Source organism: Paraburkholderia sp. BR13439 (assembly GCF_040948805.1).
In the GTDB taxonomy this organism is placed as follows: domain Bacteria; phylum Pseudomonadota; class Gammaproteobacteria; order Burkholderiales; family Burkholderiaceae; genus Paraburkholderia; species Paraburkholderia youngii.
On sequence record NZ_JBFPKN010000021.1, the window covers coordinates 1 to 115,343 of the forward strand.

At 63.1% G+C, this 115,343-nt stretch carries 102 protein-coding genes and 1 pseudogene (1 of these 103 running past the window's edge); 56 read left to right on the forward strand and 47 right to left on the reverse strand.

Going from position 1 to position 115,343, the window contains the following annotated elements:
- The 4 genes from AB3X96_RS32005 to AB3X96_RS32020 all read left to right on the forward strand — a co-directional run.
- The coding region (locus AB3X96_RS32005) for a CpsD/CapB family tyrosine-protein kinase (protein ID WP_368592796.1) at positions 1-722 on the forward strand (722 nt) is incomplete at its 5' end.
- A 67-nt stretch (positions 723-789) separates the two neighbouring features.
- A complete protein-coding gene (locus AB3X96_RS32010; protein WP_368592797.1) occupies positions 790-2,028 on the forward strand; it encodes a lipopolysaccharide biosynthesis protein in 1,239 nt (412 codons plus the stop codon).
- 33 nt (positions 2,029-2,061) lie between these two features.
- Positions 2,062-3,210, forward strand: a complete 1,149-nt coding sequence (locus AB3X96_RS32015; protein WP_368592798.1) for a hypothetical protein — start codon at positions 2,062-2,064, stop codon at positions 3,208-3,210.
- Between the two features lie 433 nt (positions 3,211-3,643).
- Positions 3,644-5,800: a TonB-dependent siderophore receptor gene (locus tag AB3X96_RS32020; protein WP_368592799.1), complete on the forward strand. Its 2,157-nt coding sequence runs from the start codon at positions 3,644-3,646 to the stop codon at positions 5,798-5,800.
- A 15-nt stretch (positions 5,801-5,815) separates the two neighbouring features.
- On the opposite strand, the gene AB3X96_RS32025 is transcribed toward AB3X96_RS32020, so the two are convergent.
- From AB3X96_RS32025 to AB3X96_RS32045, 5 genes are all read right to left on the reverse strand, one after another.
- On the reverse strand, positions 5,816-6,646 hold the full coding sequence (locus tag AB3X96_RS32025) for an ATP-binding cassette domain-containing protein (protein WP_368592800.1): 831 nt from the start codon (positions 6,644-6,646) through the stop codon (positions 5,816-5,818).
- Entirely contained in the window at positions 6,646-7,656 is a 1,011-nt protein-coding gene (locus AB3X96_RS32030) for an ABC transporter permease (RefSeq protein ID WP_176111800.1), read from the reverse strand. Before AB3X96_RS32030 ends, AB3X96_RS32025 begins: the two co-directional genes overlap by 1 nt.
- Positions 7,656-8,765 carry a sugar ABC transporter substrate-binding protein gene (locus AB3X96_RS32035; protein WP_176111801.1) on the reverse strand — a complete coding sequence of 370 codons (1,110 nt, stop codon included), beginning with the start codon at positions 8,763-8,765 and terminating at the stop codon, positions 7,656-7,658. Before AB3X96_RS32035 ends, AB3X96_RS32030 begins: the two co-directional genes overlap by 1 nt.
- Before the next feature lie 387 nt (positions 8,766-9,152).
- Entirely contained in the window at positions 9,153-9,779 is a 627-nt protein-coding gene (locus tag AB3X96_RS32040; RefSeq protein WP_368592801.1) for a uracil-DNA glycosylase family protein, read from the reverse strand.
- A gap of 45 nt (positions 9,780-9,824) precedes the next feature.
- On the reverse strand, positions 9,825-10,373 hold the full coding sequence (locus AB3X96_RS32045) for a DUF488 family protein (RefSeq protein WP_368592802.1): 549 nt from the start codon (positions 10,371-10,373) through the stop codon (positions 9,825-9,827).
- A gap of 241 nt (positions 10,374-10,614) precedes the next feature.
- Between AB3X96_RS32045 and AB3X96_RS32050 the strand changes: the two genes are divergently transcribed.
- Complete coding sequence (locus tag AB3X96_RS32050; protein WP_368592803.1) at positions 10,615-12,015, forward strand: MFS transporter; 1,401 nt, start codon at positions 10,615-10,617, stop codon at positions 12,013-12,015.
- A 32-nt stretch (positions 12,016-12,047) separates the two neighbouring features.
- Here AB3X96_RS32050 and AB3X96_RS32055 read toward each other — a convergent pair whose 3' ends face one another.
- On the reverse strand, positions 12,048-13,013 hold the full coding sequence (locus tag AB3X96_RS32055; RefSeq protein WP_368592804.1) for a sulfonate ABC transporter substrate-binding protein: 966 nt from the start codon (positions 13,011-13,013) through the stop codon (positions 12,048-12,050).
- A gap of 104 nt (positions 13,014-13,117) precedes the next feature.
- Entirely contained in the window at positions 13,118-13,945 is an 828-nt protein-coding gene (locus tag AB3X96_RS32060) for a MetQ/NlpA family ABC transporter substrate-binding protein (protein WP_368592805.1), read from the reverse strand.
- A 232-nt stretch (positions 13,946-14,177) separates the two neighbouring features.
- On the opposite strand from AB3X96_RS32060, the gene AB3X96_RS32065 reads away from it, so the two are divergent.
- The 3 genes from AB3X96_RS32065 (at position 14,178) to AB3X96_RS32075 (ending at position 16,424) form a co-directional block, all read left to right on the forward strand.
- Positions 14,178-14,378 carry a hypothetical protein gene (locus AB3X96_RS32065; RefSeq protein ID WP_176111807.1) on the forward strand — a complete coding sequence of 67 codons (201 nt, stop codon included), beginning with the start codon at positions 14,178-14,180 and terminating at the stop codon, positions 14,376-14,378.
- Between the two features lie 140 nt (positions 14,379-14,518).
- Complete coding sequence (soxC, locus tag AB3X96_RS32070; RefSeq protein ID WP_368592806.1) at positions 14,519-15,808, forward strand: sulfite dehydrogenase; 1,290 nt, start codon at positions 14,519-14,521, stop codon at positions 15,806-15,808.
- Entirely contained in the window at positions 15,801-16,424 is a 624-nt protein-coding gene (locus AB3X96_RS32075; protein ID WP_368592807.1) for a c-type cytochrome, read from the forward strand. Before soxC ends, AB3X96_RS32075 begins: the two co-directional genes overlap by 8 nt.
- A 40-nt stretch (positions 16,425-16,464) precedes the next feature.
- Here the strand turns inward: AB3X96_RS32075 and AB3X96_RS32080 are convergent, their stop codons facing one another.
- The 5 genes from AB3X96_RS32080 to AB3X96_RS32100 all read right to left on the reverse strand — a co-directional run bounded on the left by AB3X96_RS32080 (position 16,465) and on the right by AB3X96_RS32100 (position 21,278).
- Positions 16,465-16,905, reverse strand: a complete 441-nt coding sequence (locus AB3X96_RS32080) for a MarR family winged helix-turn-helix transcriptional regulator (RefSeq protein ID WP_013094239.1) — start codon at positions 16,903-16,905, stop codon at positions 16,465-16,467.
- Between the two features lie 27 nt (positions 16,906-16,932).
- Entirely contained in the window at positions 16,933-18,828 is a 1,896-nt protein-coding gene (locus tag AB3X96_RS32085) for an FAD-binding monooxygenase (RefSeq protein WP_368592808.1), read from the reverse strand.
- Positions 18,829-18,956: 128 nt separating this feature from the next.
- Positions 18,957-19,166: a hypothetical protein gene (locus tag AB3X96_RS32090; protein ID WP_176111811.1), complete on the reverse strand. Its 210-nt coding sequence runs from the start codon at positions 19,164-19,166 to the stop codon at positions 18,957-18,959.
- A 16-nt stretch (positions 19,167-19,182) separates the two neighbouring features.
- Positions 19,183-21,060, reverse strand: coding sequence for an extracellular solute-binding protein (locus tag AB3X96_RS32095; RefSeq protein ID WP_368592809.1), 1,878 nt, complete (start codon positions 21,058-21,060; stop codon positions 19,183-19,185).
- An 8-nt stretch (positions 21,061-21,068) separates the two neighbouring features.
- Positions 21,069-21,278: a hypothetical protein gene (locus AB3X96_RS32100; protein WP_368592907.1), complete on the reverse strand. Its 210-nt coding sequence runs from the start codon at positions 21,276-21,278 to the stop codon at positions 21,069-21,071.
- 361 nt (positions 21,279-21,639) lie between these two features.
- Here AB3X96_RS32100 and AB3X96_RS32105 point away from each other — a divergent pair, with 361 nt between their 5' ends.
- The 6 genes from AB3X96_RS32105 to AB3X96_RS32130 all read left to right on the forward strand — a co-directional run bounded on the left by AB3X96_RS32105 (position 21,640) and on the right by AB3X96_RS32130 (position 29,984).
- Complete coding sequence (locus AB3X96_RS32105) at positions 21,640-22,980, forward strand: TolC family outer membrane protein (protein WP_368592810.1); 1,341 nt, start codon at positions 21,640-21,642, stop codon at positions 22,978-22,980.
- A 2-nt stretch (positions 22,981-22,982) separates the two neighbouring features.
- A complete protein-coding gene (locus tag AB3X96_RS32110; protein ID WP_368592811.1) occupies positions 22,983-24,749 on the forward strand; it encodes a type I secretion system permease/ATPase in 1,767 nt (588 codons plus the stop codon).
- Positions 24,746-26,125, forward strand: coding sequence for an HlyD family type I secretion periplasmic adaptor subunit (locus AB3X96_RS32115; protein ID WP_368592812.1), 1,380 nt, complete (start codon positions 24,746-24,748; stop codon positions 26,123-26,125). Before AB3X96_RS32110 ends, AB3X96_RS32115 begins: the two co-directional genes overlap by 4 nt.
- 13 nt (positions 26,126-26,138) lie before the next feature.
- On the forward strand, positions 26,139-26,882 hold the full coding sequence (locus AB3X96_RS32120) for a hypothetical protein (RefSeq protein ID WP_368592813.1): 744 nt from the start codon (positions 26,139-26,141) through the stop codon (positions 26,880-26,882).
- 18 nt (positions 26,883-26,900) lie between these two features.
- Positions 26,901-29,672, forward strand: a complete 2,772-nt coding sequence (locus AB3X96_RS32125; RefSeq protein ID WP_368592814.1) for a hypothetical protein — start codon at positions 26,901-26,903, stop codon at positions 29,670-29,672.
- Between the two features lie 168 nt (positions 29,673-29,840).
- The gene (locus tag AB3X96_RS32130; RefSeq protein ID WP_368592815.1) at positions 29,841-29,984 is read left to right on the forward strand and encodes a hypothetical protein; all 144 of its coding nucleotides are present in this window, start codon (positions 29,841-29,843) and stop codon (positions 29,982-29,984) included.
- A 97-nt stretch (positions 29,985-30,081) separates the two neighbouring features.
- Here the strand turns inward: AB3X96_RS32130 and AB3X96_RS32135 are convergent, their stop codons facing one another.
- Positions 30,082-31,407, reverse strand: coding sequence for an MFS transporter (locus AB3X96_RS32135; protein WP_368592816.1), 1,326 nt, complete (start codon positions 31,405-31,407; stop codon positions 30,082-30,084).
- A gap of 125 nt (positions 31,408-31,532) precedes the next feature.
- Complete coding sequence (locus AB3X96_RS32140) at positions 31,533-32,492, reverse strand: MBL fold metallo-hydrolase (protein WP_368592817.1); 960 nt, start codon at positions 32,490-32,492, stop codon at positions 31,533-31,535.
- 205 nt (positions 32,493-32,697) lie between these two features.
- Between AB3X96_RS32140 and AB3X96_RS32145 the strand changes: the two genes are divergently transcribed.
- Both AB3X96_RS32145 and AB3X96_RS32150 read left to right on the forward strand, forming a co-directional pair.
- Positions 32,698-33,501 carry an IclR family transcriptional regulator gene (locus AB3X96_RS32145; RefSeq protein WP_368592818.1) on the forward strand — a complete coding sequence of 268 codons (804 nt, stop codon included), beginning with the start codon at positions 32,698-32,700 and terminating at the stop codon, positions 33,499-33,501.
- A gap of 5 nt (positions 33,502-33,506) precedes the next feature.
- Complete coding sequence (locus AB3X96_RS32150) at positions 33,507-34,361, forward strand: IclR family transcriptional regulator (RefSeq protein WP_368592819.1); 855 nt, start codon at positions 33,507-33,509, stop codon at positions 34,359-34,361.
- A 7-nt stretch (positions 34,362-34,368) separates the two neighbouring features.
- Here the strand turns inward: AB3X96_RS32150 and AB3X96_RS32155 are convergent, their stop codons facing one another.
- The 3 genes from AB3X96_RS32155 to AB3X96_RS32165 all read right to left on the reverse strand — a co-directional run bounded on the left by AB3X96_RS32155 (position 34,369) and on the right by AB3X96_RS32165 (position 37,192).
- On the reverse strand, positions 34,369-34,560 hold the full coding sequence (locus tag AB3X96_RS32155) for a DUF2783 domain-containing protein (protein WP_013094246.1): 192 nt from the start codon (positions 34,558-34,560) through the stop codon (positions 34,369-34,371).
- A 5-nt stretch (positions 34,561-34,565) separates the two neighbouring features.
- Entirely contained in the window at positions 34,566-36,251 is a 1,686-nt protein-coding gene (locus AB3X96_RS32160) for an FAD-dependent oxidoreductase (protein ID WP_368592820.1), read from the reverse strand.
- 581 nt (positions 36,252-36,832) lie between these two features.
- A complete protein-coding gene (locus AB3X96_RS32165; protein WP_176111823.1) occupies positions 36,833-37,192 on the reverse strand; it encodes a hypothetical protein in 360 nt (119 codons plus the stop codon).
- Positions 37,193-37,562: 370 nt separating this feature from the next.
- On the opposite strand from AB3X96_RS32165, the gene AB3X96_RS32170 reads away from it, so the two are divergent.
- Together AB3X96_RS32170 and AB3X96_RS32175 are read left to right on the forward strand one after the other, a co-directional pair.
- Entirely contained in the window at positions 37,563-38,291 is a 729-nt protein-coding gene (locus AB3X96_RS32170; protein ID WP_368592821.1) for a zinc-binding dehydrogenase, read from the forward strand.
- A 155-nt stretch (positions 38,292-38,446) separates the two neighbouring features.
- Positions 38,447-39,409, forward strand: coding sequence for a lyase (locus AB3X96_RS32175; RefSeq protein ID WP_368592902.1), 963 nt, complete (start codon positions 38,447-38,449; stop codon positions 39,407-39,409).
- Between the two features lie 72 nt (positions 39,410-39,481).
- On the opposite strand, the gene AB3X96_RS32180 is transcribed toward AB3X96_RS32175, so the two are convergent.
- From AB3X96_RS32180 to AB3X96_RS32190, 3 genes and pseudogenes are all read right to left on the reverse strand, one after another.
- Entirely contained in the window at positions 39,482-39,901 is a 420-nt protein-coding gene (locus AB3X96_RS32180) for a DUF1810 domain-containing protein (RefSeq protein WP_176111825.1), read from the reverse strand.
- A 700-nt stretch (positions 39,902-40,601) separates the two neighbouring features.
- Positions 40,602-41,345, reverse strand: coding sequence for an acetoacetyl-CoA reductase (phbB, locus tag AB3X96_RS32185; RefSeq protein WP_368592822.1), 744 nt, complete (start codon positions 41,343-41,345; stop codon positions 40,602-40,604).
- A 785-nt stretch (positions 41,346-42,130) separates the two neighbouring features.
- Positions 42,131-42,837 (reverse strand): annotated as a pseudogene (locus tag AB3X96_RS32190) (NnrS family protein).
- A 281-nt stretch (positions 42,838-43,118) separates the two neighbouring features.
- On the opposite strand from AB3X96_RS32190, the gene AB3X96_RS32195 reads away from it, so the two are divergent.
- The 4 genes from AB3X96_RS32195 (at position 43,119) to AB3X96_RS32210 (ending at position 46,957) form a co-directional block, all read left to right on the forward strand.
- Positions 43,119-43,589 carry a ribonuclease gene (locus AB3X96_RS32195; RefSeq protein ID WP_368592823.1) on the forward strand — a complete coding sequence of 157 codons (471 nt, stop codon included), beginning with the start codon at positions 43,119-43,121 and terminating at the stop codon, positions 43,587-43,589.
- Positions 43,590-43,968: 379 nt separating this feature from the next.
- Positions 43,969-45,318: an NAD(P)/FAD-dependent oxidoreductase gene (locus AB3X96_RS32200; RefSeq protein WP_368592824.1), complete on the forward strand. Its 1,350-nt coding sequence runs from the start codon at positions 43,969-43,971 to the stop codon at positions 45,316-45,318.
- Between the two features lie 86 nt (positions 45,319-45,404).
- Complete coding sequence (locus AB3X96_RS32205) at positions 45,405-45,602, forward strand: hypothetical protein (protein WP_176111829.1); 198 nt, start codon at positions 45,405-45,407, stop codon at positions 45,600-45,602.
- A gap of 254 nt (positions 45,603-45,856) precedes the next feature.
- The gene (locus AB3X96_RS32210) at positions 45,857-46,957 is read left to right on the forward strand and encodes an NADH:flavin oxidoreductase/NADH oxidase (protein ID WP_368592825.1); all 1,101 of its coding nucleotides are present in this window, start codon (positions 45,857-45,859) and stop codon (positions 46,955-46,957) included.
- A 77-nt stretch (positions 46,958-47,034) separates the two neighbouring features.
- Here the strand turns inward: AB3X96_RS32210 and AB3X96_RS32215 are convergent, their stop codons facing one another.
- A complete protein-coding gene (locus AB3X96_RS32215; protein WP_176111831.1) occupies positions 47,035-47,625 on the reverse strand; it encodes a LysE family translocator in 591 nt (196 codons plus the stop codon).
- 101 nt (positions 47,626-47,726) lie between these two features.
- Between AB3X96_RS32215 and AB3X96_RS32220 the strand changes: the two genes are divergently transcribed.
- A complete protein-coding gene (locus AB3X96_RS32220) occupies positions 47,727-48,617 on the forward strand; it encodes a LysR substrate-binding domain-containing protein (protein ID WP_368592826.1) in 891 nt (296 codons plus the stop codon).
- Positions 48,618-48,650: 33 nt separating this feature from the next.
- Here AB3X96_RS32220 and AB3X96_RS32225 read toward each other — a convergent pair whose 3' ends face one another.
- A complete protein-coding gene (locus AB3X96_RS32225; RefSeq protein ID WP_176123553.1) occupies positions 48,651-49,541 on the reverse strand; it encodes a LysR family transcriptional regulator in 891 nt (296 codons plus the stop codon).
- A gap of 121 nt (positions 49,542-49,662) precedes the next feature.
- Between AB3X96_RS32225 and AB3X96_RS32230 the strand changes: the two genes are divergently transcribed.
- A complete protein-coding gene (locus AB3X96_RS32230; protein WP_368592827.1) occupies positions 49,663-50,403 on the forward strand; it encodes an SDR family NAD(P)-dependent oxidoreductase in 741 nt (246 codons plus the stop codon).
- A 38-nt stretch (positions 50,404-50,441) separates the two neighbouring features.
- Here AB3X96_RS32230 and AB3X96_RS32235 read toward each other — a convergent pair whose 3' ends face one another.
- Positions 50,442-51,191 carry an SDR family oxidoreductase gene (locus AB3X96_RS32235; protein ID WP_368592828.1) on the reverse strand — a complete coding sequence of 250 codons (750 nt, stop codon included), beginning with the start codon at positions 51,189-51,191 and terminating at the stop codon, positions 50,442-50,444.
- Positions 51,192-51,290: 99 nt separating this feature from the next.
- Between AB3X96_RS32235 and AB3X96_RS32240 the strand changes: the two genes are divergently transcribed.
- A complete protein-coding gene (locus tag AB3X96_RS32240; RefSeq protein ID WP_368592829.1) occupies positions 51,291-52,208 on the forward strand; it encodes an AraC family transcriptional regulator in 918 nt (305 codons plus the stop codon).
- 30 nt (positions 52,209-52,238) lie between these two features.
- Here the strand turns inward: AB3X96_RS32240 and AB3X96_RS32245 are convergent, their stop codons facing one another.
- The 11 genes from AB3X96_RS32245 to AB3X96_RS32295 form a co-directional block, all read right to left on the reverse strand.
- The gene (locus tag AB3X96_RS32245) at positions 52,239-53,882 is read right to left on the reverse strand and encodes a Na/Pi cotransporter family protein (RefSeq protein ID WP_368592830.1); all 1,644 of its coding nucleotides are present in this window, start codon (positions 53,880-53,882) and stop codon (positions 52,239-52,241) included.
- A gap of 158 nt (positions 53,883-54,040) precedes the next feature.
- The gene (locus AB3X96_RS32250) at positions 54,041-54,841 is read right to left on the reverse strand and encodes an ABC transporter permease subunit (RefSeq protein WP_368592831.1); all 801 of its coding nucleotides are present in this window, start codon (positions 54,839-54,841) and stop codon (positions 54,041-54,043) included.
- The gene (locus tag AB3X96_RS32255; RefSeq protein ID WP_176111837.1) at positions 54,825-55,709 is read right to left on the reverse strand and encodes a 2-aminoethylphosphonate ABC transporter permease subunit; all 885 of its coding nucleotides are present in this window, start codon (positions 55,707-55,709) and stop codon (positions 54,825-54,827) included. Before AB3X96_RS32255 ends, AB3X96_RS32250 begins: the two co-directional genes overlap by 17 nt.
- The gene (locus tag AB3X96_RS32260; RefSeq protein ID WP_368592832.1) at positions 55,702-56,877 is read right to left on the reverse strand and encodes an ABC transporter ATP-binding protein; all 1,176 of its coding nucleotides are present in this window, start codon (positions 56,875-56,877) and stop codon (positions 55,702-55,704) included. The genes AB3X96_RS32255 and AB3X96_RS32260 overlap by 8 nt, the downstream gene beginning before the upstream one ends.
- A 22-nt stretch (positions 56,878-56,899) precedes the next feature.
- Positions 56,900-57,931: a 2-aminoethylphosphonate ABC transporter substrate-binding protein gene (locus tag AB3X96_RS32265; RefSeq protein WP_368592833.1), complete on the reverse strand. Its 1,032-nt coding sequence runs from the start codon at positions 57,929-57,931 to the stop codon at positions 56,900-56,902.
- Positions 57,932-57,992: 61 nt separating this feature from the next.
- On the reverse strand, positions 57,993-59,441 hold the full coding sequence (phnY, locus tag AB3X96_RS32270; protein WP_368592834.1) for a phosphonoacetaldehyde dehydrogenase: 1,449 nt from the start codon (positions 59,439-59,441) through the stop codon (positions 57,993-57,995).
- Positions 59,442-59,521: 80 nt separating this feature from the next.
- Positions 59,522-60,793 carry a phosphonoacetate hydrolase gene (phnA, locus tag AB3X96_RS32275; RefSeq protein ID WP_368592835.1) on the reverse strand — a complete coding sequence of 424 codons (1,272 nt, stop codon included), beginning with the start codon at positions 60,791-60,793 and terminating at the stop codon, positions 59,522-59,524.
- Positions 60,794-60,804: 11 nt separating this feature from the next.
- On the reverse strand, positions 60,805-61,962 hold the full coding sequence (locus AB3X96_RS32280) for a 2-aminoethylphosphonate--pyruvate transaminase (protein WP_184227735.1): 1,158 nt from the start codon (positions 61,960-61,962) through the stop codon (positions 60,805-60,807).
- 299 nt (positions 61,963-62,261) lie between these two features.
- Positions 62,262-63,113, reverse strand: coding sequence for an EamA family transporter (locus AB3X96_RS32285; RefSeq protein WP_368592836.1), 852 nt, complete (start codon positions 63,111-63,113; stop codon positions 62,262-62,264).
- Position 63,114: 1 nt separating this feature from the next.
- Positions 63,115-63,936, reverse strand: coding sequence for a DeoR/GlpR family DNA-binding transcription regulator (locus AB3X96_RS32290; RefSeq protein ID WP_368592837.1), 822 nt, complete (start codon positions 63,934-63,936; stop codon positions 63,115-63,117).
- Positions 63,926-65,035 carry a DeoR/GlpR family DNA-binding transcription regulator gene (locus AB3X96_RS32295; RefSeq protein ID WP_368592838.1) on the reverse strand — a complete coding sequence of 370 codons (1,110 nt, stop codon included), beginning with the start codon at positions 65,033-65,035 and terminating at the stop codon, positions 63,926-63,928. The genes AB3X96_RS32290 and AB3X96_RS32295 overlap by 11 nt, the downstream gene beginning before the upstream one ends.
- Positions 65,036-65,200: 165 nt before the next feature.
- Here AB3X96_RS32295 and AB3X96_RS32300 point away from each other — a divergent pair, with 165 nt between their 5' ends.
- Positions 65,201-67,681: an FAD-dependent oxidoreductase gene (locus tag AB3X96_RS32300; protein WP_368592839.1), complete on the forward strand. Its 2,481-nt coding sequence runs from the start codon at positions 65,201-65,203 to the stop codon at positions 67,679-67,681.
- Positions 67,682-67,786: 105 nt separating this feature from the next.
- On the opposite strand, the gene AB3X96_RS32305 is transcribed toward AB3X96_RS32300, so the two are convergent.
- From AB3X96_RS32305 to AB3X96_RS32320, 4 genes are all read right to left on the reverse strand, one after another.
- Complete coding sequence (locus AB3X96_RS32305; protein WP_368592840.1) at positions 67,787-68,197, reverse strand: BON domain-containing protein; 411 nt, start codon at positions 68,195-68,197, stop codon at positions 67,787-67,789.
- Entirely contained in the window at positions 68,190-68,594 is a 405-nt protein-coding gene (locus AB3X96_RS32310; protein ID WP_368592903.1) for a pyridoxal-dependent decarboxylase, read from the reverse strand. Before AB3X96_RS32310 ends, AB3X96_RS32305 begins: the two co-directional genes overlap by 8 nt.
- 151 nt (positions 68,595-68,745) lie before the next feature.
- Positions 68,746-69,693, reverse strand: a complete 948-nt coding sequence (locus AB3X96_RS32315) for a pseudouridine-5'-phosphate glycosidase (protein ID WP_368592841.1) — start codon at positions 69,691-69,693, stop codon at positions 68,746-68,748.
- A gap of 50 nt (positions 69,694-69,743) precedes the next feature.
- Positions 69,744-70,406 carry a dihydrofolate reductase family protein gene (locus AB3X96_RS32320; protein WP_368592842.1) on the reverse strand — a complete coding sequence of 221 codons (663 nt, stop codon included), beginning with the start codon at positions 70,404-70,406 and terminating at the stop codon, positions 69,744-69,746.
- A gap of 236 nt (positions 70,407-70,642) precedes the next feature.
- Here AB3X96_RS32320 and AB3X96_RS32325 point away from each other — a divergent pair, with 236 nt between their 5' ends.
- Positions 70,643-71,152 carry a DUF1269 domain-containing protein gene (locus AB3X96_RS32325; protein ID WP_368592843.1) on the forward strand — a complete coding sequence of 170 codons (510 nt, stop codon included), beginning with the start codon at positions 70,643-70,645 and terminating at the stop codon, positions 71,150-71,152.
- A 130-nt stretch (positions 71,153-71,282) separates the two neighbouring features.
- Positions 71,283-72,410: an aminotransferase class V-fold PLP-dependent enzyme gene (locus AB3X96_RS32330; RefSeq protein ID WP_368592844.1), complete on the forward strand. Its 1,128-nt coding sequence runs from the start codon at positions 71,283-71,285 to the stop codon at positions 72,408-72,410.
- Between the two features lie 79 nt (positions 72,411-72,489).
- On the opposite strand, the gene AB3X96_RS32335 is transcribed toward AB3X96_RS32330, so the two are convergent.
- Positions 72,490-72,888, reverse strand: a complete 399-nt coding sequence (locus AB3X96_RS32335) for a VOC family protein (RefSeq protein WP_368592845.1) — start codon at positions 72,886-72,888, stop codon at positions 72,490-72,492.
- A gap of 443 nt (positions 72,889-73,331) precedes the next feature.
- On the opposite strand from AB3X96_RS32335, the gene AB3X96_RS32340 reads away from it, so the two are divergent.
- Genes AB3X96_RS32340 through AB3X96_RS32350 form a run of 3 tightly spaced genes read left to right on the forward strand, consistent with a single transcriptional unit; the run spans position 73,332 to position 75,620 of the window.
- Positions 73,332-73,670 (forward strand): P-II family nitrogen regulator, encoded by a 339-nt coding sequence (locus AB3X96_RS32340; protein WP_018436703.1) that lies wholly within the window; start codon positions 73,332-73,334, stop codon positions 73,668-73,670.
- Positions 73,671-73,696: 26 nt separating this feature from the next.
- On the forward strand, positions 73,697-75,109 hold the full coding sequence (locus AB3X96_RS32345) for an ammonium transporter (RefSeq protein WP_176111851.1): 1,413 nt from the start codon (positions 73,697-73,699) through the stop codon (positions 75,107-75,109).
- Positions 75,110-75,128: 19 nt separating this feature from the next.
- The gene (locus AB3X96_RS32350; protein ID WP_368592846.1) at positions 75,129-75,620 is read left to right on the forward strand and encodes a hypothetical protein; all 492 of its coding nucleotides are present in this window, start codon (positions 75,129-75,131) and stop codon (positions 75,618-75,620) included.
- A 32-nt stretch (positions 75,621-75,652) separates the two neighbouring features.
- On the opposite strand, the gene AB3X96_RS32355 is transcribed toward AB3X96_RS32350, so the two are convergent.
- Positions 75,653-77,194, reverse strand: coding sequence for a hypothetical protein (locus tag AB3X96_RS32355; RefSeq protein ID WP_368592847.1), 1,542 nt, complete (start codon positions 77,192-77,194; stop codon positions 75,653-75,655).
- Between AB3X96_RS32355 and AB3X96_RS32360 the strand changes: the two genes are divergently transcribed.
- Positions 77,076-77,432, forward strand: a complete 357-nt coding sequence (locus AB3X96_RS32360; protein ID WP_368592848.1) for a hypothetical protein — start codon at positions 77,076-77,078, stop codon at positions 77,430-77,432. The genes AB3X96_RS32355 and AB3X96_RS32360 overlap by 119 nt on opposite strands.
- A 344-nt stretch (positions 77,433-77,776) precedes the next feature.
- Here AB3X96_RS32360 and AB3X96_RS32365 read toward each other — a convergent pair whose 3' ends face one another.
- A complete protein-coding gene (locus AB3X96_RS32365; RefSeq protein ID WP_368592849.1) occupies positions 77,777-79,717 on the reverse strand; it encodes a sigma-54-dependent Fis family transcriptional regulator in 1,941 nt (646 codons plus the stop codon).
- 439 nt (positions 79,718-80,156) lie between these two features.
- On the opposite strand from AB3X96_RS32365, the gene AB3X96_RS32370 reads away from it, so the two are divergent.
- The 6 genes from AB3X96_RS32370 to AB3X96_RS32395 all read left to right on the forward strand — a co-directional run bounded on the left by AB3X96_RS32370 (position 80,157) and on the right by AB3X96_RS32395 (position 86,971).
- Positions 80,157-81,212, forward strand: coding sequence for an ATP-NAD kinase family protein (locus tag AB3X96_RS32370; protein ID WP_368592850.1), 1,056 nt, complete (start codon positions 80,157-80,159; stop codon positions 81,210-81,212).
- An 82-nt stretch (positions 81,213-81,294) separates the two neighbouring features.
- Positions 81,295-82,278: a thiamine pyrophosphate-dependent dehydrogenase E1 component subunit alpha gene (locus AB3X96_RS32375; RefSeq protein ID WP_176111856.1), complete on the forward strand. Its 984-nt coding sequence runs from the start codon at positions 81,295-81,297 to the stop codon at positions 82,276-82,278.
- 33 nt (positions 82,279-82,311) lie between these two features.
- Positions 82,312-83,316 carry an alpha-ketoacid dehydrogenase subunit beta gene (locus AB3X96_RS32380; RefSeq protein ID WP_368592851.1) on the forward strand — a complete coding sequence of 335 codons (1,005 nt, stop codon included), beginning with the start codon at positions 82,312-82,314 and terminating at the stop codon, positions 83,314-83,316.
- Between the two features lie 3 nt (positions 83,317-83,319).
- Positions 83,320-84,429 carry an acetoin dehydrogenase dihydrolipoyllysine-residue acetyltransferase subunit gene (locus AB3X96_RS32385; protein WP_368592852.1) on the forward strand — a complete coding sequence of 370 codons (1,110 nt, stop codon included), beginning with the start codon at positions 83,320-83,322 and terminating at the stop codon, positions 84,427-84,429.
- A 5-nt stretch (positions 84,430-84,434) separates the two neighbouring features.
- A complete protein-coding gene (gene lipA, locus AB3X96_RS32390) occupies positions 84,435-85,415 on the forward strand; it encodes a lipoyl synthase (protein ID WP_368592853.1) in 981 nt (326 codons plus the stop codon).
- 149 nt (positions 85,416-85,564) lie between these two features.
- Entirely contained in the window at positions 85,565-86,971 is a 1,407-nt protein-coding gene (locus tag AB3X96_RS32395) for a DNA-binding protein (RefSeq protein WP_368592854.1), read from the forward strand.
- Between the two features lie 155 nt (positions 86,972-87,126).
- Here the strand turns inward: AB3X96_RS32395 and AB3X96_RS32400 are convergent, their stop codons facing one another.
- The 3 genes from AB3X96_RS32400 to AB3X96_RS32410 all read right to left on the reverse strand — a co-directional run bounded on the left by AB3X96_RS32400 (position 87,127) and on the right by AB3X96_RS32410 (position 90,061).
- A complete protein-coding gene (locus AB3X96_RS32400) occupies positions 87,127-88,596 on the reverse strand; it encodes an aldehyde dehydrogenase (protein WP_368592855.1) in 1,470 nt (489 codons plus the stop codon).
- A 12-nt stretch (positions 88,597-88,608) separates the two neighbouring features.
- The gene (locus AB3X96_RS32405; RefSeq protein WP_368592856.1) at positions 88,609-89,646 is read right to left on the reverse strand and encodes an LLM class flavin-dependent oxidoreductase; all 1,038 of its coding nucleotides are present in this window, start codon (positions 89,644-89,646) and stop codon (positions 88,609-88,611) included.
- 73 nt (positions 89,647-89,719) lie between these two features.
- Positions 89,720-90,061 carry an alpha/beta fold hydrolase gene (locus AB3X96_RS32410; RefSeq protein ID WP_368592904.1) on the reverse strand — a complete coding sequence of 114 codons (342 nt, stop codon included), beginning with the start codon at positions 90,059-90,061 and terminating at the stop codon, positions 89,720-89,722.
- Here AB3X96_RS32410 and AB3X96_RS32415 point away from each other — a divergent pair.
- A complete protein-coding gene (locus AB3X96_RS32415; RefSeq protein WP_368592908.1) occupies positions 89,969-90,160 on the forward strand; it encodes a hypothetical protein in 192 nt (63 codons plus the stop codon). The two genes, AB3X96_RS32410 and AB3X96_RS32415, sit on opposite strands and share 93 nt — an antisense overlap.
- On the opposite strand, the gene AB3X96_RS32420 is transcribed toward AB3X96_RS32415, so the two are convergent.
- On the reverse strand, positions 90,153-90,755 hold the full coding sequence (locus AB3X96_RS32420; RefSeq protein ID WP_176125497.1) for an amino acid synthesis family protein: 603 nt from the start codon (positions 90,753-90,755) through the stop codon (positions 90,153-90,155). The genes AB3X96_RS32415 and AB3X96_RS32420 overlap by 8 nt on opposite strands.
- A gap of 153 nt (positions 90,756-90,908) precedes the next feature.
- On the opposite strand from AB3X96_RS32420, the gene AB3X96_RS32425 reads away from it, so the two are divergent.
- The 15 genes from AB3X96_RS32425 (at position 90,909) to AB3X96_RS32495 (ending at position 107,028) form a co-directional block, all read left to right on the forward strand.
- A complete protein-coding gene (locus AB3X96_RS32425) occupies positions 90,909-91,199 on the forward strand; it encodes a DUF1330 domain-containing protein (RefSeq protein WP_176125498.1) in 291 nt (96 codons plus the stop codon).
- Between the two features lie 102 nt (positions 91,200-91,301).
- Complete coding sequence (locus AB3X96_RS32430) at positions 91,302-91,988, forward strand: GntR family transcriptional regulator (RefSeq protein ID WP_368592857.1); 687 nt, start codon at positions 91,302-91,304, stop codon at positions 91,986-91,988.
- A gap of 230 nt (positions 91,989-92,218) precedes the next feature.
- Positions 92,219-93,142: an alpha/beta fold hydrolase gene (locus tag AB3X96_RS32435; RefSeq protein WP_368592858.1), complete on the forward strand. Its 924-nt coding sequence runs from the start codon at positions 92,219-92,221 to the stop codon at positions 93,140-93,142.
- A complete protein-coding gene (locus tag AB3X96_RS32440) occupies positions 93,135-94,103 on the forward strand; it encodes a flavin reductase (protein ID WP_368592859.1) in 969 nt (322 codons plus the stop codon). Before AB3X96_RS32435 ends, AB3X96_RS32440 begins: the two co-directional genes overlap by 8 nt.
- 124 nt (positions 94,104-94,227) lie before the next feature.
- A complete protein-coding gene (locus AB3X96_RS32445) occupies positions 94,228-95,259 on the forward strand; it encodes an ABC transporter substrate-binding protein (RefSeq protein WP_176111868.1) in 1,032 nt (343 codons plus the stop codon).
- Positions 95,260-95,334: 75 nt separating this feature from the next.
- Complete coding sequence (locus tag AB3X96_RS32450) at positions 95,335-96,219, forward strand: ABC transporter permease (RefSeq protein ID WP_176111869.1); 885 nt, start codon at positions 95,335-95,337, stop codon at positions 96,217-96,219.
- A 1-nt stretch (position 96,220) separates the two neighbouring features.
- Positions 96,221-97,015 carry an ABC transporter permease gene (locus AB3X96_RS32455; RefSeq protein ID WP_176111870.1) on the forward strand — a complete coding sequence of 265 codons (795 nt, stop codon included), beginning with the start codon at positions 96,221-96,223 and terminating at the stop codon, positions 97,013-97,015.
- Positions 97,016-97,043: 28 nt separating this feature from the next.
- Positions 97,044-98,141, forward strand: coding sequence for an ABC transporter ATP-binding protein (locus AB3X96_RS32460; protein WP_368592860.1), 1,098 nt, complete (start codon positions 97,044-97,046; stop codon positions 98,139-98,141).
- A gap of 11 nt (positions 98,142-98,152) precedes the next feature.
- Positions 98,153-98,860 carry a GntR family transcriptional regulator gene (locus AB3X96_RS32465; protein WP_368592861.1) on the forward strand — a complete coding sequence of 236 codons (708 nt, stop codon included), beginning with the start codon at positions 98,153-98,155 and terminating at the stop codon, positions 98,858-98,860.
- Positions 98,861-98,881: 21 nt separating this feature from the next.
- The gene (locus AB3X96_RS32470; protein ID WP_368592862.1) at positions 98,882-100,357 is read left to right on the forward strand and encodes an NAD-dependent succinate-semialdehyde dehydrogenase; all 1,476 of its coding nucleotides are present in this window, start codon (positions 98,882-98,884) and stop codon (positions 100,355-100,357) included.
- A 94-nt stretch (positions 100,358-100,451) separates the two neighbouring features.
- Positions 100,452-101,372, forward strand: coding sequence for a LysR substrate-binding domain-containing protein (locus AB3X96_RS32475; protein WP_368592863.1), 921 nt, complete (start codon positions 100,452-100,454; stop codon positions 101,370-101,372).
- Positions 101,373-101,559: 187 nt separating this feature from the next.
- A complete protein-coding gene (locus AB3X96_RS32480; RefSeq protein WP_368592864.1) occupies positions 101,560-102,855 on the forward strand; it encodes a dicarboxylate/amino acid:cation symporter in 1,296 nt (431 codons plus the stop codon).
- On the forward strand, positions 102,852-104,318 hold the full coding sequence (locus AB3X96_RS32485; RefSeq protein ID WP_368592865.1) for an aspartate/glutamate racemase family protein: 1,467 nt from the start codon (positions 102,852-102,854) through the stop codon (positions 104,316-104,318). The genes AB3X96_RS32480 and AB3X96_RS32485 overlap by 4 nt, the downstream gene beginning before the upstream one ends.
- 95 nt (positions 104,319-104,413) lie before the next feature.
- Positions 104,414-105,832 (forward strand): aspartate ammonia-lyase, encoded by a 1,419-nt coding sequence (gene aspA / locus AB3X96_RS32490; protein WP_368592866.1) that lies wholly within the window; start codon positions 104,414-104,416, stop codon positions 105,830-105,832.
- Positions 105,833-105,906: 74 nt separating this feature from the next.
- Positions 105,907-107,028: an asparaginase gene (locus tag AB3X96_RS32495; protein WP_368592867.1), complete on the forward strand. Its 1,122-nt coding sequence runs from the start codon at positions 105,907-105,909 to the stop codon at positions 107,026-107,028.
- 43 nt (positions 107,029-107,071) lie between these two features.
- Here AB3X96_RS32495 and AB3X96_RS32500 read toward each other — a convergent pair whose 3' ends face one another.
- A complete protein-coding gene (locus AB3X96_RS32500; RefSeq protein ID WP_368592868.1) occupies positions 107,072-109,678 on the reverse strand; it encodes a PAS domain-containing protein in 2,607 nt (868 codons plus the stop codon).
- 290 nt (positions 109,679-109,968) lie between these two features.
- Here AB3X96_RS32500 and AB3X96_RS32505 point away from each other — a divergent pair, with 290 nt between their 5' ends.
- Complete coding sequence (locus AB3X96_RS32505) at positions 109,969-110,145, forward strand: hypothetical protein (RefSeq protein ID WP_368592869.1); 177 nt, start codon at positions 109,969-109,971, stop codon at positions 110,143-110,145.
- Positions 110,146-110,181: 36 nt separating this feature from the next.
- Here the strand turns inward: AB3X96_RS32505 and AB3X96_RS32510 are convergent, their stop codons facing one another.
- A complete protein-coding gene (locus tag AB3X96_RS32510) occupies positions 110,182-112,410 on the reverse strand; it encodes a SulP family inorganic anion transporter (RefSeq protein ID WP_368592870.1) in 2,229 nt (742 codons plus the stop codon).
- A 248-nt stretch (positions 112,411-112,658) separates the two neighbouring features.
- On the opposite strand from AB3X96_RS32510, the gene AB3X96_RS32515 reads away from it, so the two are divergent.
- Positions 112,659-115,343, forward strand: partial view of an adenylate/guanylate cyclase domain-containing protein gene (locus tag AB3X96_RS32515; protein ID WP_368592871.1) — the 5' portion only. 609 nt of this gene lie beyond the right edge of the window; 2,685 of the gene's 3,294 nt are visible here — the first part of the coding sequence; the start codon lies at positions 112,659-112,661; the stop codon falls past the right edge of the window.

Sequence of the window (115,343 nt, forward strand, 5' to 3'; positions counted from 1 at the left end):
AGTTTCTGCTCGCGAGCGAGTTTCCGCGCGACCCGTCGATTGAAAGCCTGCGCCGGCTCAGAACCGCGCTGCATTTTGCAATGCTTGAATCGGAGTCGGGCGACAATCGCGTGCTGCTGACGGGGCCGACCGAACAGGTGGGCAAGTCGTTCCTCTCCGCGAATCTGGCGGCGGTCGTCGCGGCGGCCGGCAAGCGGGTGTTGCTGATCGACGCGGACCTGCGCAAAGGCCATCTGGAGCAGTACTTTGGGCTGGCCTCGACACCGGGGTTGGCGGACTATCTGACGTCGGAGGTGACGTCCGAGGCGGTGATCATGCGTGACGTGCGCCCGGGCCTCGACTTCGTTGCGCGCGGCACGATCCCGGAGAACCCGGCCGAGCTGCTGGTGGGCGAGCGCATGCAGCAGTTCCTCGCGAAGACGAGCGACTACGATATCGTGCTGATCGACACACCGCCCGTGCTGGCCGTATCCGACGCGACCGCGCTCGCGGATAGCTGCGGCACCGTGTTGCTGGTGACGCGCTTCGAGACGACTTCCATCGCGCAGGTGCAGGAGGCGACCAAGCAACTCAAGCAGGCGAATGCCCGGGTGAAGGGTGTGATCTTCAACGGGATCGATACGGACGTCTATCGCTACAGTCTGGGTGCGCGCGCCGGCCTCTATCGCAATGCTTCCTACCTCGACGCATTGCCGGCCAGCGGAAAGACGCAGAAAGGCTAGCTCTCAGACGACCACCATCGCCGTGTAGAGCCAAAAAAATTCACCCGGACTTCGACGTAGATAAATTGTGAATATCAAACATTCGATCGTAAGTGTCGCTGGAGTGGTGCTGAGTCAGGCGCTCAATTTCGTTTCGATTCTATTGATCGGGAAGTTTTGCGGACCGACGGCTCTCGGGTACTTCAGCCAACTCATGGCAGGTGGTCTTTTTATCGGGTCGGTGATCGGCTTGCGTCTGGAGGTCGCATGCATGGCGGCGGACAAGGCGCAAGCCGTGCGCGCAATGACGAGTTCCAGCGCGGTCGCCATCATGATCGGCGTGGCACTCGTGGTGGCCACCGCAGCGGCCGGCCACACGGAATACATACCTGTTATCGGTTTGGCACTGGGCGTGTTCCTGCAACAGGCATTGTGCGGAGCGCTCACCACCGAACGAAAGTACACGCAGATCGCAACGATCCGGTTCTTTCCCAATGCCGCATTCGCCGTCTACTTTGTCTGCATGATGATGTTTTCGAAAGGCGAGGTCAGTGGCACCACCGTATTCAACATCTATAGCTGGATTTTTCTGGTCTCGTCCGTTGTACCGGCCGCGATCTGCCTTTATTCGGCCCGCCAGTTGATCCCGGTGTCCTTCCTTAGGTTCTCCACGCTTCAGATCCAGTATGCAAAATTTGGCATTCCGACCACTACGCTGAATTCATTCGTGATCTATGCGTCCGCGATCCTGATGCCGATGATCTTCGATCATCGTGACGCCGGTATCTTCGCGCTGGCGTATCGCGTGGGTTACTTCCCTGCGTCCCTCTTGTCGCAAAGTTTGGGCGCCGTCTTCCGCCGTGATCTGATCGACTATTTCGACGGCCACAAAAAAGACGGAGTGAATCCATCGAAGCAGTTCTTCACTATGCTGACGTTGATCAGCATTTGTCTGGTAGCAGCGTGCTACGCAGGCCTTAGCCTCATTATCCACGTGAAGATGGGCGACGAATGGGAATCGTCGATGTCGGTGTACCTGATCTTTATTCCCTATTTCATCACGATGGCGATCTATGGCTCGATGGCTCAGGTATTCATTGTTGCGAACCGGCTGAAGATCGACTTGATGTTTCAAATGGTCAACGCCGTATCGATTTTCCTGATCTTTGCGACGGCTCATTTCCTCGGCGTCGGTTTCATCCAATCGCTTGTTCTGCTCAGTGTCTGTGGAACGCTTGTGGCAAGCATGGGTACTTACCGGGCGCTCAAGATCGGCAAGGGGCCGGACGCCTATCCGAATCGACAACCTAGCTTTGAAGCGCCGTGACAGGCGAGTCGCTCAATCGTTCAGGGAAAAAGAATGCGCATTGTAAAACTCCCCGGCATCATCGGCAGGAATGCGAGTCCAGGCGTGTCGGCGGCGGTCTGGTTCATTCTATTCATCGCGCTGTATGCGATCTCCGCGTTTCACGATAGCACGTTGCCGGCGCGGTTTCTGTTTGACGAACTGGTGATCTTCGACCGGATGAAGACCGTCACGGCTTTCAAGGCGTTTGGCGACTCATTCGACAATCTCGCGTGGTTTTTCAACTTTTTCGGTCTCCAGAATTTCTCTATTTCCTTGGTGGGCTTTCTCGCGTCGACTATCGGCATGCTTTTCGCCATCTGGAGGTCTGGTGTCACTTCGCTGAAGCCGATCGAGTTCGTTCTGGTCGCCTTCTGGCTCGTCAATCAGACTGTCTACATCGGCGTTCCGTCAAAAGAAGTGGTTATTTCGATCGTGGTTCTCTTGTTGCTGTTTTACAACTCATCCCGCGCGATATTGGCTTTGTTTGTAGTCCTGGCGACTCTGGTGGCTGTGTACTTCAGATCGTACTGGGCTATTACACTGGCCGCGACGGTGTTTCTTTATTTGGCGCCAAACGGCTTCAGAAAGCCGATTTCATTGATCCTTTTCGCACTGGCCATGTTTGTGATTGTGGCCTTCGTGTTCCAGAAGGCCTATGGCGAATCACTGGATTTTGCGAGGCAGAATGCCAATGAGTGGCGGGACCCCGAGGAAGTGGGGTCGATGATCGTACAGTTCATTCCGGGCAGCAGTATGTTCGTTGGCGTGGCGAACGTGGCCATCACGCTGGCGACTTTCGTGTTGCCGTTGCGGTTGATCACGTCGGGTTCTCCGCTGCAAATGCTGGGCGGCATTGGCGTGTTTTTCACTTTTGCCGCTGTGTTCTTGCGATATCGCGCCGCTGCGACACTATTTCCGGTGGGCCGATTCGAGACGCTGTGTTTCTGTTTTCTGGTCAGTTTCCTGTCAACGCAAGCTATTTTCGAGCCGGACTACGGATCATTCCTGCGACATCTTTCGCCGGTGTCGCCGTTGATCATGCTTCTCGTCCTGCGGCTATCATTGGAAGGACAATTGACTGTGTCGGCTCAGAGTGCCGCGCTAGTGAACGACGACACTCATCACCGGTCCACGTTGTCGAGGAATCGCAGCGCCTCCTGATTCGCTATAACGGGCCGCTGTGTGCCGTTGGTGAAGCGATTGCCGCCAACTGTGCACCGCCGGCTCTTCACGATGTCGAAGAGCTTGGCCACGGAAGGCCAGCGCGCTCGTTTAGTAACCTCAGCGGATTCCTGACAGAACGCTCGCCGGCCTCGTCGACTTCGATAGTTCCCAGACAGAAACCCTCAATTCAGTGGGGCTTCATCCACCCACACCCGCGCATCCCACGCGGGGCGCCACTTCTATGGCGCCGTCACCACCGAAAGCGATTCGAATCCCACCGTAATGCTTTCAAAAGGCAAAAGCCTTTGCTACCATCGCGCCTTATGAATGCGAATCAATCGCATTTACAGCAGACGGAGGCGCTTGCTCGCTGGTAGACATGAAGAATCAAAAAACCACACGTCCAACAAGGCTCACGGTCCATCGTCACATGCAGATTGCGGTTTGGCTGGTCTTTGCCGGCGCCGCGCAATCCGCTTTCGCGCAAAGCGCCTCCGGCGGGGAACAAGCCGCGGCGCCAGCCAGTAGCCCAGCTGCCACGGCGCAGGCCGCTAGCGGCGGCGAGCAGGCGCTCCCGGCCGTCAACGTCAACGCGGCCGCCCAGACGGATTCGCCGATGCACTTGCGCACGCCCGTGTCGGTCGGTGCGCTGGGTACGCGTTCGCAGCTCGACACGCCGTTCTCGACCACCGTCGTGACTGGCGAGGAGCTCGCCGACCGTCAGGCGAACAAGCTCGGCGACGTATTCGCGGTCGATGCATCGGTCACCGACAGCACCAATGCGTACAGCGCGTGGGCCACGTACATCTCGATTCGCGGCCTGCCGATCGATTGGCAGAACGGCTTTCGCATCAACGGCAATCCGTTCATCTCGTACGGCATCACGATGCCTTATGAAAACCTCGAACGCGTCGAACTGCTGAAGGGCCTTGGCGGTTTCATGTACGGCTTCGTGCAACCGGGCGGGGTCGTCAACTATGTGACGAAGACGCCGGCGGATCAGCCGGTGACGAGCGTGTCGGCCGGCTACCGGATGGACAGCGTGTTCAGCCAGCACGTCGATCTGAGCCGGCGCTTTGGTCCGGACGACATGTTCGGCGCGCGCATCAACTACACGCACGAGGCCGGCAAGACCTACAACGCGGGTGACATCAATCGCAATTCGCTGGCGGTGTCGCTCGACGGCCGCCTCACGCGCGATCTCGACGTCTACTTCGACGCGATCTATCAGCAAAGCCGCTCGAGCGGCCAGACGCCCGCGATCTACACGGGCAGATATACGGGCACGAGCCTGCCCGCGCCGATCAGCGGCGGCACCAACCTGCTCGGCGGCACCGATCAGCATCTGAACACGAACCTGCAGTTGTACACGGCTGGCGTCAGGTATCAGATCACGCCGAACTGGTCGTTCAACACGTCGGCCAGCTACAGCAAGTCGTCGCGCGACCGCAACGAAAGCACGCTGACGCTGCTGAACCAGGCGGGCGATTACACCGACAGCCGCTGGAACGGCGACGAAGGCCACCAGGACATCTACTGGCAGGGCGTATTCGAAGGCACGGTGAAGACCGGCATATTCACGCATCAACTGGCGCTCGGCGCGTCGTGGCAGTACCAGACGAACGACTACAGCGCCGTGTCGAATTACTTCACGCTGGGCAACGGCAACCTGTATCAGGCAAACCCGTGGCGCTTTTATTCGGGCGCCGGGCTCGACAAATATCGCGCCAACGAGATCACACAGAAGGCGCTGTTCGCGAGCGACACGCTCCAGCTGACGGATCGCTGGTCACTGCTCGCGGGCCTGCGCTACACGAACTACGATCAGCAGTCGTACAACATCAACGGTTCGCTGTCGTCTTCGTACGGGCAGAACGGCGTGCTGACGCCGACCGTCGCGCTGATGTACAAGCTCGAGCCGCACACCACGCTTTACGCGAGCTACGTGGAGTCGCTCGAGCAAGGCGCGATGGTGGCCGACATCTACGCGAATGCCGGCGCGCTGCTGCGTCCGCTGCGCTCACGTCAGTACGAGGTCGGCTTCAAGAGCGAGCATGAGCGCTGGGCGGCGACGGCCGCGCTGTTCCGCATCGAACGCGGGGCCGCGTACGCGAACAGCCAGAATGTCTACGTGCAGGACGGCAACTCGATATACCAGGGTCTCGAAGCGGGCGGCAGTGTGCGCGTCGGCCGCAACTGGCAGGTGACCGGCAACGTGATGCTGCTCGACACCCGGTACGCGAAGGGGCAGGCCTTTAACGGCAACCGGGTGGCCGGAGCGCCGCTGTTCGTCACCGCCGGCCGCCTGACCTACGACGTGCCCGCCATGCCGGGCCTGCAGGTCGGCGCGGACGCGAAATTCACGAGCAGCACGAAGGTGCGTCCGGCCGGCGACCTGCAGACGGGCGGCTACATGATCGTGAACATCGGAGCAAACTATTTGACGCGCATCGGTGGGCACGACGTGACGCTGCGCGCGGCGATCGACAACATCACGAATCGCCGCTACTGGATGTTCCAATACACGGACTACATCGCGCCGGGCGATCCGCGCATGGTCAGCGTGAACGCGAAGATCGATTTCTGATTCCGAGCAACGGGCTCACTGCGCGCCGCCCGCGCGCATGGCCCGGTATTCCCGCTGCACGATGTCCATCAGTTCCGCCACCGAAGTCAGCGCGCTCTGTTGCTCGTAGGTCACGCGGCCTCGCTGCATCAACATGATGCGATCCGCGATATCGAGCGTCTGCGCATAGTTGTGCATGATCATGATGATCGACAGGCCGCCTTTTTCCTTCAAGCGCATCAGCAGGTCGATGATGAGCCCCGCCTCGCGCGCGCCCATCGCGGCGAGCGGCTCGTCGAGCAACAGGATCTTCGCGTTCGAATGCACGGCGCGCGCCACGGCGATCGCCTGGCGCTGGCCGCCCGACAGACGCTCCACGGGCAAATCCACCGAAGGCACGTGCACGCCGATATCGTCGAGACACTGCGCCGCGCGCTCGCGCATCTGCTTGTGATCGAGCAGCCTGAACGGCCCGCGCCGCACGATTTCGCGATTCAGGAACATGTTGTGGTAGATGCTCAGCGAATTCGCGAGCGCGAGATCCTGATACACGCATTCGATGCCGAGAGAGCGCGCATGATCGACCGAGCGCAACAGCGTCTCCTCGCCGTCGATGTGGAGCGTGCCGCTCGTTTGCTGATGAAAGCCCGTGAGGATCTTCACGAGCGTGGACTTGCCCGCGCCGTTGTCGCCGAGGATGCCGAGGATCTCGCCCTTGCCGAGCGTGAGCGAGACGCCGTCGAGCGCCGTCACCGCGCCGAAGCGTTTGACGAGGTTGTCGCCTTGCAACGCGAGCGGCGCGTTCGCGCCGCCGAGTGCAGCGGAGGTGGCGTTCGCGCCCGCCGAGGAGGTTTGCGATTGGTCCATCAGCGTCCACCCTTGCGGCGAATGCGCCCGACGTGGATGTTGAAGATCATCGCCGCCAGAATCGCCGCGCCAAGAATGATGTTGAACGTAAACGCGTTGATGCCGATCAGCGTAAAGCCGTCGTTGAGAATGCCGAGCACCGCCGCGCCGATGAGACCGCCCACGATGGTGCCCGAGCCGCCCGTCAGCGGGGTGCCGCCGATCACGGCGGCGGCCACCGCAAGGAACATGATCTGGTTGCCGCCCGCCTGCGGGTCGATCGAAGTAATGCGAAAGGCTTCGAGCATGCCGGTGAAGCCCGCCAGCACCGCGGCGAGGACGAAGTTGCCGAGGCGCAGCCGCTTCACATGAATGCCGGCCTCGCTCGCGCCGAGCGGATTCGCACCCGCGGCCTGCGTGTGCAGGCCCCAGCGTGTATGCCGCAACAGCACGTGCATCGCGAACGCGATCACGAGGGTCCAGATGATCTCGCTGTAGCCCCACGCGCCCATGACCGCGGCGAACGCGGGCGAGCCCGGCGTGGGGGCGGGCGTGCCGCGCGAGATCGTGAGCGTGATGCCGTTGATCAAAAAGAGCGTACCGAGCGTCGTGACGAACGAGGGCAGCCGCAGCCACACCGTCACCGCTCCGTTCACGAAGCCGACGGCACCCGCCGCCACGAGCCCCGCGATCACGGCGAGCCACATCGGCGCGCCCGCGTCATTCGCGAACACCATCATGAATGGCGCGAACGCGAACACCATGCCCGCCGACAGATCGATGTCGCCGCCGATCATCAACATGATTTCGCCGAACGCGATGATTGCAACCGGCGCGATGAACTGCGACAAGTTGACGAGGCTCGCGTTGGTGAGCAGGAAATCGTGGTTCGCGAATTCGAAGTAGGCGGCCAGCAGCACGGCCACGAGCAGGATGCGCAGCTCGGCCGCCCATTGAGACGCGAATGAAACGCCCGCGCGCCGGGGCGCGCGGACTGCTTCGGTGTTGCTGGTTTCGTTCACTGTATTCATCAGGACTTGATTGCGCCGGACCGCGGGACGATTTGCTGCTTATCGGTCTTGCCTTCGAAGCGCGTCGAGGTATTGAGGTACGGCTCGACGTTCTCCTTGGTCACGAACTTCAGGCCGGTGTTGATTTCGGCGGGCCCGACGAGGCCGCCCGAGCTGAGGAACACGAACGCCTGCATCACCGTATAGAAACCTTGAACGTACGGCTGCTGGTCGATGGTGAAGTCGAGGTAGCCTTCGTGGATCAGCTGGATCGTGGTCGGCAGCAGGTCGAAGCCGCCGCCGTGCACGCCCTTCGCGGGCAGGTTCGATTCCTTCATCACCTGCGCGACGCCCTGCGTGCTGCCCGCATCCACGGCGAACATGCCCTTCAGGTCCTGGTGTCCCAGATAGAACGCCTTGATCTTCGACAGTTCCTCGTTGACGGTCGCGCCCGTGGCCACGGTCTGGATGTCTATCTTCTTGCCGGACTTCTTGATCGCGTCGCTCGCCCCGTCCATGCGCGGCTGGATGTTGAGCTGCCCCGGCGTCGCAATGAACAGCGCGACCATGCCGCTGTCGATCAGGCTCACGATGCGCTCGCCCATCTGGTAGCCGGACAGATACAAGTCCTGGCCGATATACGCGAGGCGCGGATTCTTCTTGCCGCGCGGCGCGTCGGCGTTATAGGCGAACACCGGAATGCCGGCGTCGAGCGCAGCCTGGATTGGCTTGTCGAAAGCGCTCGGATCGACGATCGGCACCGCGATGGCGTCGGCCTTCGCCGCGATCGCCGAATTCACGGCGCGGACCATTTCGCCGGCGTCGGAGGTGGCCGAGCCGGTCCACTGATAGTCCATGTTGAGCAGCGAGCAGGCATCCTGAATGCCGTATTGCGTCGGCACGAAGAACGGGTTGGTGGTGACGTGATTGACGAACACGATCTTCCACTTCTTGTGCGACGGAAACGCCGACTCCGCTGCTTGCGCGCTGCCGATCAGGCCGCCCGCGCCGCCTAGCGCACCCATCAGCGAAAGCGCCGCGCCGAGTCCGGCGCCCTGCATCAGCCCGCGCCGAGTCGGATTGAAAGAGTTGTTGCCTTGTTGCTGGTTGTCATCCCGTTGCTGTGCCATCTCATCCTCCGATTCTTCTCTTCGTTGGTCGATGCGCTCGACGTTGCGTCGATCGTGTGCAGATGCTGGAAGGCACCGGGAGTGCGCTGGGCAGCGCGAGACTTTGGCGTGGCGACGTGCAACCCCGATTCGAGGCGCTCGATACGCGCCGTGCGGTACCGCAAAAATGTTAGTGCAGTGCGGTTGCACCGCCTAATCCATGTATACCCGCACCATTCCGAAGAGTGGGACGGCGGGGTTACGAACGTGTGGATAGTGGCGCCCGACGGGGTGCAATGGATGGTCTGCGCCGCTGTCGGCGGACTGGCGAAAGCGCGGCGCGGCACCGGGTGGCGCACCGCAGCACACAGGACGCGGACGCGGCCGCCGCTTCGTGATGCGCGGCGCTCAAAGCGTTTCGCCCCCCAACACCGTCGCCACATGCGCACGCAACGTCGGCAACACTTCGCCTTCGAACCACGGATTGCGCTTGAACCACGCGACGTTGCGCGGCGACGGATGCGGCAGCGGCATCACATGGGGTCCAAACTCGGCCCACCTGACCAGCGTGTCGGTCGAGGTCGGGCCAAACGCGTCGCCGAGGCCAAAGCGCTGCGCGTATTGTCCGATCAGCAGCGTCAATTTCACCGAACGCATCCGCGCGAGCAATTGGCCATGCCAGCGGCTCGCGCACTCGGGACGAGGCGGCAGGTCGCCGCTCGCGCCGCGGCCCGGAAAACAGAAGCCCATCGGCACGATGGCGAATCTGGACGCGTCGTAGAAGGTCGTGTCGTCGACGCCGAGCCACGTGCGCAGGCGCGCGCCGCTCGCGTCGCTCCAGGGCACCCCGGACGCATGCACGCGCGCGCCCGGCGCTTGCCCGATGACCAGAATACGCGCGCTCGCGGACGCCGCAAGCACGGGTCGGGGCGCGTGCGGCAGCATGGGTGCGCACAGCGTGCAGGCGCGGATATCGTGAAGCAGCGTGTCGAGCGACGTGTCGTGTTTCGACCTACGTTTGGTGGTAACGGCCATAAAGCGGTGCGGGGTGACTGGCGTGCAGTCGTGTCGTGAGTCGGCTCAGTTTTGCGCCCCAGCCGGATAGATCAGCGTGCCGTCGGCCTGGGGCTCGGCGCCAGGCGTCATCGTGGCGGCGTTCGTGTGATGCGCGTCCATGATGTGCAGCACGGTTTCATCGTGCATCAGCAGATAGTCCGTAATGATACGCCGGTGGCAACGCCACCAGACCGCTTCCGAGCACATCATCGCGCAGCGCTGCCGATGACCGAGCGTCAGCAGTTGCGCCAGTCCCTCGCGGAACGCGTCGCTCATTGCATAGTCGGCATAGTTGCGAAAGGCCGGATGCGTCCAGTACGCATTCGGCGACGGCGCGTCGTCTTTGCGCCTGCTGCGGCGTCCGCCGAGTGCGGCGAGATGCACGTAGTCGATATGCTCCGCTGCGAGCGAGGCGGGCAGCGTGTCCCGATTGAACTGCGGGTTGGTCCGCGAGCGCGGGATGCTGCGCACGTCCACCAGCAAGGCGATCTGCTCGCCTTTCAGCAAGTCGACGAATTCCTGCATCGGACGCGTCGAATGGCCGATCGTGTAAAAAGGGCGTTTCGTTTTCATGCGTGCCTCGCCGACGCCGATCGCGGCGACGATTCCTGCACGGTTACAACCTTTGGCGCAGCAAGGTCAACTGCGTCCCGATTCAGGCGCCGCACGTGCCATGCCTGACGAGCCGGGTGGCCATCATCCCGGTATCCGGTGCAATCTTGCTCCCGCGAGTCAGAGTTGCAACAATGCACCCGCGATGGCCGCCCGCCCGGCACGCCGTCGCCCGCGTCTTTTCTTTCGACCCGCTTGCATCATGACCGACGGCCTGCCCAATCCCCAACGCGCGTTTGCGTACCTCGCGATCGCCATCGCGATGACGATGTCGGTGCTCGACACCTCGATCGTCAACGTCGCGCTGCCCACCATCAGCAACGACCTGGCGGTATCGCCGGCGAATGCGATCTGGGTCGTCAACGCGTATCAGCTGGCGATCACGGTGTCCTTGCTGCCGCTCGCGGTGCTCGGCGACGGCCTCGGCTACAAGCGTGTCTACTGCTACGGACTCGTGCTCTTCACGCTGGCGTCGTTCGCCTGCGCGAATGCGCACACGCTGCTGGTGCTGGCGGTCGCGCGCGTGTTTCAGGGCTTCGGCGCGGGCGGCATCATGAGCGTGAGTATCGCGCTGGTGCGCTTCGTTTTTCCGAAGGCACGGCTTGGCGTCGGCGTCGGTTTATCGTCGCTGGTGGTGGCCGTTTCGTCGGCGGCGGGGCCGAGCATCGCGTCGGCGATTCTGTCGGTCGCGCACTGGCAGTGGCTGTTCCTCGTCAACGTGCCGCTCGGCGTGCTGGCGCTGTCGATCGGCGCGCGCACTTTGCCGGTGACACCGAAATCGGGCGCTCGCCTGAGCGGCCTGAGCGTCCTGCTCAACGCGCTCACCTTCGGCCTGCTGATCTCGGGTCTCGCCGCTTTCAACCAGCCGGGGGCGACGCAGCGCGGCGCCGCGATGGTCGCGCTCGCACTGGTGGCCGGTGTGCTATTCGTGCGGCGCGAAAGCCGGCTCGCGAAGCCGATGCTGCCCATCGACCTGCTGCGCATGCCGGTGTTTTCATTGTCGATGGCGACGTCGATCTGCTCGTTCGCGGCACAGACGATGGCGTACATCGTGCTGCCGTTCTATTTCGAGCAGACGCTGAAGCTGTCGGAAACCCAAACCGGCTTTCTGATGACACCGTGGCCGCTCATGACCGCGTTGATCGCACCGGTTGCGGGCCGGCTGTCCGACCGGTGGGCTCCGGGGCGCATCAGCAGCGTCGGGCTCGTCGTGTTCGGCTGTGGACTCGCGATGCTCTGCCAGCTCGGCGACACGGCGACGCGTTTCGACATCGTGTGGCGGCTCGCGGTCTGCGGCCTCGGCTTCGGCATCTTTCAGTCGCCGAACAATCGCGTGATCATCGGCAGTGCGCCGCGGCATCGCAGCGGCGGCGCGTCCGGCCTGCAAGCGATGGGACGTCTGCTCGGCCAGTCGAGCGGCGCGGTGGTGGTGTCGATCGTGTTCGGGCTCGTGCACGGCCGGCACCTGACGCTGATTGCGGGCATTGGTGCGGCGCTCGCGTTGGTCGCGGCCTGCGTGAGTTCGGCGCGGCGCATGACGGAGTACAGCGACGCCCCGCAGGAACCACAGGCTACGCCAACGCGGCCGGTCTCCGAGCGTTGACGGGGGGCGGCCTCGTTGCGCCGCCGGTGCGTCTACGCGAGATTCGAAGGCGCCGCCTTCAGCACGTCGACGTGCTTCGGAATCAGGCCGAGATCGAGGAACGTATCGGCGATCTGTTGCTGCTCGCCGAGAATCGCGCGGGTAATCGGCTGCGTGCCGAACTGCTGACGCCGCACCGCCGCGTCTACGACCTGCTTCGGCAGACCCCATAGCTGCGCGAGTTCGCTCGCGAGCTGATCCTTGTTCTGCTTGCCCCACTCATCGACCTTGTCGAGCTCTTCGATCACGATGCGGATCACGTCGGGATTGTTCGCCGCATAACTCTGCGACGAGAAGTAGAACGCGCGATTGCCGACTACGCCGCTCGCATCGGCAATCACGCGAGCGCCGAGCGAATGCTCCGCCGCGGCGAAGAACGGATCCCAGATGACCCACGCGTCGATCGACGCGCGCTCGAACGCCGCGCGTGCATCGGCGGGCGCGAGGAACACGAGCTTTACGTCGCCGTATTGCAGGCCATGCTGACTCAGCAGCTTGACGAGAAAGTAGTGGACATTGCTGCCTTTGTTGAGCGCGATCCGCTTGCCCTTCAGGTCCGCGACCGAGCGGATCGTCGATTGCGGCGGTACCAGCACCGCTTCCGACTGCGGCCGCTTGACGGTCGCCGCGACATAGGCCAACGGTGCGCCGGCGGCCTGCGCGAAGATCGGCGGTGCCTCGCCGACGTCGCCGAAATCGATCGAACCGACGTTCAGTGCTTCCAGTTGCACGGGGCCCGCCGCGAACTCGGTCCATGTCACCGATACGTTCAGCGGCGCGAGCCGTTTCTCGAGCGTACCGCGGCCCTTCAGCAGATTCAGATAACCCTTCTGGTTGCCGACGCGCAGCGTACGCGCATTGCCTTGCGCGAACGAAAGCGGCGCTGCCGCGGCCGCCGCGGCGCCGAGCGAAAGTTTCAGGAAGGTGCGGCGGTCGTGAAGCGTTCTGGTAATTGACATGACGGGCAATACGATCGGGAGGGCAATGAAGAAGGCAGGATGCGCGGCGGCCGAAGCGCCGCCGCTCGAGTCGCGAGTGATTCGTGCGTGAGTCGCGTGTCGGATCAGTGCTGGGGCGCGCCATCCCATGCGGGCAGCGTGGCGCCGTGATAGACGGTCAGGATCGCCGAGGCGACGTTGGCCTGCTGGTAGCTGCCGACGATCGTCTTCACCCACGCAGCATTCGCGTCTTTCGCGTTGACCGCGATGAAGTTGCGATACGGATTGCCCGGTACCTTCTCCTGCGCGATGCGTTCCTGCGGAATCTTGATGCCCGCCTTGATCGCCCAGTCGGTATTGACGACGGCGGCGTCGAGGTCGCCGATCGCACGGCCGACGATGCCCGCGTCGAGTTCTTTGATCTGAATGTGCTTCGGATTGTCCGCGATGTCGCGCGCGGTCGGCAGCAGGCCGACGTCGGGGCGCAGCTTGATCAGCCCGTTCGCCTGTAGCAGAAGCAGCGCGCGGCCTTCGTTGCTCGGATCGTTCGGCACGCCGATCGTCGCATTCTGCGGCAGCGCCGCGATCGATTTCACCTTGCGCGAGTAGAGACCGATCGGCTGCACGTAGGTATAGCCGACGGGCACGATCTGATAGTGGCGCGCGGCGATCTGCGCATCGAGATAGGGCTTGTGCTGGAACGAGTTCGCATCGAGGTCGTGTTCGGCGAGCGCTTCGTTCGGCTGCGTATAGTCGGAGAAGGTGGTGATCTTGACGGTGATGCCCTGCCTGGCCGCATTGGCGGCGACCGCACGCCACACGTCTTCGTCCTCGCCGGACATGATGCCGACTCGCACCGTTTGTCCTGCCGCAAGCGCCGGTTGCGCGCTGACGATGCCGCATGTAACGAGAACCGAGAGGAGTGCGGCCCTGAGTGCTTTGGTCGTGGACATGTCTGGAATGCGATCGAAGTGAAGGTCCGGAGATCGTAGAGAGGCGCTCGTTAGCGCACAAATAATATCGAGCGCTATCGTTATCGCGGTTGAGCGTAAGCGGATAACCCGTTTCGTCGGCACCGCCAGACCGACATTGCATCGGCGGCGCAAAGCATTGCACAAATGCTTGTTTGCACAAGCACGCGCTGCTGACTAGATTCGATGCATGCCATCAGCAGGAGGGCGCACGATGTCATTGAATCTCGCATCGTTCTATCGCCGGGCCGTGTCCGCTGCCTTCGAAGCCGTGCGGCAGCGGGTCCATCGCGACCAGCCGCGCGACGATCCCGAGCGACTCGAGCGCATTGCGACTTACGCGCGCGCGGGATACTTCAATATGGGCTATACGCTCGAATCGTTTAGTGTGATCGCGGAAATCGCACCGGATTGACGGTGTCATCGGTGAGTTGTGCGCGCGCGGCATATCGCTGACCGTCATAACCTTAGTCGCAATCGGCTTTGATCGGGACGCGCACACTACCTATACTCGTGCGCTTGTCGATCAACCCAGGCCGCTTCGCCGGCACGAGCATGTCGCGACCTCCACGTATCACTAGCGACGCGCATGATGCGTCGAAACCCGCGTCGCCGCGTCGGCGCCTGTTGGGCGGTCTCGCGCTGTCCGCGTTGGCCGCGCCGAACCTGAAGGCCGCGACGCTGCTGAAGCCGCTGGGCGTCGATCCGTGGACACAAATTCCCGGCGCGCCGATTCTCGAGCATCCGTACGGGCTGCCGTCGCCGCGCGAGTCGAACGTGATTCGTCGTGCCGCGCGGGCGTGGCCGATGCCGGGCGCCGCATCGTCGCTGACGCCGCTCGCGGATCTGCATGGCTCGATCACGCCGAATGGGCTCGTCTATGAGCGGCATCATGCCGGGGTGCCCGACATCGACCCAGACGCGCACCGGCTCGTGATTCATGGTCTCGTGCGCGAGCCGAAGCTCTTCACGATGGACGATCTGCTGCGCCTGCCTTCGGAGTCGCGCATCCATTTTCTCGAGTGTTCGGGCAACACGGCGAGCGAATGGAAAGGACCGAGCGGGCTGCCTGTGCAGATCACGCATGGACTGCTGTCGTGTTGCGAGTGGACCGGCGTCAGGCTGTCGACGCTGCTCGAAGCCGTCGGCGGACGCACGGCGACCAGCGACGGCGCAACGCCGCAATGGCTGCTCGCCGAAGGCGCGGACGCCGCCGCGATGACGCGCAGTTTGCCGCTCGACCGGATTCTCGACCGCGCGCTCGTCGTCTATGCACAAAACGGCGAACGCCTGCGGCCGGAAAACGGCTATCCGCTGCGTCTGTTGGTACCGGGCTTCGAGGGCAATACCAACGTGAAATGGCTGCGGCGGCTGAAAGTCGTCGATGCGCCGTTGCAGACGCGCGAAGAGACGTCCAAATACACGGGCATCCTGCCCGACGGCCGCGCCCGTCAATTCGTGTTCGAGATGGACGCGAAGTCGGTGATCACGCGGCCTTCCGCCGGACAGCGTCTGACCGCGCAGGGCTTCTATCCGATCGTCGGGCTCGCGTGGTCCGGGCGGGGAGCGATTCGCAAGGTCGAGGTATCGACCGACAGTGGAGCGACCTGGCAGGCCGCAGTGCTCGACGAGCCCGCGCGCGATCGCGCGTTGACCCGCTTCCAGGCCGGCTTCGTGTGGAACGGTGCGCCGACCGCCATCCTGTCGCGCGCGACGGATTCTACCGGCTACGTTCAACCGACGCGTGAGGCGCTCGTCGCGGCGCGTGGTCTGAACTCGAACTATCACTACAACGGCATTCAGCAGTGGCGCATCGAAGCCGATGGGAGCGTTAAAAATGCGTGAGCGTGTGCGGTTCGGTGCTTCGAAATCGAAAACGATGCGCGCTCTGCTGGCATGGGTCACGGCTAGCAGTCTGCTCGCTGGCTGTTCGTCTTCATTCGATGCAACGCGCGACGCGCAGTCCGCTGCCGCCGCGCAAGCGCGCTGGCGTTCATCCGTCGACGCGATCGGCAAGCCTGTCAGCGAAGCCGATCTGAGCGCATGGAATATCGATGTCGCACCGAACGGCCACGGCTTGCCCGACGGCAGCGGCGACGTCGCAACGGGTGGCCGCATTTTCGCGGCGAAATGCGCGGCCTGTCATGGCGCGAAAGGCGAGGGGCTGATCGGCGATCAGCTGATCGGTGGGGCGGGCACGCTCACGACCGCGAATCCGAAGCGCACCGTTGGCAGCTACTGGCCGTATGCGACGACACTGTTCGACTATATAAACCGGGCGATGCCGTATAACGCGCCGCAGTCGCTGAGCGCGGATGAGGTGTATGCGCTCAGCGCGTGGATCTTGAACCGCAACGGCATCGTGCCGGACGATGCGCGTCTCGACGCGCATTCGCTCGCCGCTATCCGCATGCCGAACCGGGATGGCTTCGTGCCCGACCCTCGACCTGGCAAGCTTTGACAGGCGTTCGGCCGACGGGCTTATTGGAACAGTAAGAGAATCAAGCCTGCGGCGGCAACAGTGCCGCAAGCAGCCGGCGCAACTGCGCCAATTCGCTTGCCGTCAGCCGTTCAGTGAGAATGCGCTCGACCTGCTCGACGCGCGGACGCAAGGCCGCAAGCTGCTTCTTACCGGCAGCGGTGAGATACAGCACATAACTGCGCTTGTCGACAGGATCGTCGGCACGCTCGATCTGGCCATTGCGCACCATGCGTGCAACGAGATCGGCGATCGTCGAACGATCCACATCGAGCTTGTCTCCGAGTTGCCGCTGACTGACGCCAGGCGTCTCGTGCAAGACCTCGAGCGCCGCGTACTGCACGCTCGTGATCTCCGCGGAAACCTCGCTCAGCCAGACCGCTGCATGGCGCTGTTGGGCACGGCGCACCAGACTGCCAGTAAATTTGGGGAGCGCGCCGGCGTCTTCAGGTTTGATCGGCAATTTCGGAGTGTCGGGTTTAGTTATGGCTTAACGCGCGCGAAAGATGGGCCGGAAGAAGGCGTTCAACTCCGCGTACGCATTCAATGGGAGAACATGGGCCACGTATTGGTCGGGACGTACCACCACGAGTGCACCTTGTTCGCGATCGATGCCGCGCTCGTCGAAGATATCAGTCGTCGCGTCGCACGTAAATGCCTTTTCGTAGTCGATCAGGCCGTGGCGACCCTTGCGCGGCAGCAGCAGAGCGGGCATGTCCTGGAGACGGACTTCGCGATGCGGCTGTTGCAGCACCGCGCGCAAATCGAGAACGCTGTCCACGTCGGCGTCCTGCGGCGTGAAGAGCCGCAAAACGGATTCCGGCGATTTGTCGAGATGCTCGCACAACGCATTCAGCGCACGACCCGACGCGTCCGCAAAAGCGTACAGACGCCAACGGCCGTCGGCTTGCGCCGCATGCCCGAGATGGAACGGTTTTGCATCAGCGAGGCGAACCACAGGCGACGAGTGAAAGCGCGTGCCGATCGCAAAGCCTTTGGCGAGCGCCTGATGCGTCGCTTCGCCGGTCAGGGTGGCCGGCCGGTAACGCGTCGCGACGCCTGCCGTGTAGCGGCCAGCGCGAACGAAGTACGCCTGAAGCTCCGCAGGATCGACACCGCCTGCTTCGGGCCGGTTAGGGTCCTTCGGCGGAGCGGCCATCATTGCCGACCATTCCTTGTCGAAATCGATCAGCTCCTGCGCAATGGGTTGGCGCTCGTCCGAATACGTGCGCAGCAGATCGGCGTCGCTACGGCCTTCCAGCACCGCGCCGAGCTTCCAGCCGAGATTGAAGCCGTCCTGCATCGATACGTTCATGCCTTGGCCCGCTTTGGCGCTATGCGTATGGCAGGCGTCGCCCGCGATGAACACGCGCGGTTCGCGCGAAGTGCCGTCGGCGGCGATCGCATCGTCGAAGCGGTCGGTGAGACGCTGACCAACCTCATAGACCGAGAACCACGCCACTTCTTTGACGTCGAGCGTATAGGGATGGAGGATGCTTTGCGCCGTCTCGATGATGCGATCGACCGTGATCTGCTTGAGGTTGTCGCGATTCTCCGGGGTGACGTCGCCGAGGTCGACATAGAAGCGAACCAGATATCCGCCTTCGCGCGGAATGATCAGCAGGTTGCCCTTGCTCGCGGATTGAATCGCCGCTTTCAGCCGGATGTCCGGGAAGTCGGTAACGGCCAGCGCATCCATCACGCCCCACGCATGGTTGGCCGCGTCACCGCGTAGCGTTTGTCCGATGGCGGTGCGTACCCGGCTACGCGCGCCGTCGCAACCGACGACATAGCGCGCGCGCACGGTCACGGTCTCGTCGAGCCGCGCGGGATCGGTGCGCCGCAGCGTGACCAGCACCGGGTATTCATTCGTATCGTCGCGCTGGACGTCGACCAGTTCGAGGCCGTAGTCCGGTTCGATCCGGCGCGCGGAGCGACGCATCACGTCGAGCAGATACTCCTGAATACGCGCCTGATTGACGATGACGTGCGGAAATTCCGAAAGACCCGTTTCGGTATCCTGAACCCGGCCGGTACGACTGATCGCGCCGCGGTCATTTGCATCGGGTCGCCAGAATACCGTTTCATTGACCCAATAGGCTTCTTGCAGCAGGCGATCCGCGAGGCCGAACGCATTGAACATCTCGACGGTACGGCACGCTACGCCATCGGCCTGTCCCATCTGCAACGGTCCGTCGCGACGCTCGACGATGCGCGTGTTGATCGACGGGAATTGCGACAGCTGCGCCGCCAGCACGACTCCGGCAGGGCCGCTGCCGACGATCAGCACGTCGACCTTCTCCGGCATCTGCGCAGCATGTGCGTTGCCGATGGCTGGCTCGATTGTCGGATCGCCGACCCGGAAACCGTTGAGATGAAATTGCATGACGTCCTCCTCCGTTCAGTAAATATCTGCTGAACGCGAATATACTCCGTACCCCAACCATTTTGAAGTACTTCGTGCGAGGATGGACGTTTACCCTGGTTTAGAAGAGCCCTCCTGGATCGCCTGATTCAATGGCCGTGCCAATGGCCTCCATGGCCACCCCAGTAGCCGCCAATGCCGATGCCGAGGCTCACGGACGGCGGTGCGACGTAGTACCCGGGCGCATAGCCATAAGCGGGCGCTGGCTCGTACCCATAGCCATAGCTGGGCGGCGGCGGGGCGACGACGCAGCCCGCGAGGCCGACCGATACGGTGATTGCAAAGAGTAGTCTGCTCATGATCGTTGTCCTCCAATCATGGAGGTCGTGCAAGATTCGGTCCAGCCGCCTTCTGCCACCACGTCGACAGAACCCATTCGTCGGCGGAGAAGTAAAGCGGCAGCATCGCCGGATAGGCGAGGCTGTTTCGGTACGCGATGCGATGAACCGCGGAATACCAGTGCGGGATCACGTAGTAGCCGTTCATCAACACCCGGTCGAGCGCGTGGGTCGCATCGACGAGCTGCTCATCCGTTTGCGCGCCCAGCACCTTGCGCAGGATCGCGTCGATGGCCGGCGACTTCACGCCGGCGAGATTGTCGGAGCCGGGCTCGTCCGCGTACTGGCTGCCGAAACGCGATAACTGCTCGGTGCCTGGCACCTGCACGTCGGGCAGGCGCACGGTCGTCATGTCGAAGTCGAACGCGTCGATGCGCTTTTGAATCAGTGCGAAATCGGCGGTGCGAAAGTTCATCGTGATGCCGAGCTTGTGCAGATTGCGGCCGAACGCAGCGGCGACCGGTTCCATCGACACGCTGCCGCCCGTGTCGCCGAGCAGCTCGAAGACGAATGGCTGACCGTTCGCGTTGCGCAGCGCGCCGTCGCGATACGTCCAGCCCGCTTGGGCCAGCAGCTCGCGCGCCTTGATCAGGTTGGCGCGCAGCGATCCCGGTGGATCGGTGTTGGGCTGTTGCGGCATATCGCCGAACACGGCGGGATCGAGTTCCTGGCGCAATGGCGCGAGAATCGCGAGTTCGCCTTCGCTGGGTTTGCCCCTGGCCTGCAGGTCCGTGTTGACGAAGAAGCTGTCGGTTCGCTTGTACTGATCGTAGAAAAGCTGCCGGTTGAGCCACTCGAAGTCGAACGCGAGATCGAGCGCCTCGCGCACGCGCACGTCCTGAAAGAGCGGCCGCCGCAGGTTGATAAAAAAGCCCTGCATGCCGACGCCATTGTGATGAGGAAACTCGCGCTTGATCAGCTCGCCGCTGTCGAAGCGCTTGCCGATATCGCGCCGCACCCAGCTTTGCGCGGTGTGTTCGACGAGCACGTCGTACTCGCCCGCCTTGAACGCTTCGAGTTGCGCGACCGCGTCGGCATACAGCTTGTAGTCGATTCGTGCGAAGTTGTGCGTGCCCACGCGGACCGGTAGCGATGCGCCCCAGTAGTTCGGGTTGCGCTCGTAGCTGATGGTTCGGCCGTTGTCGTATCGGTCGATCAGATAATCGCCGCTTGCGATCGGCTTCTCGAACGCGAGCTGGTCGAAAGGAATCCGCGTGCCGTCCGGCCGCATGCCCCACTTGTGCGAAAACACCGGAATTCCGCCGGCGAGCAGCGGCATTTCGCGTGTCGCGACCTTGAAATCGAAGCGAATCGTGAGCCGATCGATCACCACCGCGCGCGCAATCTGCCCGAAGTACACCGCGAACTGCGGCAGCGCCTGCGGACTTTTCAGCGTGTCGAACGAGAACTTGACGTCCGCTGCGGTGACCGGATCGCCGTTCGAGAAGCGCGCCTTCGGATTGATGTGGAAGGTTGTCGACAGGCCGTCCCTGGCGACGTCGATGTCGTCGGCGAGCAGGCAGTACGCGCTCGCCACTTCGTCGGCGCTGCCGGTCGTCAGGCTTTCGAACATCAGTCCCAGTCCCGGTGCGGGATTGCCTCGCAGCGTAAAAGGGTTGAATTTATCGAAGCTCGTCAGCCGGTTCGGATTCGCGAGCACGAGCGTGCCGTCGCGGGGTGCGTCGGGATTGACGTAGTCGAAGTGTTTGAAATCGGCGGGATATTTGGGCTCGCCGTATTGCGCGATCGCGTAGACCGCGCAAGCGGGATCGGCACTCCATAGCGCCGATCCGCTCAGCACGAGCGCGAGCAGCAAGCGCCAGCTGTTGGACGAGCGGTTCGTCGGGATGGTCATGGAATTCCTCACGCCGTGGCGGTATTCGCACCAGTGTATCCACACGGTAGGCGATCGCGCTGCGCGCATCGGCCGCCCGCGCCCGTCACGACGTCTTTTGGCGCGCAGACCGGCTTGCCGTTCTCGAACGTCACGTACGAGACCACGTAACCGCTCAACGGCGAACGGTCCCAACTGCCGTGCTCGCCGATGAACGCGCCGGCGGGATACGTCCGCATTAGCCATGCCTGAACGCTTCACTTGACTGGTGGTCTGCGTGGTCTGCGCGGTTGGGCATGGCCGGAGCTGAGATTGGATACACCCGTTGGCAGCGTCGTCGCGAACGATAGACGCTCACCCGACGGAATAGCGGACGTTAATCACGGATCACCTCGCGCAGCACATGACGCGTGGGCGCGTCATGGACAAAGCACTGACCGGTGAAATCGTCCATCGGACCTATCCGATTTTCGAAATCCGTTGTCATTTCGCATTCAATTGACACTACCTAATAATCTCAAAGGGCTTTCTGGCATATCTTCGACAGCCCGAAAGCTTATTGGTAGAAGAGAGTACGGCCGAATGAGGCGAGTATTAGTTATGGTTCTGGTTTGTGTGTTCAATGCCGGTCGTGCCGCAGACCTCACGTCACTCACCGATTCCGCTTTGGCGAACGACGCAAAGCTCAAAAGTGCGGAAGCTACCTGGCATGCAGAGATCGAAAAGGAACCTCAGGGGCTCGCCGGGCTTCTTCCTCAGGTCACTCTTCAGCAATCAAACTATCGCAATGGCGTGAGAGTGCCCGGGATGAGCTATCCCGGCTATTCAACGAACGGGTTCACGCTTTCCCTGACTCAGCCGGTTTTCAGATGGGATGCATGGGAAACGTATCAACAGGGCAAGCTGTCGGTCATCGAAGCAAATCTGGCATTGGCGCAGGCAAAGCAGGACCTGCTCTTGCGCGTTTCACAAGCCTACTTCGCAGCCCTTGGTGCGCAGGACGATGTCGAGCTGTCCCGCAAACACAGGGAGGCCGTTGCAGAACAGCTGGCGCTTGCAACGCGCCGGTTTTCACTGGGTGACGCTACTGTCGTGGACGTCAATGAGGCACAGGCCGGTTTTGATTCTGCGCAGGCTGACGAGATCGCCACACACAGCCAGCTCGATGAAAAATATGCCGCCCTGCGGAAGATCGTAGGAAGCCCTGTCACGCGGGTTGATGGCATGCGGGACGGTTTTAATATTCCCCCTGTTGATCCGCCCGATGCCGAACCATGGATCGATGCCGCGGCTGACGCTAATTATCATGTCCGCCAGAGGCAGGTTGCACTCGAAATTGCCGAACGTGAGCGCTCGAAGGCACGCGCGGGCGACTACCCGTCCATTTCTCTCGTCGGAAACGTGAATCACGGCAATGCCGCATACGTCAATGGGCAATCGAACTTCAATACGGGCGGCAATCGCGGGACATCGAGTGCACTTGGCATCCAGATGACCATACCGCTCACTGACGGACTGATGACCCGAAGTCGGGTGCGCGAGGCCGCTGCGCTGAGGGAGAAGGCCGAACACGATCTCGACGATGCGCGGCGCAGCGCCGAACTCGAAGCGCATGAGGCCTGGCTAGGAGTGACGCGGGGGCTGGCGAAGATCGATGCACTGAAGACCGCAGTGAAGTCCGCGGCCATTGCTCTCAGATCAAACCAGACCGGTTACCGCGTGGGCGTCCGCGTGAACGCCGACGTGCTATCGGCCCAAGACAAGCTTTACAGCGCGCGGCGCGATCTCGCCAAAGCGCGTCAGCAGACTTTGGTTCAGGGCCTGCGTCTGAAGGCAAGTGCGGCGCGTCTTGAGCGCACCGACATTGAATCCCTGAATGCGCTGCTCGCGAGCAACAGCGATGCAGGACAGCCTGCACAGAACTCAAACGCAGGGGAGTGAGAATGTATCTACTGATCAGGCGCCATCTGGTTCTGGCGAGTGGATTTGGTGTCATCTCGAATCTTCTGGTGCTCACCCCGACGATCTATCTTCTGCAGGTGTATGACCGCGTACTGCCGAGCCGCAGCATTGAGACGCTGTTGATGCTGATGGCCTTTATGGCTATCACGCTAGCGATGATGCTGCTGGTCGACGTGGTGCGCGGCCGCATTCTGGCGGATCTCGGCCTGCAACTCTGCGCCCGGCTGGACCGGCTCGCGCTGCTGGCGCGGCTTGATGCCAGCGCGCGGCAACGTCAGTCGTCCACGGTCGCGACCCAGACGGACATCAACACATTGCGCGGCTTTCTCTCAGGGCCGGGGGTTGTTGCATTTCTTGATGCGCCCTGGCTCGTCATCTACCTGATCATCATCTGCCTGTTTCATTGGGTACTGTGTCTGATCGCCGCGATCAGCGGAATCGTACTGTTCGCACTGGCCCTACTCAACGACCGGGTGATCGCGAAGAACATCGGCACTTACACGGACAAGCAGCGTGAATGCGACCTCGCCTACAGCCAGATTGTCCGGAATGCTGAGGTCGTAACGGTGCTTGGCATGGCGGAAAAAATCGTGTGCGCCTGGGATATCCGCAAGCGCGAATACATCGAGGCACAGCAGCAGGTGGCAGACAGCAGCGCGTTCTACAGGAACGTGACGAAGGTTTCGCGGCAGGCGATTCAGGTCATCATGATGGCTGCCGGCGCATGGCTCGTGATCAACGAACACGCAACGCCCGGTGTCATGCTCGCTACCACTATCCTGCTGGGCAAAGCGCTAGCGCCCATCGAACAGATGATCGGAAGCTGGAAGCAGTTCGGCGAACTCCGTCAGGCGTGGGGGCGACTCAATGAACTTCTCAAACCCTCCTCTGAACACGACACTATCGCGTTGCCAGCCCCGGCTGGGGCTTTGTGTATTGAGCGAGTGACATTCAGTGTTCCGTCCCGGGTGCCAGGGCAGGCCGGTCGGCTTCTATTGCGCGATGTGCAGTTCTCCCTCGGTGCCGGTGAGACGCTGGTGATCGTCGGTCCCAGTGCGTCGGGAAAATCGACCCTCCTGCGGGTAATCGCCGGCCTGTGGCGTCCTCAGGTCGGGGCGGTACGGCTCGATGGCGCGGATGTCTCGCAGTGGCCACGAGACAGACTCGGTCAGTACCTGGGATACGTGCCCCAGGATGTCGAGCTTTTCGCCGGCACGGTCGCGGAGAATATTGGAAGAACTGCACGGCCTTTGCAGCTAGATTCCGATTCGATAGTGCGTGCCGCGAAGCGCGCGGGGGCGCACGAGATGATTCTCGGTCTGCCCAACGGCTACGACACGCAGATCGGGGAGTCAGGCGAAACGCTCTCTGGTGGACAACGGCAGCGCATCTCACTCGCGCGAGCGTTATACGGAGACCCGAAGCTGCTGCTTCTGGATGAGCCAAACGCCAATCTCGACAGCGATGGCGAAGAAACGCTCGATGCAGCCCTGAGGCAGATCAGGGCGGACGGAGTCACGGTCATCGCGGTCACGCATCGACCAGCATTGATGGCGATTGCCGACCGGGTGCTAATGATGAGGTCTGGTCAGGTCGAGCGTTTCGGAACACGCAATGAGTTCGCGACGAAAACCAGCCAGAACACAGCTGACGAAATTGGCGTACCGCCTACACCCGCAATCCGGTCTTCATCCATCGCGCCTGCGATGTCGAAAGCTTTGGACCCCGCAGTGAGAACCCTGTTGTGAAAGCATCAAACCTTGTTGCAAATGCTGTCGAAAAAACAAAGCGATGGTTACAGTCGACTGAAGACAACCAGGCAGACTGCCTGCCATTGCCACGAAAGCTCATCGTGAATGGATGCCTGGGTATCGCACTAGGCATTGCCGCGGTAGGAGGTTGGGCGGCACTTGCACCGCTCTCGGGCGCAGTTATCGCCGAAGGTGTCGTACAGACCGACGGCGAGCGCAAGACCGTCCAGCATCAGGAAGGTGGCATCGTGAAAGAAATCCTGGTCAACGACGGTGATGCAGTCAAAGCTGGACAAACCCTGCTTGTTCTGGACAACGTGCGACCCGGCGCTGCGCTGGCAGCCCTGGAGGTCCAACTCGACGCCGAAGAAGCGAAAATCGCGCGCCTGACCGCCGAGCGGGACCTGAAAAAGGCCCCGGTTTTCCCGGAACGATTGACGGACCAGCGCGACGACGCGCGTGTGGCGGAATTGCTGCGGCATGAAAGGGCGCTGTTCACCGCCCGCAAGCGGGCGTTGTTCGATCAGTTGTCCCTCCTGCAGATGGAACTGGGACAGACCCGACAGGAGATTGCACTCAGTCAGCAGGTGGTGACTACGGCAAGTCGTGGACATGCGCTCTCAGAGCAGCAGTTGAACACCAACGAGCAACTGCTGAAAGAAGGGTTTGTGGCCGAAACGAAGGTGGTGGACTTACGACGTGCCGAGGCGGAGTCGCTCTCCCGCGTCCATTCGGGCTCGGCCGAACTGGTGCGCGCTAATCAGAAGCGGACTGACATCGAACTGAAGATTACCAGCCTGAAAAACGATTATTCGAAAGCTGCCAGCGACGAACTGAAGGAAGCGACCAGCAAGGCATTCCAACTCGCCGACCAGATCCGTCCAGCGAAGGATCTGAGCACGCGTACCCAGATTACGGCGCCGGTTGCGGGCGTCATTGTCGGGCTGAATGTGCATACGGTCGGCGCTGTAATTGGGCCGCGCGAGTCGATCGTCGATATCGTCCCGGAAAATACGCCACTGGTGATCGAAGTGAAAATCAAGCCGGACCACATCCGGGAGATTGCGCTGCAGAGTGCGGCCGACGTGCGGCTCACTGCCTATAACTCACGCATAACGCCGATTCTTGAAGGCAAGGTCATTTATATCGCTGCCGATACGCTCGTGGACAAGGATACCCGCCAGCCTTTCTACACCGCGCGCATTGAGGTATCTCCTGCAGCACTCCGGAAAGCAAACAGCATTGCAAAAAAAGAAGTCGTACTAGGTCCCGGTTTGCACGCGGAGGTATTCATTCAGACGTATGCGCGCTCGGCGCTGGATTACCTGCTTGAGCCGATGAAGGATGGTATCCGGAAATCCATGCGGGATTAATTGAGAAAAAGTTATGAGCAAGACACTGATTACGTTTCTCGTCGCATTCAGCTTGGGCACGGCTGGATGTTCCAGAGTAGAACCGGCAAAGCCACCAATGCCCGGTATGGGCACCATCCATGGCGTGCGAATGGTGATTCCGGCCGAATACAAGTTCTTTGGAGTGGAGTACGAGGGCGACGATATCTGGGCGCGACCGCCGAAGCGCCATGCCCCGGGGCCGGATGTACCGATCCGTTCTTTCTCGATCATGTTGCATCTGCCGGACTTCGCGCCGCTGAATGATTCAAACCGTGACAGTTGGAATGGCCGGAAAGGCCACGATGCCAAGAGGAATGAATGGACTCAGGTGGACATACATCCGATCCAGGGGGTCTGGAAAGATGCCGGAAAGTGGTTTTCGGATTTTTATATTACAGGGCATATGGAGGGCAAGCTTGAGCAGCAATTTGAACGCGACTCTCATTTCAATAAAGAGCCGATGTTGGTTCATGGCCTCGTCAACGAAAGAATTGTCGGTCCTGATTATTCAATAGTCAGCATTCGTCACGTCGAGATTTTTTATGACCCGAACCGATCCACGACGTTCATCGTCTGTGGAACAGGGGCCGGGGGGGCAAATTATTGCCATCAAACTTTCCTGGTTCCGGAGCTTGGGGTTCTCGTTGACGCCGTTTATGCAAAAAGTAATCTTAAATATTGGGGGGATATCCAGAAAAATCTGACCCGGATTGTTATTTCATTCAAACAAAACTAAAAACAGGAAACTTTCTTCATGCCAAACGCAATCTCCCTCGCCACGCTTAGTAGCCTCGACGCCCAGCTCAAATCTGGGGATGTCACGGGCGTCTATAACTACCTTAAATTTCAAGGCTATAGCTACGCAGGTCTTGCTCAGGGTGTGAACCTTGACAATACTGTAAGTGGTTCCACCGCAATAGAATTCCTCGGTCTCTCTGGATCCCAGACGGGCCACCCGGTCAACAGTGCGGAACTAGCATCAATTAAATTTGAGTTGGCCGCTGCATATGTGGATGCTCTGATCAGCCAGGCAAAGGATTCGGGAAATGGATTGGCAACACAGGATGTGAACTCCGATCAGGCTTGGGATATCCACAACCGGGTGTTCGAGAAACACGGCCTTAGCGATGACGTATGGACTCTAAATACACCATTTGCACTATTGAACGACGTCGACCGCGAGGCACTCTGGCAGCAAATCCTGCAATCGGATGGAAGCGTCGTTGGCGACGCCAAGGCGGCCTTCTCGCTTTTCGAGGCGGTGACGAAGGCGAATATCGCGTACGTGCAGGCCGGTAATTTCGATAAGGTAGAAGAGATCGCCAACTGGGCAATGCGAATCGAAGCTCCGGCCACTGTTGGCGCGGCTGTCGGCACGGCGCTCAAGCTACTCCTGGATAGCGTGACCGGCGATCTGGTGCACTATGACATCAATTTCGGCGATATCAGCAATCAGCAGGAGTTCAAAAATGCTACGTCGGAAGCGATTGCAAAGACTGTATTTCCCGATCTTCCGGTGGCGGGCGTTTCGGATGGAACGGCAGAGCAACAGGCGGCAAACCAGTATGCGCTGAAAGTCGCGCTTGAAGTTTTCTTCGGCTCCCAGGTCGATGAGGTCTCGATCGTGTCCAATCATGGTGGTGCCATCATTTCCGGGGACGGAAAGCAGGTCATCGTGACGACTCAGGGTGTACAGGTCACCGTGACGGATCAGTCCGGCAATGTGCAGACATCGGTGTATGACATGCACGGCTCCCTGACCTCGCAGGTGACCGTCACCGGCAGCGGAGTCTCGGAAAGAATCCTCGTCAATGGGCAACTGACGCAGCAGAGCGACTATTCCAACGATCTCACGTCCGTCATCCATACGATCAACGCCGACAAGACACAGAGTGCGATGGTGTATGACGCCACGGGAACAGCGATCTCGAATACATTCTTTGACGTAAGCGGGAACAAGACGACTGCGTACATTTTCCGCTCCGATGGATCGACAAGCCGGCAATATGACTTTGAGCTGGATGGCAGCATCCTTCAGCATGACTTCAATCTCGATGGCTCACAGAGTTTGGCGTTGTTTGGGCCGAATGGGATCATCTCCGAGTATGCCGCGTACGATGCGAGTGGATTCCTGATTCAGGACATCTTCTACACCAACGGCCAAAAGACGCAGCAGTACGACTTCCGCCCTGATCATAGCTACGTCGAGTATGAATTTCATGTGGACGGCACTCGGGTTGCGGGGGTTTTTGATCAAAACGGCCAACTCACCGAATACGCGGTGTTCGCCGCCAACGGCTTCAAGACGCGGGACCTGTTTTTCACGAACGGGACGGAGACCACGCGTTACGACTTCGTGGAGGGTGGCAACACCACCAAGTATGAGTTCCATGTGGACGGCACGCAGAATGTCTCCCTATTCGGCCCGAATGGCCAGCTGACCGAATACGCGACGTTCGCCGCTAACGGCTTCAAGACACAGGACCGGTATTTCACGAACGCGACGGAGACCACGCGTTACGACTTCGTGGAGGGTGGCAACACCACCAAGTATGAGTTCCATGTGGACGGCTCACAGAATGTCTCGCTGTTCGGCCCGAACGGCCAGCTCACCGAATACGCAACGTTCGCGGCCAACGGCTTCAAGACACAGGACCGGTATTTCACGAACGCGATGGAGACCACGCGTTACGACTTCGTGGAGGGTGGCAACACCACCAAGTACGAGTTCCATGTGGACGGCACGCAGAATGTCTCCCTGTTCGGCCCGAACGGCCAGCTCACCGAGTACGCGACGTTCGCCGCCAACGGCTTCAAGACACAGGACCGGTATTTCACGAACGCGACGGAGACCACGCGTTACGACTTCGTCGAGGGTGGCAACACCACCAAGTATGAGTTCCATGTGGACGGCACGCAGAATGTCTCCCTGTTCGGCCCCAATGGCCAGCTCACCGAGTACGCGACGTTCGCCGCCAACGGCTCCAAGACGCAGGACCGGTTTTTCACGAACGGCCATCTGACGCAGGAAAATGACTTCCTGAGCAACGGCAACATCATTGTCCATATGATCAACGGCGACAATTCGGAAACGGCGACGCTATATGGCGCGAACGGAATGCAACAGGAGCTCGCAAAGTACGATTCCAGTGGGAGACTGTACCAGGACTTCCAGTGGGATTCGTCCGGTCACATCACGCAGCAGATCAATTTCAACGCTGACGGAGGCCGCACCGTCTATCAGTTCCACGCCGACAATAGTTACGATGCGTATCTGTTTAACTCGGCCTTGCAGGAAACAGAATTTGACTCGTTCAATGCACTTGGGAATCTGACGGGGTTCTACAAGTACAGCTATAACAATGACGGCAGCTACTGGTCAACTCAGTACGACGCGACCGGCCATGCGATCGGAAAGTCGGAATACTCGTCATCCGGGCAATGGCTTCAGAACGGCGGCATCTACATCCCTGGCAATGGTGGTTCATTTCCGATCGGGAATCTGATGTTCAGCGGCCAGATCTAAAGCGGCAGCAGTAGTCCCGTACCAGCCGTCGATGAAGGCCGAAGTATCATCGCGCAGGAACAAAGCTGGGATGTGAGTCTGAAATCCGTCGTATGACACGATGGGTTTTCTCACTCCCAAGCGCGCGTCGACTGTGATGGTTACCTGGAGAACGGGGCGCAGATTGAGATGCCCCCGCTCGCCACGTACTACTACGATCTGACGGGCAACCTCGTGGGCCTGAAGGATGCGAACGGGCATCTGAGCACGCAGCAGCGGAAATGCGGTCTCGCGCAACCCGCCGTGTCGAAGTCGTTGGTATGCGCTGGGTAATCGCGAGCGCACGTACCAGGACATCGATGGCCGCATCGTCAAGAGGATCAGCGCGGTAGGTCGAACGGTGCAGTATGACTACCGCTGGGCGAGCATTTTAACGCCGCCCCGCCTCGGCTTTAACATCAACCATCAACGCAACCCCGCTAACCACAAGCAGACCCGCAAGCAGATAGATGGCGACATCCATACTCCCCGTCATCGTACGTATCTGCCCGATCACCCACGGGCTGACGATGCCGCTGGTGATGCCAATGCTGCTAATGAACGCAATGCCAGACGCAGCCGCTTTGCCAGATAGATAGCTGGTAGGAACCGCCCAGAAGATCGGCAGCGCCGCGAAAATCAACACGGCAGCCAGCGACAAAATCGCCAGCATCGCAGCAAAGCTGCTCAGGTGCAGCGTAAGCGCCGCAAGCGCGAGCCCCCCGCCCACCGTGCAGAAAGCAAAATGCCTGCGCCGTTCCCCGGTCCGATCCGACCGGCGCGCAATCAGAATCAGACCCACCGCGCCGATCGCATTCGGCACCACCGTATAAAGACTCACCGCGACCACATCCTGGACGCCGAAATCACGAATCATCAACGGCATCCAGAAGTTGAGTGTCAGCGATGCACAGGTCAGCGAAAAATAGATGAACGCGAACAAATAGACGCGCGGATTGAGCAACGCCGCAGCGAAGCTGCGACCGTGATGCCCACTGTCTTTCGCCTGACCTTGCGCGCAAAGCACGACGAGCCGGTCCTTTTCTGCCTGCGTGAGCCAACTCGCGCCGTGAGGCTTGTCGACCAGATAGCGCCACGACAGCAATCCGAGAATCACAGCCGGTGCGCCTTCGATCGCAAACATCCACTGCCATCCGAACAGCTTCAGCACGCCGCCCATGTCGCGCATGATCCAGCCGGAGAAAAGTCCCCCGAGCACGCCCGCGACCGCCACGCCCGCGAAAAACACCGAGATTACGGCGGCGCGCCGGCTGGCCGGAAACCAGTACGTCAGATACAGCACGATGCCCGGGAAAAAGCCCGCCTCGAACACGCCCAGCATGAAGCGCAGAACGTAAAAGTGCGCGGGCTTCGACACGAACATCATGCACATCGACGCGATGCCCCACAGCAGCATGATCCGCATGAAGGTCTTACGCGCACCGTATTTGGCCAACAGGATGTTGCTCGGCACCTCGCACAAAACATAGCCGACATAGAACACGGCTGCGCCGAGTCCATACATCGCGTCGCTGAAGCCGAGATCATGCTTCATCTGCAATTGCGCGAAGCCGATGTTGATCCGGTCCAGAAACGACACGACGTAGCAAAGAAACAGAAACGGCACGATGCGCCACGCGACCTTTCTGAACATCGAATCGTCGCTCGCGACGGACGCGGCGTGGCCAATGGCGTTGCCATCGAGGGAATGCTGCATGTCTCGCTCCAGGTGCGGAGCGCGCCTGTGCGAAGACGAGCGCGCCCGAGGCGTCTAGCGCGCCTTCATGGTTTGAACGGGGAAAAGGAAAGACCGGACGGTCTTTCCCGGAGTGCGTGGGGCGATCAGCTCTGCAGCGCGTCCCACATTTCCTTGTCGCGCTGCGCGGTCCAGATGCGCGGATGGCTGATGCCGCTCGCTTCGTCGTAGGCTCGCGACACGTCGAACGGCAGGCAATGCTCATAGATGAAGACATTGCCGAACTTCGGGTCCATCGCCTTGCGCGTGAGCGCCATCGCACCTTTCAGATCGAGCTTGTCCCTGAATGCGTCACGGCCCGCCTGCAATAGCGTGGTCACGAAGTCTTTCGTGTAGTCGAGGCCCTTGTTCACTTCCGCCGGCGACAGCAGCGCGGGGCCGCGGCCCGGCACCAGCTTCTCCGCATTCAGCGCGCGCAATGCTTCGAGCGTCGCCGGCCATTGTTCGAGTTGCGCGTCGCCGCAGTAACAGGCCGCGTCGTACTCGACCAGGTCGCCGGAGAACAACACCTTCTGCGATGGCAGCCAGACGATCGTGTCGCCCTTCGTGTGGCCCGAGCCGAGATGTGCGATGCGCACTTCGAGCTTGCCGAGAAAGAGCGTCATTTCCTTTTCGAACACCAGCGTCGGCCACGTCAGGCCGGGCACCGTTTCGACGCCTGCAAAAAGGCGCGGGAAGCGTTCGATCTCCGACTTCATATCGGCTTCGCCGCGCTCGACGATCATTTCGTAAGTGCCGCGGCTGGCGATCACCTGCTGCGCGCCTTCCTTGAAGTACGCCGACGCGCCCAGCACGCGCACCGCATGATAGTGCGACAGCACGACGTATTTAATCGGCTTGTCGGTGACGCTGCGGATCTTCGCGATCAGGTCTTGCGCCATGGCCGGCGTGGCGGTGGTGTCGACGATCAGCACGCCGTCGTCGCCGACGATCACGCCCGAGTTAGGGTCGCCCTCGGCCGTGTACGCATACGCGTTTTCCGACAATTGGGTCCACGTGATCTTCTTTTCTTCCAGGTCGGCCTGGGATGCGAAAACCTTCGCCATGTCTGTCTCCGTCTCGCGACTCGTTGGGGGATGACTAATAGTCGTCGTCGCACGGATATTTGTCAATGACAAGATAGCTTGTCATTAACTAAGCTAGGGTAAACTCCGTTGGTTGGTCGGCACGGTCCGATCGGATACCATCTAGGCCTTCCACGGGCGACACCGAACGGGCCGAATCTCCTTCGAGGCAAGGTCGGACAACACGATGGCTGAAACGACAAGCGAAAAGAAACAGCGGGGCATTCAAAGCGTCGAGGTCGGCGGACGGCTGCTGCAGGCGCTGGCGCGACAGCGCGAGCCGCTCGGGCTGACCGAACTGGCCGGCGAGGCGCAGTTGTCGTCGGCGCAGGCGCATACGTATCTGGTGAGCCTGACGCGCCTCGGTCTCGTCAAGCGCGACGCGCTAACCGGAAACTACGAGCCGGGGCCGCTATCGTTGCGGCTTGGCCTCATGCATATCGAACAGCAGCCCGTCTATCGCATCGCGGCGCCCCATGCGGCTGCGCTCGCGGAGCGGATCGGTCTTTGCGTCGCGATCTGCGTGGCGGGCGTGCAGGGACCGACCATCGTTCGGTACGAGCGCAGCGGTGCGCCACTGCATGTCAATCTGCACATCGGCACGGTGATGTCGCTCGAAGCGACATCGACGGGCCGCGTTTTCTGCGCGTTTTGCGCACCCGAGCAGGTCGCGGAAATGGCGCGAAGCCAGGCGCAGTCGGCGGAGCCGACGCCGGCGCGCGGCCGCGCTGCCAAAGGGTCGGCTAGCGCCGAATGGCGCAAGCGCTTCGATGAGATCCGCGCGCGCGGCATCGAGCGCGGTATCGATGCGCCGAGTCCTGGCATCAGCAGTCTGAGCGTGCCGGTGTTCGATGGCGACCAACGGATGCAACTCGCGTTGACGGCGATCGGCTCGTCGGGCTCGATCGACGTCGCGTGGGATGGCGCGGTCGCACGTCAGCTGCTCGACACTTCCCGACGCATCACCGAAGCGCTGGTCACACCCACCTGAGAATCATGCAGATCGAAACCCCGGACGCGTCCGACGCGAACACGCCCCCACTCGGCGATACGAAAGCTCAGCGCGGCATCAGCGCGCTCGACAACACCGGTGATCTCCTGCTGGCACTCGTTGCCGCCGGCCGCCCGCTGTCGCTGCGCGATCTGGCCGCCGCCGCCGATATGGCCGCCGCCAAGGCGTTTCCGCATCTGGTGAGTCTGCTCAAGGTGGGCTTGCTGAGCCGCGACGACGCGGGTCTTTTCAGCGCGGGACCGCTCGGCATGGAGCTCGGCCTGATCGCGTTGCAGCGCATGTCGCCGATTCGCGATGCCGAACCGGAGATCGTCACGCTCGCGGCGGAGTCCGGCATGAGCGTCGCAGTGGCGATTCTTGGACCTTTGGGGCCTACCGTTATCCGCTTCGAGGAATCGGCGCGACCGCAACACGTGAGCCTGCGCGTGGGCACCGTGATGTCGCTCGTCAACACGGCGATAGGGCGCGTGTTCGCCGCGCATCTCGCGGACGACGTATTGGCCGGGCTGTTGTCGCAGGAATCGATCAGACTTGCTGGCGCGCCGGCCGCGGAGGTGTTCGTGTCGTCGAAAAAGGGCGCGCCGTCATTGGTCCCGACCTATCTGGCACGGCGCGCGAAAGTGCGCAACGACGGTATCGATGACGCACTCGATGCGCCGGTGCCGGGCATCGGCGCGTTGGCCGCGCCCGTGTTCGATCACACAGGCAGCGTCAGTCTGGTGGTCGCGGTGATCGGTCCGTCGGGCGGCTCTGACTTCAGCCTGGGCGGCGCGACCGCGCAGAGGCTGCTCGCCACGACACGACGGCTGTCGTGGCGGTTCGGCTGGATTGGGCGCTGAACCTGGTTCAATCCGCGCGCGCCAGCGCGAGCGCTTCGAGCAGCACGTCGGCATCGCCGATGTGGTTGGCGAGCAGCAGCACGAGCTTCGCGTTCATGAAGTGGCTTTGCTCGTCGGTCAGTCCGTTGTGCGCGTCGATGAGTTTTTCATAGAACGCATCGGGATCGGCCATGTTCGTTTCGATGTTCAGCTTGGTCATGATGGTTATCCGTTGCAGGTTGCGCGATCCACGGCCTTGGTGACCGATGCGGTGTCGAGAGCGCGCCAGCGCGCGCAGACGTGCTGGTCCGGACGCAGCAGATAGAATGTGCCGGGCCGCGCATCGAAGCGATGCGTGACGATGCCTTCTACATCTTCGATCACCGTGACGTGAGGCATGTCCGGCAAAGCGGTCACGGGCGCGCCGCGCGGCACGACGATCAACGAGTGGACCGGCACCGCGAGACCTGCGAGCGCGCGAAGCTGTTCGGCGCATTTCGTCAGGTCGTCTCCCTGGCCGCAGAAGTGCACACCCGTGAAGCCGCCATGTCCGGTCTGATTCAGGAACCAGGCGCTTTCGCCAGCCACCTTGACGGGCGCGTCGGTGCTTGCCGCACCGGGCACCATCCCACAGGTGAACACGTCGGCGTCGGGTGTGTTCAGCGGCGAGTCGCGCAGAATCGCCGGCACCGACAGACGGCCGCTGTTGACGATGCACCGCGCGAACGGACACTCTTTCGCGAGCTTGAGCGTCGCATCGCGGAACATACGCGACACCGCGCTTTTCGGCGTGATGAAGTCGGTGGCGCGCGATGAGTTCAGGATGTTTTCGTCCGCCGCGTATTCGCGCTCCGATGCATAAGTATCGAGCAGCGCCGGCGGCGCGTCGCCGTTGACGACGAGCCGCAGCTTCCAGGCGAGATTGTCGGCATCCTGCACGCCGCTATTCGCGCCGCGCGCGCCGAACGGCGAGACACCGTGCGCCGAATCTCCCGCGAACAGCACGCGGCCATGCCGGAAGCTGTCCATCCGCAAACACGAAAACGTGTAGACGCTGACCCATTCGAGCTCGAACTCGGCATCGTCGCCGAGCAGCGCTTTGACGCGCGGAATCACTTTTTCAGGCTGTTTTTCCGCGACCTGATCGGCGTCCCAGCCGAGCTGGAAATCGATGCGCCAGACGTTGTCGGGTTGCCTGTGCAGCAGTACCGATTGATTGCGATGGAAGGGCGGATCGAACCAGAACCAGCGTTCGGTCGGAAATGGCGCCTTCATTTTCACATCCGCGATCAGGAAGCGGTCTTTGAAGGTTCGACCGTGGCTGTCGAGACCGAGTGCCTTGCGCACCGCGCTGCGTGCGCCGTCGGCGGCGACCACGTATTGCGCGCGCATCGGATAAATGCCGTCGGGCGTTTCGACCTGCAACTCGACATGGTCGTCTTGCTGCGTCACTCCGATCACATTGCTCTTCCAGCGCATTTGCAGATTCGCGGTCTGCTTCGCCTGGTCTGCCAGATAGCCTTCGACGTAGTACTGCTGCAGGTTGATGAACGCAGGTCGCGCGTGGCCTGTTTCGGGCAGCAGGTTGAAGGTATAGATCAGCTCGTCCTGCAGGAACACTTTGCCGACGTTCCAGCTCACGCCTTTGTCGACCATCTGCTTGCCGCAGCCGAGACGGTCGAAAATTTCCAGCGTGCGCTTCGCAAAACAGATTGCGCGCGAACCGCTCGACAGCGTGTCGTCGTTGTCGAGCAGCACGGTGTGAACGCCCTGCTGGGCCAGATCGATGGCCGCGGACAACCCGACCGGGCCAGCGCCGATCACGACGACCGGATAGGTGAGCGGGGCGCCGGCATCGTGGTCGGCGGCTCGCTCATAGTCGAAGCGCATCGTTTGGTAGTCGATCTGCATGGCGTCTCCGGTTCTGCGGATATCGTCGATTAATCTATAGCAAGCATTATTGCTCCTTGCTAACGTTGCTCATTTTATAAAGCTTTTCGAGCGATCGAATCTGTATTTACCCTGGTGCGGTTTGCTCCCGCATGTGCTGACCTTGCAACGAAATCGCTGACTCGCAGGTCGTGGAGGCGATTCACCGAGTGAGTGTTCTCGTCGCGGAAATCAGCAACGCTGGTGCGCCGCAGAGCGTCGGCGTCGGGCAAGTCGGTGAAACGGTCAATCAGATGGACGAAACAACGCAGCAAAACGTAGCGCGCGTCGACGAAAGGGCTTCGGCGGCGGAGAGCTCGAGGCAACAGGCTGCAAACCTCGTTGACTGCGTTGCACAGATCAGGTTTTGAGTGAGGTGGCCGGCCGGCTTGCTACGGAGAAGTTGCTAAAAACTGCCATATGAAAAATTGCGGAGCCGCTCGCACATGCGAGGGCTCCGCTGCTAGGAAGGGCCGGGTGCCGACTGATCATCTTCGATTGGATTTTTCTCCGCTGAGGACCGGCCCCCGCTCTTCCTGAACAAACCCCGTAGCGTTTATGACTCATTGGGTGGTATGCGCCGCGCCGGCCTGAGTCGTGCCAGGTTGTGCCGATTCAGCCAAGGCCGCGCGTGCGCGGTCGCGGGACTCGCTCGCCGCCTGGTTGCGTTCTTGGCGGGCATCGCGAGCTTCGGCCCTGAATGCCTTTCTGGCTTCCGCGGTCCGGGCGCGTTGTTCGCGGTTGGCCTCGCGAATCTCGTTTCGCTTCTGAACGATAGGGTCATTGTGGGTAGTCGCCGGTACGGTAGCAACCTCTGCGACCGGGGGCGCCGTCGTGGTTGGCTGCTGCGCGATAGCTGCGCCCGAAGTCATCAGGCCGAGCACGACGAGCGTTGTGGCGATTCGGTTGGTAAGGCGGCTCATGATTTACTCTCCGTTCAATTGAGGTCTACTGAATAATGACGACTGCCTTCTAAGTGAGGTGAGGTTGTCAGCCGACTGCGGTTGCCTCCGGTACAGCGAGGCGCTGATGGACTCTTTCGGATTCGTCTCAGCACAGGACCCATTCTAACGAACGTCACGTTCATTTCAAATAGCTTTCAGTGAGGTTTGCCAGGGTAAACCCTCTATTGGCAGGGCTGAATTTAGTGCCCGACCTTGCGGGGTCGCCGCTGATCGTCCGTCCGGCGGGTCTCCTCGTGTTGATTTACGCAGTTGTGCCGACGAGCATTCGACGGTGTGTGAATCGACAACCGGACCGCCACGACTGAGCGAAACCAGCGGAGACGGGTTTATGCGAGCGATCCAGGTTCATGAATACGGCGGTCCCGAGGTGCTGCGCCGTGTCGAGCTCGACATACCGAAGCCGGGTTCCGGCGAGGTGCTGATATCGTGGGGCGCATACGCCGACTTTGCGATCGTGCCCGCCGCGCGGCTCGCGCGCCTGCCGGACGATATCCGCTACGACATTGCGGCTGCGTCGATCTTTCAGGGTTCGACGGCGCACTATCTGATCGAAGACGTGGCGAAGCTCGAAGCGGGCATGACCTGTCTCGTGCATGCGGCCTCAGCAGGCATCGGACAGTTGCTCGTGCAGCTTGCGAGACGTCGCGGCGCGGAAGCGTTCGCGACGACGAGTACGCCGCAAAAGGCTGCTAGCGCGCGAGCGCGCGGCGCGGATCACGTGATGCTCTATGAAAACTGCGCGTTCGCTGATCGGATTCGCGAGTGGACCCACGGGAGGGGCGTCGATGTGGTGTTCGATGCGGTCGGCAAGACTACCTTGCGCGATAGCTTTCGCGCCGCACGCGTGCGCGGCCCGATCATCAACTATGGTTCGGTCACGGGACCGATGCGCGACCTCGATCCCTACGAACTTGGTGAGGCGGGCTCGCTGTTTCTCACGCGTCCGCGGCTGGCCGATCATCTCGCCGATGCCGCCACGGTGCAGCGGCGAGCGGACGATGTGTTCGCCGCCATCCGGCAAGGCGCGCTCAATGTCGAGAGCGCTGCCGGGCACTGAAGTGTCGGGTTGAGTTCGGCAAGTGGTATTCGTGATACGTTAGCTGACACAGACAGCGACGGAGACCGCAGATGCTGATTCCTCTCACGAACTGTACCCCGCGATCGACCGCCCGGTTTGTGATTGCCTTGACGATCTGCGCCAGCGCTTGCGCGATGAGCACGGGCAACCTTGGCCTCGCGCAGGCGCAAGCACAGCGGCCATCGTCGTTCGAAAGCTTCGTCGTGCCGGCCGGCAGCGCACCGCATGACGTCGCACCGGCGCATGACGGCACCGTGTGGTACACCGCGCAGGCGCGGGGAGCGCTCGGGCGGCTGGACCCGCGCAGCGGCAAAATCGACACGATCGCGCTCGGCACCGGATCGGCGCCACATGGCGTGATCGTCGGTCCCGATGGTGCGGCGTGGGTCACTGACGGCGGCCAGAATGCAATCGTGCGCATCGATCCGAAGACGCTCGCCGTCACGCGTTTTCCGCTGCCCACGGACCGGTCAGACGCCAATCTGAATACCGCCGTGTTCGATAATCAGGGGCATCTGTGGTTTACCGGGCAAAGTGGTGTCTACGGGGAGCTCGATCCGCAAAGCGCACGCATGCGCGTTTTCGATGCTCCACGCGGCGCGGGGCCCTACGGTATCTGCGTGACGCGCACTGGGGATCTGTATTTCGCTTCGCTGGCGGGAAGCTACCTCGGTCGCATCGACCGGACGACGGGCGCGGCACAGATCATCGAGCCGCCAACGGCGAATCAGGGCGCGCGCCGCGTCTGGGCCGATTCCAGCGGGCGCGTCTGGATCAGCGAGTGGAACGCCGGCAAAGTCGGCGTATTCGATCCCGCGACGCATCAATGGCGCGAATGGCGGCTGCCCGGCAACGGTGCGCACGCGTACGCAATATTCGTCGACGACCAGGACATCGTCTGGCTCAGTGAATGGAGCGCTAATGCGCTAGTGCGCTTCGATCCGCGTACTGAGCGGTTCGACGTCTTCCCATTGCCGCGTGACCACGCGAACGTGCGTCAGATGATGGGCCGTCCAGGCGAGGTCTGGCTGTCCGAATCCGCGACCGATCATCTGCTGCTTTACCGGTCCCGTGCAGCCGGTGCGGGCCGGCAGTGACGCCACACTTCCCCGAGAACGGAATTGCGCAGTCCGCCGCGCCCCACGTGCGCAGGCCCGCTACCAAAATGGCTAGAGCAGTTGGAGGGTTCGCGGATCGGCCTCGCCGCCGAAATATTTGCGCAAAGCTTCGACAAATACATCGTTGTCGTTCGTGGCGCGCGCGAACAGGGTCACCGACGAGCGAAACTTGAGGTGATCCGGATAGCCGAAAATTTCTTCGATGGAGCGGTCGCTGACGAGGTTGACCAGTTGCGTGGTTTCGCGCAGCCGTGCGCCAAGTATCGGGTGGCGCAGGTACGCTTGCGCTTCGGCCAGCGACGAAAGCGCGAATCGCTGAGCCATCGCGCTGGTGCCGAGCCCCTCGATTTGAGGAAACACGAACCACATCCAGTGGCTTCGCTTACGTCCATGCTTCAGTTCATCGCATACCTGGGCGTAGACCGGGTCCTGTGCATCGAGGAAGCGTTGAAGGTCGTAGGGATCGTCCATTTCGTACTCCGCTGCAAACGTGGAAACCTATCATTGAATCGCGATTCTCGCGCGCATGATCGTACAGGTCTACGATCGATCTTCGCCCTGTACCGGCAATGGAAGAGACTTGAGTAGTCTCACGAGCCTTGCTCGCTGCAACGGAGTCAGCCCTCGCGTAGCGCTCAGTTGCTGAACCCGCGCGCGCCAGTAGACGCCGGTGAACAGGGATTCCGCGGCACCCGCCGACAGGACCCGTTCGAGATGGGAAATCGCGTCCTCGGCAGTCTGGGGCGAATAGGGGCTCGCTCTGTCTCCAGAAGGTTTTCTGCTTGTAGTTTTCATCCACTTCTCTCAATGTGGTGACCGACTGAATCCGGTCTGTACGTCAGGCGTCAGGTAAGCCTGCTTCTTTCAGGCAATACATATGCGCTGGTGGTATCCATGTACGGCGTGCAATCACTTTCGTGCGCGCGTTTGATGCCACGAGTCGTAACGATTCAGTTCCCGCAGCATTCGTGCCCGCATTCGCTCGCGTCGATAGTGGCTAACGACCATGAACATTGCGATACCAAGGGCCGTGCCTCCGATCACCAGGCCCATCCAGGTTTCACTCATCACGCGTTCCTGTCTGGAAAGCATAGGTGTGTTGCGTAAGCGGTTCGGGCCGGTTCGTGCGGTGTCTCTGCACGAACCGGCTTGCGCGGGCGTCGCGCGACTGTTACTGCATGTGCTGGCCGCCGTTGATCGCAACATTGGCGCCGGTCACGAAGCCGGCGTCGTCCGAGCAGAGGTAAAGCACGAGCGCCGCCACTTCCTCGGGCTTGCCCAGACGCCCCACAGGAACGTGCGGCAGGATCTTCGTATCGAGGATCTCCTGAGGGATCGCCGTGACCATCTTCGTGGCCAGGTATCCCGGCGAAACCGTGTTGACGGTAACGCCCTTACGCGCTACTTCCAGCGCCAGCGATTTCGTGAAGCCGTGCATGCCGGCCTTGGCAGCTGCGTAGTTGGTTTGGCCGATCGAGCCTTTCGAGCCGTTGACGGACGAGATATTGACGATGCGCCCCCAGCCTCGTGCGACCATCTCTTCGCACAGCGGCTTGGTCATGTTGAACACCGAGTCCAGGTTGGTGCGGATGACTGCGTCCCAGTTGACCTTGTTCATCTTCCGGAGCGTCATGTCCTCGGTGATTCCGGCGTTGTTCACCAGAATGTCGACGGGGCCGACTTCAAACTGAATTTTGGCTGCGCAGTGCTGGCATGAATCGTAGTCGGCCACATCAACCGGATACGCGCGAAAGTTCCTGCCTTGAGCTTCCATGTTCGCGAGCCATGCCGCTCCGCCGGTGTTGTTCGGCGAGTACGTGACTACCACCGCATAACCTGCATCGTGCAGTTTCGTACTGATCGCTTCTCCCAGACCGCCCATACCGCCAGTCACTACAGCAATTCGTTTCGTCATTCTTTCCATCCGTGATCGTCATATCTGCGAGGAACGTGAATAACCCAATGGCCGTCTCGCACAACCCGCCATTGCTTTGACACAACGTATTGCCGCGACCTGAATTGCGTCAGGTCGTCCGGCGAAAATGAATCGGTCCTCTGTCTCTGTCGCGGACAAATGGCACGGTCTGCCTCGCGGGTTCCGCACGCATTCGTCTGCTGACCAGGTAGCGCGAGCACTCCGCTTCTGATGACGTCATTGGCAGGACTAATTAATCAGATGAAACCGCGAAGGGGATTCGACAAAGACCTGATTGCACAATAAGACGCGCTTCGCGTACGCTTACCTTGCTCTTTATGGTACCGGTAACAACTGAAGGTGCAGAGAAGCCGTCTGATGTCCTTCGATTGCGATAGGCGCACCGTGTCGGCTAGGTATCGCAACAGCCGTAAGTTCGACCGACGAGGCGATATTAGTAGAAAAACTACATCCTTGCAACGACAGAAATGTAGTTTTTGTACATCTTGCCTGCCGACTATCGCCCACGCATTCTTGAAGTCAGTGCGAACGATCGTTCGCGCGTCCGGTCGTCCGACCACAAAAGCGGATGGGTTATATCGACGGCGCGGGCCCGCACTCAGTCACCGAAGCGTCAGCGCCGATGCTTGCCGGCAGGGAAGGAGACTCTGTTTCGACGGTTCGATGGCAACGCCGCGAGCGAGCGGGCGTCGGGGCGAAGTGAAGGCGTTCGGAGCGGCTACGACGGATCTCGCTTGCTAGCCGCTTCGAGGAGGACGGGTTCTTCAACCCGGCTTGCCATCGACACGGGCGAGGACAAGCCCCGCTGCGTATCGGACGCAATAGAGAACCAGCGCGGCCGCCCAGCATAGACCGGATGCGTATATCCAGGCCATCGTGAACTGCGGCGCGAGCCAGGGGCCCAACAACCGAACCAAGGTCGCCAGAATGAACAGACCGTAGCAGGCGACCTCGACCTTACCGGCCACGAGTTCGCGTCCGGTGTGTCCGCGTGCGGTCCGCGTGATCATCGCGATGATCGCGGTTCCAATGACTCCCACCGTGAAGGTATGAATCGCGAGCGAATGCGGGGCGACGCCGAGGGCGGCGAGTGCCAGCATCACGAAGCCCAATGGAATTCCCGCGTAGGCGATATGAAGGATCAGGAGGATCGGGCGCTAGCCAGTGCCGCGAGGCTGGCGCCAAGCGCGGGATTCGTGCTGGTCCACGCGCGAACCGCTGTCAGCAGAAACCCGGTGACGATTGCCGCGCCAAACCCAAAGATCATTTCGTGAACGTGCCACAGCGTTCCCGGCATGTAGGACGTGGAGTCCAGCAGTGGCCAACCTGCCAGCGCGCCGAGCCAGAGCAGCATCGCAATACAGCCGAACAGAGCGCCGGCCAGGTAGAAAGGCCTGAATCCGAGCGCCCACAGAGCGATGCGGGGTGGTGTGTCGACTTGACCTGATGCGATCCTGACGGTCCGCTTCATGACTGCTCCAACCGGCGACTAGATGGTGATTCATCTTATACACGCAGGACCTTTTCGCCACACGCGACGAATGTTCGCGCCAGCGGAGCCATCTGGCCGCCCGATGACGCTCCTCAGACGAAGCCTCACTAACAGCATCGTCAGGTGCGGTGGAACCGATCGGCCTGGTTGTCATGGAAAAGTGCCAATTTCCGATCGAACGTTGATTCGCCCCGTCATTAGCGATACCTTTACATCTATCCTGGTCGTCGGACGCTGGTCAACGAAGGGAGAACCGTTTCGTGAAGAGAGCGTCAGCTTTCTCCTGCATCGTCGCGTTGAGCGTGATCTTCGGCGGATGCGGCAAGCAGGGACCGCAAAACGCCACTGAGGCATCGGGCGCATCTGCGAGCTCGGCGCCGGTTCAACCTGCACAAAGCGCGAGCGAAGCGGCCGCGGCCTCGGGCGCGCAAGGCACGGTGGCGCTGGTCACTGTCACCAAGGCGCAGTTGCCGGCGGAGGCTGCCGAAACGCTGCGCCTGATCAAAGCAGGCGGCCCCTTCCCGTTTAGCGACGACGGCGTCCTGTTTCGTAACACCGCGGGCTTGCTGCCGAAACATCCGCGCGGCTACTACCACACCTATACGGTTCGCACACCTGGCGCGACGGATCGCGGGCAACGCCGGATAGTCTGTGGCGGGCCGCGCAAGCAGATCGGCGAGTGCTATTACACCGACGATTACTACGCCAGCTTTAAGCGCATTGCAGCATAAAGACGGAATCAACTGCGCGAGCGCTGCACGCCTGCCGACCGTATCAATCCCGCGCTCCTGACCATGCGCTAGCGATCAATGCCGATCGCGCCGGCGATGATGGCGTCCTCGTGTTCGAGCAATGGATAACTCGATGGCCGCCGCGACCGCATCCCATTGGCGCTGACCGAAGTTGTCCCATGGGTCTGCGTTGACAACGATCCTTATCTCCCAGCAGACGATCTCAAGCGGTTTTCAGACGGCGCGATCCGTCAATCAGAAAAGCTGAAGGCAGCCATCAGAACTATGAGATTTTCCTGCCATCGGGCATCTGCGATAGTGGTTCTCAACCGTTGCGTTGGATTACCGTACCGCGCGTCGTCGACCAGGGAGAATCTTCATGCATCGTTTTGTGATCGTGGGAGGAGGGGCGGGCGGCATTGAACTCGCAACGAGGCTAGGCGATCGTTATGGCGGTCGACGAAGAGGCAGGGCGCAACGTGCGTCCATTACGTTGATCGACCGCAACCCGACGCATATCTGGAAGCCCCTATTGCACGAGGTCGCAGCGGGAAGTCTCGATCCATTCGCACAGGAACTGGCGTATGCCGCGCAAGCACAGTGGCACGGCTTCCAGTTCATCCAGGGCGAACTCGTCGGACTGGATCGTGGCTCTAGACAGGTTCTGCTTTCGCCACTGCTCGACGACGACGGAACCGAACTGATTCCGCCGCGCCGAATCGAGTACGACTCGTTGATTCTGGCCATCGGTAGCACAACGCACTACTTCGGCGTGCCGGGCGCGGCCGAGAACTCGCTCGCGCTTGACAACGTCGCTCAAGCGGAACGCTTCAGAAAGCGCCTGATTGCAGCTTGCATTCGCGCCGAACAAACACAAAACGCAGGTGAGCGGGATGTTGGCGGAGTGCCTGGCGAACGCGCGCCTCGTGTTCAGGTCGCGATCGTTGGTGGTGGCGCTACGGGCGTGGAATTGTCCGCGGAATTGCGCAATACCGCGAAGGTACTGTCATCGTACGGCTTGCATCGGCTCGACCCCACACACGACGTCGGGATCGTGCTGATTGAAGCAGGGCCGCGGATTCTGCCAGCGTTGAAAGAACGCGTGTCCACCGCGGCTGCAAGATTGCTGGGCAAACTCAATGTCAAGTTGATGGTCGACGAGCGGGTCGCGGAGGTCACGCCCGGATTTATCCGCACGAAGAACGGCAAGACGATACGTGCGGATCTCACTGTGTGGGCCGCCGGCATCAAGGCGCCCACGGTGCTTTCAACTCTCGATGGTCTGACAGTCAATCATCTGGGGCAACTCAGTGTGCGTCGCACGCTTCAAACCGAGCTGGACGACCATATTTTTGCATTCGGCGATTGCGCGGCGTGTCCATGGTTGGGCTTCGAGCGCAATGTGCCACCGCGCGCCCAGGCGGCTCATCAGCAGGCATCGTTTTTAGTCAAGGCACTCGGGCGACGCATCGAGGGACAAAAGCTTCCGGAGTTTGCCTATCGCGATCTCGGCTCGCTAGTGTCGCTCGGGCATGCAAATGCGGTGGGGAGTCTGATGGGAGGCCTTATCGGCGGCAGCATGCTCGTGGACGGACTGCTTGCCCGCTTCATGTACCTGTCGCTGTATCGGATGCACGTTGCGGCGCTGCATGGCTATGCACGCATGATCGTCAATACCCTCGCGCATCGGCTCCGTCGAAGCACGGCGCCGCACGTCAAACTGCACTGAGCAACAGTTCGTTGTAAATGGCCGAAGGGTCTGGCCGTGACAAATAAATCAACCGATTCCAAACACCAGCAAGACGGAGAGAGACCATGAACAGCTTCGACCAATCGCCTTTCAGCGTCGACTCGAGCAGTGGCGCCACGCGCGCTCGAAACGGCAAGGATGGTTCTGAAAATCGATCGCGCTCCGTGTACCGATCGTTTCTTGCATCGACGGTATCGACGATCGCCTCGAATGTGCCTGAGAGGCCGGACGTGTCGTCTGCCGCTGTTCTTGGCTACAACTGACACGCTTCAGGTCATGAAACGGCCAACTCACCGATTGAGCCGGAGCTCACGGCTATTCTGGTCAGGAATTGGCCTTATGAAGAATCTGCGCATTATCACTCCCCGATCTTGCAACTACGATCTGGCTTTCATCCATCACCAGACAGAAGATCTCCATGCCTCTCTCTCGCAGGCAAAATCGCCGTCAATAGTCGAGGTCATCGAGATTCGCGGAGTCAGCCTGGTTTGCGGTGGCGTTGAGTCAAGGAGTCGATATGAATCAGCCAACGCTATTCACGCCGATACAAGTCGGCAACCTGAAATTGGCCAACCGGATCGTGATCGCCCCGATGGCCCAGTACTCCGCCGAACACGGCCAGATGAACGATTGGCACCTGATTCACCTCGGCCACCTGGCGCTTTCAGGTGCGGCGGCACTCACGATCGAGGGGACGGCGGTCACCCCCGACGGACGCACCAGCTATGGTGACGTCGGGCTCTATTCGGACGAGTGCGAAGCCTCCATGGCACGAGTGCTGGGCGGCATTCGGCGATGGTCTGACACGCCGATTGGAATCCAGCTCAACCATGCTGGCCGCAAGGGGTCTCGACAGAAACTATGGGACGGCGGCGCACAGATTCCCTATGATCACGCGAATGGTTGGCACACCTACGGCCCGTCTCCGGTCGCTTTTGCCGCCGGAGAGACACCACCCACCGCCTTGGACCGCGATGGCCTGGCCGCCATTCGGGACGCGTTCTCGGCCGCAGCGCAGCGCGCCTCCCGGCTCGGGTTGAATTTCATTCAGATTCTTGGTGGGCACGGCTACCTGCTCCATCAATTCCTGTCGCCTCTGTCAAATCACAGGGACGACGAATACGGCGGTTCATTGGAAAACCGGATGCGCTTTCCACTTGAAGTTTTCGAAGCCGTGCGAGAAGCGTTTTCGCATGATCGCCCCGTGACGATGCGAGTATCCGCTACCGACTGGGTGGACGGCGGGTGGTCCGTGCAGGACGCGATCGCTTTTGTCCACGCGCTGGAGGCTAGAGGCTGCGCCGCAATCAATGTCTCAAGTGGCGGTTCGAACCCAGCCGCGCAAATTCCGATCGGGCCTGGCTATCAGGTTCCCTTCGCGCGGGCAGTGAAGCAGGCGACGACGCTCCCTGTCATCGCCGTCGGCATGATCACCGAGTTCGAACAAGCCGAATCCATTCTCAGCACCGGAGACGCCGATCTGATCGCGCTTGCTCGGGCCGTGCTCTTTGACCCTCGCTGGCCTTGGCACGCTGCCGGTCACTTTGGGACTCAAGTCAAGGCGCCGAACCAGTATCTTCGCTCTCAGCCTGGTCGGCTGCGAAAGGTGTTCGTTTGAATCGGCTTCGTCGATAACGGGGCGGCGACCAGGGCGGCGACCAAACTTCCGACACATCGACGAACGCGGCGTCAGGCTTATCGCCAGGTCGGAATGACGGATGCGGCGAGCAGCACGCCCATCGCGAGATTGAGAAGGCGCCAGTGGCGTGGCGTCCGAAAGAGCCGCGCGAGTAGCACGCCGAGCGCGCACCATAGCGCGAGCGACGCGCAGGCAGCCACCCCGAACGCTCCCCCGAGCAGCATCGCGAGGCGGTTCGGGTTGTTTGCGAGCAGCGCGAACGACGCCGCCGCGCCGACTGTCATCGCCCACCCTTTCGGATTGAGCCAGAGCAGCAGGAAACCGTTGACGAGCGTAACCGGACGCGCCGGGCCGTTGCCCGCGTTGGGCGGCCCGCTGCGCGCTATGCGCCAGGCGAGCCATAGCAGATAGGCGGAGCCGAGCGCTTTCACCGCCGTTTGCAGCGACGGCAGCGCCAGAAGCAGACCGCCCAGCCCGAGCGCGGCGAGCGCAGCGAGCAACGCAAGGCCCAGAGCAATGCCGAGCATCAGCGGTATCGAGCGTACGAAACCGAAACGTGCGCCCGAGGCGGTGGCGAGCGTGGTCGCGCCACCGGGCGTCGCGGTCGCGACGGCGACGAAGAGCAGAAGCGGGAGTATCGAGGTCATCGGTGCAGATTCGAAATCAAGGAATTTGCACTGTACGGATCGTCAAAGCATCGTAAAAGCTAATAATATTGATGCGGTACATTACGCGACATAATGCATAGATGAGCCGAAATCTCCACCTCGATCTGATCCGCACCTTCGTTGCCGTCGCCGATAGCGGCAGCATGACGGTCGCTGCGAATTTGCTGCACATGACGCAAGGCGCGGTGAGCCAGCAGATAAAGCGCCTCGAAGATGTGCTGGATTGCCTTCTGTTCGTTCGCAAGACGCGCCGGCTGGAACTGTCGCGCCAGGGCGAGCAGTTTCTCGTGAAGGCGCGCAAGCTGCTTCAGTTGAACGATGAAATCTGGGCCGACATGACCGCGCAGCCGTTGCGCGGCGCCTTGCGTGTGGGCGTGCCTCCCGATCTCGTGACGCGGCTTGCGCCCGCGATGAAGGCATTCGCCGACGCGCATCCGCACGTCGAAATAACCTTGATGTGCGCGGCGTCGCCAGAACTGAGCGAGGCGGTGAATAGCGGTCGCGTGGACGTGTCCTTGGTCGAATATGTCGCGAGCGAAGCCGAAGGTGAAGTGGTCTGCATCGAGCCGTTGGTGTGGGTCAAGGGGCGCGGCAGTGAGGTGTGGCAGAAGCGGCCGTTGCCGCTGTCGATGGTGGACGAGCGTTGTGCTTTCCGTTCGGTGGTGCTCGGTGCGCTCGCGGACGAGGGCATCGCGTGGCGAACGGTGTTCGAGAGCGGAAACATCGAGGCGACCGCCGCAACGGTGCGCGCGGGCCTCGCGGTCACGAGTTGGCTCGCCTCCACGGTGCCGGCCGATCTGGAGACGCTCACGCCTCGCGTAAGCGGCTTGCCTGCACTGCCTCCATTCGCGATATGTCTGCGCTTGCCCGCGACGGTTCAGCCAGCGGCGCAGGAATTCGCGCGCCATGTACGCGAGTCGATGTCGAGCGACGCAAGCACGCGACGCGCGCCGCTAGCGAACATCGCGTGACGTACTGCGTTTGAAGTGCGTTCCGGAGCGTTCCTACAAGCGCTGCGGCAGCGCAGCCGCGAAAAAATCAGTGACCCGGCGCACGCGCGCAGGCACGAAACGCCGCCGCGGCCAGATGATGCTCACATCACGGGCGTCCCGAATGAAATCGTCGAGCACGGTCACGATGTCCGGATGCTTGAGTTCGTCGGCAAGCGAGAGCTTCGCGAAGAGGCCGATTCCCACGCCCCCGAGCACGGCCGATCGGATCGTCTCGACGCTATTCGACGACAGGTTGCCTCGCACCGGCACGCTGAACCGGCCTCGTGGCCCATGAAAAGGCCAGTTCGCCGATTCCAGCAGACCACCGTAGAGCAGGCAATTGTGATTGGCGAGTTCCGCAGGTTCCCTCGGTACTCCGTGTTGCTCGAAATAGCGACGCGATCCGACACAGACCAGCGGCGTGCTGGCAATTCGCTTCACAACCGAATCCGGATCGTTGACGGAGCCCACTCGAATCGCGAGATCGATTCGATCCTCCACCATATCGCGCACGAAATCCGACAACACAAGATCGACCCGAAGACCGGGATGGCGCGACAGCAGCTCGGGAATCAGCGGAAGAACGTGCAGGCGGCCGAACGTAGAAGCGCAGGCGATCCGCACAAGGCCCGAGACATCCAGCGTGCTGCTGGTCAGTTCGCTGTCGGCCACCTCGATCTCGTCGAGCAACGGCTTGGTCCGCTCGTAGTATTTCTGCCCTTGATCGGTCAAGGTCACGCTGCGTGTGCTGCGGTTGAATAGCAGTACCCCGAGGCGCTTTTCCAGCGCGCCGATCGACTTGCTGATAGAGGACTGTGACTCGCCGGTTCTGCGCGCCGCGGCGGAAAAGCCGCCGGCTTCGACAACGGCGAAGAAGGCGTTCAATTCGTGAAACCGATCCATTGCATTCCTCTCGTGGGACCTATTCTTTCGGTGAATGGATCTTATGATAAATCCGCCGATTATCATTCGTGGGGGCCGCAATTACGATGGGACTTCCATTCAACATCGGACGGAAGTTTCAATGAATACTCTCGCAGGCAAGATCGCCGTCATTAGCGGCGGAACGACCGGTATCGGCTTGGCGATCGCCCAGCGGTTCGTCGCCGAAGGCGCTCACGTCTTTATCTTCGGCCGTCGGCAAGGCCAGCTCGACGAGGCCGTCAAACTTATCGGACGCAACGTTACCGCGATTCAGGCCGACGGCGCGAATCTCGATGACCTCGATCGTGTTGCTGCGGTTGTCAGGGAAGAAAAGGGTGTCGTCGATATCATCGTGTCGAACGCGGGTTATACCGAGCAGGCTTCGATCGACACCATCACGCCTGAGCATTTCGACAAGGCATTCAACCTGATGGCGCGCGGCCCGGTCTTTCTGGTGAAAAAGCTGCTGCCCATGATGACGGGTGGTGGGTCGATCATTCTGGTTTCGTCGGCCATGCACGTGATGGGCATCCCAGGGCACACCGCCTACGCGGCGACGAAGGCCGCGTTGCGTTCCTATGCCCGCACGTGGGCTGCCGAATTCAAGGATCGCGGCATTCGCGTCAACATGCTGAGCCCTGGTGTCACCGACACCCCGATACTCGATTCCCAGTCGGCGACACGCGAGGATCTGGTGAGCATGTACAAGAGCATGGTCCCGATCGGCCGACTCGCCCGCGCCGAGGAGATGGCCAGCGCGGCGCTCTTTCTCGCCTCAGAACAGAGTTCCTATATGACGGGTGCCGATTTAATGAATGACGGTGGCATCGGCCAGGTGTGACGGTCGAAAAAGCCGCGGCGATGTTAGTCCGGCGTGTGCTATCTGACGCGCGCGTGGTACCACTCGACAGCGTCCTCGCCGGCGGGGATGTTGAACGGGCTCGATGAATCGGTCGCGGCGAGCCAAACCGCTTCGGCGACATCCGATGCATGCGTGACGGCCGTTTCTTTCTCCCACCTTGCGAAAACCTGCTGAGCGAGCGCGTCGTACGGCTCGGGAAATCCGTCTTTCATGCGTGCCCGTGCGTTGTCGCCGAAGCGGGTGGAAGGCGCGCGTCCCGGCAGCACGACACGCACGCGCACATTGAACTGCTCCAGTTCGAGTGCGAGCGATTCGCTGAACGCGTTGACCGCGGACTTGCTCGCGGTATAGACCGACAGCAGATGCAGCGGTCTGCACGTGACGGTCGACGTCACATTGACGATCACCCCTTCGCGGCGCTCGCGCAACTGCGGCAACACGGCCTGCGCCATCGCGATGGTGCCGAGCGTATTGGTCTCGAAGATATCGCGCACGGTGTCCATCGGCGTTCCTTCGAGCGCATTCAGAAAGCCGATACCCGCATTGTTGACGAGCACGTCGATCCGTCCGGCCGCATCGATGACCGCGCGAATGCTTTGCGGGTCCTTCACATCGAGGGCGAGAATCGAAAGACGATCGGAGCGCGGCAACACGTCTTCACGTGGCGTGCGCATCGTCGCGATCACGCGCCAGTCGCGATCCAGAAAATAACGCGCGATTTCGAGGCCAAAGCCGGACGAGCAACCGGTAATCAAGACGGTCTTCATGTCGAATCCTGTGGTTGGTGACAGTCCCGACACAATAAGTCCTGACAGCGAGGACTCGCTACAATCGAGCGTCCAGGTTTCATTCGAAATCGTCCGATCATGATCGACCCGCTCGCCGAAATCGTCACACTGCTCAAGCCGACACCCACGTTCTCGAAAGTGCTCAGCGGCGCCGGGCGCTGGCGCGCGAGCCGCACGCAAGTCGGCCAGCCGTTCTACTGCGTGGTGCTCGAAGGATCGCTGCGTCTATCCGTCAATGGTTGCGAGCCGCTGATTCTTCAGGCCGATGACTTCGTGCTCGTGCCCGAGGTGTTCAGTTTCACGATGACGAGCAGCGATCCGCCCGACGATGACGGCGTCTCCAATAGCGCGCCCGCGGCGCTGCCCGACGGCAGTTTTCGTTTCGGCGATGCATCGGTCGCGCCAGAAGCCCAATGGCTTGCGGGCCTCTGCGCGTTCGGTTCGCCGGATGCGGCCTTGCTTGTCTCGCTGTTGCCCAAGCTCGTGCACGTGCGCGGTGAACACAGACTCGCGACACTCGTCAAGCTCGTGAGGGAAGAATCGCGCGCGCAGCGGCCCGCGCGCGAGGTCGTGCTGGCGCGACTGCTCGAGGTGCTGTTCATCGAAGCGTTGCGAGCCACGGGAACCGGGGCATCGCCCGGACTCGTCCGCGGCCTCGCCGACCCCCGTCTCGCGCTCGCGATCCGTCATATGCACGAAAGCCCGCACCAGCCCTGGACGATCGCGCAACTCGCAAAAGCCGCCGCGCTTTCACGGTCCGCTTTCTTCGATCGATTCAGCCGCGCGGTCGGCGTCGCACCGATGGAGTATCTGTTGTCGTGGCGCATGGCTATCGCCAAGAATCTGCTGCGCTCGAACGAAGTCAGCATCGCGGCGGTCGCGGAACGTGTCGGCTACAGCTCGGCAAGCGCATTCAGCGTCGCGTTCACGCGTCATGTCGGACTGCCGCCGACGCAGTATGCTCGAGACGCGGCGAATGTCGTCGTCGCTCGATGAAGCTTCGTAGCGCAAGCGCCGTGTCTCGCCTCATGCGACCTGCGCATCGCCATCGTTAGCTGCCTCGCGCTCGAGCAGCGGATAAGCGAGCGCGCAGATGTGCGACTGAATCCGCACGAGATCGCGCAGCACGTCGAGATGCAATGAGCTCGACGCGATGCTGTCGGGCTTGCCCTCGCGCAGGCGGTCGAGATGAGCATCCCGCGCGGCGCGTTCAAGGCGCCGCAGCGCCTGTTTGTCCTCGAGCAGTTGCTCCGCGGTCTGCGTTCTTCCCGACACGAGCAGCGCCTGAGCCCGGTGAAAACTGTCGATCACCAACTGGTGCAGCGCGCGCAAGTCCTCGGCGCCTTCCGCGGAAAAGCTCACCTGTGCCTTGATCTTTTTCTGCGCCAGCTCCATCAGATTCTTGTCCACGATATCGCCGATATGTTCGAGGTTGATCACGGAGGTCATGATCGCCGAGGCCCAGCGCCGGTCTTCGTCGTCGAGCGACTCGCGCGTCACCTCGGTCACGTAGCTTTTGATCGCATCGTGCAGCATATCCACCGCATCGTCGCGGGCCACGATCTCGTGCACCGCGCGCCGGTCGTTTGCGATCAGCACCGGAACGCTCGCGCACAGCATCGCTTCGACGATATCGCCCATCCGGATCAATTCGCGGGTCGCGCATGCGAGCGCCTGCGAGGGCACCCGCAGCGCGGCTTCGTCGAGGTAGCGCGGCGCGTCGCCGTTCTCGGCGGCGCCCGGCGCCGGCAGCAGCCGTTCGAGAAGGCGCGCGACAGGGGCGAGCAGCCCGATGAAGACCACGGCGATCGCCACGTTCACGCCCGTGTGGAAGTCGGCGATCGCACGGGCGGGGCTGCCGTAGACCTGCTGGAGCAACGTTGCGAGTGGCGCGCACGCGGCGAGCATCAGCAGACACACGCCGCCGCGCAGCACGAGGTTGCCGGCCGGCAGGCGCCGGCGGCTGCGGTCGGCGCCTTTCGCTGCCTCGAAGTACGGGTTGAGCGCGCTGCCGATGTTCGCGCCGAGCACCATCGCGATCGCTGTGTCCATCGGCACGGTATGCAGGTTGGCGAGCGACATCACGAACAGTACGACCGGAATGCTCGAATGCGCGGCCCAAGTGAGCACGCACGCGAGCGCCGCATTCAGCACCGGCTCGCCTGTCAGCGCGCCGAGTACCGTGCGCAGGGCGGGGGCAGTCTCGGCGGGCTGCACGGTCGAGACGAGTAGCGTGAGCGCAAGCAACATCAGGCCGAGCCCGATCGACGCGCGGCCGAGATCACGATTGCGCGAGCCTTTGCCCTTCTCGAAGAGCGTCATGCCAACCAGCAGACACACCGGCGAGATCCAGCTCAGATCGAGCGAGAACGCCTGCACGATCAGCGTCGAGCCGACGTTGGCGCCCAGCATGATCGCGAGTCCGGTAACAGGCCGCATCAAACCGCGTGCCGCGAACGACGACGCGATCATGCCGGTCGCCGTGCTGCTCTGCAGCGCGCCGGTGATCGCGAGCCCGGCGCAGAACGCGTTCAGCCGGTTGCCGAGACTCTTCGCCATGAAGCGCTTGAGCGACGCGCCGAACGCGCGCATCAGGCCGGACTCGACCATATGAAGGCCCCACGTCAGCAGCGCGACGCCACCCGCGAGATGAAGCACGATCATTATCATCCGGCACCTCCGTTTATGTTTTTGTCGTGCGCATCTTTCAGGCCCGCTCAGCGCCCGCCGCGATTGCCTCCCCGAGTATGCGAGGCGCCTCCGGCATCTGCGCAGCTGTGAAGGTGAGCGTCAGCTCGCGGCTCTTTCGCTGAGGATGAGGGACACCGTCATCCACGCACCATTGCACGGTTCGAGATGCGCGAGAGCCCCATCAACACCGCGAGCGTGCCGATGCCGAGGATCATCGTGAGCGTCGCGGCGTCGAAGATCGCACCACGGTCCGACAGCGCGAAGATGCCCACCGGCAGCGTGACCCAGCCCGGCGGATAGATCATCAGCGTCGCACCGAGCTCGCCCATCGACAGCGCGAAGCTCAGGCTGAACGATGCGAGCAGGTACGGCGCGACGAGCGGCAGCGTCACGCGCGAGAGCTGGTAGAGCGGCCGGGCGCCGAGACTCTGGGCCACCTCGCCGTATTCGGGCGCGACCCGCGCAAGCCCGGCCGCCACGTTGCCGTAGGTGAACGCCGAGATCAGCAGGAAGTGCGCGATGAAGACGATCGCCGCCGTGCCGTTGAGCAACACCGGCGGCCGGCTGAACGCGACCAGCAACCCGAGCCCGATCGAAACCGACGGCACCGCGCTCGGCACGAAGAAGATCACGTCGAGCACGCGGCGCGGCAGGCCTTTGATGCGGCGCAGCGCGAGCGCGGCCCACGTGCCGCTGACGAGCGCCGTGACGCTCGCAACCACGCCGGTCAGTACGCTCACTCGCAGTTGGCTCGCCGAATCGGTATGCAGCACCCGCGCGTAGTGTTCGAGTGTCAGGTGGCTCGGCAGGATGCCGTTCCACTGTCCGCTGATGCTGGCGAGCGCGATCATCGCGACCGGCAGCCCGTAGACCGCGCAGAACAGCAACGCCGTGCCGCCCCACGTCAGCCATTTACCCCATCTAGCCCAGAGCAGCACGGCGACCTCCGCAAAGTGATACGACGGCCCGATAGCAGGCATAAAGCCCGAGCGATAGCGCGATATTGACGACGGCGATCACACACGCGGTGGTGTAGTCGAATTCCTGGATCGCTTTGTCGTAGATCAGCAGCGGCAACGTGATCACGTCTTTCGCGCCGATGAAAAGCACGATGCCGAACTCGTTGACGGTCAACAGCAGACACAGGCTGCCGCCCGCCAGCAGCGCCGGCAACGCGGCGGGCAGGATGATCTGCCGGATGATGCGCAGCGGCCGCGCGCCGAGGCTGCCCGCCATCTCGATCTGCGCACTGTCGATCTGCGAGAAGCACGCGAGCAGCGGACGCATGATGAACGGCGTATAGACCGTGATCTCCGACAGCACGACACCCCATTGCGTGTACAGGAAGTTGAGCGGCGGCAGCGGCAGATGGAACATCTCCATCAGCGACTGGTTCAGCAGTCCGGCCGAACCGTACACGAAGGTGAACGCGAGCGCGACGAGGAAGGTGGGCAGCGCGATGAACGTATCGATGAGCCGGCCCACGAAACGCGCGCCCGGAAATGGCACGAACGCGATCACGAGCGAGAACACGAAGCCGAGCACGAGGCATCCCGCCGACGCCGATACTGCGATCGCGATCGTGTGATAAAGCCCGCTCAGGAACTGGCGCGAGCGCAGCACGTGCTCGAAGTTCGCGAACGACAGCACATGCTGGTCGCCGCCCAACGCCTGGACGACGATCAACCCGAACGGGTAGAAGAACAGCGCGGCGAGCACCGCGAGCGGCGGCGCGATCCACAGGCCGCCCAGCGCCGCGGCCGGCGCCCGCGCACGGGCCGGCGGCGCGATGACGATATCAGCCATGACGTTCAGCCTCCGGTACGAGCGTGACATCCGCGGGATCGAAACGTACGCTGAGCGCCGCGCCTGGCTCCGGCGGCTCCGCGAGCGGCGCGCAGGTGAGCCGCAGCAGCTCGCCTTCGACGTCGAGCACGATGCTGTGCATTTCGCCGAGCCACTGCACGCTGACGACGGTCCCCGTCATCTGGTTCATGCGTTGCCCATCGGCGCCTGGCGTGCTGCCACCCGCAACGGACTGCAGATGATGCGGCCGCACGCACACGAAGCAGGCGGAGCCGGCCGCGAGCCCGTGATGGTTGCAGCCTTCGAGCAACTGGCCATGAAAGCGCACGCGGGCGCGCCCGTCGGCCATCGGTTCGAGCTGCTGCGTCGGCAGGACGTTCGCGCGGCCGAGGAACTCGGCGGCGAAGCGGTTCGGCGGATGACGATAGAGCCCTTGCGCGTCGCCGTAAGCGACCAGGTGGCCGTCGCGCATGATGCCGATGTGGTTCGCGAGTGTCAGCGCTTCGGTCTGGTCGTGCGTCACATATAGCACCGTGAGCGACGGCAGCGTGCGGTGCAGCTTCGCGAGTTCGTCGAGCATCGAGCGGCGGATCTGCGCGTCGAGCGCCGACAGCGGCTCGTCGAGCAGCAGCACCTTCGGACGGATCGCGAGCGCGCGGGCGATCGCCACGCGCTGCTGCTGGCCGCCCGACAGCTCGCGCGGATAGCGCTTCGCATACTTCGCCATACCGACGAGCCCGAGGCACTCGGGCACCCGTTCGCGAATCACCTCGGCATCCGCGCCACGGGCACGCAGCCCGAAGGCGACGTTGTCCTCGACGCGCATATGCGGAAACAGCGCGTAGTTCTGCACCACCATGCCGATGTTGCGTGCGTACGGCGGCAGCCGGGTCACGTCGCGATCGCCGATGGTGATACGCCCGGCGCTCGGCTGCACGAAGCCGGCGACGGCGCGCAATGCGGTCGTCTTGCCGGAGCCGGACGGGCCGATCAGCGCGACGATCTCGCCGGGCTTCACGGTCAGCGTCAGAGACTCCAGAATGGTCTGGCTGCCGTAAGCCACCGACACGCCTTCGAAACCGATACCGCTCGCTCCGTGCGCGATGACGGTCGGCGCAGCGGAGGCGCGCCGCTGCGGCCCCCGTTCCATGGTCATGGTTTTTGCCATTAGTCGCTCGTCGGTAGCTGGGTTAGTCGATGGAAATCGCCTGGTTGTAGGCGGCCACGTCGGGACGCAGCTCCTGGAGCACCTGGTTCCAATCGGGTTGCCAGATGTCGACGCCCTTCAGCAACGTATTCAACGTCTGGAAGTTGCTGTCCGACGGATGAACATCGGTGCGCACCGGGAAGCCGTACGCGACCTTGCTGACCTCCTGCTGCGCCGGCGCGCTCAACAGGAAATCGATCAGCTTTTTGCCGTTGCCGGCATGCGGCGCGTTCGCCACGAGGCCGACGTAGTAGGGCAACGCAAAGGTCGTGCGGCGGCCGTCGGGACCGGCCGGGAAGAACATCGCGACGTTCGGGTTGTCGTGCATCTGCGCGAGGTTCATCTGCATATCGCCGTTGGCCACGAAGAGCTCGCCTTTGTTGACGAGCGCCGTGAGCTTGCCGGTCGATGCCGAAGGCCCGAGGTTGTTGGTCTGCAGCTTGCGCAAATAGTCGAAGCCGGCCGGCTTGCCACCGAACGCGTGGAAGGTCTGCAGCATCAGCGCGGTGCCGTCGCCAGCCTGGCCCGGCGTCGAGTACTGGATCTTCTGCTTGAACTGCGGCGCGAGCAGGTCTGCGTAGGTCCTGGGCGGGCTCTTCAGCACCGCCGAGTTGTAGATGAAGCTCGGGTAGTTGCCGACCATCGCGTAGTACAGGCCTTTCGGGTCCTTGTCGCGCGTCTCGATCTTGTCGGCGCCCGCCGGCGAATAGGACTGCAACAGGCCGTCAGCCGCGGCTTTCTGCATGAAGGGCGGCAGCGTCACGAGCACGTCCGCCTGGGTGTTCGACTTCTCCTTGCTCAGCCGGTCCACCACGCCGCTCGAGCCGGCCTCGATGTACTGCACCTTGATGCCGGTCGCCTTCGTGAAGGCTTCGAACTGATTGCCGAACCAGCTCGGCGAACCGTCGTGCAAACCATCCGCGGCATAGATGGTCACGACGTCGGACTGTGCGTAAAGGGGGGGCGTTGCCATGGCGAGCGCGCAGGCGGCGAGAGCCATCAGACGAGTTTTCATATCCATCCTTCCTTGCGTTGAGTTCGGATGAGGTCAGCATTTCACTTGGTCGCGCGGCCGGTCACTCCCAGGGCAGCGACCAGGTCCGCACATTCGAATAGCTCTTCATTGCCTCGACCATGCCCTCCTTGTAACCATTGCCTGAATCCTTGATGCCGCCGAACGGCGACATCTCCGTGCGATAGCCGGGCACTTCCCAGACGTTCACGGTGCCGACTTCCAGCTCCCTGACGAAGTGCGTGATGTAGTCGAGCCGGTTCGTGCAGACGCCCGACGAAAGGCCATATGCGGTCGAGTTCGAAACCCGGATCACTTCATCGAGCGCATCGGGCACGCGGATGATCGGAATCACCGGGCCGAAGGTCTCTTCGCGCACGAGTTCGCAGTCGTACGGCACGTGATCGACGACGGTCGGATGGAACAGCGCGCCCTCGCGCGGCGCGCCGTAAAGCACCCGGGCACCGTGGGCCTGCGCATCGGCCACGCGTCGCTCGAACAGTTGCGCGGACGCCTCGTTGATGACGGTGCCCACGTCGACGGACGGGTCCATCGGATCGCCGCACTTGAGCTTTTTCGCATGCACGAGCACGCGCTCGACGAACGCGTCGGCCACGCTTTGCACCACGAGAATCCGCTTGACCGCCGTGCAGCGCTGCCCCGAATTTTTCGTCGCACCGGTTACCGCGAGCTGCGCGGCCTTGTCGAGATCGGCGTCCTCCATCACGATCAGCGGATCGTTGCCGCCGAGTTCCAGCACCGTGCGGCGATAGCCGGCGTGCTGCGCGATATATTTGCCGACCCGCACGGAGCCTGTGAACGTGACGAGATCACAGTGCGGATCGGTGATCATCGCATCGCCCATCGTGCGCGGATTGCCGGTGACGACACTCAGCATCTCGGGCGGCAGGCCCGCTTCATAGAGCACGTCGGCAAGCGCGAGCGCGGTGAGCGGCGTGAGCTCGGTGGGCTTCAGCACCACGCGGTTGTTGGTCGCGATCGCGGGCGCCAGCTTGTGGCTCACCATGTTCAGCGGATGATTGAACGGCGTGATCGCCGAAATCACGCCGAGCAGCGGCAGCCGCGTGGTGAAAATCTTGCGGTTCTTGCCGTTCGGGCTGATATCGCAGGAATAGACCTCGCCGTCGTCCTTGATCGTGAGCTGCGCCGCGAACGACCACACGTCGTAGGCGCGGCTCGCCTCGTAAAGCCCATCCTTCCAGCACAGCCCCGACTCCGCGGTGATCAGGCGCGCGAAGTCTTCCTTGCGTTCGCTCAGGATCTCGGCCGTGCGCTGCAGGATGCGCTGACGCTCGAAGCGCGTGAGCCGCGGCTTGAATGCGTGCGCTTTTGCGAACGCCTGTTGCACGTGTTCGGGACGACCCGCGGGCACGGTACCGACGACCTCGTTCGTGTACGGGTTGAAGACTTCGAGCAGCTCGTCGGTGCTCGTGTGTTGGCCGGCGATGCGCATCGATTCCTGCCTGAAGGCGGGTTTGGTCATGACGTTCATCGAATACCTCGTTCAATGATCCGGTGGAGCCCGCAGGCCGCCGCGAGATGCGGGACGCGCGGGTTGTTGTGATCGACGCGTTATGCCGCGGCGGACTGCGATACGTGGTTCAGCGCGACATCGAAGATGTCGAAGTTGCGCAGCGCGCGGTCCGCCGGCCAGTCGGTCTTGCGGTTGACGATCAGCGGCACGTTCTCTTCCGTTAGCCCGCCATGCGAACGCAACGGCTCGGTCAGTCCCGACAGGTCGTGACGCGCGGCGCTGGTGCCGAATACCTTGGCACGTGTGCCGACCACGACGACGTCGCCGATACGGTCGGGCGGCAGCTCGAAGCGTTCGCAGGCCTCGGCGCTCGTCAGCGCGAGCTGGATGCCTTCGGTCTCGCGCAGCCGTTCGAGCAGCGCCGCTGCTTCAGCCGCTGCGAGCCCCTCGGGCAGATAGATGGTGGCGAAAGAGCCAAGCGCCCCGTGATGCGCGACGTACGGATCGGTGATGGGCAGGATCACGCGCGAGCGGCCTGCGCCGGTCCATTCGTCGAACAGGTCTTGCAGGTACAGCACGTCGGGCGCGCCATCCGCGCGATGCTTGCCGTTCATGCCGTGATCGGCGGTGATTGCCAGCACGCAGCCTGCCGCATCGAGCGCGCCGACGTAGCGGTCGAACATCGCGTAGAACTCGTTGGCCTTGGGCGATCCCGGCGCCGCCTTGTGCTGCACGTAGTCCGTCGTCGACAGGTACATCAGGTCAGGTCGAAACGTGTCGAGCAGTTTGACGCCTGCCGCGAACACGAACTCGGACAGGTCGGCCGAATACACATCCGGCAGCGGCTTGCCGACGTAGGCGAGCACGTCGCCGAGGCCGTTCTGGGCGCGGGTGGCCTCGTTGGCCTTTTCAGCCGAAAAGGCGATTGCGCGGCCGCTCGTGAAGTCGAGCCCTTTGCCGAGCAGCGTGCGCAGCTTGTCCTTCGCGGTGACGACGGCGACCTTCGCGCCGGCGTCGTGGAACGTGGCGAAGATCGTCGGCGCGCGCAGGAAGCGGGCGTCGTTCATCATCACTTCTTCGCCGCTCGCGCGGTCGTAGAAGTAGTTGCCCGCGATGCCGTGCACTTTCGGCGGACGGCCCGTCACGATCGACAGATTGTTCGGATTCGTGAAGCTCGGAATCACGCATTGGGCGATGCGGCTCGTGCCCGTGCGCAGCAGCTTCGCGAGATGCGGCGCGTGCCCGGCCTTCGCTGCTTGCTCGATATAGGCGGGCTCCGAACCGTCGAGGCAGATCACCACGACCGGCTCCGCCGGAAAGCGATAGTCGCGCCCATTGATGCTCAGCACGGTGTCTTGCAGCGTACTCATGATGTCCCCCTTCAGGCCGTTTTTGCGACTGGCGCGTTCATGCCCATTTCATCGAGCACCTCACTGATCGCACCGAGCGCCGCGCGCATCTCGCGCTCGCCGAGCCGGCCGATGCAGCCGATGCGAAACGAGTCCGCGACGGTCAGCTTGCCCGGATAGATCACATAGCCGCGCGCCTTCAGGCTGTCGTAGAAGCGCTGGAATTCGAAGCGCGGGTCCTCGGGCATATGGAAAGTCACGATGATCGGAGCCTGCAGCGCTTCAGCCAGCAGCGGCTTGAAGCCGAGCGCGCGCATGCCTTCGACGAGAATCCGGCAGTTGTTGCGATAACGCGCGCCGCGCCCCGCGACGCCCCCTTCGGCATCGAATTCCTCCAGCGCTTGATGGAACGCGACGATCACGTGCGTGGGCGGCGTGAAGCGGTACTGGCTGGTCTTTTCGAGGTTGGTCCACTGCTCGTGCAGATCGAGCACGAGCGTGGTCGCGTTGCCCTGCGTGCGGGAGAGCGCTTCACGTCGGCAGATCACGAAGCCGAGACCGGGCACGCCCTCGATGCACTTGTTCGACGACGCGGCGACCGCATCGATATGCATCGTCTGCACGTCGAGCGGCAACGCACCGAACGCGCTCATCGAATCGACCAGATAGCCCTTGCCGTAGCGGGCCGCGAGCGCGCCGATCTGCGCGATCGGATTGAGAATGCCCGCGGTGGTCTCGCAGTGGACCGCGAACACATGCGTGATCGACGGCGAGGCGGCCAGCACCTTGTCGATCTCGGCGAGATCGGGCGGCGTGTCCTCGGCCGTTTCGTGCACGACGGCTTTGCGGCCGGCGATTTCGAGGATGCGCTTCGCGCGCTTGCCATACGCGCCGTTGATCAGCACAAGCACCTCGCCGCCGGGCGGCACGAAAGTGGTGAGCATCGCCTCGACGGCGAAGGTGCCCGAGCCCTGCATCGGCACCGTCACCCAATCGCGCGCGCCATTGGCGATCGCGGCAAGGCGCGCGAGCACCGAGCGGTTGATCTCGATGAAGTTGGCGTCGCGCGAGCCCCAGTCGTGAACCATCGCGGCCTTGACGGTGCGTGACGTGGTCAGTGGTCCGGGGGTCAGCAACAGCGGATCGCCGGTTTCGGAACAAGCCGGCGATGCATACGTGGAACCGGTCATCGATGTCTCCTTGTGGGTCGATTTGGGTACTGCGCAGGTGCGTGAGACCCACTCTAGGGGCTGCAACAAAAACAGTCAAGATGCCAAAAAATGCCACATTCGGGTCGACACGCGAAACGCCACCTGGAAGTTGGCGAAGTCCGTGTTGGATATGGGGAAGCGGCCTCCACTCGGGACAAACCCGCATGGGGAGGCCGGAAGGGGGTGACCGGGGTTGGTCGAGTGCATCGCGCGGCCGGTTGCGGCACCGGTCAGAAGGCCAGTGGCCTGCCGTCAGCGCCGAAACCCACGCCCCGGAATCAGAACAGCCGCATCAGCGCAAGGCCGGCCAACGTCAACGTAGCGGCCGCGGTACGCACGCGGCTGAACGGCTCCTTGAGCACATACACGGCGATGATGCCGGCGAACACCACGCTCGTCTCGCGCACTGCCGCCACGAGGGCGATCGGAGCGACGGTCATCGCCCAGATCACGATCCAGTACGCCGCGAGCGACATCGCGCCGCCCGCGAACCCCGGCAGCAGGAAACGCCGCAGAGGCGCCATGCCGGCCGGCCCGTAGCGATACAGGCAAAGCGTCAGCATCGGCAACGCATCGAACACGAACAGCGTCGCCGCATAGGCGTTGGGATTGCCGGCGACGCGTGCGCCCACGCCGTCGACGACCGTGTAGCCCGCGATCGTCACCGCCGTGAGCAGCGCGAAGCCGAGCGCGACACGGTTTTCCGATGCGGAGTGATGGCGGCCGCGCAGCGACAGCAGCAACACGCCGCTGCCGAGCAGCACGACTCCCGCGACGCCGCCCGCGCTCATCGTCTCGTGCAAGACCGTGACGGAGACGAGCGCGGTGATCAGCGGCGCGGAGCCGCGCGCGATCGGATAGATCTGGCTCATGTCGGCACGACGGTATGCCTCGCTCAGACACACGTAGTAGCCGAAATGAAGCGCCACCGATCCCGCCACCCAAGGCCACGCAGCAGGCCGAGCGAATCCGGTGAACGCGAGCGACGGCAGCGCGATCAGGCCGCAGGCGATGCACAGCAGGGTCATCGCCAGAAAAGGATCGAGGCGCACCTTGATCACCGCGTTCCAGCCCGCATGCAAAAGCGCGGCCGACAGCACGGCGAAAAACACGGGAAGCGTCATCGTCATGCTAGCTGTGGCGATTGGCGATGATGACTTCCCAGCGCTGTTCGGCGCAGGCGCGGACGATGCCCGCGGGCGGCTCCGCGTCGACGATCAGTCCGGCGATATGCGGCACAGGCGCGATCAGCACGGGCGTCTGCTGTTCAAACTTGCTGTGGTCCGCGAGCACGTAAACCTTCTTGCCCGACTTCATCATCAGATGACGTTGCTCGGCGGCGAGCCGCGAGTAGTCGGTGAATTCGCCTTCGGGCGAGATGCCGCCCACGCCGACAAACACGAGATCGGCGCGGAAATGGCTGAGCGCGGTCATCGTCTCGACGCCGATAGCGGCTTCGTCGTTCGGGTCGATGTCGCCGCCGAGCACGACGACCTTCACCCCGGGCGCGCGGCACAGCATCAGTGCGATCGGCAGGCTGTTGGTGATCACGGTCAGGTCGCGATGATGCTGCAGCGCCTCGGCGAGGCCCAGCGTAGTCGAGCCCGAGTCGATCAGCACGACCATGCCATCCGCGACGAGTCGTGCGGCCGCGGCACCAATGGCCGCCTTGCCCAGCGCGTTGACCGCCTCGCGGCTTGCCAGCGACGGTTCGGCGACGGGCCGCTTCGCCGCGCCGCCGTGCACGAGATTCGCGCGGCCCTGTTCCGCGAGAGTCTTCAGGTCGCGGCGGATCGTTTCGCGCGACACGCCGAGCGTCGCCGACAGGTTCGCGACGCTGACCGAGCCGCTCGCCTCGAGGCTTTGCACGATGTAGTCGATGCGCTCGATCGCGAGTCGGCGGTTCGGGTTCAATGAAGCGGGCACGGGCCCCGCTGAGCGGTTATCGAGCATGGTGTGGCTCTCCGTGCGTATCGTCGGCGGTGGCGTCGCTGGTTGCCTGGCAAGTTGCGTCGGGCAGACCGCGCAGGGGCGACCGATGCGCTGCCTCGCCCGGTCCTTCCGTCTCTTCTGCAAGGGCAGCGGTCATCGGCGCGGCCGTGCTGCCCGGATAGCGCACCTCTACGCGTGCCGCGGCGAAGATCCGGGCATAGTGCGCGTCGAGCGGCGCATCGGTGACCAGCACGTCGATCTCGTCGGCGTTCATCGCGCGCACCAGCGCACTGTGCTCGAACTTGGCGTGCACGGCGACGACCACTCGCTGCCGTGCTTGCCCGAACGCGGCACGCGTGAACTCGACATCCCACGGCTGTGCGTCCATGAAGCGTCCCGCGCGATCGACGGCCGTCACCGAGACGATTGCGTACTTGACGTGAAACTGCCGGATGTAGGCGAGCACCGGCTCGCCGAGCGCGGCGGCGTCGTCCGCGCAGAGCTCGCCGCCCGCCATGAACACGCGATTGCCGTTGTGCTGCGCGAGCAGGCTGGCGATGGCGGCGGAGTTGGTGATCACCGTGAGCCGGGAGCGCCTGCGCAGCGCCTGGGCGATGTGCGTGCAGGTGGTACCGCTGTCGAGAATCAGCGAGTCGCCGTCTTGCACGAGGTCACAAATCTGCTGCGCGACGATTTCTTTTTCCGCCCGGTGCTCGTGCATACGCCGCCGGAACGGCGACTCTTCCAGATGGCTTGGCAGCATCACACCGCCGTGCACCTTGATGAGCAGACCCTCCTCGATGAGCGGCTTGACGGTGCGGCGGATCGTTTCGTCCGATACGGCGAGCGCCTCGGCGAGCTGGGCGATCGAGGTGGTGCCCTGCGACTGGGCGATCCGCAAAATCTCGGCACGGCGTAGCAACGGATACATAAGCGGCCAGGGTGCAAAAACAGAAAGGGGCGCGATGCGTAACGGCGTGTCGGGTTTCGACCGCCACGATGCCACAAAATAACACATATTCCCTCGCCGATCGGGATTTTGTTGCGGTTGGATTATCCGCGGCCGCGACTCGAAAAAGACAAGGGGGCAGGTGTCTCGCGGATTCCTGGCATAGGTCAAAGACCCATTAGTCATGGCATTGAGGGCGAATCTTCGTCGTGTTCAGCTCTCCGTTGCCTCCCGGCGATTTCCGGTTTTTGTTGTTTTTTGCGTTTTTTTGTTGCAGTCTATGGCCACAGCGTTTTCCACACATTGCCACACACTTCCAAAAGGCGAGGTCGCCCGATGTCCACGGAAATCCCAAGCCATGCTCGTGTCGTCATCATCGGCGGCGGCATCGTCGGTTGCTCGGTTGCGTGGCACCTGACGAAGCTCGGCTGGACCGACGTCTTGCTGCTCGAACAAGGGCAACTATCGTGCGGCACCACCTGGCATGCGGCCGGTCTCGTCGGGCAGTTGCGGGCGCAGGAAAGCATGACGAAGCTGATCCGCTACTCGACGAAGCTTTACGCGGAGCTCGAGGCCGAGACCGGCCTCGCCACGGGCTGGAAGCAGTGCGGTTCGCTGTCGGTCGCGCGCACGGCAGAGCGCATGACCCAGCTGAAACGCACGGCGGCAGTCGCGCGCGCCTATGGCGTGGCCTGCGAAGTCATTGGACCGCGCGAGGCCGGTGAACTGTGGCCGGTGATGCGCACCGACGATCTGCTTGGCGCGGTCTGGCTGCCGGGCGACGGCAAGGCGAATCCCACCGATCTGACGCAGTCGCTCGCGCGCGGCGCACGCATGCGCGGCGCACATATCGTCGAAAACGTTCGCATCACCGCAGTGCGGACTCGCCCGGCGCGCCAGGGCCGCGAGGCCTGCGGCGTCACATGGCGTCGCAAGGGCGGCGCCGAAGGTACGCTGCACGCCGATATCGTGGTCAATTGCGCAGGCCAGTGGGCCAAGGCGGTCGGGCGGATGTGCGGCGTCACGGTGCCGCTGCATTCGGCCGAGCACTACTACATCGTCACCGAGCCGATCCCAGGCGTGCATCGCGATCTGCCCGTGATGCGCGATCCGGACGGCTACATCTACTTCAAGGAGGAAGTGGGCGGCCTCGTGATGGGCGGCTTCGAGCCGAACGCGAAGCCGTGGGGCATGGCGGGCATCCCCGAGAACTTCGAGTTCCAGCTGCTGCCGGATGATTGGGATCAGTTCGAGATCCTGATGCAAAACGCGCTCGTGCGCGTGCCGGCGCTCGAAACCGCGCAAGTCAGGCAGTTCTATAACGGGCCCGAATCGTTCACGCCGGACAACAACTTCATCCTTGGCGAGGCGCCTGAGTTGCGCCGCTTTTTCGTGGCCGCCGGGTTTAACTCGATGGGCATCGCGTCGGCAGGCGGCGCGGGCATGGCGCTCGCCGAGTGGATCGTTGCCGGCGAGCCGACTATGGACTTGTGGCCGGTCGACATCCGCCGCTTTGCGCGCTTCAATGGCAACGACACGTGGCTGCACGACCGTGTAAAGGAAACGCTCGGCCTGCATTACGCGATGCCGTGGCCCAACCGCGAGCTCGATACGGCGCGGCCATTCCGGCGTTCGCCGTTGTATGCGCTGCTGCGCGACGACGGCGCGTGCTTCGGCAGCAAGATGGGCTGGGAGCGCGCCAACTTTTTCGCACCGAGCTCCGGGGAAGCGCGCATCGACTACGCCTTCGGCCAGCAGAACTGGCTGCCGTGGAGCGGCGCCGAGCACCGCGCGTGCCGCGAGCGGGTCGCCCTGTTCGACATGAGCTCGTTCGCGAAACTGCTCGTCAAGGGGCGCGACGCCGAAGCGGTGCTGCAAGGCATCGTAGCGAACGACGTCGCCGTGCCGCCCGGCACCACCGTCTATACCGGCGTGCTGAACGAGCGCGGCAACTACGAATCGGACGTGACGCTGACCCGCCTCGCCGACGACCAATACCTGATCGTGACGGGCTCGGCGCAGGCAACGCGTGACCTCGATTACCTGGAGAAGGCGATTGCGCCCGAGCGCCACTGCGTGGTGGTCGATGTCACGAGTCAGTACGCAGTGCTCGCGGTGATGGGGCCGCACGCTCGCGCGCTGTTGCAAAGCGTGTCGAAGGCGGACTGGAGCAACGAGGCGTTCCCGTTTGGCCAGAGCCGCGAAGTCGACATCGGCTACGCGACGGTACGGGCGACGCGCCTAACCTACGTGGGCGAGTTGGGCTGGGAGTTGTATGTGCCGGTCGAATTCGCGGTCGGCGTCTATGAGACCTTGCACGCGGCTGGTAAGCCGTTCGGCCTCGTCAACGCCGGTTACTACGCGATCGAATCGCTGCGGATCGAGAAAGGCTATCGGGCTTGGGGCCGCGAACTTTCGCCGGATTGCAATCCGTTCGAGGCAGGCCTCGCGTTCGCCTGCAAGCTCGACAAGGACATCGACTTTCGCGGTCGCGATGCGCTTCTGCGTCTGCGCGACGCGCCGCTGCGCCGCCGTCTCCTGACCCTGACGGTCGACGGCGCCGACCATCTGATGCTGTGGGGTGGCGAAGCTATCCTGCGCGACGGCAAGCCGGTAGGGGCGGTGACCTCGGCCGCGTTCGGGCATAGCTTGCGATGTCCGGTCGCAATGGCTTTCGTGAACCGCGCCGATGGTCCCGCGGATGCCGCGTGGCTCACGCAAGGCCGCTATACGATCGACGTGGCGGGCGAACAGGTGAGGGCAGCCGTGCATCTGAAGGCGCCGTACGATCCGCGATCCGAGCGCGTGAAGGGCTAGATGCTCCGGCCGTCGATCCAGGCCTTGGAACGGTCCTGCGAAAAGCACCTGTGTCGGCGCCGACGAAACGATTCATGCATTTGATAACAACCGATCGTCAGCTACCTATCCGGCCGATGCCGCGGGACGCTGCTCAATGGCTGCTTCGTCGCTCTCTCGCACGGTCAATCTGTTCCTCACCGACTTGACACCGAGCACCGATCTCGCCGCATTGGCGGCGCGCGAGATCTGCCAGCTCTCCGGCACCGTGCCGGTGAGCGTAACGACGCCGTGGCTCGCCCTGATGTGAATCTTTGAATCATCCATATCCGGTACGCGCCTGAGGGCACGGCGAACGTCGCGAACTATCGAAGTATCCGGCTTGGGTCGAGGCGGCGAGCCCGAGGCCGCCACCTTTTGTGCGACCACGTCGAACGTCGCGCTAAGACCTGGTTGCCCGTTCGCATAGGCCGAGCCACTCGCGATGGCCGCTACTAACGTTGCGCCGATTATTCTGCTCGCATTGCTCTTATTCATGCTGCCTCCGTTGAGTTCTGTCGACCTTGCGGTTCAAGACAGAAAGATGGGGCGCGGCTCCGCCGTTCATAGCGTTAAGCATACCAACACTGAGGTAGCGACCCTGCGCGATGTTTTGATCGATCAGACGGCCGAACTTCTCGACACCATGCTCTTTCAGAGCCATCCAGACTTTGAGCGCGCGGAAACCTCTGGAGGTCTGCAATCCATACTCATATAACCAGGGAGCCGAAGCAATTCCACGCGGTGTGGGTTGCAGATATTCCGGAGTCAGCGCGAATGCACGTCGATGCGCAGCGGCGTCGCGAACGAGCGCGCAAGTCTCCCAGTGCCCCGGTGAAGTTGCTTGCGCCCATATACCAAGACCACAAGCGAGGATGTATGTTGCCCAGTGGATAGGGCATCAAATTGTCGCCAAGCTCGTGATAGATGGCGTTTTCGCGAAACACCGGTTCATACCGCTCCATTCCGAGGCTGTGCAGCCATACGGCGACGTCCACGAGCCCTCCTGACAGGGAGGTTTCGAATCCGTCAAAGATAGCACGCGGTTACACCGCGCCCGCCCCGCGCTTCGAGCGTGCCAACGCCAGCGCCAGCCTTGCGCCGACCTCGGCATTGTGTTTTACGAGCGCGATGTTTGTCGCCAGGCTGCGCCCGCCTGTCAACGCCTTGATGCGCGCCAGCAGGAAGGGGGTGACGGCCTTACCGGTGATTCCTTGCGCAGCGGCCTCGTCGAGCGCCTGCCGAGTCAGCGCGTCGATCTCTTCGGCCGACATCGCTGCCGCTTCCGGCACCGGCGTGCTCAACACCACACCGCCGTCGAGCCCCAGGTCCCACTTGGTGCGGATGAACCGTGCCTGCTCCGCCGCGTCGTCCAGCCTGAAGTCCGCGCGAAAGCCGCTGTCACGCGTGTAGAACGCCGCAAAATTGTCCTGTTCGCAACTGAGCACCGGCACGCCGTGGGTTTCCAGGTATTCCAGGGTGAGCCCGATGTCCAGGATGGACTTCGCACCGGCGCAGATCACCGCGACCGAGGTCTTCGCGAGTTCCTGCAGGTCGGCCGAGATGTCGAAGGTCTCCTGGGCGCCTCGATGTACGCCGCCAATGCCGCCGGTGACGAAGACCTCGATGCCGGCCAACGCCGCGCAGATCATCGTGCCAGCCACGGTCGTGGCGCCCAGGCCGCCACCGGCCAGCACCGCCGGCAGGTCACGGCGGCTGACCTTATGCACGTGGTCGGAACGGCCGATCATTTCCAGTTCGTCGTCCGAAAGGCCGATGTGGATTCGCCCGCCGATCAGCGCGATAGTCGCGGGCTCGGCGCCCGCGTCACGGATCAACGCCTCCACTTCGCGCGCGGTGCGAACGTTCTCCGGGTAAGGCATGCCATGCGCGATGATGGTCGATTCCAGCGCCACGAGCGGGCGACCGGCGGTCTGCGCAGCGGCCGCAGGCGCGCTCCAGGTCAACCAGGAGCGTGCAAGGTTGGCAACCATGTCGATCCTTTCGGGGGGCGATTCACCGAAGTATGCGGTACGAGACCGGGTTAGGCGTCCGTGTGTCCCTGGCGCCTTAAAACGACATGCGTGGCTTTGTCCGACGGTACGAATTCAACGCATTCGTACCCCAGAGCCCGCAAGTCGACCCCTTCGAACAGCGATTCTCCCCGGCCGAGCAGGACCGGCGCGATGGCAATGTGCAGTTCGTCGACGAGGCCCTCGCGGAGATACTGCCGGATTGTCTGCGGCCCACCGCCGATCCGCACGTCCATTCCGGCAGCGGCCTCGCGGGCGCGGTCGAGCGCCTCGCGAATGCCCCCTGTGATGAAGTGGAACGTCGTGCCGCCTTTCATCTCGATCGGGGCACGCGGATGATGGGTCAGGACGAAGACCGGGACGTGATACGGCGGACTGTCTCCCCACCAGCCTTTCCAGTTGGTGTCCGGCCACTCCCCACGAATTGGGCCGAACATGTTCCTGCCAAGAATCCAGGCCCCGACATTCTCAAAGCCACGGGCGGCGAAATCATCGTTGACGCCGGTCGTACCGCCGTCGTTGCCGAACAAGGCCCGCTGGAACGTGCGGGTTGGGACTAGCCACTGATGCAATTCCGTCCCGCCAACGCCGAGCGGATTGTCAATGTCCTGATTCGGCCCTGCACCGTATCCGTCGAGCGAGATGGTGAAGCCCTGAACGCGAACGCGTGTCATCGTTTCCCTCCGATTGGACGCCTAACGTAATGTGGACTGTAAATCAGCATGGTTGCCGGAACTACGCGAAATTGTCGGGCAGCAGATTTATGCTTAACCATACGTGTTTAAGAGAATTTCCTGAATTCGTAAGGTGGCATACAGCAGTGATCGTCCGCCCACAGTATTGCCTGCGGCAGGCGTACGATAAACAGCATCGTCCCGTTGTCGGGGGGCTTGATTGATGGAGGATCGAGATGAGACGCCTTTATTTCCTCGCACCCGACACGACGACGGCGAAGGCGATCGTAGACGACTTGCTGCGGTCGCGGATCACATGGCGGCATATCCATGTTCTCGCGAATCACAGTGTCGCACTCGAAGAGTTACCCGAGGCAACTTTGCTGCAAAGCAGCGACGTCGTGCACTCCCTCGAACGCGGCGTGGCGCTCGGCGGTGCGACCGGAGCGCTCGTTGGCCTCGTGGCGCTGGCGTTTCCTCCCGCGGAGCTCGCCATTGCGGGCGGAGCCGTCGTCGCATTGACGTTGGCGGGAGCCGGCTTCGGGGCCTGGACGGCCGCGATGATCGGCGTCGGCGAACCGAACGCACAACTCGAGCGTTTTCGCGGCGCCATACGTGACGGCCAGTTCCTGATCATGGCCGACGTGCCTGGATCGCGAGAACAGGAGATCGAGCAGATGGTCGCGCAGCACGTACCGAAGGCCGATCTGGAGGGCGCGGAACCCACCACACCGATCTTCCCGTGAGCAGCGGCTGAGACGAGGCCATCGGCGTCGGCCGGACGGGTAACGGAGGCGTTTCCGCCGATGCCGCTGCGGGCAGCTTTCGTTAGAATCTGTTTTCGATTCTTTTACTCGTCAATTACTGGAGGCGAACGTGCCAGGTTTACTTCCCGATGTCGACCGCGAGGGACTCCTCGAATATTCGGTCGTGTACACCGACCGATCGATCAATCATATGTCGGAGCTCTTTCAAGGCGTCGTACGCGATATTTCCGGCACCCTGAAAAAAGTCTACAACGCAAAGTCGGCCGTAATCGTCCCGGGCAGCGGCACGTTCGGCATGGAAGCCGTCGCCCGGCAGTTCGCGACGAACAGCAAGTGTCTGGTCATCCGCAATGGCTGGTTCAGTTATCGCTGGTCACAGATTTTCGACATGGGCGGCATTCCGTCCGAATCGATCGTGTTGAAGGCGCGTCCGGTCGGCCAACAAAGGCAGGCCCCCTATGCACCGGCTCCGATCGAAGAAGTGGTCGCCGCGATCAAGGAGCACAAGCCGGATCTGGTGTTCGCGCCGCATGTGGAAACCGCATCCGGAATGATGCTGCCCGATGCCTATATGCGCTCGGTGTCCGACGCCGTGCATGCGGTCGGCGGCATGTTCGTTCTCGACTGCATCGCCTCCGGCACGATCTGGGTGGACATGCAGGCCAGTGGCATCGATGTGCTGATCAGCGCACCGCAAAAAGGATGGAGCGCGTCACCTTGCTGCGCCATGGTCATGCTCAGCCCGCTCGCCCGCGAACGAATCGACGCGACGACCAGCACCAGCTTCGCCTGTGATCTTCGCAAGTGGCTGCAGATCATGGAAGCCTACGAGAACGGCGGGTTCGCGTACCACGCCACGATGCCGACGGACAGTCTCGCGACGCTGCGCGACGTCATGAAGGAAACCGAAGCATATGGCTTGGACAAAGTGAGAGCCGAGCAGCTTGAACTCGGCAAGCGCATTCGTTCACTGCTGAGTGACAAAGGCTTCAAAAGCGTGGCGGCCGAAGGTTTTCAGGCTCCGGGCGTCGTGGTCTGCTATACGGACGATGACGGCATACGATCCGGCAAGAAGTTCGCCGATGCCGGTTTGCAGATCGCGGCCGGCGTTCCTCTTCAATGCGACGAGCCTGAAGACTTCAAAACCTTCCGCGTCGGATTATTCGGCCTGGACAAACTGCATGACGTCGAGGGTTCGGTCGCCAGGTTCGCCAAGGCGCTGGACCGTATTGTCTAGAGCGTCTTTCCGAAGCACGTGCGCATGGCTCGCCTTCGCAGCCGCATCGGCGGGAGCACTCCGGAGCCTGCCGGAATAGCTATGCGCACTCTGGATCGTGACAACACACGCAAATCTTGTTTCCCTCTGGGTCGCGAAAATACGCCCCGTAATAGTTCGGGTGATAGTGCGCGCGCAAACCGGGAGGGCCTTCGCAAGAACCTGAATTTGCCAGCGCGGTAGCGTGTGCGTTGTCGACTGAACGACGATCAGGCGCAAGCAATGCCGCCATCTGGCCGTTCCCGTGTTCTGCGGGGTTGCCATCATATGGCCTGCCGATAAGGAAAAGCGGACGCGGCATACCCACGGCCATCCAACCAGCCCACGGTCTATCTGGCTCGCAAAACTTCAGTTGATGTCCCAACTCGCTCATGACAGCCGAATAGAACTTCAACGCGCGGTCAAAGTCATTCACCCCAACGAATACATGCGAAATCATCCTGCTACGTTCCTGTTCGAGAGTCGCGATGTCTGTTCACGTTAGCACGCGGAGTTGCGCTCGACCAATCAGGCGTCCGCGAGTGCCGCGCCTGCGAGTGGAAAACCTGGAAGCTTCGATTAATGAATCTGTAATAGCAAGCGACAGAACCGTGCACGCATGCCCCATATTGGACGGACAACAGGAAAGCGCGCTCGCGCATGGTGCCAGGGTACATGCCGCATACCATGAAGAAGCCTTCTGACAGTCCCGCCATTCAATCCCGCTCCGTCTCTCACGGCATCCATCTGATCGCCGAAAACCCAACGCGCGGCTTCTCCGATAACTCTCCCGCTCCAATACGGTTCGTGCGAATGGCATGACAGTTGCTTTGAACGTCCCCGCGCGCTGAGCCACCGTCAACGGCGGCCAGCATCGGGATGGGCGATCAACGGAGAGGCAAATTGAAACTAATAAGTGCGGTCATCAAGCCATTCAAGCTAGATGAGGCTCGTGAAGCCTTGTCATCGCTTGGCGTCTCTGGAATCACGGTAACGGAGGTCAAGGGCTTTGGGCGTCAGAAGGGCCATACCGAGATGTATCGGGGCGCGGAGTACGTCGTCGATTTCCTGCCGAAAGTGAAGATCGAGGTCGCCGTCCCGGATGACATCGTCGATCAGGCTATCGAAGCGATCGAGCGTGCCGCGCGCACTGGAAAGATTGGTGACGGCAAGATCTTCGTAACATCGATCGAGCAGGTGATCCGGATCCGCACCGGCGAGACCGGCGCCGACGCCCTATAAAGACACTGGGATAAGAGGAAAGAGAGATGCGCAAACTGTTGATGACTTTGTTGATGGCGGGTTCGTTGCTCGCGGGCGGGCTGAGCCCCGCATTCGCGCAAGACGCCTCGGCACCCGCGGCCGCCTCCGTGCCGGTCGCGCAAGCGTCCGCGGCTCCCGCGGCGGATGCCGCTGCATCGGCGCCGGCCGCGCCGACCGCACCGTTCTCGGTCGATTCGTCGAAGATCAACTCCGGCGACACCGCGTGGATGCTGACTTCCACCGCGCTGGTGCTGTTCATGACGATCCCGGGCCTCGCACTGTTCTACGGCGGCATGGTCCGCAAGAAGAACGTGCTCGCGACGCTGATGCAAAGCTTCGCGATCACCTGTCTGGTGACGATCGTCTGGACCGTGGTCGGCTACAGCCTCGCGTTCACGCCGGGCAACTCGTTCATCGGCGGCTTCTCGCGCGTGTTCATGACGGGCATGAACTACATCAAGGGCGACAAGGCCACGACGCTGACCGTCAGCCATCTCGCGCCGACGATCCCCGAGACGGTCTACTTCGTCTACCAGATGACCTTCGCGATCATCACGCCGGCGCTGATCACCGGTGCGTTCGCGGACCGCATGAAGTTCTCGGCGATGCTGGTGTTCATGACGCTGTGGTCGATCATCGTCTACTCGCCGATCGCGCACATGGTGTGGGAACCGAGCGGCTGGCTGGCGACCGCGGGCATCCTCGACTTCGCGGGCGGCACGGTGGTGCACATCAACGCGGGTATCGCGGGTCTGGTCTGCTGTCTGGTGCTCGGCAAGCGCGTCGGCTACGGCAAGGAGTCGATGGCGCCGCACAACCTGACGCTGACGCTGATCGGTGGCGCGATGCTGTGGGTCGGCTGGTTCGGCTTCAACGCGGGTTCGGCGGTAGCGGCGGACGGCCGTGCCGGCTTCGCGATGTTCGCGACACAGGTGGCGACCGCCGCGGCGGCGCTCGCGTGGATGTTCGCCGAATGGGCGGCCAAGGGTAAGCCGTCGGTGCTCGGTATCGTGTCGGGCGCGGTCGCGGGTCTGGTGGCGGTGACGCCGGCGTCGGGCTTCGTCGGCACGGTAGGCGCGCTGGTGATCGGCATCGTCGCGGGCGTGGTCTGCTTCTGGTCGGCCACGTGGCTCAAGCACAAGCTCGGCTACGACGATTCGCTCGACGCGTTCGGCGTGCACTGCGTGGGCGGGATCATCGGCGCGATTCTGACGGGCGTGTTCGCGGTCAAGGACATCGGTGGCGCTGACGGTGACGTGCTGCTGCAACTCAAGGGTGTCGCGACGACGCTGATCTACAGCGGGGTGGTTTCGTTCGTCCTTCTCAAGGTAATCGACGCAGTGATGGGCTTGCGCGTTGCCGAAGAAGAAGAGCGCGAAGGACTGGACCTGGTGCTGCACGGCGAGGCGGTCGAATAACGGTTGCGCCGCGAATGGAGTGGGTGCGACGGTCACGGTCGGTCGTGGCCTGGCGCTGACAGCGCTCAGGCCACGGACCGAAGCCGGAGCTCACTTCGTACTTGAGGGCATGCGGGTGTCTGCCCCGGGTGTCTGCCCCGTAGGCGCCCGTATTGCCGAAGTTCGGCCAGACGAGCAAGGAGGTCTTAGCGGCTTCGAGCAACCGGATTTCCGCCAGCCAATGAAAAAGGATAATCAGCAGCATATTGCGGTACTGGTTGTTCTCATATCCCAAATCGCCTTTCTGGCAATGTTCGCATTCGCTGAGCATGTCGTCAGGCATAACAAATGGATCGCCGCAGGATTTGGATTCGACCTTTTATTCGGGCTGATTCTGTCGGTCGGTTTTGTCGGGACCTGGCGCGCGCGCGCTATCGATTCAGATTTTCTCGGCCTTCTTCTGGCCAATCCGGTCGAACTGGCTGTCGTTATTGCGACCGCCGGTCAGTTGGTGGCCATTCTCCTTGTTTAAGCCGATCGGAAAGTGCGCGTCGCAACATATGCTCAGCTATCGGCATGGCTCGCGATAAAGCTCGCGAACGCGTTATACGGAAGCGCAAGCGCCGTGCCGTTGATCATCAGGCCGTAGGTGGAGTCCCCGCTATCGAGCTCGTAATACATCGCCGATTGGATGTTCTTCGTCTTTCTCGCCTGATAGTAAGTGAGCAGACGCGAGCTGATGTAGTTGGCCCGGTACGCCTCGCTCTTCTCCGGCCCCGTGTTCCATTCCGAGATCACAAAGGGGACGCCATAGCGGGCCTTGCAATAGGTGGGCAAATCGAAGCCCGGGCCGGACCCGTCGGTGCCGATGTCGAAGATGTCGCCGTACACCTCGTAGTTGTGCCACGTAGTCAGGTCCCACCTCACGGTCGGATGGCCGCTCGTGCCATCGGGCTGCTTGCCATCCCACAGAGCGTCGGACGCGCCGATATCAGCAACACAAAAGTTGACGCCGCACTTGGCATCCGCCTGCACCGACTTCACGCCGTCGATCATGCCGCGCATCGCACCGCGCATCAGCGGCCAGTTCGCATTGTTGAAGTCGACGACGCTCGTTCCCGCGCTGGTGGAGTCGAGAATGATCCCGTTCGCGCGCGTCAGTTCGTTACCGCATTCATACATGGTCACGCCGTGGGGTTGCAACGCCGACGCGACAGTCACCGCGCAATTGAAGCCCCGCGTATAGGCCGCCGCTTCACTCGTGAACAGGTTGCCGTTGCCGTCGTAGATGCCGACGTCGATCAGCACGAAAAGAGTCAAGCCCGCCGGCTGGAATGCTTGCGCCAACGCCAGGACCTTGGCGAGTTGCGGTGCGTAGTCCGTACAGCTGAGCCGGTACGTCGAGCAGCCGAGGGCTTGCATGATCGATACGATCTGTGACGTCGAATACAGGTAATCGTAATGCCCGTTGATACCGTGAAACGAGCCGGCTGGCGCCGCGGTCGCGATGCGCGGATCGCTGCACGGCAACCATTGATCCGCATCGCCGCATACATAGAACTGACCGCCGGTCGATTGTGCCCAGAACTTGCCGCCGTACCACAGCAGCAGCGCCGCATTCGACATCGTGCCGATGGCATTGCGATTGCGATACACGACGCCGTTCACCACGGTCCATATCGAGCCGGCCTTGTCGATCAGATACGTCGCGGGCGGGATCATCGCGCCGTCGACCGAGGTGCCGCCCAAACGCGGGTCGTTGCACGCGAACCATGTCGTCCCATTCCATCCGTAGAACTGACCGCCGGTTCCCTCGTGATAGATCGTGCTCCCGTACCAGAGGATCAACGAAACGTTGTAGGTGTAGCCCGCCGCGACGCCGTTCCTGTAGACAGACCCGCCGACCAGGGTCCACGACGCGTTCTGACTGTCGATGATTACCGTCGCCGGCGGGATCGTCGTGTTCTGTGGCGAAGCGTTCGAAGCGTTGCCGGGCGACCCCGAGTTCGGGTCTGATGCTGAGCCGGAGCTGTCGCCCGAGCTCGCGCCGGACGTGTCGGCGGGTCCCGTTCCATTCGATGGCGCCGGCGAGGAGCCGTTCGCCACTGTGGTCGCGCTACCCGTCGAGGGCGCAATACTCGCGGTGGTCGTGGCCGTCGTGCCCGTCGAGGCCGCGATTCCGGAGCTTGCCGTGCCGGTAGAGGGTGATGCCGCGGTGCCCGACGGACTCGCGGAATTGCCCGTGGAAGAACCGCCGGCATCCGGCGTACCGCTACCACCACCACCGCCGCACGCGCTCAATGCGACAGTTCCGCCGAGCGCGGTAAGACAGCCAAGAAATTGACGTCGTCCAATCATGACAATAGCGCGGGCTGCCGCGAGGCGGCCCACGAGAAAATCTGGAGAGAGAGGGGGAGTCCTGCGGGTCGCGAGTGCGTCGCGTGAGCCGTTCAGGACATGCGATGTGCGGTAGTGGATGGTCTTTCGTTGCGACCGATCACTGAGTCCGGCAGGTCATGCCTGTCTGTCGGCATGAATTGCGCGTGGGAGCAGGGGGGTGCGGAAATAAAATCTTTTCGCTCGCAATGGACGAACTGCGGAAAGATTTCACTCGCTGGATGCAGGCGTGGGAATCGGGCGAGGTGTGGGCAGCGGCGGGCTCGGACCCCCGCCGCCTTTCGCGGCCGCCTATAAGCGATGCGGTCCGACGATGCCCAGCCGCGCGATGCGCCGGTACAGCGTCGCGCGCGATATGCCCAACGCCTGCGCGGCGGCGTTAGGCCGCCACTGGCAACGCGTGAGCGCCGCGACGATCCGTGCCCGCTCGTCGTCGGCGCTGACCGGCGACGTGGAGGCCGCCGCGAGAGCCGGCGTCGCGGCGGGCGCGAGTTGCGCGGCAAAGTCTGGCGACACATGCCGCAACTCGACGCGGGCCGAATCGCAAACCGCGCACGCATAGCGCAGCACGTTGCGCAACTGCCGGATATTGCCGGGCCACGAGAAGGCGGCAAGGCGCTCGGCGAATTGCGGATCGAGCATCAGCACATGGCTGGCCGCCAGTGCTTCCTCGTTGAACACCGTATCGATCACATCGCGGATGTCGGTGCGCTCGCGCAGCGGCGGTATCCGCAGCGTCGCGCCGCTCAGTCGATAGTAGAGATCCTCGCGGAAGGATCCGGCATCGACCATCTGCATCAGATCCCGGTGCGTCGCGCAGATCACGTCGATATCGACGCGCACTGGCGTATCGCCGCCGAGCGGCACCACTTCGCCCTCGGCGAGCACGCGCAGCAGGCGGGTTTGCAGGCCAAGCGGCATGTCGCCGATTTCATCGAGAAACAGCGTGCCGCCATGCGCGAGCGCGATCTTGCCGCGCGCGCCGCGACTGCGCGCGCCGGTGAACGCGCCAGGCGCATAACCGAACAGCTCGCTCTCGATGAGCGGCTCCGGAATCGCGCCGCAATTCACGGCGACGAACGGCCGCGTGTGCCGCGAGCCCGAGTCATGCACCGCGTGCGCGAAGACCTCCTTGCCGACACCGGTTTCGCCGAGCAGCAGAACCGGCAGCCGCTTGCCGGCAATCCGCAAGGCGACTTCGGCGTTGCGCGCGATCCGTTCGTCCGAGCTGTGCAGAAAGCGGCTCATTGCGCCGATGCTGCCATCGGCGTGCACATCGCCCGGCCGTGTCGTGACGAACGGGCGGGCCGCGCGTCTCATCGGCGCGCGAATGCGCGCATACAGCATCGCGCCGGTCGCGCGCAGCCGCAGCGCCACGATCATGTCGGTGCGCGCTACGTCGTGCAGACGTACCTCGGACGTGTCGAATATCTCGTCGATGTGGCGCGGACCGTCGAGACCCGCGATGCTCTCATGCGCCTTGCGGTTCGCGGCGGCGATGTTGCCGCATTCGTCGAATGCGATCAGCGCTTCGGGCTGCGCTTCGACGAAATGGCGGCTTTGATGGCCGAACAGCACCCAGTGCTGCGCGGTCTGGTTCAGGAAGTAGCCGTCCTCGATCAAACTCGCGCTTTGCCGCACCAGCTGAAACACCAGCCCCTGGCTGTCGCGGTTGTCCGGCGATCGGATCGCCGAGGCATCGAGCACGCCGATCAATTCGCCGGTCGGCGCGAAGATCGGCGAAGCGCTGCACGTGAGCGTCGTGAACGCGGCCCGGAAGTGATCGGTCTTGTGCACCGTGATCGGCGCGAGATCGGTGAGCACGTTCGCGATGCCGCATGTGCCTTCTTCGCGCTCGGACCAACACGAGCCGATATGCAGCCCCGCATGCTTGAAATCGTTGCGCCGGTCGCGGTCGATCCGATAGTCGATCGTGACGCCGTGCGCATCGGACAGCATCACGCAATAGTCGGCGACGCGGATCATTTCGTGCAGCCGCGTCAGGCACTGGCCCGATGCGCGCAGAAAGGCTTCCTCCTTGCCCTGGACTTCACGCAGCTCGGCGGACGACAGCACGCGCGGGCCGATCACGGAGCTGGGGTCGAGCCGGTACTGCTCGTACGAGCGCTGCCACGACGACACTAGGCGCGGCGAATTCGCTGGCGCGGGCAAGCGTCCTTCGATGGCCCCGCGTACGCGATCGACGTGCTGCGTTTGAGAAACATAGGGCATGGCCGGCTCCAGGCGAGCGACACCGAGTAAGGCGAGTCCCTGTCTTGTAGCACATCCGCAACGAGCAATCACATTGCGGCGCAGCACTCGAGGCGCGTGAGACGAACGTCTCAGAGGCTGGCGAGACGCTGGTCGCATCGCGCAAACCCTTGTCTGGCGCGGTGCCGCGCAAGCGTCGCGGCGTGTGTCGAGCCTCGCGCCTCGTCGCGAAGCGCGCTCGTGAGACACAGTGAACTGCGCGGCGCAGGTCGGATGAAAGCGGCCGTGAACGCGGGCCCCGCGTCTGCCCTTTGAATACAACGCTTCCGGCGCGTGCGCACGGCGCGCAAGCAACTGGCCCGACCTTTGCAGTATCGCTGGCAGACGAAAGCAAACGCGACAGCAAGCGCGCTTCACCCCAGCAAGTCGGCTTCGCAACTCGCGCACCGGAGACAAGCCAGTGTTATCGCCCATCACCGTCGGCGTGATCGCGAACCCGGCATCGGGCCGTGATATTCGACGCCTCACCACGCACGCTTCGGTGTTTCCGACCGCCGAGAAAGCGAACATGGTCGTGCGCCTTCTCGCGGGCCTCGGCATGTTCGGCGTCGCTCGCGTGCTGACCTTGCGCGACCGCACCGGGGTCGCCGCCTTGGTGCTGCGTGCGCTCGAAACCCATGCAGCCGTGGCCGAGCCGCAGCCCTGGCCGAAGGTCGAATTCCTCGAACTGCCGATCACGGACAGCGCGGCGGACACTCACGCGGGTGTCGCGCGAATGGTCGGCTTGGGTGTCGACTTGATCGCGGTGCTCGGCGGCGACGGCACGCATCGCGCGGTGGCCGCGCATTGCGGCGACGTGCCGCTGCTGACGCTGTCGACGGGGACCAACAACGCGTTTCCAGAACTTCGCGAAGCAACGGTGGCGGGCCTCGCGGGCGCGCTCGCCGCTTCCGGGCTCGTGCCGCCCGAGGTCGCGCTGACGCGCAACAAGCGTCTCGTGGTCCGCTGCGTCGCGGGCCCCAACAAGGGGCGCGAGGAAATCGCGCTGGTCGATGTGTGCGTGAGCCGGCAGCGGTTCGTCGGCGCGCGGGCGGTCTGCGAGCCGGCGGATCTCGAAGCGCTGTTTCTGACGTTCGCGGCGCCGGATGGCATCGGCCTGTCGTCGATCGGCGGCGCGTGGGCGCCGGTCGAGCGCGGCGCGCCCTACGGGCTGCATCTGACGTTCGCGCGTGCGGGCGAATCCGGCGTGCCGATCTTCGCGCCGCTTGCGCCGGGCCGTGTCGATCAGGTGACGATGCGCACCTGCGAGCGTTTCGAAGCGGGTTGCTGGACGCCGCTGCATACCGAACGAGGGACGCTCGCCTTCGACGGCGAGCGCGAGATCGAGCTCGAACGCGACGACCGCTACGAGATCGCGCTCGACTGGGCGGGACCGCTCACGGTCGATGTCGGCCGCACGCTGCGCTTTTGCGCGTCGCGGCAGTTGATGCGCGAAGCGGCGACACGTCGGAGCTAATCAACTCAGGAGGAAGCCAACGCTGGAAGCAAAACCGGCTGAAGTAGCAGTGACCATCGAGATCATTCCCAGGAGACACACCATGTCTGTTTCGACGCAGTTGAGCAAGGAAAAGCTGCTGGAAGCGTACCGGATGATGCGCACGATCCGCGAGTTCGAGGAGCGTCTGCACGTCGAATTCGCGACCGGCGAGATACCCGGCTTCGTGCATCTGTATGCCGGCGAGGAGGCGTCGGCGGTCGGCACGATGATGCATCTGAACGATGCGGACTATGTCGCGACCACGCACCGTGGTCATGGCCACTGCATCGCGAAGGGTGTGGACGTGCGCGGCATGATGGCCGAAATCTACGGCCGCAGCACCGGCGTGTGCCGTGGCAAAGGCGGCTCGATGCATATCGCCGATCTGTCGAAAGGGATGCTCGGCGCCAATGGGATCGTCGGCGCGGGCGGCCCGCTCGTGTGCGGCGCCGCGCTCGCCGCGAAGCTAAAGAAAACCGGCGGCGTCGGCGTGTGCTTCTTCGGCGACGGGGCGTCGAACCAGGGCGTGATCTTCGAATCGATGAATCTCGCTTCCGTCTGGCGCCTGCCGGCGATTTTCGTTGCGGAGAACAACGGCTATGCGGAGGCGACCTCGTCGACATGGTCGGTCGCGGCCGACAACATCGCCGACCGCGCGAGCGGCTTTGGGATGCCCGGCGTGATCGTCGACGGCTTCGATTTCTTCGCGGTGCACGAGGCGCTCGGCGCCGCGATCGAGCGGGCGCGCGGCGGCGGTGGCCCGACGCTCGTCGAAATGAAGTTGTCGCGCTATTTCGGGCACTTCGAAGGCGATGCGCAAACGTATCGCGCGCCCGGCGAAGTGCAGAAGCTGCGCGACGAAAAAGACTGCCTGAAGCGCTTCGAGGAGCGCGTGGTGCGGGCCGAAATGCTCAGCGCAGACGAACTGCGCGGCATCGATGCGACAGTGAAGCAGTTGATCGACGGTGCGGTGACGGAAGCGAAGGCCGCGCCTCTGCCGACGGCTGCCGACCTGCTGACAGACGTCTACGTGTCCTATCCGTAATTACAGCGCGAACCATTCAATCAGGAGACAGTCATGGCACGGAAGATCACGTTTTCTCAGGCGATCAACGAAGCGCTGAGCCAGGAGATGGCTCGCGATGAAACCGTCATCGTGATGGGCGAGGACAACGCGGGCGGCGCCGGGTCCCCAGGCGAGCAGGATGCATGGGGCGGTGTGCTCGGTGTGACGAAAGGGCTTTTTCACAAGTATCCGGGGCGGGTACTCGACACGCCGCTATCGGAAGGCGGCTTCATCGGCGCGGCGGTCGGCGCGGCCGCATGCGGCCTGCGTCCGGTGGCCGAACTGATGTTCATCGATTTCATGGGCGTGTGCTTCGACCAGATCTTCAATCAGGCCGCCAAGTTTCGCTATATGTTCGGCGGCAAGGCAGTGACGCCGGTCGTGATTCGCACGATGCAGGGCGCTGGCCTGCGCGCGGCCGCGCAGCACTCGCAGATGCTGACGTCGTTGTTCACCCACATACCCGGCCTGAAAGTGGTGTGCCCGTCGACGCCGTACGACGCGAAGGGTTTGCTGATCGAGGCGATCCGCGACAACGATCCGGTCATCTTCTGCGAGCACAAGCTGCTGTATGGCCGCGAGGGCGACGTGCCGGAAGAGTCGTATGCGATTCCGTTCGGCGAAGCGAACGTGGTGCGCGAAGGCGACGATGCGACGATCGTCACGTATGGCCGGATGGTTCACCACGCGACCGACGCCGCCGAAACGCTCGCGAAAGAGGGCATCCAGGCCGAGGTGATCGATTTGCGCACGACCTCGCCGCTCGACGAGGAAACGATATTGGAAAGCGCTGAGCGCACCGGACGCGTCGTCGTGGTCGACGAGTCGAATCCGCGCTGCTCGATCGCGACCGATATCGCCGCGCTGGTCGCGCAGCGCGCGTTCCATTCGCTGAAGGGGCCGATCGAACTCGTGACCGCGCCGCATACGCCCGCGCCTTTCGCAGGCGTGCTCGAAGACATGTATATCCCGTCGGCGGAGAACATCGCCGCGGCCGTGCGGAAAGTAAGGAGCTGAGCAATGCCGATTCACATGATCACGATGCCCAAGTGGGGGCTGTCGATGGAGCAGGGGCAGGTCAACGGCTGGCTGAAGGAGGTCGGCGAAAAAGTCGCGAAGGGCGACGAGATACTCGACGTCGAGACCGACAAGATATCGTCGGGCGTCGAGTGCGCTTTCGACGGCACATTGCGCCGGCAGATCGCGCAGCAGGGCGACACGCTGCCGATCGGCGCGCTGCTCGGCGTCGTCGCGGACGCCGAGACGTCCGATGCCGACATCGATGCAGCCGTCGAGGCGTTCCAGCGCGACTTCGTGCCGGCCACCGCGGATGCCGCGGACGCGGGGCCGCAGCCGGAAAAAGCGCAGATCGGCGGGCGCACCGTGCGTTACCTGAAGATCGGCGACGGCGGCACGCCCGCCGTGCTGATCCACGGCTTCGGCGGCGATCTGAACAACTGGCTCTTCAACCATGCGGATCTCGCCGCGCACCGCGCGGTGTGGGCGCTCGATTTGCCAGGGCACGGCGAGTCGGGCAAGGCGGTCGACACGGGCAGCCTCGACGAACTGGCGGACAGCGTGATCGCGTTTCTCGATGACCGGGGTATCGAGCGCGCGCATCTGGTCGGCCATTCGATGGGCAGCGCGGTGTCGCTGACGGTCGCCGCGAAGGCGCCCGAACGGGTCGCGTCGCTGGCCTTGATCGCGGGCGCGGGGCTCGGCGACGAGATCAACCGCGAGTACATCGAAGGCTTCGTCGCGGGCACCAGCCGCAACACGCTGAAGCCGCATCTGGTGAAGCTGTTCGCCGACGGGTCGCTGGTCACGCGGCAACTGGTCGAAGACATTGTGAAGTACAAGCGGCTCGAAGGCGTGAACGACGCGTTGCGCAAGATTGCCGCGTCTGCGTTCGAAGGCGGGGTGCAAAGCCGCGTCTATCGCGACCGGCTCGACACGCTCGCGCCGCGCACGCTGGTGATCTGGGGGGCGCAGGACCAGATCATTCCGGCCGCGCACGCACAGGGGCTGCCCGCTCAGGTGCGCGTGCACGTGATCGACGGCAAGGGGCACATGGTGCAGATGGAGGCTGCATCGGACGTGAACCGCCTGCTCAACGAGTTCTTCGGATAACCGCGATGGGCGCCGCTTCTCATACCGACAGCGTCACGGCGCTTGGCCAGCATGGCAAGCGCAATCGCGACAAGCTCGCCCGCATTCCGGTGAAGATCGTGCCGGCGGACCATGCGGCCGTCTTGCCGAAGCCGCCCTGGCTGCATGCTCGGCCGATGATGAGCGAAACCGTCGCGGGCATGGCGGCGGTGCTGCGCGAGCACAAGTTGCATTCGGTCTGCGAGGAGGCGATGTGTCCGAACATCGGCGAGTGCTTCGCGCAGCGCACCGCGACATTCATGATCATGGGAGGGATCTGCACGCGGCGCTGCGCGTTCTGCGACGTCGCGCATGGCCGGCCGCAAGCGCTCGACGAGGACGAGCCCGCGCGGCTCGCCGACGCCGTCGCGGCGCTGGGGCTGCGCTACGTGGTGATTACATCGGTGGACCGCGACGATCTGCGCGACGGCGGCGCCGCGCACTTCGCGCGCTGTATCGCGCTGGTGCGCGAGCGCGTGCCGGGCATTCGCGTCGAAATCCTGACGCCGGATTTTCGCGGGCGAATCGAGCACGCGCTCGATGCGCTGTCCGGCGCGTGGCCGGACGTCTTCAACCACAACATCGAGACGGTGCCGTCGCTGTATCGGGCGGCGCGGGCAGGCGCGGACTATCGCGGCTCGCTCGAACTGCTGTCGCGAGCGAAACGCCAGAACGCGGCGGCGTTGACCAAATCCGGCCTGATGGTCGGCCTCGGCGAGACCGACAGCGAACTGCTCGCCACGATGCGCGATCTGCGCGCGCACAACGTCGACGTGCTGACGATCGGTCAGTATCTCGCGCCGTCGCGGTATCACATGCCGGTACGGCGATATGTGCCGCCTGCGACTTTCGACATGCTGCGCGATGAAGGTTTGAAGATGGGGTTCGTCGAAGTAGTGGCGGGGCCGCTCGTGCGCTCGTCGTATCACGCGGATCGGACGCCGCAGGGCCACGCCCCAATCCCGTGAATACCTCCCCGTAACCTCGGCTTTTCGACCGATTGGCCGCCAGCCAGGTAGCCGACAATTGGTGGCTATACGAGGCGAGTCCCAGCACGCGGCTGCCTCCCGGACGACGAAACGGTATTCGTCACCACGTGCACTTTGTCGAGGCAGACATGTCAAGCAACATTACGATCACGGACGAACTCGTAGCTGAAATCGCAAACCGGATGGCCGACGAGGGCCAGAAGGTGTCTCCCGTCGCCATCTGGTCCGAAGTCCATAGCGGTTCGGTGGTCGCGGTGTCCGCGGCATTGCGCAAATGGCGCGAAACGCGCGCCGCGCGGGTGCCGCAGGTCGTCGAACGTCCTGCCTTGCCGGAAACCGTGACGGACACCATGCGCGAAGCGCTCGACCGGCTGTGGACGTCGGCGCAGGACGAAGCGGAACGCTCAGTGGCGCGACGCCTCGCCGCGATGCGCCAGCGTGTCGAGGATGCCAGCAACGAGCGCGACGAAGCGCTCGCCGAACTGCAAACCACCGTCCAGGAACTCGATGCGCTGCAGGTCCAGCTGGACAAGATGACCAGCGCCTACGACGAGAAGGTCGATGCCGTGGCCGGGCTGGAAGAGGACATCGCGCTCGCGGTGCAACGCACCGACGCGGCCGAGAAGCGCGCGCAGGAGCTTGCCGACCGCGTTTCGCACCTGGAAGCGGAACTGGAGCGCGCGGAACAGGCCGCGCAGCGTGGAGCGATTGCGGGCGACGAGAGCGATGCCGCGGGCGAGGGCGCGGCGGCGAGCGAGTCGGCTGAGTCGGTAGTCGAAAGGCCGGCCGGCGAAGCAGAGCGCGCGGCGCTGGAAGCGGAGCATGCCGAAGCGGTCGCTCGTCTTCAGAGCGAGCTCGAAGCGATTCGCGCGCAACTGCAGGCCGAGCAGGAAGCGCATGCGGCCCGACGCGAAGAGGTCGAGGGCGCGCAGGCCGAACGGGATGCCGCCGCGCTCGAGTTGCAGAATGCCCAGACGCAAATCGCCAGCCTGAGCGACGAGCGCGATGCGGACGCTTCCGAAATCGCGAGGTTGTCGGCCAGCTTGTCCGAAGCGCAGCAGCGTGCCGACGCGGAGCAGCAGCGCGCGGCCGAACTGGCCGAAAGCGCGGCGGCCGCGAGCGAGAAGGCCGAGGACGCGGAATCGGCGTCGCCGGCGGGGGGCGACTCGCAGGAACTCGAGGCATTGAAGGCGCAGATGTCGCGCGACGCGCAAGCGCATGCCGCAGCGATTGCCGAGGCGCGGGAGACCGTCAGGAAATGGTCCGACTACTCGAACGCACTGAAGCAGCAGCTGACTCAGGCGAATGAAAAAATGATGGTCGTCCTTGCCCGCGGCGCGGGCGAAGCGACCTTGAGCCGCCGGCTTTCCGCTGAACTCGGTCGGGTCGAGCCGGAGCATGAATTGCTGCGCAAGGAGATCCAGCAGCAAGTGATCGTCGAAACGATCACCGCTCACCTCGAGAAACAAGGCTACCGCTACGACGAGCAGACGGGGGCGGTGTCGAAGCTGAACACCGAAAGCTCGCCTGCGTGACAATGGTCAGAACGCTGTTGTGGTTCGACGGGTTTTTCCTAGTGTCTCCATCTTTGTCGCACAGGCGTGCGCCATGCCACGTTCGATGGACGTGACATGGCGTTGCCCTCTACGTCTTTGAAACGGTGCAGCGGGGAATGGACCGCGCGCTGGACTCAGCGCATCACGAACGGATCGCTGATCGGCTCGTCCGAGGTGCGCAGCCATACCGACTTCGTCGTCGTGTATTCGAGCGCCGCGGCCATGCCGCCTTCGCGGCCGTGACCGGACAGGCCGAAGCCGCCGAATGGCACCAGCGGAGACACCGCGCGATAGGTGTTGATCCAGACGATCCCCGAGCGCACGCGCTTCGACACGCGATGCGCGCGAGTCAGGCTGGTGGTGAAAATGCCCGCGGCGAGACCGTAGGCGGTGCTGTTCGCCTTGTCGATCGCTTCCTGCTCGGTGGTGAACGTATCCACCGAAAGCACCGGCCCGAACAGCTCCGTCGTAATGCTGTCGGCGTCGCTCACGCCGGTGCAGTCGAGAATCGTCGGCGCATAGTAGTAGCCGTCGCGCTCCAGCCTCTTGCCGCCGGCGAGCACCCTGGCGCCCTGGCGCACCGAGTTCGCGACGACCTTCTCGATGTTGCGCAGTTGCCTCTCGGTGCAAAGCGGCCCGTATTCGGTCGTCATCTCGTTGGGCGAACCCACGCGTATGCGCGACACGCGCTCCACCAGCAGGGCGAGAAACCGCTCTTTCACGGAGGCTTCGATCAGCAGCCGCGAGCCCGCCACGCAGCTTTGGCCGCTTGCCGCGAAGATGGCCGCGACCTGCGCGTTCACGGCGCTCTGGATATCGGTATCGGCGAACACGATGAAGGGCGACTTGCCGCCCAGTTCCAGCGACACCTTCGCGAGATTGTTCGAGGTGTTCGACACGATGTGCCGCGCAGTTTCCGGGCCGCCCGTGAAGGCAACCTTGTCGACCTTCGGATGGCTGCTGAGCACGGCGCCGCATTCCGGCCCGAAGCCGGTAATCACGTTGACGACGCCCGGCGGGAAGCCGGCCTCGTGCACGAGCTTCGCGAATTCGAGCAGCGGTCCTGGGGCTTCCTCGGACGCCTTGAGCACGACCGTGCAACCTGCGGCGAGCGCCGGCCCGAGCTTGACGGCGGATAGGAACAACTGGCTATTCCACGGCACGATCGCGGCGACCACGCCGACCGGCTGCCGTTCGAGCCAAACCTGCATGTCCGGCTTGTCGACGGGAATGCTGCTCCCTTCGAGCTTGTCGGCGATGCCGGCGTAGTAGCGGTAGTACTCGGCGACGTAAGCGATCTGGCTGGACGTCTCGCGAATGATCTTGCCGGTGTCGTTCGTTTCAATTTCAGCGAGTCGCGGCGCAGCCTGTTCGACGAGCCCGGCCAGCTTGTAGAGCAGCTTGCCGCGCGCCGACGCGGTGAGGCCGGCCCACGCGGAATCGGTGAGCGCGCGGCTGGCCGCCTCGACCGCGCGGTTGACCTGCTCCGTGCGCGCTTCGGGCATTTGCGCCCACGCTTTGCCGGTGGCCGGGTTGACGCTCGCGAACGTGGCGGCGCCGGGTTCGAACTGTCCGTCGATATACAGCTGAAAATGCGAATCCATGGCGTCGGCCCCTTACCGGAATGCAGGCATCACGTCGTTGATCATGCGTTCGAGCGAAGCCTTCTTGCGCTCGAAGCTCATGCCCGTATCGATCCAGAACGAGTACTCGTCGAAGCCGAGCGCCTCGTATGCCCTCAGGCGCGCAATCACTTCCTCGGGCGTGCCGATCACGTTGTTCTTGCGCATCGCCGCGGGCGTGTAGAACGGATGAGCAGCGATCTCTTCCGGGCTCAGCGTCTTGATCATGCCGCGGCTCACCGGCCGCTCGTTCTTGAACCATGCACCGAAGTAGTTGTAGAAGGTGTTCACTTCGTCGGCCGCGATCTGCGCGTCGTTTTCGCTGCTCGCGACATACGTGTGACGCAGCAGCATGATCTGCGGGCGCGGCAGGCTGCTGAACTTCTCGCACGCGGCGTTGAAGTGGCCAACCAGCTTCTCGACCTCTTCGTCGCCCAGATGCAGCGGCGTCACCTGCACGTTGCAACCGTTGGACACCGCGAACTCGTGGCTGTTCGGGTCGCGCGCGGCCACCCAGATCGGCGGGTGCGGGCGCTGCAGCGGCAGCGGCGAAGACGTCGTGGAAGGGAATTTCCAGAATTCGCCTTCGTGCGCGTAATCGCCTTCCCAGAGCTTTTTCACGGCCGGGATCAGTTCGCGCATGCGTTGACCCGCGCCCCACGCGTCGAGCCCCGGATGCAGGCGTTCGTATTCGAACGAATACGCGCCGCGCGCGATGCCCAGCTCCAGGCGGCCGTTCGAAATGATGTCGGTCATCGCGGCTTCGCCGGCGAGCTTGATCGGATGCCAGAACGGCGCCACCACCGTGCCGGTGCCGAGCCTCACGTGCTTCGTCTTGTTGGCGAGGTCCGCGAGATTGATGAACGGATTCGGCGCGATCGTGAAGTCCATGCCGTGGTGCTCGCCGGTCCAGACGGCGTGCATGCCGCCGCGATCGGCAATCTGGCAAAGCTCGACCATTTCGTCATACAGCTGCTTCTGACTGGTCTGTGCGGAGACGCGCTCCATGTGAACGAAGAGGGAAAATCGCATGATGTGACCTTTCAGGAATGAAGCGGGCGGACTGTGCCGTTGCTATGGTCGCCGAAGTACAACCCGTAGCTCTTCAACTGGCTTTCCTTGCGGTAGCGGTGCAGCATGCTGGCCACGGCGCTGTCCTGCAACGCTTGCGTGTCGATGTCGTCGAGGCCGATGAATTCGCCCGAAGCGTCAGCCGAAGCGGCGAGTTCATCCGGCGCGCTGCACAGGAACGAGATGTACTGGTATTGGGTTTCGGTGTTGTTGTAGGCCGAATAGATGAAGCTTGCCGATGCGTCGGGCTGGTACTTCTCGCCGCTGCCCACTCGACGAACTGTTGCAAGCCGGCGCCTGGCTCGAGCGGATCGCTTCGACCGTGGCCCGGCATATCGACCGAGATCACCCGGAACTCGGACGACAGCCCTTCGATCTGCGGATACCACGCGAGCGCCTGCATGCCGACGCCGTGGATCAGGACCAGCGGTTCGCCGCTGCCCTGCTCCAGATAGTGAGCGACGCGCTTATTTGACAGCTGCAGGGTTCTTGACGTCATTTCCGAGCTCTGCGAGGTCTTTGTAGCGATCGCCAATGCGGTGATGCGGACGGCCACCGGTAGCGGCGCCAATCGCGATCACGAGTTCGTCCGCGGCCGGCGCGTCCGCAATCGCAAACTGCAGCGTCAAATAGTGCGAACGGCGGCCTTCGTCGTTCTTGTCCATCATCGGGATCAGCAGCGGCGCGTTGGCGGGGCCGCGCGTGTTGTTGAACGCCAGATACGACTTCGCGCCGACGGCCGAGCGATACGTGTTGCCGAAGTGCAGCGTGTGGATCAGCGCGGACGCATGCTCGATCTCGCCCGCAAGGCCGACGATCGCGCTCTTGCCGAACGCTTCGACCGCTTCGCCCGAACCGGCTTCGTCGATGATCAGCCTGGTCAGGTGCTCGCTCAATTGCGGCGCGAGCGCACGAATCTCCGGCGACAGGTCTTCCACATAGCCGCGGCCTGCCCACGGGTTCTTGATCACGGCGGCCGCGCCGATCATTTTCAGCGGCTTGGCGGCGACCTTGTCGCCGTCGACGAAGACGGTCTCGACATGGAGGATGGACTTGCGAATCAGGCTCATGGCGGCTTCCTGCGTGGGTTGGATGTGTGAGTCATTGTGGTATACCATGTTACGGCATGCCATGAGTGTTAACCCGGGGCGCCGTGGAAGCCGCGTCCGGTGACGAAGCGGCAGCTATGGCGCAAACCATTCTGGATTTAAGAAGGAGGAGATATGGCTGCATATTGGATCGCCCACGTAACCGTGCTCGATGCGGCGAAATACAAGGGCTACACGGACCTCGCACCGCAGGCGTTCAACAAGTACGGCGCGGTGTTTCTCGCCCGCGGCGGCGCATCGGAGGTGCTGGAAGGCGAATCGTTCGAGCGGCACGTCGTGATTCGCTTCAGGGACATGCAAACGGCGCTCGACTGCTATCACTCGCCCGAGTATCAGGCCGCCAAACAGAAGCGCGATGGACATTGCCGGGCACAGATCACGATCGTCGAGGGCCTGGGCGGCTGATTGCGCCCTCGTCTGCAAGCCTGAACGTCAGATAAGTCATAATATGGCATTCCACGCCCGCGCCCTCGGTGCGGGCCCTCGTCCATCGTCCCACTGCCGCCTATGCACGACCTCAAAATCGACCGCAATGTCAAAACCTTGCGTGAACTCACGCTCGACAAACTGCGCGCCGCGATAGTCCAGGGGTATTTCCGGCCGGGCACCCGCCTCGTCGAACGCACGCTGTGCGACGAGCTTGGCGTGAGCCGCACCGTCGTGCGCGAGGTGCTGCGGCATCTGGAGACCGAAGGCTTGGTCGAGATCGTCGCGCGGCAAGGTCCGATCGTCGCGCGGCTCGACCCCGCGCAGGTCAGCGAGATCTACGAGTTGCGCGGGCTGCTCGAAGCGAACGCCGCGCGGGCCTGCGCCGAGGGCGCCACGCCTGAAGTCGTGCGGCAACTGCGCGAGATCCGCGCAATCATCGAAGACGCGTTCGAGAAACGCGATCTGCCGCGCGTGCTCGAATACACCGAGCGCTTCTACGAAACGCTGTTCGAAGCCGCCAACAAACAGGTGTCGCTGGCGCTCGTCACGTCGCTGAATGCGCGCATCAACCGCCTGCGCGCGTTGACCATCGCGACTCCCGGCCGAGGCGGCGACTCGAACCGCGAAATGAACCTGCTGCTCGACGCGATCGAGCGGCGCGACGGTGACGCGGCGTCCGCAGCGTCGTTCGCGCATATCAAGCGGGTGTCGGAACTGGCTTTGACGGTTCTTGCGGAGCAGAACGAAGCGACCGGCGACGCCTAAGCCCGTCCGTAGTCGCCCCCTATCAAGGCCGCCGGCATCTGCCGGCGGCCTTTTCTTATGTCTGTTTGATCAAACCGTGCCAGCGTATTTCATCGCAATATCATGGTATTCCATAATACGTCATGCATTGTTGTCGGCCATAAGATGGCATACCATAATCTCATCGATATCGATCTGCGGCTCGAAGCCTGAAAGGAGAACCCCATGATGTGCGAAGTGGAGCGTGTCCGATGAATCCCGATATGTCGCCGACGCGCGTGATCTCGCATGGTCAGCGTGGCCGAACCGCGGACACCTGCTACAGCGTGTACGCCCGGCAATCGGACGCCGCCGCCGAAACCGTCGTGCTGATCCACGGCGTAGGCATGAATCAGAGCGTGTGGGCGCCGCAGATCGATGCGTTATCCGAATCGTTTCGCGTCGTTGTCTACGACATGCTGGGGCACGGCGACAGCGTGCTGCCGAGCGCGGAGCCCTCGCTCGACGAATATGCGGCGCAGCTCGCGTCGCTGCTCGACGCGCTGCGGATCGAGCGCGCGCACGTGGTGGGGCATTCGATGGGCGCGCTGGTCGCGCTGGAATTCGCGCTGACCCACCCCGAGCGCACGCTCAGCGTAGCCGCGTTGAACGCGGTGTACGACCGCACACCGGCACAGCGCGAGGCGGTGATGACGCGCGCGGCCACGCTCGGCGATGCGCGTGCCGACACCGGGGTGGACGGAACCCTGTCGCGCTGGTTCGGCGATCCCATTCCGGGACACCTGACCCAGGCCGCGCGGGCGGTGCGAGCGCTGCTGCTTGCTGTCGATCCGGTGGGCTACGCGCGCACCTACCGTCTGTTCGCCTGCTCGGACGACGCGCATGTCGGGCGTCTCGCGAGTCTCGCGGTTCCCGCGCTATTTCTGACGGGCGAGGGCGATCCGAATTCGAGCGCGCAGATGTCGCGGGCGATGGCCGCGGCGGCACCACAAGGCCGCGCCGAAGTGATCGCGAACGCGCGCCACATGATGAACGTCACCGACCCGGAGCGCGTGAACGCAAGCCTGCTCGCGTTCCTCGTCGAAGCATCGGCGTTGCGAAGGAAGAACCCCGCGACGACCGCAGCAACTACCGCAGCAACTACCGCAGTACCAACCGGAGAACGCCATGGCTGAGTCGATCAACGCCCCGCGCGCGCAACCCGCTTTCGATATCGTCGATTTTCGACGCGCGCTCGGCGCATTCGTGACGGGCGTGACCGTCGTCACGACCGTCCAGGCGGACGGCTCGCCGCGCGGCTTCACGGCGAACTCGTTCACGTCGGTGTCGCTCGATCCGCCGCTGATTCTCGTGTGCATCGCGAAGACCGCGGCGAGCTACGCGGTGTTCTCGGACACGCACCGCTTCGCGGTGAGCGTGCTCGCCGAAGACCAGAAGCATGTGTCCGGCGTGTTCGCTTCGAAGGCCGCGGACAAGTTCGCGCAAGTGCCGTGGAGCACGCGCAAAACGGGCGCGCCGGTGATGGATGGCTCGGCCGCGAGCTTCGACTGCACGACGCATCAAGTGGTCGATGCGGGCGATCACATCATCCTGATCGGTCGCGTGGTGGACTTCGTGCAAACGAGTTCGTCGCCGCTAGGCTACTGCCGCGGCGCATACGTGAACTTCAGCCTGTCGCAGGACGCGCTGACCGCGGCCGGTGGGCGCGCGAAAGTCGGCGCGATCCTCGAGCACCGCGACGGGCTGGTGCTCGTCGACACCGGCAAAGGCTTGGGGCTGCCAACCGGCATCAAGCTCGACCCGGCCAGCGACCCCGCGAGCCTGCACGGCGTGCTCGCCAAGCTCGGCCTGCATGTGCATCTCGACTTCCTGTTCGCAGTGTTCGAGGACGGCAGCGGCAAGGAGCCCGGCGTGCATATCTATTATCGCGGCCGCGTGATTCCCAACGGCTCGCCGTGGCTCGACAGCAGCGTGCGCATCGTGCCGCTGACGCAGATTCCGTGGGACGACGTGAGCGACGCCGCCGTGCGCTCGATGCTCGAACGCTATGAGCGCGAACGCAGGCAGGACGCGTTCGGCATTTATGTCGGCGATAGCGAAGCCGGCACCGTGCAGCCGCTCGGCCTCGCGCATTGACAGCGCGGCACCGCTGCAACCCACAACTCACAACTCACAACTCACAACTCACAACGACGAAGCCGGCGCGTTTTCTCGCCGCCGGACCGACGAAGCAACACCCAACCGTATCCCGGAGACAGACATGAGCAGCAGAAGCATTCCGTTTATCGCGCCGTTGTTCGTTGCTTGCGCGACGGCGCTCGCGGCAGCGCCCGCACTCGCCGCAGACCCGATCGTCTTCACCAGCTGGGGCGGCACCACGCAGTCGTCGCAACAGAAGAATTGGGCGCAGCCGTTCACGCAGGCGAGCGGCATCACCGTGTTGATGGATGGCCCGACCGACTACGGCAAGCTGAAGGCGATGGTCGACAGCGGCAACGTAAGCTGGGACGTCGTCGATGTGGAAGGCGACTTCGCGTACGCCGCGCAAAAGGCCGGCCTGATCGAGCCGATCGACTACTCGGTCGTGAAGAAGGACGAACTGGACCCGCGCTTTGCGACCCCGGACGCGGTGGGCAGCTTCTATTACTCGTTCGTGCTCGGCTACAACAAGTCGAAATACACGGGCGCGCAGCCGCAGACGTGGGCAGATCTGTTCGACACGAAGAAATTCCCCGGCAAGCGCACGTTCTACAAGTGGTCGGCGCCGGGCGTGCTGGAAATCGCGCTGCTCGCCGATGGCGTGCCGCCGAACAAGCTCTATCCGCTCGACCTCGACCGCGCGTTCAAGAAGCTCGACACGATCAAGAGCGACATCGTCTGGTGGAGCGGCGGCGCGCAGTCGCAGCAACTGCTCGCGTCGGGTGAAGCGCCGATCGGCATGTTCTGGAATGGGCGCTTGCACGCGCTCGCGCAGACCGGTGTGCCGGTGGCCATTTCGTGGAACCAGAACCTGACCGCCGCCGACATGCTGGTGATTCCGAAGGGCGCCAAGCATCGCGCGGAAGCGATGAAGTATCTGGCGGCCGCGACGAGCCCGCAGGCGCAGGCGAAATTCGCCGCCGAGACGGGTTACGCGCCGATCAACGTGAAGTCGGCCGCGCTGATGCCGGCCGCGATGGCGAAGACGCTGCCCGACCAGTACAAGGACTCGCAGATCAATCTCGACATGAAGTACTGGGCCGACAACCGCGACGCGATTGCGAAGCGCTGGTACGCGTGGCAATCGAAATAAGCCGCACGGACCGACGTTAGAGCCGAGCGCCGCGCAATGAACCGGCGTGCACAGAGACACCGAGCAGGAGACATCATGCCCAACGTAATGAGTACCGTCGCGCATCCACCCGCGACGGCCGCGCGCAAGCGGCGCGACTGGCGCAGCATCTGGCTGCTGACGCCGGCCATGCTGCTGCTGCTGATCTTCTTCCTGCTGCCGGTGCTGTCGCTGCTATTGCGCAGCGTGCTCGAGCCGACCCCGGGACTGGAGAACTATCAGCAACTGGTCGGTTCGACCACATATCTGCGCGTCTTCGGCAATACCTTTCTCGTCGCAACGGTCGTGACCGTCGTCACGGTGCTGGTGGGCTTTCCGATGGCATGGCTGCTCGCGATCGCGCCGCGCAAGCTCAGCTCCGTGCTATTCGCGATCCTGCTGCTGTCGATGTGGACCAACCTGCTCGCACGGACTTTCGCGTGGATGGTGCTGTTGCAGGGTACGGGTCCGATCAACCGCGCGCTGATGGCGATCGGCCTGATTCACGAGCCGCTCGCGCTCGTGAACAACCTCACCGGCGTGACGATCGGCATGACGTACATCATGCTGCCGTTCCTCGTGATGCCGCTGCACGCGACGCTGCGCGGCATCGATCCGTCGACGCTGCGTGCCGCCGCGGTCTGCGGCGCGAGCCGCTGGCAGGCGTTCTGGCGCATCCTCGTGCCGCTCGCGATGCCGGGCGTGGCCTCCGGCGCGCTGATGGTGTTCGTGATGGCGCTCGGCTACTTCGTCACGCCCGCGCTGCTTGGCGGTCCGTCTTACATGATGCTCGCCGAACTCATCGCGCAGCTCGTGCAGGAACTGCTGAACTGGGGCCTCGCCGGTGCTGCCGCTTTCGTACTGCTGAGCGTGACGCTCGTGCTCTATGCGTTGCAATTGCGCTTCACCGGCAGTGCGCGCGCCATTCAGGGAGGACGCTGACATGTTGCTCGATTTCGATCGTCTCGGCGGGCTTCGCTGGGCACTGGTGGCCATAGGCGCGGCCGTCGCACTGTTTCTGCTGCTGCCGATCCTGTTCATCGTCGCGCTGTCGTTCGGCGATTCGCAGTGGCTGATCTTTCCGCCGCCGGGGTGGACGCTGGAGTGGTATCGGCAGCTTTTCACGGACGCGGGCTGGATCGACTCGCTGCTGACGAGCGCGAAGCTGGCCGTGATCGTGATGGCGCTTTCGGTGCTGCTCGGTTTTCTTGCGTCGCTTGCGCTGGTGCGCGGCAAGTTCCGCGGCCGCGAAGCGGTGAAAGGCTTCTTCCTGACACCGATGGTGCTGCCCGTCGTCGTTCTGGCCGTCGCGCTGTACGCGTTCTTTCTGCGCATCGGCCTGAACGGCACGATGACCGGCTTCGTGCTCGGCCATCTGATCATCGCGCTGCCGTTCTCGATCATCTCCATCAGCAACTCGCTGGTGAGCTTCGATACGGCGCTCGAAGACGCGGCGCTGATCTGCGGCGCGTCGCCGCTCACCGTGAAGCTGCGCGTGACCCTTCCCGCGATCCGGCTCGGCCTGTTCGCCGCCGCGATCTTCGCGTTTCTCGCGTCGTGGGATGAAGTCGTGGTGTCGATCTTCATGTCGAGCCCGACATTGCAAACGCTGCCCGTGCGTATCTGGTCGACGCTGCGGCAGGACCTGACGCCCGTCGTCGCGGCGGCGTCTTCACTGCTGGTCGCATTGACGACCGTATTGATGCTGGCGGGCGCCGTGCTGCGCCGCGCGCGCTAATCGACGTAATCAGCGAGGTAAACAAGCCATGACTGCATTCCTGCAAATCCAGCGTCTGCGCAAGACCTACGACGACGTCGTCGCCATCGACCAGGTTTCCCTCGATGTGCGCAAGGGCGAATTCATGACGTTTCTCGGACCGTCCGGTTCGGGCAAGAGCACGACGCTGTATATCGTCGCGGGCTTCCAGGAGCCCACCGACGGCCGCGTGCTGCTCGACGGCAAGCCGTTGCTGGCGGTCGCGCCGAACAAGCGCAACATCGGCATGGTGTTTCAGCGCTATACGCTGTTCCCGCATCTGACGGTAGGCGAGAACGTGGCGTTTCCGCTGCGCGTGCGCCGCCGCCCCGAAGCCGAAATCAAGGCCAAGGTCGACAAGATGCTCAAGCTCGTGCATCTGTCCGAATGCCGCGACCGGATGCCCGCGCAGCTGTCGGGCGGGCAGCAGCAACGCGTGGCGATCGCACGCGCGCTGGCCTACGATCCGCCCGTGCTGCTGATGGACGAGCCGCTGTCCGCGCTCGACAAGAAGCTGCGCGAGGAAATCCAGCTCGAATTGCGCCGCATCCATCAGGAAACCGGCGTGACGATCCTCTACGTCACGCACGACCAGGAAGAAGCGCTGCGCCTGTCCGACCGCATCGCGGTGTTCAACAAAGGCCGCATCGAGCAGGTGGGCACCGGCGAGGAACTGTATGCGAATCCGGCGTCGCGCTTCGTCGCGAGCTTCATCGGCAATTCGAATTTCTTGCCCGTGAAGGTCACGAAGAATAGCGACGGCCGCATGAACGGCGTGTTTCCGAACGGTCACGAGATCGCGTCGGACGCCTTCAGTCCCGCGCTCAGCGCGGGCGACGACGGCACCTTGATGATCCGCCCCGAGCAGATGCGCATCAGCGCGCTGCAAGCCGCAAGCGGGGGGAACGGCACGAGCGGCCTGCCCGTGACGGTGCGCGATATCACGTATCTCGGCGACGCGATGCACTACGCGGTGGCGACCCCGTGGCAGCAGGAAATCTCGATTCGGATGCCGGCTGCGCATCGCCACGACAGCGGCATCGCGATCGGTACCCAGGCGCTCGTCGACTGGGACGCACGCGATGTGCGCCTGTTCGCGCAAGCATGACGGCGACTGCCATGAGCGGCGCACTGCCATCGCTGAAGGTTCAACGCCCTACGACCACCTTGCGCGAACTCGCGCTCGAGAAGATGCGCACGGCGATCCTGGAGGCCCATTTCCATCCCGGCGAGCGGCTCGTCGAGCGCTCGCTGTGCGAGATTCTCGGCGTGAGCCGCACCGTGGTGCGCGAGGTGTTGCGGCATCTGGAAACGGAAGGGCTCGTCGACTCGATACCGAACCAGGGGCCGATCGTCGCCGTGCTCGACTTCGATACGGCGGCGGAGATCTACGAAATACGCGCGCTGCTCGAAGGCGAGGCGGCGATGGCCTGCGCGCGGCATGCGGACGAGCAGACGGTTGCCGATCTCGCCGGCCTGATCGGCCAGATTCAGACAGCGTTCGAAGCGCAGGATCATCAGGCCGTCAGGGCGCTCACTACGGCCTTCTACGAACGCATGTTCATCGCGGGAAAAAAGCATGTGGCCTGGGAAATCGTGCAGTCGTTGACCGCGCGCATCAACCGTCTGCGAGCGCTGACGATCGCTTCCGACGACCGCGGCCGCCAGGCCGTCGACGAGATGCATCGCATTCTCTCGGCCATCGCGGCTCGCGACAGCGCCGCCGCGCGCGAGGCCGCGATCGCGCATGTGCACCGGGTGGCCGAAATCGCCCGCAAGCTGCTGGCGGAAGGGCACGAACAGGCGGTGTGGCGTCAGGCGGGCTAGCATCAACCGCATTTTTGTGTAATGAAGGAAAGCAACGTGGAATTGAAGACCCTGTTGAAGGACGCGGCGCTTCTGCGCCATCAGGCTTATATCGACGGGCAATGGTGCCCCGCCGACTCGGGCGCGAGTTTCGAGGTATTGGACCCGGCAACCGGGGCAACGCTCGGCAGCGTTCCGTTGATGGGCGAGGCCGAAACGACGCGGGCAATCGATGCGGCCAACGCCGCATGGCCAGCGTGGCGAGCCCGCACGGCCAAGGAGCGCGCGGTCGTGATGCGCCGCTGGTACGAGCTGATGATCGAGAACGCCGACGACCTCGCGCTGATCCTGACCGCGGAACAGGGCAAGCCGCTCGCCGAAGCGAAAGGCGAAATCGCTTATGGCGCATCGTTCCTCGAGTGGTTCGCCGAGGAAGGCAAACGGGTGGCCGGCGACACGCTCGCGACGCCGGCATCGGACAAGCGGCTCGTCGTGCTCAAGGAGCCGATCGGCGTGTGCGCCGCCATCACGCCTTGGAATTTTCCGAACGCGATGATTACCCGCAAGGTGGGCCCGGCGCTTGCGGCGGGCTGCCCGATCGTCGTGAAGCCCGCCGAAGCCACGCCGTTCTCCGCGCTCGCGCTCGCGGTTCTGGCCGAGCGGGCCGGCGTGCCCAAGGGCGTGCTCAACATCGTGACCGGCGATCCGAAGGCGATTGGCGGCGCGATGACGAGCAGCCCAGTGGTTCGCAAGCTGTCGTTCACCGGATCGACCGGCGTAGGCAGATTGCTGATGGCGCAAAGCGCGCCCACGGTGAAGAAGGTCACGCTCGAACTAGGCGGCAATGCACCATTCATCGTGTTCGACGATGCCGATCTCGACGCCGCGGTGGAAGGCGCGATTGCATCGAAGTACCGCAACAACGGGCAAACCTGCGTGTGCACGAATCGTTTCTACGTCCATGAGCGGGTGTACGACGCGTTCGCGTCGAAGCTGGCTGCGGCAGTCGAAGCCCTGAAGGTTGGGCACGGCATGGAAGGCGGCGTCACGCTGGGTCCGCTGATCAACGACGCGGCGCTCAGCAAGGTCGAAGCGCACATCGCCGACGCGCTCGGCAAAGGGGCGACGCTTGCCACCGGCGGCAAGCGCCACGCGCTCGGCCACGGCTTTTTCGAGCCCACGGTGCTGACCAACGTCACCGCGCAGATGGCCGTGGCGAAAGACGAGACCTTCGGCCCGCTCGCGCCGCTGTTCCGTTTCTCTAGCGACGAAGAAGTGGTGAGACTCGCCAACGACACCGAGTTCGGACTGGCCGCCTACTTCTATAGCCGCGATATCGGCCGCATCTGGCGCGTGGCCGAACAGCTCGAATACGGCATGGTGGGCATCAATACCGGCCTGATCTCCAATGAGGTCGCGCCGTTCGGCGGCGTGAAGCAGTCGGGTCTCGGCAGGGAAGGCTCGCACTACGGAATCGACGATTACCTCGTGATCAAGTACCTGTGCATGGCGGTTTGACCTCGATCCGATAGTCGGCGTGCGGCACGGCCAAGCGTAGAATTGCGGGCGCGGCGGCGAGCCGATTCGTCGCCCGACCGGAGACCGATGGCTGATGGAAATCAAGTGGATCGAAGACTTCATCGCGCTCGCCCGCTATCAGAGCTTTTCCCGCGCGGCGGAGTTTCGCAACGTCACGCAGTCGGGATTCAGCAGACGGATTCAGCAGCTCGAACAATGGGTCGGCGCCGATCTCGTCGATCGCAGCGGCTTTCCGCCGACCTTGACTCCGGCAGGCCAACTGTTTCGTGACGCCGCCGAGGACATCCTCGACAAGCTGTTCGACACGCGAGCGATCATTCGCACCGAACAGCGCATTGCCGGCACGAGCCTGCAGATCGCGGCGGGCCACACGATCGCGCTCAACTTCCTGCCCGCGTGGTTGCGCACGCTGTCGAAGCATGTCGGCGAAGTGCGCGCGCGCGTGATTCCGGCGAACGTGCACGATTCGATACTGATGCTGGTCAACGGCAACTGCGAGCTGATGTTCGCTTATCACCATCCGCAGCTGCCGTTGCATCTCGATCCGACCCAGTACGAATGCGTGACCGTGGGCGTCGACACTTTCATGCCGGTATGCAGGCCCAATCAGCGGCTTGCGCACGTGTACCGTCTGCCCGGCGTGATCGAGCATCCGATGCCGTTCATCGCCTACACGGAGACCAGCTACTTCGGGCGCTGCTTCGCGTTGCTGATGGAGCAGAGCAAAGCGTCGCCCGCGTTGCATCTTCACTATGAGTCCGACATGGCCGAGGTCGTGAAGAAGCTGGTGCTGGAGGGCGAGGGCGTCGCGTGGCTGCCCAAGAGTTCGATCGCCGCCGAACTCGACAGCGGCCAACTCGTCGCCGCCGGCCGCTCCGAATGGCAACTCCAACTGGAGTTGCGCGTGTACCGTGACCTGACGAATCGCAGCGAACTTCTCGATACGCTGTGGCGGCATCTTCTGGCTTCGTCGGGGCCCGCCGAGCAGCGCTGATAGGGTTATCCCGCGTTATGCGAAACTTGCATAGCCGTATGCAACACTAGCATTCAAGGCGGTTCTGCCGTCTCTAGAATTCCGTCCAGACACAAAAAGCGGTACATCGACATGCGATGTGCCGGCCATTCCCGAGCGCGCGCCGGTCGATGCCGATCGTTCGTGCGCCATCCCTGGACGGAGACACATGAAGAATCGGCTTACCCTCTACATCCTCGCCGGCATGCTGCTCGGCGTGGCCGTCGGTTATGTCTGCCATCGCACCGCGGCCGATGCCGCGCACGCGAAGGAGATCGCCGGCTACTTTTCGATCATCACCGATATCTTCCTGCGGCTCGTGAAGATGATCATCGCGCCGCTCGTGTTCGCCACCCTCGTGTCGGGTCTCGCCGGCATGGAAGGCACCAGCGACGTGCGCCGCATCGGGCTGCGCTCGATCGCGTGGTTCCTGTGCGCGTCGCTGTTCTCGCTCGCGCTCGGCCTCGTGCTCGCGAATCTGCTGCAACCGGGCGCGGGTTTGCACATGGCCCAGACGAGCGCTGACGTGGCCACGGGCCTGAACACGTCCAGCCTCAACTTCAAGGACTTCGTCACCCACGCGTTCCCCACCAGCATCATCGATGCGATGGCGCGCAACGATATCCTGCAGATCCTCGTCTTCTCCGTGCTGTTCGGCATCGTGCTCAGCATGATCAAGTCGGACCCGCGCGTCGCGCCGCTGATCGCGGGCGTCGAAGGGCTCGTGCCCACCATGCTGAAGCTGACCGATTACGTGATGCGTCTCGCGCCTCTCGGTGTGTTCGGCGCGCTGGCCTCGGCGATCACGGTGCATGGTCTCGACGTGCTGACCACGTACGGCAAGCTCGTCGCCAGCTTCTATACGGGGCTCGCGCTGCTTTGGACCGCGCTGATCCTCGCCGGCTACGCTTTTCTCGGCAAGCCGATCTGGGCGTTGCTCAAAGCGATCCGCGAACCCGCGATGCTGGCGTTCTCCACCGCGAGCAGCGAGGCGGCGTATCCGCGCCTGACGGAGAAGCTGGAGGAATTCGGCGTCGATAAGAAAGTGGTCGGCTTCACGTTGCCGCTCGGCTATGCGTTCAATCTCGACGGCTCGATGATGTATCAGGCGTTCGCCGCGATCTTCATCGCGCAGGCGTTCGGCATCGACATGCCGATCAGCACGCAGATCGTGATGCTGCTGGTGCTGATGGTGAGCAGCAAGGGGATGGCGGGTGTCGCGCGCGGCTCGGTGGTGGTCGTCGCGGCGGTGGCGCCGATGTTCCATCTGCCGCCATCGGGCGTCGTGCTGGTGCTCGCGATCGACCAGATTCTCGACATGGGGCGCACCGCGACCAACGTAATCGGCAACAGCATCGCGACGGCAGCCATCGCGAAGTGGGAAGGCAAGCGCGTGGCGCGCCAGGAGCGCCGCACGGCGATCGCCACGGCTTCGTTCGGCCAGTTCGAAGGCGAGACGAAATGAGCGGCATGGATGCAACCGCTGCCACGAGCGCGCGCAAGTTCGGGGTGGTGGGCGGGCTCGGCCCGCTCGCGAGTGCCGACGTGTTCTTCAAACTGATCAAATCGACGCCGGCCACGCGCGACGCCGAGCACTTCGATGCGATCTTCGAGCAGCAGCCGTTTCGCAGCGCCGATGCCGACAGCGAGACGCTGACGCAGCGCAAGCTGTACATCTTCGATCTGATCAGCAGCTTCGAGAAGCGCGGCGTGACGACGGTCGTGCTGCCGTGCTTCCTGAGCCATACGTTCATCGACGAACTGAAAGCCAATTCGCCGCTGCAGATCGTCGATATGGTCGATGCGGTGCGCAGCCACGTGCGCAGAAGATTTCCCGCGGTGCGCCGCGTGGGCGTGCTCGCATCGGCCTATACGCGGCGCAAGCGTCTGTTCGAGAAGTACTTTGCGGCGCCCGAATTCGAAGTGATCCACCCGCGCATCAGCGACGGCACTGATTTCGTCACCGAAGCCGTCTATGGCGAGGATGGCGTGAAGAGCGGCAATCTGCGTGGCCGTCCGGTCGAATTGCTGCGCGCGGCTTGCGACGATTTGATCGCGCAGGGCGCCAATGTCATTGTGCCGGGGCTCACCGAGATCGCGCTGATCGCGGATGAACTGGGTGCGTTGCGCGTGCCGCTCGTCGATTCGAACCTGGCTTACGCGCAATACGTCGTGTCCGGTCAGTACCACACGCCCGAGACGATCTTCAAGGTCGGCGTGGTGGGCGGCGTGGGTCCGGCGGCCACCGTCGATTTCATTCACAAGATCGTGCGTGCGACGCCCGCGCAGCGCGATCAGGACCACATCAAGCTGCTCGTCGAGCAGAACCCGCAGATCCCGGATCGCACGGAGAACCTCATTGGCGATGGACCCGATCCGACCATCTCGCTGTACGCGACCTGCAAGAAACTCGAAACGGGCGGCGCGGATCTGATCGCGATCCCGTGCAATACCGCGCATGCCTTCGTCGAGCGGATCCAGCCTTATCTCGGCGTGCCGATCGTCAATATGTTGACGGTGACCGTGCGTTATCTGCGCGAGTCGTTTCCCGCGCTGCGCTCGGTCGGCGTGCTCGCGACCTCCGGCACGCTCGCGAGCGGCGTCTACCAGAAGGCGCTCGAATCGCAGGGCTTGCGGCAGGTCGTGCCGGGACCCGCGCTGCAGGCGCGCGTGATGGACGCGATCTACGGCAAGGAAGGCGTGAAGGCCGGATTCACCTCGGGGCAGTGCCAGCAAGACCTCGCCGCGGCGATCGACGGACTGATCGCCGCGGGCGTCGAAGTGATCGTTCTCGGCTGCACGGAACTGCCGCTGCTGCTGCGCGAGCCATATGTGATCGGCGCGAACGGCGCGCGCGTGAACGTCGTCGATCCGACCGATGTGCTCGCGAAGCAGTGCGTAGCCTGCGCGACCGCGCCGCCTCGATAACCCAACCGCATCAACCATTCAACGCGACGGACCTGCACACGACGTGTGCCGGATGACCCCGCTCGCGTGTCGTTTTCAGAACCTGAGAGGAACTCATGCTTGCACCGACCGAACGTATCGAACACGACCTTCTCGGCGATCTCGCCGTGCCCGCGACCGCGTACTACGGCGTACACACGCTGCGCGCGCTGCAGAACTTTCCGATCACCGGTCTTCCGATCTCCGTGTATCCGAACCTCGTCAATGCACTGGCGAGCGTGAAAGAAGCCGCCGCGCTCGCGAATCACGATCTCGGCCTGTTGAGCGCAGTGAAGATGCAGGCCATCGTGCATGCATGCAGGCAAGTGCGCTCAGGCACCGCGCACGAGCATTTCGTCGTCGATGTGATTCAGGGCGGCGCGGGCACGTCGACCAACATGAACGCGAATGAGGTGATCGCCAATCTCGCGCTCGAACATCTCGGGCGACAGCGCGGCGAATACGCGATTCTTCATCCGAACGAGGATGTGAATCTCGGCCAGAGCACCAACGACGTTTATCCGACCGCGCTGAAGATCGCCACGTACGCGGGAATCATGCAACTCGTCGACGCGATGGGCGTGTTGCGCGCATCGTTCGAACGCAAGGCGGTGGAATTCGGCAACGACTTGAAGATGGGCCGCACGCAGCTTCAGGACGCGGTGCCGATGACGCTCGGCCAGGAGTTCAGCACCTTCGCGGTGATGCTCGGCGAAGATGAAGAGCGGCTGAAGGAGGCCGCCCAACTGATCTGCGAGATCAACCTCGGCGCGACCGCGATCGGCACCGGCATCAACACGCATCCGGAATACGCACAGCTTGCCTGCAGGCACCTGAGTGAAATAACCGGTATTGCGTTGACCACGTCACCGAACCTGGTCGAAGCGACGCAGGATGTCGGCTCGTTCGTGCAGCTTTCCGGCGTACTGAAGCGCGTCGCCGTCAAACTGTCGAAGACCTGCAACGATCTTCGCCTGCTTTCGAGCGGTCCGCGCGCGGGCCTCGGCGAAATCAACCTGCCGCCGGTGCAGGCGGGTTCGAGCATCATGCCGGGCAAGGTGAATCCGGTGATTCCCGAGGTCGTCAACCAGATCGCGTTCGAAGTCATCGGCAACGATGTGACGGTGAGCTTCGCCGCCGAAGCGGGTCAGCTCCAGCTCAACGCGTTCGAACCGATCATCGCGCACAGCCTGTTCAAGAGCGTCGCGCATCTGCGCGCGGGGTGCCTCACGCTCGCGTCGAAATGCGTCGACGGCATCACCGCGAATCGCGAACGGCTGCGCGCGATCGTCGAGAACTCGATCGGCATCGTGACCGCGCTGAACCCGTACATCGGCTATACGCACTCGACCGAAGTCGCGAAGGAAGCGCTGGCGTCGGGCAAGAGCGTGGCGCAGATCGTGATCGACAAAGGGCTGCTGAGCCAGGCGCAGCTCGACCAGATCCTTCAACCGGCCATGCTGACGCAACCGAGAAAAATGTCCCCGGCGGAATGAGCGACGAAGGTTTTCCCAGTGACAGGTCGCGTGTATACGCACGCGACTCTTTTAAACGATGGTGGAGACGAAACATGAGCATCAACACGATCAATCGAAAAGCAATGCGGCTGTGCGGTTCGGCGGCACTGCTGATTGTGGCACTTGCCGCGGGTACCGGCGCGCAGGCGGCCGACGCGTCATCGCAGCAGGCAAGCGCCGTCACTGCAAAGCCGCGCGTTCTGCTGCTGGCCACCGGCGGCACGATCTCGGGCACCGCCGATCCGCGCTCGGCAATCGGCTACAACTCGGGCAACGTGAAGGGGCAGGAGCTGGTGCGCGGCGTGCCGGGCATCGAGAAGCTCGCGAGCATCAACGCGGAGCAGATCTCGAACGTCGGTTCGCAGGACATGAACGACAAGATCTGGTTGCAGCTTGCGCGGCGAATCGACGAGGCTTTCGAGCGCAACGAGGCCGACGCCGTCGTGATTACGCACGGCACCGATACGATCGAGGAAACCGCGTTCTTCCTGAACAACGTGCTGCACTCCGACAAGCCGGTGGTACTGGTCGGCTCGATGCGCCCGGGCGGTTCCACCAGCGCCGACGGCCCCAACAATCTGTACGAAGCCGTCGAAGTGGCGGCGAGCCCGCAGTCGCGTGGCCGGGGCGTGATGGTCGTGATGAACGATCAGATTCACGCGCCGCGCTGGATCACCAAGACCAATACCACGGCGGTACAGGCGTTCGCGTCGCCGAACGCGGGCGCGATCGGTTATGTCGATCCGGCCAGTGTGCGCTTCGTGATGCCGGCGGTGCAATCGGCGCGCACCGCGCTGAGCCTGCCCGCGAACGGGCAATTGCCGCGGGTCGATATCGTCTACGCGCATAGCAACATGGATGGCCGCCAGATCGAGCATGCTATCGCCGATGGCGCGAAGGGCATCGTCGTAGCTGGCGAAGGCGATGGTGACATGTCGAAGGAAGCCCTCGCGGCGCTCGACCGCGCGGCCGCAAAAGGCATCGTGGTGGTTCGTTCGACGCGCCTCGTGTCGGGATTCGTGAACCGGAACGTCGAGGTGGACGACGACAAGCGCGGCTTCGTCGCATCGCTCGATCTGAATCCGCAGAAGGCGCGCTTGCTGACGCAGTTGCTGGTGGCCAACGGCGTGACCGACCCGCTCAAGGTACAGCAGGCGTTCAGCGGAACGTGGTGATGGGTTGGGGGCGACGCGGCATCGCAAGCGACGGATAGCCGCTCTAGCGCCCCTCCATCAGCGAGGAAAGCAGCTTCAGCAGGCTGTCGATATTGACGGGTTTGACGAAGTGATAGTCGAAGCCCGCCGATTGTGCGCGCAGCCTGTCCTCCGTCTGACCGTATCCGGTGATCGCGATCAGCAACGGCTTCGCATCGCCTTTGCGGCGAAGCTGCCTCGCCAGTGCGTACCCGTCGATATCCGGCAAGCCGATATCGAGCAGCGCCACGTCCGGCACGAATGACGGTGCGGCTTCCAGCGCCTCGGCCGACGAATACGCGACACGGGCAGCATGCCCTTCGGATTCGCACAGCATCGCGAGTGAATCGGCGGCGTCGCGATTGTCATCGACGACCAGCACGCGCAACGCGGTTCGCGCGTGCCCCGGCGCGGGCTCCGACAGCGCGACCGCCGAATGGCGTTCATGGTGGTGCAAACGCGGCAGTCGGACCGTCACCGTCGTGCCGAGATTGGGGCCTTCGCTGTGCACGGCGATCGTGCCGTTGTGCATTTCGACGAGCTTCTTGACGAGCGACAGTCCGATGCCGAGGCCGCCATCCGAGCGATCGAGCGTGCGTTCGCCTTGCGAAAAGAGCTCGAACACCTTCGGCAGAAGCTCGGCCGAAATGCCCGTGCCGGTATCTTGCGTGACGATGGAAACCCATTCGCCGTCGGCCGCTACGTTCACCGTGATATGCCCGTTCTCCGGCGTGTACTTGCTCGCGTTGTTCAGGATATTGACGAAGATCTGCGAAATCCGCGTGATGTCGCCGCATACCCACGTGGTCGGATCGCAAACACTGACGTGCAACTGCTGATGACGAGCTTCGGCCATCGCCGCGATCGCCTCGACAGCGTGATAGACGGCTGTGCCGACCAGAACGGGCTCGAGTTGCAGCACGATGCGGCCTTGGGTGATGCGCGACACTTCGAGCAGATCGTCGACGATTCGCGTCATGTGCTCGACCTGCCGGCGCATCAGGTTGATCAGCTCGTGGGGGCGTGAGCCCGTGTCGGGCTGCTTGTCGAGCAATGCGATGGCAGTGCGTAGTGGCGCGAGCGGATTGCGCAGTTCGTGCGCGAGCATCGCGAGAAACTCGTCCTTGCGGCGATCGGTTTCGCGCAGCATCAGTTCGAGCTGCTTGCGCTGGGTGATGTCGATCACGCTGGCGATGATGCGCAACGGCTTGCCGTCCGCGCCTCGCTGAAGCAGCGCGCTGCCGTGCATCCATTGTTCGCCGTACGCGTTCTGCAAGCGGAATTCGAAGTTCGCGACCGGGTCGTGGCCTTCGGCCAGTCGGCAGACATATTGTTCGAGCATCGCGCGGTCGTCGGGGTGCACGTTGCGCAGCGCCTCGTCATAGCTGAGCACATGGTCTATCCGCGGTGCGTGGCCCTCTTCGAACGACAGCGTGCGCGAGGGCAGGTCGAAGCAGACGATGTTCAGCCGCGCCGCCTGCATCGCGACGGACAGACGCAGGTTGCGCGCTTCGATCGCCAATTGCGCTTCATACTGAGGCGTCACATCGGTCGTTGTGCCGAACCACTCCTGGAGTTTGCCGTGGCTGTCGAACAGGGGCGCCGCCTGGGCGTGCATCATCCTGTACTGGCCGTCGTGACGCCGCATGCGGAACATGATCGATCCGGGCGCGCGTCGCTGCAGCACATCGACCCACCCCTGCCTTGCCGCCTCGCGGTCGTCCGGGTGAACGTAGTCGAGCCATCCCCAGTCCGCCAGACGGACCACGCCGTCGCCCGTGAAGCGGCTCCAGTCCTCGCCTGCGGGCCGGATGTCGCCGTTCGGCTCGGCCGACCATACGAGTGCGCCCGTCGATTCCACGAGCACCCGATAACGCCGCTCGCTGAGACTGAGTTGCTCTTCGGCTGCCCGCTCCTTGCTGATGTCGAAGGTCACGCCGTACACATGCGCGAGCGTACCGTGCTCGTATTCCGCGTGGCCGCGCATGCGCAACCAGCGTGGTGAAGGCGATCCACCGTTCAGCACGAAGTCGAATTCGAAGGGACCGCCGTGTTGCAGAGCGTCATCGACCTTCCGCTGGAATAGCGCCCGATACTCGGGTTCGACACGGTTCTCCAGATCGGATAGCGCAAGCGCATCGGTGCCGGGTGGAAACCCGTACAGATCCGCGAGTTGCGAGGTCATTCGCACGACGCGGCGCTTCATGTCCCATTCCCACGCACCCATGCGAGCGCCGTGGAAGGCAGCCTTCAGGCGTCGCTCGCTCGCTTCGTACATGGCCCACGCGTGACGGGCTTCGTGGATATCTGTCGCGACGCCCACCGTGTCGCCGATGCGGCCATTCGCGTCGCGCTCGGCTTGAAGATGCAACACGTGCCAGCGATACTCGCCGTCCGCGCGCAGCAGACGCACTTCGACATTGCCGAGCAGCGTGCCGTCCCGCATCTGCCGCACTGCGTCGAGCACATGATCGATGTCGTCGGGATGAACGAAGGTCTTCCAGTGCATCCCGACCAGTTCAAGGGCGGGAATGCCGAGATACCGTGATGTCCACGGGTTGGCGTAGCGGACGACGCCGTCGCGATCGGCACGCCAAACGAATGAAGGAAGGAAGTGAGCAGGATCGTTCATCAGCGTCCTTGCATCGGTTTCCTCTGCGCACATGGCGCCGAGGATGATCCAGCGCTGCGCACATGGTGTGCCTGCTTACATTAGCTAGCCCGAACTGCCAGACACGATGTTTGTACCATGCGAATGTTGATGCGGTAAAGGCGAGCCAGACAGCCGGAGATATAGACGGATGCCGCGATGGCATTGGACTTGCTCAATTACGCATATCAAGCCGGCGGTTTCGCCGCAACGGACGCGTGCCTCAGAACGCATCCGTGACGGGACCACCGGCCGTCCAGAAGGAGACAACGATGAATCGCCCCGAAAACACCAAGCCGCAGGAAGGTCAGCCGCGCGATGCGGATGGGATGAGCGAAACCTACGTGCCGTCATACCGTTTGTTGTTGAAAGAGCCGACCGTACTGCTTGCTGGCAACCCGATCGACCGCACGGATGTAGCGACCGCAGCGATCCTGGGCTACAACTGACGACCGCGCGCGATGCGCCAGTCCTGCATATATAAGTTACAAAGCCGCGCGTAGCGCCTCGTCGGCAACGGCAAGGCGCAACGCAATCGTCTTCACGAGAAACCGGTGCAACTGTTGCGCGGTTGCCGGGTCCTGCTGTTCGAGTTCGAGCAGCCGGGAGATCGACAGTCGGTACACGCGCGTCGGTGCCTCGGCAATCACGTCCGCGCTGCGCTGCTGCTGCGTGTACACCGCCATTTCCCCCACTACCGTGCCCGGGCCGAACGAGCGCAGACGCGCCGAGCGGCCATCGGCGAGCGGCAGCGAGATCGCGACACGTCCTTGCTCGACGAAATACAGCGCATCGCCCGGCTCGCGATGACGAAACAGTGCCTGGCCTGAAAGCAGATCACGCAACTCCAGACACGCGACCAAGCCGTTCAACGCACTGGCTGTGAAATGCGGCTCGAGCATCGCACGCAGATCGCCGCCATGCGCGAACGCGAGCGAGTTCGACGCTAGCAGTTTTTCTTCGATCCACTCGAGACCCGCATCGAGCGAATCGAATTGATGGATCTTCAGACTGAGCGTGCCGGTCTTCTCGAGCAGATCGCGCGAGCGCGGCGGCAGCGCGGTCAACACGAGGTCCGCGTTCTTTGCCGCGCAGAGTTGCCTGATCTTGACGAAGCTGATGGATACCGAAGCATCCATGCCATGTGTCGCCGCAAAGTCCAGCACGACGAAACGGACTTGCACGGGACTGTTTGCGTTGAAGCGTTCCCGCAGGCGCTGCAGAATCGAATTGGCCGTGCCGAAAAAGAGGAAGCCTTGCAGGCACATTCCGCATACCTGGGAGCCGATGGCACGCAGCGCCTGGGTGTCTTCGATGCTGCGCTCCACATTCGAGGACCGCGCGCGCAGGTCGAACTCCATGCGTATGCAGCCGACCCGGCCGTAGAGCAGCGTGAACATCACACATGCCGCAACGACGCCCACGACTACGCCGACGATCACGCCATAAGCCGCGATCGTGCCGAGAATCACGGGCACGAGCAGATACTCATACCAGTTGAGCCTCGTCCAGACGCCCGCGAGCCAATGCACGAGCAGACGCAGCCCCATGAACAGTTGAAGGCCGACCAGCACCGGCACCGGAAACAGCGCCACGATGTCGGGCGAGGTGGCGAGCACGACCACGCACGCAAGCGACGCGAACACGCCCGCCACCCGGCTCGTCGCGCCCACCCGCGCATTGAGCATCGAGCGATTGAACGACTGGTAGCCGACCATGCCGCCCAGCAGTCCGCTCGCGAGATTGGCGAGGCCGGCGGCGCGCATCTCGCGATTGAGGTCGACGTCCTCTCCGGTGGCTGTGCCGATCGCGGTCGAATTCATCAGGATGGTCACGGCCGACACCGACGTCACCACCAGGCTTTCGGGAAGATGCGCGCCGACCGCCGACCAGTCGATGGCGCCCTGTCCGAGCCTCGCGGCCAGGTGCAGCTCCGGCAGCCCGGCAAGGTGCAGCTTGACGCGCGGCAGCAGCAGACCCATGCCGCGCGCGTCGTCGATCGAAATTCCGGCAACCTGTAGCAGAACGTAGAAAAGCACGACACCGAAGGCCAGCGTGAGCGGCAACGCGGCAATGTGCTGCCACGTACGCATCAGCACCGTGGCGAGCACGCCGACGACGAGCGCCGGAAGCCATGTGATCCAGTGAAGGTGCGCGAGCAACGCGAGCGTGTGCCACTCCAGCGGCTGGCCCGTCAGCACGCGGAACGCCCCGGCGAGCAGCAGGTAGCCCGTGCCGGCGAGAAACCCGCCGAGCACCGGATAGGGCAGGAACTGCAACGAGCGGCTGCGCCTGGACGAGCCGATCGCATAGAGCGCGATGCCCGTCATCACCGAACAAAGCGCGATTGCGATCAGCACCGTGAGGATCTGCGTCTGCGGTGAGCCGCCGTCCGCGCGCACGCTGCTGGCCACACCCGCCGCCACGCCCGCGAGAAAGGCCGCCGCGTTGCTGTCGGGGCCGCCAATGTTGATGCGCATCGAACTCGTCAAGGCGATCACCAGCGCCGTGACGACACAGCTCACGAGCGCGGTGGGTACGCCCAGCATCGCGTAGCGCGCAAGATCGGCGCTAAAGATCATCGTGCCGAGGCTCATCGCATAGCACAGCATGACGAGCGTCGAAACGGCGCCCGCCGCCACGTCGCCTGGCAGGCCCGCCAAACGCGAGCGCAGCGCGACGTCGGAGACGGAAACGGTCTTGCCCGGCTTCACGTGGATTCCCGGTCGAATGCGAGGGCGCCGCGAGGCGCGCCAGCCAGTATCCTGCGCGGCTCGAACGGCTGTCAAACGCGATGCAGCGTGCTGATCGGACACCTACACTGGTTATTCATCGGCCTCGTAGCTGGCGGCTCCACGCGAATGCACTGCGCCTCAGGGCCGTTCACGCCGGCGGCCGTCACGCGCGTTATTCGTCTGAGTTTTTGCCCGCGGGACCACGCATCGGAGGCAGGGCGACGAACATGGATATCGAGAAATGGCTGCGGGGCCTCGGGCTCGAGCAGTACGCCCCCGCGTTTGCGGCGAACGACATCGACCTGTCGCTGCTCGGGCAGCTGACCGACGCGGACTTGAAAGAGCTTGGCGTACAGTCGCTCGGCCACCGTAAGCGCATTCTGGCCGCGGCGACGGCATCGCTACCGACAGCGGCGCCGCTATCGCCTCAGCCGGCCGACGACCACGAAGTGCCCGCGGACGAGCGCAGGCAGGTCACGATTCTGTTCGCCGATCTGTGCGGGTACACGATGCTGTCGCGCTCGCTCGATCCCGAAGACCTGCGCGCGCTGATCGGACGCTATACGGCGCTGGTCGACGGGATCGTGCTCGCCTATGGCGGCACGATCGACAAGCACATCGGCGACGCGGTGATGGCGCTGTTCGGCGCGCCTCGTTCGCACGAGACGGACACGCTGCGCGCCGCGCGTGCCGCACTCGACATTCACGACGGCGTGGCGCGACTGGCCACCCAGACCGGGCGGGCGTTGCAGGCGCACATCGGCATTGCGAGCGGCGAGGTCATCGCGGGCGCGCTGGGCCGCGCCGACGCGCAGGACTACACCGTGCATGGCGATCCGGTAAACCTCGCCGCTCGGCTCGTGGCTGCCGCGCCAGCGGGCGAAACCTGGCTATCCGACGACGCGGCGCGCACGCTCGGCGATGTCGCCAGTTGCGAGGCAATCGGCGAGCGGCGCTTCAAGGGCATCGACACGCCGGTGCGGCCATGGCGCCTCGTCGCGCTCGGCAGCGAGCCGGTCAGGACGAGCCACAGCCATTTCGTCGGACGCGAAGCCGAGCTCGAACAGTTTCACGGCATCCTGCATGCGTGCATGGCAAAGCGCGCGGGGCACGTCGTTCATGTGCGAGGCGAAGCCGGGATCGGCAAGACGCGGCTCGTCGACGAGATGCGCCGCCATGCGCAGGCCCAGGGCTTCACGCTGCATCGAAGCCTCGTGCTCGATTTCGGCGTCGGCAAGGGCCAGGACCCGGTGCGAACCATCATCGGCAGCCTGCTCGGCTTGCCGGCCGGTGCATCGAGTGAGGCACGGCAGGCCGCCGCCGCGCAGGTCGCGGCCGACGGCATCGTCAAGGCCGAGCAGATCGTATTTCTGCACGACTTCCTCGACCTCCCGCAGAGCGCCGAATGGCAAACCATCTACGAGGCCATGGACCACGGCGCGCGCAAGCGCGGCAAGCAGGCGCTCGCCGCGAGGTTGACCGAGGACGCTTGCGCGCACGCGGCGACGCTCATCGTCGTCGAAGACCTGCATTGGGCCGATGCCGAAGTCATCGGCTACCTGTCGGCGTTCGCGTCGGGCATTGCCAACGGTACGGGCCTGCTGGTGACGACTTCGCGCGTGGAAGGCGATCCGATCGATGCAGGCTGGCGCGCACGTTGCCGCGACACGCCGTTCGCCACGATCGATCTCGGACCGCTGCGCAAGGACGAGGCGCTGAGCCTGGCGGGCAATTTCATCGATGCGACGCAGCGTGTCGCGCTCGCCTGCATCGAGCGCGCGGGCGGCAATCCGCTGTTTCTCGAACAACTGCTGCGCAACGCGGAAGAAGGCAGCGGCAGCAACGTGCCCGCGTCGATCCGCAGTCTGGTGCTCGCGCGGATGGACCGGCTCGCGCCTCGCGACCGCCTGGCATTCCAGGCGGCCGCCGTGATCGGCCAGCGCTTCGACCTGGCGCTGCTGCGAGAACTGATCGACGATCCTGGCTATGTCTGCGCCGGACTGCTCGTCAATGCACTGGTGCTGCCGGAAGGCGAGGACTTCCTGTTCGCGCACGCGTTGATCCAGGAGAGCGCCTACTCGACCTTGTTGCGCGCGCGCCGCCGTGAACTTCATCTGCGCGCGGCCGAATGGTTCGCACAGAGCGATGCCACGTTGCACGCCCAGCATCTCGATCGCGCCGAAGACCCGCATGCGCCGCACGCCTACCTGGGCGCGGCGGTGGCTGAGCGTGCCGCTCATCGTTTCGAAGCCGCGCTGCGGCTGGCCGAGCGGGGCATCGAGATCGCGCGGTCGGACGCGGACCGCCATGCACTGAGCTGCTGCAAGGGCGAACTTCAGCGCGACCTGGGCGACATTGCGGGATCGATCGCGACGTACCGCACCGCACTCGCCCTCGCCACCGACGACACCGCCCGATGCGACTGCCAGCTCGGGCTCGCGGAAGGTCTGCGGGTCAGCGAGGGTCTCGACGAAGCACTCGGTCTGCTGGCGCAAGCGCAACGGATCGCGGAGCGGGACAACCGGCTGGCCGAGCTGGCAAGCCTCCATTATTTGCGCGGCAACATCCTGTTTCCGCTCGGCAAGATCGACGCCTGCTGCGCCGAACACGAGCGCGGTCTCGCCTATGCGCGCCGTCTCGATCTGCCCGAGGCGGAGGCTCGCGCGCTCGGCGGCCTGGCGGATGCGGCGTATGCGCAGGGACGCATGCGGACCGCGTTCCATCATTTCAGCGAATGCGTGGCGATGAGCCGGGAGCACGGCTTCGGCCGCATCGAGGTTGCCAACCTGTCGATGCAGGGCTTCAGCCGCATCTATCTGAACGACGCGGGTCCCGCGCGCGAGGACGCCATCGCCGCCGCCCGCACCGCCGAGCTGATCGGGCAGCCTCGCGCGCAATTGCTGGGTGAGACG

Bases quoted from the DNA above. Each gene is read 5' to 3' on its own strand.
- AB3X96_RS32475 (WP_368592863.1), top strand. From the start codon at position 100,452: ATGGAAATCAAGTGGATCGAAGACTTCATCGCGCTCGCCCGCTATCAG.
- AB3X96_RS32225 (WP_176123553.1), bottom strand. From the start codon at position 49,541: ATGGATCGGTTTCACGAATTGAACGCCTTCTTCGCCGTTGTCGAAGCC.
- AB3X96_RS32450 (WP_176111869.1), top strand. From the start codon at position 95,335: ATGCCCAACGTAATGAGTACCGTCGCGCATCCACCCGCGACGGCCGCG.
- AB3X96_RS32025 (WP_368592800.1), bottom strand. From the start codon at position 6,646: ATGGACCAATCGCAAACCTCCTCGGCGGGCGCGAACGCCACCTCCGCT.
- AB3X96_RS32300 (WP_368592839.1), top strand. From the start codon at position 65,201: ATGTCCACGGAAATCCCAAGCCATGCTCGTGTCGTCATCATCGGCGGC.
- AB3X96_RS32480 (WP_368592864.1), top strand. From the start codon at position 101,560: ATGAAGAATCGGCTTACCCTCTACATCCTCGCCGGCATGCTGCTCGGC.
- AB3X96_RS32135 (WP_368592816.1), bottom strand. From the start codon at position 31,407: ATGCAGCATTCCCTCGATGGCAACGCCATTGGCCACGCCGCGTCCGTC.
- AB3X96_RS32305 (WP_368592840.1), bottom strand. From the start codon at position 68,197: ATGAATAAGAGCAATGCGAGCAGAATAATCGGCGCAACGTTAGTAGCG.
- AB3X96_RS32165 (WP_176111823.1), bottom strand. From the start codon at position 37,192: ATGAGCCGCCTTACCAACCGAATCGCCACAACGCTCGTCGTGCTCGGC.
- AB3X96_RS32120 (WP_368592813.1), top strand. From the start codon at position 26,139: ATGAGCAAGACACTGATTACGTTTCTCGTCGCATTCAGCTTGGGCACG.
- AB3X96_RS32125 (WP_368592814.1), top strand. From the start codon at position 26,901: ATGCCAAACGCAATCTCCCTCGCCACGCTTAGTAGCCTCGACGCCCAG.
- AB3X96_RS32260 (WP_368592832.1), bottom strand. From the start codon at position 56,877: ATGGCAAAAACCATGACCATGGAACGGGGGCCGCAGCGGCGCGCCTCC.
- AB3X96_RS32095 (WP_368592809.1), bottom strand. From the start codon at position 21,060: ATGACCATCCCGACGAACCGCTCGTCCAACAGCTGGCGCTTGCTGCTC.
- AB3X96_RS32425 (WP_176125498.1), top strand. From the start codon at position 90,909: ATGGCTGCATATTGGATCGCCCACGTAACCGTGCTCGATGCGGCGAAA.
- phnA (WP_368592835.1), bottom strand. From the start codon at position 60,793: ATGAGTACGCTGCAAGACACCGTGCTGAGCATCAATGGGCGCGACTAT.
- AB3X96_RS32280 (WP_184227735.1), bottom strand. From the start codon at position 61,962: ATGACCGGTTCCACGTATGCATCGCCGGCTTGTTCCGAAACCGGCGAT.
- AB3X96_RS32085 (WP_368592808.1), bottom strand. From the start codon at position 18,828: ATGCAATTTCATCTCAACGGTTTCCGGGTCGGCGATCCGACAATCGAG.
- AB3X96_RS32035 (WP_176111801.1), bottom strand. From the start codon at position 8,765: ATGGCACAGCAACGGGATGACAACCAGCAACAAGGCAACAACTCTTTC.
- AB3X96_RS32285 (WP_368592836.1), bottom strand. From the start codon at position 63,113: ATGACGATGACGCTTCCCGTGTTTTTCGCCGTGCTGTCGGCCGCGCTT.
- AB3X96_RS32205 (WP_176111829.1), top strand. From the start codon at position 45,405: ATGAACAGCTTCGACCAATCGCCTTTCAGCGTCGACTCGAGCAGTGGC.
- AB3X96_RS32175 (WP_368592902.1), top strand. From the start codon at position 38,447: ATGAGCACGGGCAACCTTGGCCTCGCGCAGGCGCAAGCACAGCGGCCA.
- AB3X96_RS32170 (WP_368592821.1), top strand. From the start codon at position 37,563: ATGCGAGCGATCCAGGTTCATGAATACGGCGGTCCCGAGGTGCTGCGC.
- AB3X96_RS32445 (WP_176111868.1), top strand. From the start codon at position 94,228: ATGAGCAGCAGAAGCATTCCGTTTATCGCGCCGTTGTTCGTTGCTTGC.
- AB3X96_RS32240 (WP_368592829.1), top strand. From the start codon at position 51,291: ATGATCGACCCGCTCGCCGAAATCGTCACACTGCTCAAGCCGACACCC.
- AB3X96_RS32325 (WP_368592843.1), top strand. From the start codon at position 70,643: ATGAGACGCCTTTATTTCCTCGCACCCGACACGACGACGGCGAAGGCG.
- AB3X96_RS32230 (WP_368592827.1), top strand. From the start codon at position 49,663: ATGAATACTCTCGCAGGCAAGATCGCCGTCATTAGCGGCGGAACGACC.
- AB3X96_RS32055 (WP_368592804.1), bottom strand. From the start codon at position 13,013: ATGTCAATTACCAGAACGCTTCACGACCGCCGCACCTTCCTGAAACTT.
- AB3X96_RS32100 (WP_368592907.1), bottom strand. From the start codon at position 21,278: ATGCGGACGTATCCCGCCGGCGCGTTCATCGGCGAGCACGGCAGTTGG.
- AB3X96_RS32110 (WP_368592811.1), top strand. From the start codon at position 22,983: ATGTATCTACTGATCAGGCGCCATCTGGTTCTGGCGAGTGGATTTGGT.
- phbB (WP_368592822.1), bottom strand. From the start codon at position 41,345: ATGACGAAACGAATTGCTGTAGTGACTGGCGGTATGGGCGGTCTGGGA.
- AB3X96_RS32380 (WP_368592851.1), top strand. From the start codon at position 82,312: ATGGCACGGAAGATCACGTTTTCTCAGGCGATCAACGAAGCGCTGAGC.
- AB3X96_RS32440 (WP_368592859.1), top strand. From the start codon at position 93,135: ATGGCTGAGTCGATCAACGCCCCGCGCGCGCAACCCGCTTTCGATATC.
- AB3X96_RS32465 (WP_368592861.1), top strand. From the start codon at position 98,153: ATGAGCGGCGCACTGCCATCGCTGAAGGTTCAACGCCCTACGACCACC.
- AB3X96_RS32470 (WP_368592862.1), top strand. From the start codon at position 98,882: ATGAAGGAAAGCAACGTGGAATTGAAGACCCTGTTGAAGGACGCGGCG.
- AB3X96_RS32385 (WP_368592852.1), top strand. From the start codon at position 83,320: ATGCCGATTCACATGATCACGATGCCCAAGTGGGGGCTGTCGATGGAG.
- AB3X96_RS32140 (WP_368592817.1), bottom strand. From the start codon at position 32,492: ATGGCGAAGGTTTTCGCATCCCAGGCCGACCTGGAAGAAAAGAAGATC.
- AB3X96_RS32235 (WP_368592828.1), bottom strand. From the start codon at position 51,191: ATGAAGACCGTCTTGATTACCGGTTGCTCGTCCGGCTTTGGCCTCGAA.
- AB3X96_RS32215 (WP_176111831.1), bottom strand. From the start codon at position 47,625: ATGACCTCGATACTCCCGCTTCTGCTCTTCGTCGCCGTCGCGACCGCG.
- AB3X96_RS32065 (WP_176111807.1), top strand. From the start codon at position 14,178: ATGTCATTGAATCTCGCATCGTTCTATCGCCGGGCCGTGTCCGCTGCC.
- AB3X96_RS32160 (WP_368592820.1), bottom strand. From the start codon at position 36,251: ATGCAGATCGACTACCAAACGATGCGCTTCGACTATGAGCGAGCCGCC.
- AB3X96_RS32485 (WP_368592865.1), top strand. From the start codon at position 102,852: ATGAGCGGCATGGATGCAACCGCTGCCACGAGCGCGCGCAAGTTCGGG.
- AB3X96_RS32345 (WP_176111851.1), top strand. From the start codon at position 73,697: ATGCGCAAACTGTTGATGACTTTGTTGATGGCGGGTTCGTTGCTCGCG.
- AB3X96_RS32105 (WP_368592810.1), top strand. From the start codon at position 21,640: ATGGTTCTGGTTTGTGTGTTCAATGCCGGTCGTGCCGCAGACCTCACG.
- AB3X96_RS32045 (WP_368592802.1), bottom strand. From the start codon at position 10,373: ATGAAAACGAAACGCCCTTTTTACACGATCGGCCATTCGACGCGTCCG.
- aspA (WP_368592866.1), top strand. From the start codon at position 104,414: ATGCTTGCACCGACCGAACGTATCGAACACGACCTTCTCGGCGATCTC.
- AB3X96_RS32180 (WP_176111825.1), bottom strand. From the start codon at position 39,901: ATGGACGATCCCTACGACCTTCAACGCTTCCTCGATGCACAGGACCCG.
- AB3X96_RS32040 (WP_368592801.1), bottom strand. From the start codon at position 9,779: ATGGCCGTTACCACCAAACGTAGGTCGAAACACGACACGTCGCTCGAC.
- AB3X96_RS32495 (WP_368592867.1), top strand. From the start codon at position 105,907: ATGAGCATCAACACGATCAATCGAAAAGCAATGCGGCTGTGCGGTTCG.
- AB3X96_RS32075 (WP_368592807.1), top strand. From the start codon at position 15,801: ATGCGTGAGCGTGTGCGGTTCGGTGCTTCGAAATCGAAAACGATGCGC.
- AB3X96_RS32375 (WP_176111856.1), top strand. From the start codon at position 81,295: ATGTCTGTTTCGACGCAGTTGAGCAAGGAAAAGCTGCTGGAAGCGTAC.
- AB3X96_RS32210 (WP_368592825.1), top strand. From the start codon at position 45,857: ATGAATCAGCCAACGCTATTCACGCCGATACAAGTCGGCAACCTGAAA.
- AB3X96_RS32335 (WP_368592845.1), bottom strand. From the start codon at position 72,888: ATGATTTCGCATGTATTCGTTGGGGTGAATGACTTTGACCGCGCGTTG.
- AB3X96_RS32015 (WP_368592798.1), top strand. From the start codon at position 2,062: ATGCGCATTGTAAAACTCCCCGGCATCATCGGCAGGAATGCGAGTCCA.
- AB3X96_RS32030 (WP_176111800.1), bottom strand. From the start codon at position 7,656: ATGAATACAGTGAACGAAACCAGCAACACCGAAGCAGTCCGCGCGCCC.
- AB3X96_RS32430 (WP_368592857.1), top strand. From the start codon at position 91,302: ATGCACGACCTCAAAATCGACCGCAATGTCAAAACCTTGCGTGAACTC.
- AB3X96_RS32130 (WP_368592815.1), top strand. From the start codon at position 29,841: ATGCCCCCGCTCGCCACGTACTACTACGATCTGACGGGCAACCTCGTG.
- AB3X96_RS32420 (WP_176125497.1), bottom strand. From the start codon at position 90,755: ATGAGCCTGATTCGCAAGTCCATCCTCCATGTCGAGACCGTCTTCGTC.
- AB3X96_RS32290 (WP_368592837.1), bottom strand. From the start codon at position 63,936: ATGCTCGATAACCGCTCAGCGGGGCCCGTGCCCGCTTCATTGAACCCG.
- AB3X96_RS32315 (WP_368592841.1), bottom strand. From the start codon at position 69,693: ATGGTTGCCAACCTTGCACGCTCCTGGTTGACCTGGAGCGCGCCTGCG.
- AB3X96_RS32320 (WP_368592842.1), bottom strand. From the start codon at position 70,406: ATGACACGCGTTCGCGTTCAGGGCTTCACCATCTCGCTCGACGGATAC.
- AB3X96_RS32200 (WP_368592824.1), top strand. From the start codon at position 43,969: ATGCATCGTTTTGTGATCGTGGGAGGAGGGGCGGGCGGCATTGAACTC.
- AB3X96_RS32460 (WP_368592860.1), top strand. From the start codon at position 97,044: ATGACTGCATTCCTGCAAATCCAGCGTCTGCGCAAGACCTACGACGAC.
- AB3X96_RS32245 (WP_368592830.1), bottom strand. From the start codon at position 53,882: ATGATAATGATCGTGCTTCATCTCGCGGGTGGCGTCGCGCTGCTGACG.
- AB3X96_RS32050 (WP_368592803.1), top strand. From the start codon at position 10,615: ATGACCGACGGCCTGCCCAATCCCCAACGCGCGTTTGCGTACCTCGCG.
- AB3X96_RS32060 (WP_368592805.1), bottom strand. From the start codon at position 13,945: ATGTCCACGACCAAAGCACTCAGGGCCGCACTCCTCTCGGTTCTCGTT.
- AB3X96_RS32090 (WP_176111811.1), bottom strand. From the start codon at position 19,166: ATGAGCAGACTACTCTTTGCAATCACCGTATCGGTCGGCCTCGCGGGC.
- AB3X96_RS32265 (WP_368592833.1), bottom strand. From the start codon at position 57,931: ATGAAAACTCGTCTGATGGCTCTCGCCGCCTGCGCGCTCGCCATGGCA.
- lipA (WP_368592853.1), top strand. From the start codon at position 84,435: ATGGGCGCCGCTTCTCATACCGACAGCGTCACGGCGCTTGGCCAGCAT.
- AB3X96_RS32395 (WP_368592854.1), top strand. From the start codon at position 85,565: ATGTCAAGCAACATTACGATCACGGACGAACTCGTAGCTGAAATCGCA.
- AB3X96_RS32255 (WP_176111837.1), bottom strand. From the start codon at position 55,709: ATGGCTGATATCGTCATCGCGCCGCCGGCCCGTGCGCGGGCGCCGGCC.
- AB3X96_RS32405 (WP_368592856.1), bottom strand. From the start codon at position 89,646: ATGCGATTTTCCCTCTTCGTTCACATGGAGCGCGTCTCCGCACAGACC.
- soxC (WP_368592806.1), top strand. From the start codon at position 14,519: ATGTCGCGACCTCCACGTATCACTAGCGACGCGCATGATGCGTCGAAA.
- AB3X96_RS32145 (WP_368592818.1), top strand. From the start codon at position 32,698: ATGGCTGAAACGACAAGCGAAAAGAAACAGCGGGGCATTCAAAGCGTC.
- AB3X96_RS32455 (WP_176111870.1), top strand. From the start codon at position 96,221: ATGTTGCTCGATTTCGATCGTCTCGGCGGGCTTCGCTGGGCACTGGTG.
- AB3X96_RS32155 (WP_013094246.1), bottom strand. From the start codon at position 34,560: ATGACCAAGCTGAACATCGAAACGAACATGGCCGATCCCGATGCGTTC.
- AB3X96_RS32500 (WP_368592868.1), bottom strand. From the start codon at position 109,678: ATGAACGATCCTGCTCACTTCCTTCCTTCATTCGTTTGGCGTGCCGAT.
- AB3X96_RS32020 (WP_368592799.1), top strand. From the start codon at position 3,644: ATGCAGATTGCGGTTTGGCTGGTCTTTGCCGGCGCCGCGCAATCCGCT.
- AB3X96_RS32435 (WP_368592858.1), top strand. From the start codon at position 92,219: ATGAATCCCGATATGTCGCCGACGCGCGTGATCTCGCATGGTCAGCGT.
- AB3X96_RS32220 (WP_368592826.1), top strand. From the start codon at position 47,727: ATGAGCCGAAATCTCCACCTCGATCTGATCCGCACCTTCGTTGCCGTC.
- AB3X96_RS32150 (WP_368592819.1), top strand. From the start codon at position 33,507: ATGCAGATCGAAACCCCGGACGCGTCCGACGCGAACACGCCCCCACTC.
- phnY (WP_368592834.1), bottom strand. From the start codon at position 59,441: ATGAACGTCATGACCAAACCCGCCTTCAGGCAGGAATCGATGCGCATC.
- AB3X96_RS32400 (WP_368592855.1), bottom strand. From the start codon at position 88,596: ATGGATTCGCATTTTCAGCTGTATATCGACGGACAGTTCGAACCCGGC.
- AB3X96_RS32505 (WP_368592869.1), top strand. From the start codon at position 109,969: ATGAATCGCCCCGAAAACACCAAGCCGCAGGAAGGTCAGCCGCGCGAT.
- AB3X96_RS32365 (WP_368592849.1), bottom strand. From the start codon at position 79,717: ATGCCCTATGTTTCTCAAACGCAGCACGTCGATCGCGTACGCGGGGCC.